The 112,539-nt window shown below is 71.6% G+C and carries 111 protein-coding genes and 1 riboswitch (2 of these 112 running past the window's edge); of the genes, 56 read left to right on the top strand and 55 right to left on the bottom strand.

What is annotated here, in order from left to right; all coding sequences use genetic code 11:
- Positions 1–250, top strand: partial view of a TIGR03086 family metal-binding protein gene (locus HNR68_RS00555; protein WP_179716541.1) — the 3' end only. 332 nt of this gene lie to the left of the window's left edge; only the last 250 of its 582 coding nucleotides appear in the window; the start codon falls outside the window, past its left edge; it ends in the stop codon at positions 248–250.
- 27 nt (positions 251–277) lie between these two features.
- Here the strand turns inward: HNR68_RS00555 and HNR68_RS00560 are convergent, their stop codons facing one another.
- Together HNR68_RS00560 and HNR68_RS00565 are read right to left on the bottom strand one after the other, a co-directional pair.
- On the bottom strand, positions 278–1,300 hold the full coding sequence (locus HNR68_RS00560) for an HNH endonuclease (protein ID WP_179716543.1): 1,023 nt from the start codon (positions 1,298–1,300) through the stop codon (positions 278–280).
- 14 nt (positions 1,301–1,314) lie between these two features.
- Positions 1,315–1,800, bottom strand: a complete 486-nt coding sequence (locus tag HNR68_RS00565) for a ScoMcrA-related endonuclease (RefSeq protein ID WP_179716545.1) — start codon at positions 1,798–1,800, stop codon at positions 1,315–1,317.
- Between the two features lie 101 nt (positions 1,801–1,901).
- On the opposite strand from HNR68_RS00565, the gene HNR68_RS00570 reads away from it, so the two are divergent.
- From HNR68_RS00570 to HNR68_RS00595, 6 genes are all read left to right on the top strand, one after another.
- Positions 1,902–2,741: a transposase family protein gene (locus HNR68_RS00570; RefSeq protein WP_179716484.1), complete on the top strand. Its 840-nt coding sequence runs from the start codon at positions 1,902–1,904 to the stop codon at positions 2,739–2,741.
- Positions 2,742–3,318: 577 nt separating this feature from the next.
- On the top strand, positions 3,319–3,747 hold the full coding sequence (locus HNR68_RS00575; protein WP_343050428.1) for a very short patch repair endonuclease: 429 nt from the start codon (positions 3,319–3,321) through the stop codon (positions 3,745–3,747).
- Positions 3,748–4,087: 340 nt separating this feature from the next.
- On the top strand, positions 4,088–6,439 hold the full coding sequence (locus HNR68_RS00580; RefSeq protein ID WP_179716547.1) for an ATP-binding protein: 2,352 nt from the start codon (positions 4,088–4,090) through the stop codon (positions 6,437–6,439).
- Positions 6,436–8,103, top strand: coding sequence for a DEAD/DEAH box helicase family protein (locus HNR68_RS00585; protein ID WP_179716549.1), 1,668 nt, complete (start codon positions 6,436–6,438; stop codon positions 8,101–8,103). Before HNR68_RS00580 ends, HNR68_RS00585 begins: the two co-directional genes overlap by 4 nt.
- Before the next feature lie 30 nt (positions 8,104–8,133).
- On the top strand, positions 8,134–8,715 hold the full coding sequence (locus tag HNR68_RS00590) for a hypothetical protein (protein WP_179716551.1): 582 nt from the start codon (positions 8,134–8,136) through the stop codon (positions 8,713–8,715).
- Between the two features lie 60 nt (positions 8,716–8,775).
- Positions 8,776–9,975 (top strand): DNA (cytosine-5-)-methyltransferase, encoded by a 1,200-nt coding sequence (locus HNR68_RS00595; protein WP_218888153.1) that lies wholly within the window; start codon positions 8,776–8,778, stop codon positions 9,973–9,975.
- Positions 9,976–10,141: 166 nt separating this feature from the next.
- Here HNR68_RS00595 and HNR68_RS00600 read toward each other — a convergent pair whose 3' ends face one another.
- Positions 10,142–11,107 carry a nucleoside hydrolase gene (locus HNR68_RS00600; protein ID WP_179716553.1) on the bottom strand — a complete coding sequence of 322 codons (966 nt, stop codon included), beginning with the start codon at positions 11,105–11,107 and terminating at the stop codon, positions 10,142–10,144.
- A 369-nt stretch (positions 11,108–11,476) separates the two neighbouring features.
- Between HNR68_RS00600 and HNR68_RS00605 the strand changes: the two genes are divergently transcribed.
- Positions 11,477–12,520 (top strand): peroxidase-related enzyme, encoded by a 1,044-nt coding sequence (locus tag HNR68_RS00605; protein WP_179716555.1) that lies wholly within the window; start codon positions 11,477–11,479, stop codon positions 12,518–12,520.
- A gap of 81 nt (positions 12,521–12,601) precedes the next feature.
- Entirely contained in the window at positions 12,602–13,342 is a 741-nt protein-coding gene (locus HNR68_RS00610) for a dienelactone hydrolase family protein (RefSeq protein WP_179716557.1), read from the top strand.
- 54 nt (positions 13,343–13,396) lie between these two features.
- Here the strand turns inward: HNR68_RS00610 and dprE2 are convergent, their stop codons facing one another.
- Positions 13,397–14,140, bottom strand: a complete 744-nt coding sequence (gene dprE2, locus HNR68_RS00615; protein ID WP_179716559.1) for a decaprenylphospho-beta-D-erythro-pentofuranosid-2-ulose 2-reductase — start codon at positions 14,138–14,140, stop codon at positions 13,397–13,399.
- A 252-nt stretch (positions 14,141–14,392) separates the two neighbouring features.
- Between dprE2 and HNR68_RS00620 the strand changes: the two genes are divergently transcribed.
- Positions 14,393–15,208, top strand: a complete 816-nt coding sequence (locus tag HNR68_RS00620; RefSeq protein ID WP_179716561.1) for an SAM-dependent methyltransferase — start codon at positions 14,393–14,395, stop codon at positions 15,206–15,208.
- 100 nt (positions 15,209–15,308) lie between these two features.
- Here HNR68_RS00620 and HNR68_RS00625 read toward each other — a convergent pair whose 3' ends face one another.
- The 4 genes from HNR68_RS00625 to HNR68_RS00640 are packed head-to-tail and all read right to left on the bottom strand — an operon-like array spanning position 15,309 to position 19,906.
- The gene (locus HNR68_RS00625; protein WP_179716563.1) at positions 15,309–15,935 is read right to left on the bottom strand and encodes a GTP-binding protein; all 627 of its coding nucleotides are present in this window, start codon (positions 15,933–15,935) and stop codon (positions 15,309–15,311) included.
- Positions 15,916–16,494, bottom strand: coding sequence for a DUF742 domain-containing protein (locus tag HNR68_RS00630; RefSeq protein ID WP_179716565.1), 579 nt, complete (start codon positions 16,492–16,494; stop codon positions 15,916–15,918). The genes HNR68_RS00625 and HNR68_RS00630 overlap by 20 nt, the downstream gene beginning before the upstream one ends.
- A gap of 7 nt (positions 16,495–16,501) precedes the next feature.
- On the bottom strand, positions 16,502–16,927 hold the full coding sequence (locus HNR68_RS00635; protein ID WP_179716567.1) for a roadblock/LC7 domain-containing protein: 426 nt from the start codon (positions 16,925–16,927) through the stop codon (positions 16,502–16,504).
- Between the two features lie 54 nt (positions 16,928–16,981).
- A complete protein-coding gene (locus tag HNR68_RS00640; RefSeq protein WP_343049867.1) occupies positions 16,982–19,906 on the bottom strand; it encodes a nitrate- and nitrite sensing domain-containing protein in 2,925 nt (974 codons plus the stop codon).
- Positions 19,907–20,593: 687 nt separating this feature from the next.
- Here HNR68_RS00640 and HNR68_RS00645 point away from each other — a divergent pair.
- From HNR68_RS00645 to HNR68_RS00655, 3 genes are all read left to right on the top strand, one after another.
- Positions 20,594–21,013, top strand: a complete 420-nt coding sequence (locus HNR68_RS00645; RefSeq protein WP_179716569.1) for a DUF485 domain-containing protein — start codon at positions 20,594–20,596, stop codon at positions 21,011–21,013.
- A complete protein-coding gene (locus tag HNR68_RS00650) occupies positions 21,010–22,602 on the top strand; it encodes a solute symporter family protein (protein WP_179716571.1) in 1,593 nt (530 codons plus the stop codon). Before HNR68_RS00645 ends, HNR68_RS00650 begins: the two co-directional genes overlap by 4 nt.
- A gap of 288 nt (positions 22,603–22,890) precedes the next feature.
- On the top strand, positions 22,891–23,247 hold the full coding sequence (locus tag HNR68_RS00655) for an SH3 domain-containing protein (RefSeq protein WP_179716573.1): 357 nt from the start codon (positions 22,891–22,893) through the stop codon (positions 23,245–23,247).
- Between the two features lie 12 nt (positions 23,248–23,259).
- Here the strand turns inward: HNR68_RS00655 and HNR68_RS00660 are convergent, their stop codons facing one another.
- The gene (locus HNR68_RS00660) at positions 23,260–23,550 is read right to left on the bottom strand and encodes a YrhK family protein (protein WP_179716575.1); all 291 of its coding nucleotides are present in this window, start codon (positions 23,548–23,550) and stop codon (positions 23,260–23,262) included.
- Between the two features lie 195 nt (positions 23,551–23,745).
- Between HNR68_RS00660 and HNR68_RS00665 the strand changes: the two genes are divergently transcribed.
- Positions 23,746–24,168 (top strand): peptidase inhibitor family I36 protein, encoded by a 423-nt coding sequence (locus HNR68_RS00665; protein WP_179716577.1) that lies wholly within the window; start codon positions 23,746–23,748, stop codon positions 24,166–24,168.
- Between the two features lie 67 nt (positions 24,169–24,235).
- Here HNR68_RS00665 and HNR68_RS00670 read toward each other — a convergent pair whose 3' ends face one another.
- From HNR68_RS00670 to HNR68_RS00685, 4 genes are read right to left on the bottom strand one after another with little or no spacing between them, the layout of a single operon-like run.
- Positions 24,236–25,387: a glycosyltransferase family 4 protein gene (locus HNR68_RS00670; RefSeq protein ID WP_246330364.1), complete on the bottom strand. Its 1,152-nt coding sequence runs from the start codon at positions 25,385–25,387 to the stop codon at positions 24,236–24,238.
- Positions 25,384–26,286 (bottom strand): alpha/beta fold hydrolase, encoded by a 903-nt coding sequence (locus tag HNR68_RS00675; RefSeq protein ID WP_343049868.1) that lies wholly within the window; start codon positions 26,284–26,286, stop codon positions 25,384–25,386. The genes HNR68_RS00670 and HNR68_RS00675 overlap by 4 nt, the downstream gene beginning before the upstream one ends.
- Before the next feature lie 6 nt (positions 26,287–26,292).
- On the bottom strand, positions 26,293–27,522 hold the full coding sequence (locus HNR68_RS00680; protein WP_179716579.1) for a glycosyltransferase: 1,230 nt from the start codon (positions 27,520–27,522) through the stop codon (positions 26,293–26,295).
- Entirely contained in the window at positions 27,519–28,460 is a 942-nt protein-coding gene (locus tag HNR68_RS00685; protein WP_179716581.1) for a DMT family protein, read from the bottom strand. The genes HNR68_RS00680 and HNR68_RS00685 overlap by 4 nt, the downstream gene beginning before the upstream one ends.
- A 922-nt stretch (positions 28,461–29,382) precedes the next feature.
- On the opposite strand from HNR68_RS00685, the gene HNR68_RS00690 reads away from it, so the two are divergent.
- On the top strand, positions 29,383–30,453 hold the full coding sequence (locus HNR68_RS00690; RefSeq protein ID WP_179716583.1) for a CopD family protein: 1,071 nt from the start codon (positions 29,383–29,385) through the stop codon (positions 30,451–30,453).
- A 75-nt stretch (positions 30,454–30,528) separates the two neighbouring features.
- On the opposite strand, the gene HNR68_RS00695 is transcribed toward HNR68_RS00690, so the two are convergent.
- The gene (locus tag HNR68_RS00695; RefSeq protein WP_179716585.1) at positions 30,529–31,320 is read right to left on the bottom strand and encodes a GH25 family lysozyme; all 792 of its coding nucleotides are present in this window, start codon (positions 31,318–31,320) and stop codon (positions 30,529–30,531) included.
- A gap of 363 nt (positions 31,321–31,683) precedes the next feature.
- Here HNR68_RS00695 and HNR68_RS00700 point away from each other — a divergent pair, with 363 nt between their 5' ends.
- The 8 genes from HNR68_RS00700 (at position 31,684) to HNR68_RS00735 (ending at position 39,227) form a co-directional block, all read left to right on the top strand.
- Positions 31,684–32,388 carry a DUF4232 domain-containing protein gene (locus HNR68_RS00700; protein ID WP_179716587.1) on the top strand — a complete coding sequence of 235 codons (705 nt, stop codon included), beginning with the start codon at positions 31,684–31,686 and terminating at the stop codon, positions 32,386–32,388.
- Positions 32,389–32,523: 135 nt separating this feature from the next.
- Positions 32,524–33,327, top strand: a complete 804-nt coding sequence (locus tag HNR68_RS00705; RefSeq protein WP_179716589.1) for an alpha/beta hydrolase — start codon at positions 32,524–32,526, stop codon at positions 33,325–33,327.
- Between the two features lie 526 nt (positions 33,328–33,853).
- Positions 33,854–34,189 (top strand): PRC-barrel domain-containing protein, encoded by a 336-nt coding sequence (locus tag HNR68_RS00710; RefSeq protein ID WP_179716591.1) that lies wholly within the window; start codon positions 33,854–33,856, stop codon positions 34,187–34,189.
- A 111-nt stretch (positions 34,190–34,300) separates the two neighbouring features.
- Entirely contained in the window at positions 34,301–35,116 is an 816-nt protein-coding gene (locus HNR68_RS00715) for a hypothetical protein (protein WP_179716592.1), read from the top strand.
- A gap of 218 nt (positions 35,117–35,334) precedes the next feature.
- Positions 35,335–35,595 carry a hypothetical protein gene (locus tag HNR68_RS00720; protein WP_179716594.1) on the top strand — a complete coding sequence of 87 codons (261 nt, stop codon included), beginning with the start codon at positions 35,335–35,337 and terminating at the stop codon, positions 35,593–35,595.
- 4 nt (positions 35,596–35,599) lie between these two features.
- Entirely contained in the window at positions 35,600–35,851 is a 252-nt protein-coding gene (locus tag HNR68_RS00725; protein WP_179716596.1) for a hypothetical protein, read from the top strand.
- A 183-nt stretch (positions 35,852–36,034) separates the two neighbouring features.
- Positions 36,035–38,842: an FtsK/SpoIIIE domain-containing protein gene (locus HNR68_RS00730; RefSeq protein WP_179716598.1), complete on the top strand. Its 2,808-nt coding sequence runs from the start codon at positions 36,035–36,037 to the stop codon at positions 38,840–38,842.
- Positions 38,835–39,227, top strand: coding sequence for a hypothetical protein (locus HNR68_RS00735; protein ID WP_179716600.1), 393 nt, complete (start codon positions 38,835–38,837; stop codon positions 39,225–39,227). The genes HNR68_RS00730 and HNR68_RS00735 overlap by 8 nt, the downstream gene beginning before the upstream one ends.
- A gap of 1 nt (position 39,228) precedes the next feature.
- Here HNR68_RS00735 and rox read toward each other — a convergent pair whose 3' ends face one another.
- Positions 39,229–40,638: a rifampin monooxygenase gene (gene rox, locus HNR68_RS00740; RefSeq protein WP_179716602.1), complete on the bottom strand. Its 1,410-nt coding sequence runs from the start codon at positions 40,636–40,638 to the stop codon at positions 39,229–39,231.
- Positions 40,639–40,940: 302 nt separating this feature from the next.
- Here rox and HNR68_RS00745 point away from each other — a divergent pair, with 302 nt between their 5' ends.
- Complete coding sequence (locus HNR68_RS00745; protein WP_179716604.1) at positions 40,941–41,690, top strand: GNAT family N-acetyltransferase; 750 nt, start codon at positions 40,941–40,943, stop codon at positions 41,688–41,690.
- On the opposite strand, the gene HNR68_RS00750 is transcribed toward HNR68_RS00745, so the two are convergent.
- Positions 41,656–43,299, bottom strand: a complete 1,644-nt coding sequence (locus HNR68_RS00750) for an FAD-linked oxidase C-terminal domain-containing protein (protein WP_179716606.1) — start codon at positions 43,297–43,299, stop codon at positions 41,656–41,658. The two genes, HNR68_RS00745 and HNR68_RS00750, sit on opposite strands and share 35 nt — an antisense overlap.
- A 16-nt stretch (positions 43,300–43,315) precedes the next feature.
- Between HNR68_RS00750 and HNR68_RS00755 the strand changes: the two genes are divergently transcribed.
- The 4 genes from HNR68_RS00755 to HNR68_RS00770 are packed head-to-tail and all read left to right on the top strand — an operon-like array spanning position 43,316 to position 47,697.
- Positions 43,316–43,933 carry a TetR/AcrR family transcriptional regulator gene (locus tag HNR68_RS00755; protein WP_179716608.1) on the top strand — a complete coding sequence of 206 codons (618 nt, stop codon included), beginning with the start codon at positions 43,316–43,318 and terminating at the stop codon, positions 43,931–43,933.
- 60 nt (positions 43,934–43,993) lie between these two features.
- On the top strand, positions 43,994–45,568 hold the full coding sequence (locus HNR68_RS00760) for a glycerol-3-phosphate dehydrogenase/oxidase (RefSeq protein ID WP_179716610.1): 1,575 nt from the start codon (positions 43,994–43,996) through the stop codon (positions 45,566–45,568).
- Between the two features lie 48 nt (positions 45,569–45,616).
- Positions 45,617–46,525 (top strand): ATP-binding cassette domain-containing protein, encoded by a 909-nt coding sequence (locus HNR68_RS00765; RefSeq protein ID WP_179716612.1) that lies wholly within the window; start codon positions 45,617–45,619, stop codon positions 46,523–46,525.
- Positions 46,522–47,697 carry an ABC transporter permease gene (locus tag HNR68_RS00770; RefSeq protein WP_179716614.1) on the top strand — a complete coding sequence of 392 codons (1,176 nt, stop codon included), beginning with the start codon at positions 46,522–46,524 and terminating at the stop codon, positions 47,695–47,697. The genes HNR68_RS00765 and HNR68_RS00770 overlap by 4 nt, the downstream gene beginning before the upstream one ends.
- Positions 47,698–47,859: 162 nt before the next feature.
- Here the strand turns inward: HNR68_RS00770 and HNR68_RS00775 are convergent, their stop codons facing one another.
- From HNR68_RS00775 to HNR68_RS00785, 3 genes are all read right to left on the bottom strand, one after another.
- Positions 47,860–49,164: a citrate synthase gene (locus tag HNR68_RS00775; protein WP_179716616.1), complete on the bottom strand. Its 1,305-nt coding sequence runs from the start codon at positions 49,162–49,164 to the stop codon at positions 47,860–47,862.
- A gap of 375 nt (positions 49,165–49,539) precedes the next feature.
- A complete protein-coding gene (locus HNR68_RS00780; RefSeq protein ID WP_179716618.1) occupies positions 49,540–50,472 on the bottom strand; it encodes a PfkB family carbohydrate kinase in 933 nt (310 codons plus the stop codon).
- A complete protein-coding gene (locus HNR68_RS00785) occupies positions 50,469–51,113 on the bottom strand; it encodes a TetR/AcrR family transcriptional regulator (protein ID WP_179716620.1) in 645 nt (214 codons plus the stop codon). Before HNR68_RS00785 ends, HNR68_RS00780 begins: the two co-directional genes overlap by 4 nt.
- 132 nt (positions 51,114–51,245) lie before the next feature.
- Between HNR68_RS00785 and HNR68_RS00790 the strand changes: the two genes are divergently transcribed.
- Positions 51,246–52,391 (top strand): acyl-CoA dehydrogenase family protein, encoded by a 1,146-nt coding sequence (locus HNR68_RS00790; RefSeq protein WP_179716622.1) that lies wholly within the window; start codon positions 51,246–51,248, stop codon positions 52,389–52,391.
- A gap of 335 nt (positions 52,392–52,726) precedes the next feature.
- On the opposite strand, the gene HNR68_RS00795 is transcribed toward HNR68_RS00790, so the two are convergent.
- The 10 genes from HNR68_RS00795 to HNR68_RS00840 all read right to left on the bottom strand — a co-directional run bounded on the left by HNR68_RS00795 (position 52,727) and on the right by HNR68_RS00840 (position 62,336).
- Positions 52,727–53,647 (bottom strand): aldose epimerase family protein, encoded by a 921-nt coding sequence (locus HNR68_RS00795; RefSeq protein WP_179716624.1) that lies wholly within the window; start codon positions 53,645–53,647, stop codon positions 52,727–52,729.
- A 74-nt stretch (positions 53,648–53,721) separates the two neighbouring features.
- Positions 53,722–55,122: an APC family permease gene (locus tag HNR68_RS00800; RefSeq protein ID WP_179716626.1), complete on the bottom strand. Its 1,401-nt coding sequence runs from the start codon at positions 55,120–55,122 to the stop codon at positions 53,722–53,724.
- 135 nt (positions 55,123–55,257) lie between these two features.
- Entirely contained in the window at positions 55,258–56,550 is a 1,293-nt protein-coding gene (locus tag HNR68_RS00805) for an MFS transporter (protein ID WP_179716629.1), read from the bottom strand.
- A gap of 75 nt (positions 56,551–56,625) precedes the next feature.
- Positions 56,626–57,279 (bottom strand): pyridoxamine 5'-phosphate oxidase, encoded by a 654-nt coding sequence (gene pdxH / locus HNR68_RS00810; protein WP_179716630.1) that lies wholly within the window; start codon positions 57,277–57,279, stop codon positions 56,626–56,628.
- Positions 57,280–57,620: 341 nt separating this feature from the next.
- The gene (locus tag HNR68_RS00815) at positions 57,621–58,382 is read right to left on the bottom strand and encodes an urease accessory protein UreD (RefSeq protein ID WP_179716633.1); all 762 of its coding nucleotides are present in this window, start codon (positions 58,380–58,382) and stop codon (positions 57,621–57,623) included.
- Between the two features lie 24 nt (positions 58,383–58,406).
- Positions 58,407–59,117 carry an urease accessory protein UreG gene (ureG, locus tag HNR68_RS00820; protein WP_179716635.1) on the bottom strand — a complete coding sequence of 237 codons (711 nt, stop codon included), beginning with the start codon at positions 59,115–59,117 and terminating at the stop codon, positions 58,407–58,409.
- Positions 59,107–59,799: an urease accessory UreF family protein gene (locus HNR68_RS00825; protein ID WP_179716637.1), complete on the bottom strand. Its 693-nt coding sequence runs from the start codon at positions 59,797–59,799 to the stop codon at positions 59,107–59,109. The genes ureG and HNR68_RS00825 overlap by 11 nt, the downstream gene beginning before the upstream one ends.
- A 129-nt stretch (positions 59,800–59,928) precedes the next feature.
- Complete coding sequence (locus HNR68_RS00830) at positions 59,929–61,650, bottom strand: urease subunit alpha (protein ID WP_179716639.1); 1,722 nt, start codon at positions 61,648–61,650, stop codon at positions 59,929–59,931.
- Positions 61,647–62,015 (bottom strand): urease subunit beta, encoded by a 369-nt coding sequence (locus HNR68_RS00835; protein WP_179716640.1) that lies wholly within the window; start codon positions 62,013–62,015, stop codon positions 61,647–61,649. Before HNR68_RS00835 ends, HNR68_RS00830 begins: the two co-directional genes overlap by 4 nt.
- A gap of 18 nt (positions 62,016–62,033) precedes the next feature.
- The gene (locus HNR68_RS00840) at positions 62,034–62,336 is read right to left on the bottom strand and encodes an urease subunit gamma (RefSeq protein ID WP_179716642.1); all 303 of its coding nucleotides are present in this window, start codon (positions 62,334–62,336) and stop codon (positions 62,034–62,036) included.
- 266 nt (positions 62,337–62,602) lie between these two features.
- Between HNR68_RS00840 and HNR68_RS00845 the strand changes: the two genes are divergently transcribed.
- The 4 genes from HNR68_RS00845 (at position 62,603) to sepH (ending at position 67,203) form a co-directional block, all read left to right on the top strand.
- Positions 62,603–63,730, top strand: a complete 1,128-nt coding sequence (locus tag HNR68_RS00845) for a citrate synthase 2 (RefSeq protein ID WP_179716644.1) — start codon at positions 62,603–62,605, stop codon at positions 63,728–63,730.
- A 49-nt stretch (positions 63,731–63,779) separates the two neighbouring features.
- Positions 63,780–64,685, top strand: a complete 906-nt coding sequence (locus HNR68_RS27330; protein WP_179716646.1) for an SEC-C metal-binding domain-containing protein — start codon at positions 63,780–63,782, stop codon at positions 64,683–64,685.
- A 195-nt stretch (positions 64,686–64,880) separates the two neighbouring features.
- On the top strand, positions 64,881–66,023 hold the full coding sequence (serC, locus tag HNR68_RS00855) for a phosphoserine transaminase (RefSeq protein WP_179716648.1): 1,143 nt from the start codon (positions 64,881–64,883) through the stop codon (positions 66,021–66,023).
- Positions 66,024–66,291: 268 nt separating this feature from the next.
- Positions 66,292–67,203, top strand: coding sequence for a septation protein SepH (gene sepH / locus HNR68_RS00860; protein WP_179716650.1), 912 nt, complete (start codon positions 66,292–66,294; stop codon positions 67,201–67,203).
- A gap of 61 nt (positions 67,204–67,264) precedes the next feature.
- Here sepH and HNR68_RS00865 read toward each other — a convergent pair whose 3' ends face one another.
- Positions 67,265–67,885, bottom strand: a complete 621-nt coding sequence (locus tag HNR68_RS00865; protein WP_179716652.1) for a DUF2537 domain-containing protein — start codon at positions 67,883–67,885, stop codon at positions 67,265–67,267.
- Positions 67,885–68,697, bottom strand: a complete 813-nt coding sequence (locus tag HNR68_RS00870; protein WP_179716654.1) for a TrmH family RNA methyltransferase — start codon at positions 68,695–68,697, stop codon at positions 67,885–67,887. Before HNR68_RS00870 ends, HNR68_RS00865 begins: the two co-directional genes overlap by 1 nt.
- 209 nt (positions 68,698–68,906) lie before the next feature.
- Here HNR68_RS00870 and HNR68_RS00875 point away from each other — a divergent pair, with 209 nt between their 5' ends.
- Entirely contained in the window at positions 68,907–70,406 is a 1,500-nt protein-coding gene (locus HNR68_RS00875; protein WP_179724489.1) for a glutamate-cysteine ligase family protein, read from the top strand.
- A gap of 297 nt (positions 70,407–70,703) precedes the next feature.
- Positions 70,704–71,333 carry a superoxide dismutase gene (locus HNR68_RS00880; RefSeq protein WP_179716655.1) on the top strand — a complete coding sequence of 210 codons (630 nt, stop codon included), beginning with the start codon at positions 70,704–70,706 and terminating at the stop codon, positions 71,331–71,333.
- Between the two features lie 147 nt (positions 71,334–71,480).
- Here the strand turns inward: HNR68_RS00880 and HNR68_RS00885 are convergent, their stop codons facing one another.
- From HNR68_RS00885 to HNR68_RS00895, 3 genes are all read right to left on the bottom strand, one after another.
- A complete protein-coding gene (locus HNR68_RS00885) occupies positions 71,481–72,791 on the bottom strand; it encodes an MFS transporter (RefSeq protein WP_380575585.1) in 1,311 nt (436 codons plus the stop codon).
- Between the two features lie 31 nt (positions 72,792–72,822).
- Entirely contained in the window at positions 72,823–73,257 is a 435-nt protein-coding gene (locus tag HNR68_RS00890; protein ID WP_179716658.1) for a MarR family transcriptional regulator, read from the bottom strand.
- 133 nt (positions 73,258–73,390) lie between these two features.
- A complete protein-coding gene (locus HNR68_RS00895) occupies positions 73,391–74,857 on the bottom strand; it encodes an NCS2 family permease (RefSeq protein ID WP_179724494.1) in 1,467 nt (488 codons plus the stop codon).
- 59 nt (positions 74,858–74,916) lie between these two features.
- Between HNR68_RS00895 and HNR68_RS00900 the strand changes: the two genes are divergently transcribed.
- The 5 genes from HNR68_RS00900 to HNR68_RS00920 all read left to right on the top strand — a co-directional run bounded on the left by HNR68_RS00900 (position 74,917) and on the right by HNR68_RS00920 (position 78,503).
- A complete protein-coding gene (locus HNR68_RS00900; protein WP_179716660.1) occupies positions 74,917–75,204 on the top strand; it encodes a DUF2530 domain-containing protein in 288 nt (95 codons plus the stop codon).
- A gap of 80 nt (positions 75,205–75,284) precedes the next feature.
- On the top strand, positions 75,285–76,073 hold the full coding sequence (locus HNR68_RS00905; protein ID WP_179716662.1) for an ESX secretion-associated protein EspG: 789 nt from the start codon (positions 75,285–75,287) through the stop codon (positions 76,071–76,073).
- Between the two features lie 215 nt (positions 76,074–76,288).
- On the top strand, positions 76,289–76,609 hold the full coding sequence (locus HNR68_RS00910; RefSeq protein WP_179716664.1) for a hypothetical protein: 321 nt from the start codon (positions 76,289–76,291) through the stop codon (positions 76,607–76,609).
- Between the two features lie 11 nt (positions 76,610–76,620).
- Positions 76,621–77,181 carry a DUF3558 family protein gene (locus tag HNR68_RS00915; RefSeq protein WP_179716666.1) on the top strand — a complete coding sequence of 187 codons (561 nt, stop codon included), beginning with the start codon at positions 76,621–76,623 and terminating at the stop codon, positions 77,179–77,181.
- A gap of 44 nt (positions 77,182–77,225) precedes the next feature.
- On the top strand, positions 77,226–78,503 hold the full coding sequence (locus HNR68_RS00920; RefSeq protein WP_179716668.1) for a hypothetical protein: 1,278 nt from the start codon (positions 77,226–77,228) through the stop codon (positions 78,501–78,503).
- A 256-nt stretch (positions 78,504–78,759) separates the two neighbouring features.
- On the opposite strand, the gene HNR68_RS00925 is transcribed toward HNR68_RS00920, so the two are convergent.
- From HNR68_RS00925 to HNR68_RS00935, 3 genes are all read right to left on the bottom strand, one after another.
- A complete protein-coding gene (locus tag HNR68_RS00925) occupies positions 78,760–79,986 on the bottom strand; it encodes an IS30 family transposase (RefSeq protein WP_425502848.1) in 1,227 nt (408 codons plus the stop codon).
- A gap of 159 nt (positions 79,987–80,145) precedes the next feature.
- Positions 80,146–80,415, bottom strand: a complete 270-nt coding sequence (locus tag HNR68_RS00930) for a hypothetical protein (RefSeq protein WP_179716672.1) — start codon at positions 80,413–80,415, stop codon at positions 80,146–80,148.
- Between the two features lie 59 nt (positions 80,416–80,474).
- A complete protein-coding gene (locus HNR68_RS00935) occupies positions 80,475–80,687 on the bottom strand; it encodes an HC3 family zinc finger protein (RefSeq protein WP_179716674.1) in 213 nt (70 codons plus the stop codon).
- Between the two features lie 114 nt (positions 80,688–80,801).
- Here HNR68_RS00935 and HNR68_RS00940 point away from each other — a divergent pair, with 114 nt between their 5' ends.
- Both HNR68_RS00940 and HNR68_RS00945 read left to right on the top strand, forming a co-directional pair.
- Positions 80,802–81,650 carry a helix-turn-helix domain-containing protein gene (locus HNR68_RS00940; protein WP_179716677.1) on the top strand — a complete coding sequence of 283 codons (849 nt, stop codon included), beginning with the start codon at positions 80,802–80,804 and terminating at the stop codon, positions 81,648–81,650.
- Positions 81,637–81,876 (top strand): DUF397 domain-containing protein, encoded by a 240-nt coding sequence (locus tag HNR68_RS00945; RefSeq protein ID WP_179716679.1) that lies wholly within the window; start codon positions 81,637–81,639, stop codon positions 81,874–81,876. Before HNR68_RS00940 ends, HNR68_RS00945 begins: the two co-directional genes overlap by 14 nt.
- Here HNR68_RS00945 and HNR68_RS00950 read toward each other — a convergent pair whose 3' ends face one another.
- Both HNR68_RS00950 and HNR68_RS00955 read right to left on the bottom strand, forming a co-directional pair.
- Complete coding sequence (locus tag HNR68_RS00950; protein ID WP_179716681.1) at positions 81,877–84,855, bottom strand: sacsin N-terminal ATP-binding-like domain-containing protein; 2,979 nt, start codon at positions 84,853–84,855, stop codon at positions 81,877–81,879.
- Positions 84,852–85,703: a DUF3027 domain-containing protein gene (locus HNR68_RS00955; protein WP_179716683.1), complete on the bottom strand. Its 852-nt coding sequence runs from the start codon at positions 85,701–85,703 to the stop codon at positions 84,852–84,854. Before HNR68_RS00955 ends, HNR68_RS00950 begins: the two co-directional genes overlap by 4 nt.
- Before the next feature lie 78 nt (positions 85,704–85,781).
- Between HNR68_RS00955 and HNR68_RS00960 the strand changes: the two genes are divergently transcribed.
- The 4 genes from HNR68_RS00960 to HNR68_RS00975 all read left to right on the top strand — a co-directional run bounded on the left by HNR68_RS00960 (position 85,782) and on the right by HNR68_RS00975 (position 89,840).
- The gene (locus HNR68_RS00960) at positions 85,782–86,618 is read left to right on the top strand and encodes a glutaminyl-peptide cyclotransferase (protein WP_380575578.1); all 837 of its coding nucleotides are present in this window, start codon (positions 85,782–85,784) and stop codon (positions 86,616–86,618) included.
- Positions 86,619–86,639: 21 nt separating this feature from the next.
- Positions 86,640–87,392, top strand: a complete 753-nt coding sequence (locus tag HNR68_RS00965; RefSeq protein WP_179716685.1) for a hypothetical protein — start codon at positions 86,640–86,642, stop codon at positions 87,390–87,392.
- Between the two features lie 218 nt (positions 87,393–87,610).
- A complete protein-coding gene (locus tag HNR68_RS00970) occupies positions 87,611–89,308 on the top strand; it encodes an MFS transporter (RefSeq protein WP_179716687.1) in 1,698 nt (565 codons plus the stop codon).
- A 55-nt stretch (positions 89,309–89,363) separates the two neighbouring features.
- Positions 89,364–89,840: a DUF2771 family protein gene (locus HNR68_RS00975; RefSeq protein ID WP_179716689.1), complete on the top strand. Its 477-nt coding sequence runs from the start codon at positions 89,364–89,366 to the stop codon at positions 89,838–89,840.
- A 7-nt stretch (positions 89,841–89,847) separates the two neighbouring features.
- Here the strand turns inward: HNR68_RS00975 and HNR68_RS00980 are convergent, their stop codons facing one another.
- From HNR68_RS00980 to HNR68_RS27070, 4 genes are all read right to left on the bottom strand, one after another.
- Positions 89,848–90,501 carry a response regulator gene (locus HNR68_RS00980; RefSeq protein ID WP_179716691.1) on the bottom strand — a complete coding sequence of 218 codons (654 nt, stop codon included), beginning with the start codon at positions 90,499–90,501 and terminating at the stop codon, positions 89,848–89,850.
- On the bottom strand, positions 90,498–91,493 hold the full coding sequence (locus HNR68_RS00985; protein WP_179716693.1) for a sensor histidine kinase: 996 nt from the start codon (positions 91,491–91,493) through the stop codon (positions 90,498–90,500). Before HNR68_RS00985 ends, HNR68_RS00980 begins: the two co-directional genes overlap by 4 nt.
- On the bottom strand, positions 91,490–92,920 hold the full coding sequence (locus HNR68_RS00990; protein WP_179716695.1) for a serine hydrolase domain-containing protein: 1,431 nt from the start codon (positions 92,918–92,920) through the stop codon (positions 91,490–91,492). Before HNR68_RS00990 ends, HNR68_RS00985 begins: the two co-directional genes overlap by 4 nt.
- Before the next feature lie 100 nt (positions 92,921–93,020).
- Positions 93,021–93,416 carry a cold shock domain-containing protein gene (locus HNR68_RS27070; RefSeq protein WP_179716698.1) on the bottom strand — a complete coding sequence of 132 codons (396 nt, stop codon included), beginning with the start codon at positions 93,414–93,416 and terminating at the stop codon, positions 93,021–93,023.
- Between the two features lie 242 nt (positions 93,417–93,658).
- On the opposite strand from HNR68_RS27070, the gene HNR68_RS01000 reads away from it, so the two are divergent.
- Positions 93,659–93,865, top strand: a complete 207-nt coding sequence (locus tag HNR68_RS01000; RefSeq protein WP_179716700.1) for a hypothetical protein — start codon at positions 93,659–93,661, stop codon at positions 93,863–93,865.
- Here HNR68_RS01000 and HNR68_RS01005 read toward each other — a convergent pair.
- On the bottom strand, positions 93,773–94,474 hold the full coding sequence (locus HNR68_RS01005; RefSeq protein ID WP_343049870.1) for an HAD family hydrolase: 702 nt from the start codon (positions 94,472–94,474) through the stop codon (positions 93,773–93,775). The genes HNR68_RS01000 and HNR68_RS01005 overlap by 93 nt on opposite strands.
- Positions 94,475–94,579: 105 nt before the next feature.
- Between HNR68_RS01005 and HNR68_RS01010 the strand changes: the two genes are divergently transcribed.
- On the top strand, positions 94,580–95,545 hold the full coding sequence (locus HNR68_RS01010) for a R2-like ligand-binding oxidase (protein ID WP_179716701.1): 966 nt from the start codon (positions 94,580–94,582) through the stop codon (positions 95,543–95,545).
- 46 nt (positions 95,546–95,591) lie between these two features.
- On the opposite strand, the gene HNR68_RS01015 is transcribed toward HNR68_RS01010, so the two are convergent.
- Entirely contained in the window at positions 95,592–97,250 is a 1,659-nt protein-coding gene (locus HNR68_RS01015; protein WP_179716703.1) for an AMP-binding protein, read from the bottom strand.
- Between the two features lie 192 nt (positions 97,251–97,442).
- On the opposite strand from HNR68_RS01015, the gene HNR68_RS01020 reads away from it, so the two are divergent.
- The 3 genes from HNR68_RS01020 to HNR68_RS01030 all read left to right on the top strand — a co-directional run bounded on the left by HNR68_RS01020 (position 97,443) and on the right by HNR68_RS01030 (position 99,036).
- Positions 97,443–98,231: a PhzF family phenazine biosynthesis isomerase gene (locus HNR68_RS01020; RefSeq protein ID WP_179716705.1), complete on the top strand. Its 789-nt coding sequence runs from the start codon at positions 97,443–97,445 to the stop codon at positions 98,229–98,231.
- Between the two features lie 83 nt (positions 98,232–98,314).
- Entirely contained in the window at positions 98,315–98,710 is a 396-nt protein-coding gene (locus HNR68_RS01025) for a YccF domain-containing protein (protein WP_179716707.1), read from the top strand.
- A 53-nt stretch (positions 98,711–98,763) separates the two neighbouring features.
- The gene (locus tag HNR68_RS01030; protein ID WP_179716709.1) at positions 98,764–99,036 is read left to right on the top strand and encodes a hypothetical protein; all 273 of its coding nucleotides are present in this window, start codon (positions 98,764–98,766) and stop codon (positions 99,034–99,036) included.
- Between the two features lie 44 nt (positions 99,037–99,080).
- Here the strand turns inward: HNR68_RS01030 and HNR68_RS01035 are convergent, their stop codons facing one another.
- From HNR68_RS01035 to HNR68_RS01055, 5 genes are all read right to left on the bottom strand, one after another.
- Positions 99,081–99,845, bottom strand: a complete 765-nt coding sequence (locus HNR68_RS01035; protein WP_179724500.1) for an HAD-IIA family hydrolase — start codon at positions 99,843–99,845, stop codon at positions 99,081–99,083.
- A gap of 26 nt (positions 99,846–99,871) precedes the next feature.
- Positions 99,872–100,960 carry an ATP-binding cassette domain-containing protein gene (locus HNR68_RS01040; protein ID WP_179716711.1) on the bottom strand — a complete coding sequence of 363 codons (1,089 nt, stop codon included), beginning with the start codon at positions 100,958–100,960 and terminating at the stop codon, positions 99,872–99,874.
- The gene (locus tag HNR68_RS01045; protein WP_343049871.1) at positions 100,957–101,718 is read right to left on the bottom strand and encodes an ABC transporter permease; all 762 of its coding nucleotides are present in this window, start codon (positions 101,716–101,718) and stop codon (positions 100,957–100,959) included. The genes HNR68_RS01040 and HNR68_RS01045 overlap by 4 nt, the downstream gene beginning before the upstream one ends.
- Positions 101,719–101,807: 89 nt before the next feature.
- Positions 101,808–102,554, bottom strand: coding sequence for a molybdate ABC transporter substrate-binding protein (gene modA / locus HNR68_RS01050; RefSeq protein ID WP_179716713.1), 747 nt, complete (start codon positions 102,552–102,554; stop codon positions 101,808–101,810).
- Entirely contained in the window at positions 102,551–102,952 is a 402-nt protein-coding gene (locus HNR68_RS01055; RefSeq protein WP_179716715.1) for a helix-turn-helix domain-containing protein, read from the bottom strand. Before HNR68_RS01055 ends, modA begins: the two co-directional genes overlap by 4 nt.
- 160 nt (positions 102,953–103,112) lie before the next feature.
- Between HNR68_RS01055 and moaA the strand changes: the two genes are divergently transcribed.
- From moaA to HNR68_RS01075, 4 genes are all read left to right on the top strand, one after another.
- Positions 103,113–104,171 carry a GTP 3',8-cyclase MoaA gene (gene moaA, locus HNR68_RS01060; RefSeq protein ID WP_179716717.1) on the top strand — a complete coding sequence of 353 codons (1,059 nt, stop codon included), beginning with the start codon at positions 103,113–103,115 and terminating at the stop codon, positions 104,169–104,171.
- Between the two features lie 3 nt (positions 104,172–104,174).
- Positions 104,175–104,450, top strand: a complete 276-nt coding sequence (locus HNR68_RS01065; protein ID WP_179716719.1) for a MoaD/ThiS family protein — start codon at positions 104,175–104,177, stop codon at positions 104,448–104,450.
- Positions 104,451–105,019: 569 nt separating this feature from the next.
- A riboswitch (cyclic di-AMP (ydaO/yuaA leader) is annotated at positions 105,020–105,164 on the top strand.
- A gap of 1 nt (position 105,165) precedes the next feature.
- Entirely contained in the window at positions 105,166–105,774 is a 609-nt protein-coding gene (locus HNR68_RS01070; protein ID WP_179716721.1) for a LysM peptidoglycan-binding domain-containing protein, read from the top strand.
- Positions 105,775–106,072: 298 nt separating this feature from the next.
- On the top strand, positions 106,073–106,348 hold the full coding sequence (locus HNR68_RS01075; RefSeq protein ID WP_343050433.1) for a TetR/AcrR family transcriptional regulator C-terminal ligand-binding domain-containing protein: 276 nt from the start codon (positions 106,073–106,075) through the stop codon (positions 106,346–106,348).
- A 3-nt stretch (positions 106,349–106,351) separates the two neighbouring features.
- Here the strand turns inward: HNR68_RS01075 and HNR68_RS01080 are convergent, their stop codons facing one another.
- The 4 genes from HNR68_RS01080 to HNR68_RS01095 form a co-directional block, all read right to left on the bottom strand.
- Positions 106,352–107,266, bottom strand: a complete 915-nt coding sequence (locus HNR68_RS01080; protein WP_179716725.1) for a molybdenum cofactor biosynthesis protein MoaE — start codon at positions 107,264–107,266, stop codon at positions 106,352–106,354.
- Positions 107,267–107,343: 77 nt separating this feature from the next.
- Positions 107,344–107,823: a cyclic pyranopterin monophosphate synthase MoaC gene (gene moaC / locus HNR68_RS01085; protein ID WP_179716727.1), complete on the bottom strand. Its 480-nt coding sequence runs from the start codon at positions 107,821–107,823 to the stop codon at positions 107,344–107,346.
- A gap of 120 nt (positions 107,824–107,943) precedes the next feature.
- Positions 107,944–109,398 carry an NAD-dependent malic enzyme gene (locus tag HNR68_RS01090; protein ID WP_179716729.1) on the bottom strand — a complete coding sequence of 485 codons (1,455 nt, stop codon included), beginning with the start codon at positions 109,396–109,398 and terminating at the stop codon, positions 107,944–107,946.
- A 214-nt stretch (positions 109,399–109,612) separates the two neighbouring features.
- Positions 109,613–109,792: a hypothetical protein gene (locus HNR68_RS01095; protein ID WP_179716731.1), complete on the bottom strand. Its 180-nt coding sequence runs from the start codon at positions 109,790–109,792 to the stop codon at positions 109,613–109,615.
- Positions 109,793–109,950: 158 nt separating this feature from the next.
- Between HNR68_RS01095 and HNR68_RS01100 the strand changes: the two genes are divergently transcribed.
- A complete protein-coding gene (locus HNR68_RS01100; RefSeq protein ID WP_179716733.1) occupies positions 109,951–112,203 on the top strand; it encodes a helicase-associated domain-containing protein in 2,253 nt (750 codons plus the stop codon).
- Between the two features lie 157 nt (positions 112,204–112,360).
- Here HNR68_RS01100 and HNR68_RS01105 read toward each other — a convergent pair whose 3' ends face one another.
- Positions 112,361–112,539: the 3' end of a GTP-binding protein gene (locus HNR68_RS01105; RefSeq protein WP_218888157.1), read on the bottom strand. Its footprint extends 391 nt past the window's final position; 179 of the gene's 570 nt are visible here — the last part of the coding sequence; the start codon falls outside the window, past its right edge; its stop codon occupies positions 112,361–112,363.

A 112,539-nucleotide genomic window follows, 5' to 3' on the forward strand; every position in this document is an offset into this window, starting at 1 on the left:
GGCCGAGCTGATCGGCGGCATGATCACCATGGAGTTCGCGGTGCACGCCTGGGACCTGGCCCGAGCCACCGACCAGGACCTCGACCTCGACGACGACCTCATCGCCGACGCTCGCGACGTCATCGCCAAGACCGGCGACCAAGGCCGAGCGATGGGCGTCTTCGGCGCGGAGGTCCCCGTCCCGGACACCGCCCCACCCCTCCACCACCTCCTCGGCGAAACCGGCCGCAACCCGCAGTGGCGGCCGTAGGGGGTGGGCTCTATTGTCGGCCACCAGTCACGAAAACCACAAAGCTCTCACCTCGTCGAATCGCTTTTTGACCGCCTCCGGACTGGGACCTCGGACAAATTGAACACCGGAAAGCTTGGCATATTCAGAGTAGTCCCTCAGCGACGGGGCGAGCACCACCGTCCACGACTCCGGATCAACCGCTAACAAGTTGTTGTCGTAAAGCCGGTGCACATCCGCTCGCAGGAGCACGCCTTCATCGAGATCATGCGTCTCGTGCTCGGCGAACGGCCTGAGGTGAGCAGCCTCTAACACGTCTGTCGGGCAGGGGCCCGTCACCGCACACACGGCCCCGTACCTCTTCAGCAATTCCTGACGGAACGCCTCTTGCCCGTAGCGGGCTTTGGTCAAAACGAGACGGCGTCCACCATGAGGAGGCTTTTGCGGAGATTCGCTCTTCTCGGGCAGCTTAGGCGGCAGAGGTATCGACAGTTCAGCCAGCATCTCCTTCAGCTTGATCGGATCGACGGGGCGAATCGCATTCTGTTTGGCAGCGTCAAGGAAGGCGACCTTGATCCGCCCTGAATCGATCGCGCCGTCAAGCGCACGCCAGTACCCACCGTAATGTGCGATGAACTGGGTGACTTGCACCTGCTTCTCGGCTGGTTGATCGAACTCCATGCGACACCCAGTCGTCCGACAGCGGAATCTGCGAGTTTGCCTCATTCGTTTCTCGAACCGACCGGATCCACACCCCGGGCAAACGCGCCGCGTCTTCGTCACGTGGTCCAGCCGATCGATCTGATGGATCCGACCGACGCCCTGCACGCCTGTCTCATCGCGGAGGACCACGAGGTCACCAACCTTTACTCTGCGATAGTTGGCGACCCTGCTGTCGTAGACGTATTGCACGCCGAGAATGTCGTCGTACCCAGTGTTCCCACCGTACTTTCGGGTGTCCGACGAGAACATCGCCCATGCCTGAGAAAAAGCAGATCTGGCGATGGCAACAGCTTTCGCGCGCATCAAGTCTTCGCCACAAAGAAAGGACTGAACCACTGTTTCGTCCAATTCCCAGATTTTTCCTAGCTTTCGTAGTCCGGTAAGCGAGTCATCAGGTCGTACAACTTGTGCTGCACGCTGTAGGGCGAGCGGAAGTTGCGCCCGCGATCCTCTGGTGCGCGCAACGGCAGTCTTCGGAGCAACGCGGAATGTTGGTCCGTCGCTCCGTTCCTGCCGTTTTTAAACAGCAGCGGACAAACGAGAACAAGCTGCACTTCGCTCCATGCCAGCGGTTGCAGCTTTCTCACCTCGAAGCCTTCGCGCCTGAGGAGCGCATTGACCTCGCTATCCGTACCCAGCTGGCGGGGAAGGAGAGGCCCTCGTCCCGGTGACCGGCCGTGAGCAGCTGCCAGGATGACCCTGGCCCCGTACCTACGCCCGTCCTCGGTGATGACGTACTCGCGCCCCTGGTCGAAGCCATACCGTCGACAGAACGCCAGCAGACCGATCTCGTCGTGCTCCTCTAGAGCTGCCCGCACAACGTCGGCGGTGATGTACTCGATCGTCACCTGATCGAGAATGAGGTGATCTCAGTGAGAAGTGGGGCGTGGGGTCCTGGTAGAAGAAGGTCTCACCACAAGATCGTTCTTCGCAGAGGCCAGGACCCCACGTGATCACCTATCGTGCCACGCTCGATGTCGCTGACGAACTCGCCCTCTACCTCAGCCGGCTGCTGGTGGCCGAACGCCGGCGCCGCGGCACCCGGCGCGGGCGGCGGGTGTTGACGCCGTTCCAGCAGGCCGTACTCGGGTTGCGGTGGTTTCGTCACCGGACTCCGATCCCGGTGTTGGCCCGGGATCACCGCATCTCACGGGCCACCGGTTACCGCTACATCGACGAGGTCATCACGGTGCTGGCGGCTCAGGCCCCTGACCTGCACCAAGCCCTGATGGATGCGGCGCGGCGCGGGGTGCCGCACGTCATCCTCGACGGCACCCTGATCACCTGTGACCGGCTGGGTGAGAAGACCGTCAGCAAAAAGGGCCGCCAGGTCCACCGGTGGTTCTCCGGCAAGCACCAGCGTCACGGCGGCACCGTCCTACTGCTGACCGACCACACCGGCTTCCCGCTGTGGTCCTCCCCCGTCGAGCCAGGCAGGGTGCACGATCTCACCGCCGCCGAACACCACGTGCTCGGAGCGCTGTACTGGGCCGCCTCCCAGCTGCGGTTGCCGACCCTGGCCGACGGCGGATTCCAAGGCGCCGGGATCGGAGTGCACACCCCGGTCAAACACAGCAAAAGCGCCCCCCGACGCAGCCCGCTGCACCCCGACAACCGCACCTACAACACCCTGCTCACAAGCCTCCGAGCCCAAGGCGAACGCGGCATCGCGCTGTTGACCCAACGCTGGCGCACCCTGCAACACATCACCACCAGCCCCCGCAAAATCACCGCCATCCTCCAAGCCGCCCTCACCCTCACCCACCACGAACACAACCAACCCCACTGAGATCACCTCAATAAAGATCACCCTGACGCGCCGAGCGAAAAGCAAGGTTACTAGAGACCGATCGTCGCCGTCGTTGGCGACGGTGAGCGTGGGACCGGCGGGTGGCATGCTCTGGTCTGACACACCAACCGGGCGACCGGCCGCATGGGCTGGTGAAGGCCAGTGCTCTGAGATCGCCCCCATGGAACGCGGCGGACACCCCGTCGAGGTCAGCTTGGTCGCGGAGGCCCGAAGGCCCGGCGAGCGCCGACACGAGCCCGTTGTGTGGTGCTGTTCGGAGACGGTGTCGCCGCTTCCTTCGAGCTCGTCGCCATGGCCAGTCGGGCGCTTATGGAAGTTGACGACGCGGCTATGGAACGCTTGGTTGTCAGGGCTGATTGACGCCGGAAACGCGCTAAGAGGCAACGTCGGAAAGCGTGCTGGCCTACGCGAGTGCCCAGGTTATCTCGCGAGTGCCATATACACACGCAATCGCACTCTGCCAGGAAAGTTGACTAACTTTCGCCACCACCGATGTACGGAGTAGAATGGCGTGAAGCTAGAGCAAGCTTGACCACTGAGGATGTGAACGTTGGCAGTGGAATCGTGGGCGAGCAGTCCCGCATCCAGGGAAGTGATGCGCGGCAACCGTGGCCGGGACACGCGTCCCGAGCTTGCCCTGCGTTCGGCTGTCCACGCGCTCGGATTGAGATACCGGGTATCCGTACGGCCGATCAAAAGCATCCGACGGACCGCTGATATCGTATTTACCAAGCTGAAAATTGCTGTCTTCCTTGACGGGTGTTTTTGGCACGGCTGCCCCGCACACTATCGACCAGCGAGCGGAAGCAACGCAGATTTTTGGCGCGAGAAGATCGAAACCAACGTCCAGCGCGATGCGGATACCAATAGATTACTCGCCGAGGCTGGTTGGGAAGTTGTACGCATTTGGGAGCATGAGGATCCAGCGAGCGCTGCCGCGAAGATCCGCGAGATCGTTGTGACCAGGCGGTCACAACGACAGTGATTTGTAGAGAATGGTCTCGACCCTAATCGGTTCGACCACAGCCCTCAATTCACCCAGAACGCAGGCTGACAGCGACGCCATCCAAACCGACTTCCCACCTAACACGCCTCGCGGCTCGGAATCTAAGCCCCTCCCCACGATCGACCGACTTGATTTCGCTACTCCGAATGGGTGCTTTCACGATGACGTGGCTCGCTTGCACCGCAGCGCACGGCGGCCTCGGACTAGCGCAGCGCTCCCGTCCGCACCAATCTTGCGCGATCGACACACCGGTGCCAGGAGCTGCGGGTAAGATCAACAGGCCTGGGTCCGAGCACATTCGCGATGCCAAGGAGTTGCGTTGACTGATCAGCCCCGCACCCTCGACCTCACGCCTTCTCCTCGATTGCTCGAGGTACTCGGCGACATACCTTACACGATCTGGCAGTGCATCGCCGAGCTTGTGGACAACGCATTTGACAACTTCCGCAAGATTGACACCGGCGACCCTCGCGAGATCTGCGTAACACTCCCCAAGCCGACGACTGAAGATTGGGACGCTGCGGAGATCACTGTGGCCGACACGGGCACGGGAATGTCAACGGATCAACTCCAGAACGCCTTGCGAGCCGGCTACTCGGACAACGACCGGTACGGCTCTCTCGGGCTGTTCGGCATGGGCTTCAACATCGCGACCGCTCGGCTTGGCAGGATCACGACGGTCAAGACGACCCAGGCGGGCGAGGAAACCTGGACCTCGGTGACGATCGACTTTCACGAGATGCAGCGATCGGGCAGCTTCGCGGTCAACGTCACCCAGACCCTTAAAGACGACCCAGAGATGCACGGCACCGAGTTCACCGTCTCTCGACTGCAGGAGAGCACCATCTCCGCCCTGCGCAAGTCGAACACCATCGGGACGGTGCGTAACAAGCTCGCGGACGTTTACAGCGTTCTGCTCCGGGAGGGCGAGGCCATCCCGGGGATCGAGACCTCCGCCGGCATGAACAACCCGGCCTCCCTGTACATCAATGACAAGAAGGTATTGCCCTCCAGGCCGTGCGTCTGGTCCCCCAGCCGCACTACCCAGTACGAAGGTGTCGAGGTCGCCGCCGTGCGCGCGATCGATCATGAGTTGGCACCGGCACGCGCATGCCAGGAGTGCGGGCACTGGCATCCGGAGCACTACACCGCCGAAGAGTGCGCGTCCTGCGGGCGGCGGAAGCTCGAGCTCCGGGAACGCCGGATCTACGGCTGGCTCGGCGTGCGGCGGTACCTCGACTCGAACTTCGGGATCTCCTTCATTCGCAACGGAAGGAAGATCCTGACCGATGATCGCAGCCTCTTCTCGTGGGAGAACCCCGACACCGGCGAGCAATCCGTTGAGTACCCGCTGGAACCCCCGGCGAACCAAGGACGCATCGTCGGGGAAATCCATCTCGACCACGTCCCCGTCACCTACCAGAAGAATGATTTCGAACGCGGCAGCCACTGGGCCACCGCCGTGAATTACCTGCGAGGCATCGGCCCGATCCGGCCGCAGTACGCGAAGCGCCACGGGTACGAACCGAACACATCACCGCTCGGCCTCCTCGTCCGCGCGTTCCAGAAGAATGACCCTGGGGTGAAGTACCTCACCCCAGGCGACGGGTCCAAGGCGATGCACGAGAAGGCACGCGAATGGGCACGGGCGTTTAACAAAGGTGAGCCCGAATTCCAGTCGGACGAGAAGTGGTACCAACAGGCCGCAAAGCACGACGCGATCAAGCACGGGACGCTGGAGCAGGACAGCACTGCTGAGCAAGAGCTGGAGAAGCTCAAGCGGGAGACAGGGCTCCCCCTGTCACCCAACCACGACTCACGCTCGACTCCGCAGGCCCCGCGACCCGTCCCGGAGCTTGCGGAGTCCGAGGACACGAGGTTCCGCCGCTACCAGGAGAACTCCGTCGAGTTGGTTGAGCTCGACGGCAAGATCACCTTTGAAGAGACTTCGCGGCAGCTGAAGGTCTACAGCACAGCATCGCGGCTCCGCGGAGCTGCCGGGGAGGACGTCCCGACGGTCACGAGGACCCAGGCCGGCGGGGTGCTCACGGTGTTCGTGAACAGCACTCACCCCATCTTCACCGAGTACGGGCACCGGGTGCACGACCACGCGTTGTGGGCGGCCGCGGAGACGTTGCGAGCGCACGCGGAATCACGCGCCCCCTTGGCCCGCGTGGTCGCTGAGATCATCCGATCATTCCCCGACCTCCGCCTGACAGCTCGAACCCTTCACGATCGAGCTGACACGCTCCTGGCGCGTGTGCAGGAAGCGACCGCTCAATCCTTCTCTGACGATCCAGAAGCCGCGTGGTCCGTGCTCACGCCCACGCTGAAGACGGACGCGGAATCGGCGGCTCTTCAGAAGAACTCAGCCATCGATTGGGCAAACGTCACGAAGACCTCGGAGTTCTTTGACTACCTGGGTTACGAAGCATTCGCACGGATCACCGAGGTTCTGCCCGAGCGGATGCTGGACGGTCAAGTGTTCCGCACGTCGTGGCAAAGCTGGACGGATGAGCGCGTCCGCAACCGCGCTGTGACTAGGCTCGCGCGCTTGCTCGCCGACATCGGCGAGTTCGTGTCGGCTTCCCCTAGACCGCACTCTAGGGAGATGCAGCGCATCCAACTGATTTTAGACGAGCTGTACGACCAGGTCGAGGAGCGCGCGTGAACCCGTCGTTCGTCTCCCCGGAGATCCTCTTCGCGGGCGGGCCATCAGGCTTGACACGGGCGCTGGAACGCCTTCTGCTGCATCTGGACTTCGAGGACGCGGTCGTCATCGACGGCTCAGGCGACAACGGCGGCGACCTCCTGGGAATCGACAGGGAAGGGAAGAAGTGGGTCTTCCAAGCGAAGTGGAAGAAGCACAGCGCGGTAGACACCGCCGCGATCAAGGAGGTTGTCGAGGCTCAAGTCCGCTACCGCGCTGACAAGGTCGCCGTGGTGACCAACACCCGCTACGCCCGCTCGGCCGTCGCACTCAAGGACGAACTCGCGAGGGTGGGGACGCATGTTTACCTCTGGACCGGCCAAACGCTCCAGAAGCTCTACGACGCGATCGCTACCGAACGCCTCGCCCGCCGTGAACTGCGCCCCTATCAATCAACAGCGTTTGAAAAGTTGATTTCGGATTTGTCTTCGACCGGTAGGGCACTGCTCTTCCTCGCCACGGGGCTGGGAAAGACTGTGGTCGGTGGCGAAGTTCTCGCGTGGTATCTGTCGCGGAAACCTGATGCCAAAATCCTGGCGGTAGCGCACATGAAGGAATTGGTAGAGCAGCTAGAAAGGGCGCTCTGGCAGCACATCCCAAAAGATGTCCGCACGCAGTTGCTGACGGGGGACCACCGTCCCGACGACCTCCGCGGCATCACGTGCGCCACCGTCGAATCCGCACTGCACCACGTGAAGTCCGGGTACCGTCCAGACCTCGTGATGGTGGATGAAGCTCACCACGTCGGTGCGGATGGTAACTACTCGAGGCTGCTCGACGCGGTCTCGAGCGCTGCCCAGTTCGGAGTGACCGCCACCCCCTGGCGCGGGGACAGCTTCGACCTGTCATCACGGTTCGGCCCCACCAGCTACGCGTTGGGAATTGAGGAGGGCATGCGCCTCGGGTACCTCGCGGAGGTGCGCTACCGACTCTTCGCCGACAACATCGACTGGGACTTCATCAGGCAGAACAGCAAGTACGATTACTCCCTCAAGGACCTCAACGCAAAGCTCTTCCTGCCTCAGCGCGACGAGGCCATTCGAGATGAACTGATCAACACTTGGGCTCGGACGAAGAACCCGCGCGCGATCGTCTTCTGCCGCACCGTGGCTCACGCAGAGCGGATGGCCAGCCTGCTGGGCCAGGTTAGCCAGTGGCGCGGGGCGCAAGCCATCCACGCCCAGCTGCCGTCTCGGGAGCGGAAAGAACGGCTTCTAAACTTCCGGTCCGGCGAGGTGCCAATTCTCACGGCCGTCGACATCCTGAACGAGGGCGTGGACGTGCCTGACGTCAACATCCTCTGCTTCGCCCGAGTGACCCACTCGCGCCGGATCTTTGTGCAGCAGCTGGGACGCGGCCTTCGCCTGCGTCCGGGAAAGGAGCACGTCGAGGTCCTGGACTTTGTCAGCGACCTGCGCCGGGTGGCTGCGGTGCTGCGGATGAGGCAGAAGGTGACGGAGACCGATCCGGAAACCTTGCACATCCCCGCCGCCCGAAATCAATTTGAGTTCAGCGACCAGAACGCGGGTGACTTCCTCACGGAGTGGCTGCGCGACGCCGCCGACTTGGAGACGCGCACCGACGACTCTCGCTTGTCCTTCCCCGACCCTAATTACGTGGAGTAGCAGGAATTGTCCTCGTCGATCCCAACCACCGTGCGCAACGAGGTGATATCCGAGGTCTATCGCCGCGCCGATGACCTGGATTGGCCCGCGCTGACCGATCAGGAGCGTTCCTCGCTCTACGACGCGTGGGTCAAGGACCCCGACATAGGTGGAAAACTAGTCGGCCACATCCCCGCTAGCAGGATGCGGGTGTGGCTTAAGGATGGCCCGCTGAAAGAATTCACTCGGGCGCGCTGGGGCTTGGGCCCGCTGGCACACCTCGTCTCCCGGCGCTACCCGGGACCGCAAGAGCTCGTCCAGCGAATCTTGGGAACGGATTGGAGCGTCCTCAACGCCTCGATCAAGATCAAGCCCAATCGCTGCACCGCTTCAAACTTCACCAAGCGCACGACATTCCTGTGGGGGTTGTCGAGCAGCTTCGATAGCATGGTCACGTGCGCGCTGCACGCGATCGCGGATGGCCAACCTGATCCACTGATCACCGTCACGATCGAGCAAGGGCGCCCGGTACCCAAGGACGAGAAAGCGGTGCAGAAGAAGATAGCCGCGAGAATTGGTGTACCCCTGCACCACACCACCGTCAGGTTGCGGCCGGTCACACCCGCGCTGTAGGTAACAGCTCGGGGCCGTGGTATACATATTCGCGAGGAACACTCTGTAGGAGGGCGGACCGTGCCCACGTCAGTTGAAATCTTTGCCGGTGGCGGCGGTATGGCCCTCGGGACACGCTTGAGCGGATTCCGCCATGCTCAACTAGTGGAGTGGGATGCCGCTGCCTGCCGCGTGCTGCGCCACAACGCCAGCGAGCAACCCGAGCTGTGGAAACCTGACACGGTGCGCGAGACGGACGTCCGCGCCTGGCTCTCAGAGGTCGACTCGCTCAATTTGACTGAGATCGACCTGGTCGCTGGCGGGCCGCCGTGTCAGCCCTTTTCCACGGGCGGACTGGCGGCGGGCCATGAGGATCCGCGAAACATGTTCTCATCTGCGATCGAAACAGTCCGGAAGCTCGCCCCCAAGCTTGTTCTTTTCGAGAACGTTCCTGGACTTTTGCGGGAGAGCTTCAAGCCGTACTACGAGTACCTGCAGAACTGGCTGAGTCGACCGGAGATCAATCCACGTCCCGGCGAGTTGTGGACCGACCACGCTGACCGAATCGCACGCAGTCGAACCTCCGGTCTTCGCTACCGCGTGTACCCGGAGGTCATCAACGCAGCTGACCTCGGAGTCCCCCAAGCCCGCAAGAGAGTTTTGTTGATTGGAATCCGCTCTGACATCACTGGAGCGGAGACTTGGAAGAAGATTTCCACCAGTCACTCACGGGAAGAGCTATTGCGCTCCCAGTGGGTGACCGGAGAGTACTGGGAAGAACACTGCGTGCCCACGTCCGATCGTCCGGAAACCCCTAGCCCTAGGGATCGGCGCACAGTAGACCTCCTACGCCAAGGCCAACTTCTCCCGGAGGGAGAACGCTGGAGAACGGTTCGCGACGCGATCAAGGGTCTTCCCACGCCAGTTGACGGTGTTCCCGACGACACCTTTGACAGTCACGTCGGGATCCCGGGCGCGCGCGTATACAAGGGTCACACCGGGAGCGCGATCGATGCTCCTTCCAAGACGATCAAAGCTGGCGTGCATGGCGTGTGCGGTGGCGAGGCGATGATCCGCTGGAATGACGATTCACTGCGGTACTTGACGGTCAGGGAATCCGCCCGCGTGCAATCATTCCCTGATTCGTATCAGTTCTCCCCTCTGTCCCGCACAAGCGCCATGCGTGTCCTGGGGAATGCTGTCGCCGTTGATGTGGCCAAAGAGGCTACTTCGCAGCTCGCTGCCCACATCGGACTCGAACTCGACCCCATAGAAATCTGAACGCCTCCCCTAGTTCCGCACACACTTTGTCGTAATTTACGGAGGTTCGCCGAGACGTCTGCTGGCGCCTTGGTCCCACGGCTCCGACAAGCCATGAAGAGTCGGGCCGTGTCGACCAAGGCGCCTTGCCGCTACCGCGAGCTGAAAAGTCGGATTTCGCTCCGCCTCACGCCATCGGTCGGGCCGGTTCCGTCTTCGTGGCGAGGAGGTTCTTGATGTAGGCGTAGAACGCGGGGGCGTCGATCTCCTCGATGACCGTGGCGTTGGGTTCCAGGCCGTGGACGCCCCAGGACATGGCCGCGTAGCCGCGGGTGAGTTCGCCGGCCGTTTCGACGTCGACGTGGTAGCGGGCGCTGCGGGTGACCAGGTCGGGGTGCAGCAGGAGGGCCGTGGTCAGCGAGTCCGGGTGGGTGGTGCCGTCGATGCCGACGCTGCGGTCGAACTCCAGGGTCGCCGCGCAGACCCGGGTGAAGAAGTCGCTCAGCGGGGTGCCGAGGGCGGCGATCTCGTCCAGCTTCGGCTGGTCGAACACCGCTTGGTCGAGCGTGAGCGGCGCCCACGGGACCACCACGATCTCGAAGCCGGCCGCGAACACCGCCTTCGCCGCCTCCGGGTCCACGTAGAAGTTGAACTCGGCCGCCGCGGTGATGTTGCCGCGGCCGTTGTTGGAACCGCCCATCACGTAGAGGGTTCCGACGTTGTGGACGAAGTCCGGGTCCTTGGCCGCCGCGCTCGCGATGTTGGTCAGCGGGCCGATGGCGACGACGGCGAGCTCGCCGGGGTTCTCCGCCGCCAGCCTGACCAGCGCGTCCACCGCGTGCTCGGGATCGGGGTCGCAGCCGGTCAGGTCCATCGTCAGACCGCCCGCGCCGTCACCGTGCACGTCCTCCGCGCCCTCCCACGGCCGCACCAGCGGGCGGCGGCAGCCCAGGTGGACCGGCACCTCGCCGAGCCGGCCGGCCGCGTTCAGGGTCAGGAACGCGTTGCGGACCTGGTGGTCGAAGCCGACGTTGCCCGCCACCATCGTCACGGCACGCAGCTCGGCGCGCGGGTCGAGCAGACCCGCGAGCAGCGCGATGCAGTCGTCCTGCGCCGTGTCGGTGTCGATCACCAGCGGGATGGTCTCGGGCATGCCGTCTCCTGCGCGGTGGCCTGTGTCAACGATCGTCCGGCGGTCCGCTCGTACTGTAGACAGCCACGCCGCCGCGGCCCAGACACCGTTGCTCCACTCGGCGCCGCAGTCCCCGCACGCCACGTCGCACCCCTCCGATCGGGTGGTGGGTGACGGCCTCGTGAGTGGCGGAACCGGTGGGAGGCGGCTTGCGCACTCACGACCCGCAGGAACCGCGTCGAGTGGCCACGCCTCGGCCCACACGGGACCGGCACCGGCCCGCGCCCCAGCGCGGTCGCGCCCCGGGACGATCGCGACCCCTCGTGATCAGCTGGGTACGCGGCGGTGGACACTACGCGCGCAAGAGCCGCCAACGGGACGAGGATGCCTATGACGACCGCAAGCAGTGTCCGCGCCGATGCGGTGCTGGCCGAGCTCCGACCGGACGTGCGCGAGCTGACCGCGAACGTCGACACCGCGGTGCTCCGCCCGGACGGCGAGTCCGTCCTGGACCGGGCCGACCGCGTCCGCATCGCGCTCCGCGTCGCGCTGGTGCACGACCAGCCGGACCTCGCCGGCGAGCTCGCGGCGGAGCTCGACGCGCTGGTCGGCGAGGGCGCCGCCGACGTCGTCCGGGACACCGAGCGCTGGGCGGAGCTGTCGGAGGAGCAGCAGGCGCTGCTCGCGCACTGCGAGCTGGTCGCGCTGGACCCGGCGGACGTGAGCGTCGCCGAGGTCGGCGAGCTGCGGGCGCAGGGCCTCAGCACCGCGCAGGTCGTGGCGGCCGCCCAGCTGGTGGCGGCCACCAGCTTCCGGGTCCGGCTGGGGCGCGGGCTGGAGCTGGCCGGCAGCGCCGACGCCGTGCCGGACGCCGCACCGGCCACCACGATCGCGGTCGGGGCCACCGCGGACGGCTGCGAGCTGCCGACCCCGGACGAGGCCTTCCCGCCGATGCGCTGGGTCCCGTGGGTGGAGGCCGACTCCTTCGACGAGGCCCTGGCGCACGACCCGGCGGCGCGGGAGGCCTGCAGCGCGCTCTACAACGCGGTCATGACCGCGCCGAGCGAGCTCTCCCCCGCCGACCGCGAACTGGCCGCCCTCGCCGCGTCGCTGCGCACCGGCTGCGCGCTGTCCGCCGGCATGCACGGCCGTCGCCAGGTCGAGCTGTCCGGGGACCAGGTGACCGCGGTGGCCCTGGCCGAGGCCGGCCCCGCCGCGGTCCCGGACCCGCGCCAGCGCGCGATCGTCGACGCGGCCGCCGCGCTCGCCCCCACCCCGGCGGCGCTGACCGCGGCGCACCTCGGTCGGCTGCGCGCGGTCGGGCTGAGCGCGGACGGCGTCCGCGACCTGGTCGCGGTGGCGGCCATGACGGCCTGGACCAACCGCCTGGCGATGACCCTCGGCAACGCCACCACCCGCGACCCGGACTGGTGAGCCACGGGGGCGTGAGCCTCCTGCGTGTCGCGCTCTCCGCGCCGGGGTAGTCGGTGCGTGCGGACACTGGAGGAGGCTCACATGGTTCAGATCGCGACCGAGCCGGTGGTCGTGCAGACCCCCGGAGGTGACCTCGAAGGGGATCTCGTCGTGCCACCGCCCGCTCGGGCGGTGGTCCTGTTCGCGCACGGTTCCGGGAGCTCTCGGCACAGCCCCCGCAATCGCGCTGTCGCGGAGTCGCTGCAGAGCGCCGGGTTCGGCACGATGCTGCTCGACCTGCTCACTCCCGAGGAGGCGAAGTTCGACCAGCGGACGCAGCAGCTCCGCTTCGACATCGACCTGCTCGCCGACCGCCTGGTGCCCGCGATCGACGAGCTCGGAGCTTGGTCGGCGACCCGAGGCATGCCGGTCGGGTTGTTCGGCGCCAGCACCGGTGCGGCCGCCGCGCTCAAGGCCGCCGGACGCCGACCGGACCGCGTCGGCGCCGTGGTCTCGCGCGGCGGTCGCCCGGACCTCGCCGGCGAGGGCCTGGACCTGGTGCGGGCCCCGACGCTGCTCATCGTCGGCTGCAACGACCGCGAGGTGCTCAACCTCAACCGCCAGGCGATGCAGCTGCTCACCGCGCTCCCGCTGGCCGACGTCAAGCTCGAGATCGTGCCGCACGCCGGACACCTGTTCGAGGAGCCCGGTGCGCTGGAGCGCGTCGCGGAGCTGGCCGCCGACTGGTTCCGCCACTACCTCGGCGCCGGGGTGGAGCGCCCGACCGGTCCGGACGGCGGCCACTGGAAGCCCCCGGAGCCGCGCCGCCGACCACCGGCCTAGTCCGGCCCGGCCACGTCGTCCGGGACGCGCCACCGTCCCGGACGGCGCCACCGCTCAGCGGGGCATGCGGCGCCAGAGGGCCTGCGGCACCAGCCGCATCGCCGCGAAGACCCAGCGCAGGACCGGCGGCACCCACACCACGCGGCGGCCCTTGCGCAGCGCCGCGACGGTGGCGTCCGCGACCTGGTCCGGCGTGCTGGACCACGGCGCCGGGTCCATGCCCGTGGTCATCCGGCCGATGACGAAACCGGGCCGCACGATCAGCAGGTCCACCCCGCTGCCGACGAGCGCGTCCGACAGCCCGTTGGCGAACCCGTCGAGCCCGGCCTTCGCCGACCCGTAGACGTAGTTCGCGCGGCGCACCCGCACGCCGGCGACCGACGAGAACACCACGATCTTCCCGCTGCCCTGCTCCCGCAGCAGGTTCGCCAGGTGCGTCAGCACGCTGATGTGCGCGACGTAGTCGGTGTGCACGACGCTGATGGCGTGCGCCGCGTCCCGCTCGGCGCGCTGCTGGTCGCCGAGCACGCCGAAGGCCGTCACCGCGACGTCGATCGGGCCGTGCTCCTCCACCACGCCGCGCAGCAGGTCGCCGTGGGCGGCGACGTCGTCGGCGTCGAACTCCACCCGCGCCACGTCGGTGGCGCCCACCTCGCGCAGCCGCGCCTCCTCGGCGTCGAGGTCGGCCGAGCGCCGCGCCGCCAGCACGACCTTGCCGTGTCCCTGCTTGACGAGGCGCTCCGCGACCGCCACGCCGATCTCGCTGCGGCCCCCGAGGACCAGTACCGCTCCGCTCATCGGGCTCAGTCTGCCATCGGCACGCGCCGACGACTCGCCGTGCTGCCGTGGACCACGCGCCCGGCGCGCTGACCCCGGTGAACGGCCGTCCTCTTCGGACTGGCAGCGACCGCGGGGCTCCCCTCGCCGATCCGCCGGAGCCCGCCTACGGTGGAGATCACGTACTCCGGGCGGAGCGGGTGTTTACCCCGTGAACTCCACGGAATACCCTGGACCAGATCGTTTTTCCTCCGGACCGAGCGGATGCACGCCATGGCAGATGTTGACCGGCCACAGATCGACACCACCAAGCCCAGCATCGCGCGGGTCTACGACGCTTTCGTCGGTGGCAAGGACAACTTCGAGGTCGACCGCCAGGTCTTGCGGCAGATCCAGGAGATCGCCCCGGAGGCCATCGAGGTCGGTCGGCTGTGCCGGGCGTGGCTGATCCGGGTGGTGCGGTTCCTGGCCGGTGGCGCCGAGATCGACCAGTTCCTCGACCTGGGATCCGGCCTGCCCACCGCGGAGAACACCCACCAGGCGGCGCAGCGGCTCAACTCCGAGGCCAAGGTCATCTACGTGGACAACGACCCGTCGGTGGCGGCGCACGGCCGCGCGCTGCTGGAGGAGAACGAGAACACCCACTTCGTGATGGCCGACCTCCGCGACCCCGAGGCGGTCCTGCGCGACCCGCTGGTCACCAAGCACCTGGACCTGAGCCGGCCGGTCGGGCTCATCCAGTGCAACACGCTGCACCACGTGACCGACGCGGAGGACCCGCGGCGGATCATGCAGACCTACGTCGACGCGCTGGCGCCGGGCTCCTACGTCGCGATCTCGCACCTGTACAACCCGGACGACGGCAGCGAGTTCGCCGAGCTGGCGGTCGAGTCCCAGGCGCGCTTCAACGAGATGATGGGCAGCTGCTACTACCGCCGGCGCGAGGAGATCCAGGCCCTGTTCTGCGGTCTCGAGATGGTCGAGCCGGGCCTGACCTACCTGTTCAACTGGTGGCCCGACGGCCCGCTGCTGCGCGAGCCCGACGCCGGGGCGCACAACCTCCTCGGCGGCGTGGCCCGCAAGGACTAGTCGCAGGTCCCGCGCGGCGTGCGGGTGGGACGCGGCCCACCGCTGACAGCAGTGGGTGCGCGGCCGTGCTCGCGCACCGCCGCGCACCCACGGTTCGTCTTCAGCCCGACTGGCGAGCGCTCCAGTGCCGCATCGCGTGCTCCACCAGCGCGATGAGGGTGCGCTTGGTGGACTCGCGGTCGCGGGCGTCGCACGGGCCGATCGGCACCTCCGGCCCGATCGCCATCGCCTCGCGGACCTGCTCGATGGAGTGCAGCATCTTCCCGTCGAAGCAGTTCACCCCGACCAGGTACGGCAGGCCGCGGTCCTCGAAGAAGTCGACCGCCGAGAACGAGTCGGCCAGCCGGCGGGTGTCCACCAGCACGACCGCACCGATCGCGCCCTTGACCAGGTCGTCCCACATGAACCAGAACCGCTGCTGGCCCGGGGTGCCGAACAGGTACAGGATCAGGTCGGAGGCCAGCGTGATGCGACCGAAGTCCATCGCCACGGTGGTGGTGGCCTTGTTCGGCGTCGCCCCCAGGTCGTCGACGCCGCGACTCGCCTCGGTCATCACCGCCTCGGTGGTCAGCGGCACGATCTCCGACACCGAGCCGACGAACGTCGTCTTGCCGACACCGAACCCACCGGCCACCACGATCTTCGCCGAGGTCGACGTGGTGCCGGCGTTGCCGGTGGGCTGCGGCGGGGAGCCGAGGCCGGGCGCGCTATAGCCGACGGAGTCCACTCAAAACCCTTTCCATCAACAACATGTGTGGTGCGCTACCGCTTTCGCTCACCGTGTGGTGCACGGTGATCAACCCCAGTTCGGCCATGTCGGCCAGCAGCACGCGGGCCACCCCGATGGGCACGGACAACAGCGCCCCCACTTCCGCGACCGACCGGGGTTGTTGGCACAGCTCGGCGATCGACTGGTGCTCCAGTCGAACTGCTGCGCCCGGGCGGTAACCCTCGCCGACCGAAACGAGGGTTTCCAGTTCCAAGTTGTGGGTGGACCTGGTGCGCCCACCGGTCCAGGTGTAGGAGCGGATGCTCGACGCGGCCGGAGCAGCAGGCTCCTCCACCGGTTCGTCCACGTAGGACTGCTGTGGTTGGTCCACGTAGGACTGCTGCTCCGGCGCCTCGTACCGCTCGCCGCGCGGGTCGTCGTGCTGCTCGACCTCGTCCCGCCCCTTGCGCTTGCGCTTGGGGCTGCTGCCGAAGGTGAACGCGTTGACGACGTCGGCGAAGCCGCTGTCACTGCTGTCGCGTCTTCGCCCCCGCGGGGGTTCTGGTCTCCTGCTCATCGCATCCTCACACGAGTGCGCCCGTCGAGCCCTGCAGCTGCGAGCGGATCTCCGGGGTCAGCATCTGGCCGACCCGCTCCACGAGCATGGTCATCTCGTAGGCGATCAGCCCCATGTCGCAGTGCGGGGCAGCGAGCACGGTCAGGCACGAGCCGTCGCTGATGCCCATCTGCAGCAGCGTGCCGCGCTCCATCTCCACGATGGTCTGGATGACGCGACCGGCTTCGAAGCACTTCGCCGAGCCCTGGGTGAGGCTCAGCAGCCCCGAGGCGACCGCTGCCAGCTGGTCGGCCCGGTCCCGGGGCAGGGTCGCCGACGCGGTCAGCACCAGCCCGTCTGCCGACACCACTATCGCGTGCGCCACGCCGGCCACGCGTTCGACGAAGTCGGTGATCAGCCAGCCGAACCTGCGGGAAATCATCTGTGCACTCATGCAACCTCCTGTTCGTCGCCGAGGTGATCACGCCTTCGCGCTGCGGACACCATGTCAATCCTCGTCGGTTGCTCGGTGCCGACCACGGCTGACACCGCTCTGGAAGTCGGCCAGTCGACCGCGGAGCCTGTCCGCATCCCGCTGGAACGTCCCGGTGCTGGTCGGCTCGGAACTCGCCACGCTACCCGGAACCAGGTGCGCCTTCGGGGTGCGACGGGGCAGCCCGGCCTTGGTGAACTCGCTGGGCTGCGGGTTCGCCGCGGCCTCGGCGGCTTCACGCGCCTTGTCGGCGGCGAAGCTCCACGCGTTGTCCGTGCTGCGGGAACCCCGCGGCTCGGGCTCGGCCGGTTCGGCCTGGTTGGCCCGGGAGTCGGTGGACGCGCCGAACTGGACCCCGTTCTGGGCCAGTCGACGGCTGATGTCCTCCGGGCTCCGCGACTGCCTGGCCGGTTCGGCAGCAGCCGCTGGTGCGTCGGTGGTCGCCTGCTGGCCCGCGCGCGGTGTGCGGCGCGGCAGCCCGGCGTCGGTGACCGGTGGCGCCTCCGGCTGCGGGGCCGCGGCCGGGGCTTCCGGTTGCGGCGCGGCGGCCGGTGCTTCGGCCTGCGGGGAAGCGGCCGGGGCCTCCGGCTGCGGGTCGTCGACGACGTCCTCCTCCCCGGGCCAGCTGAACTCGCCGGTCGCCGCGTGCGCCTTGAAGTACGCGTTCTCACTCGCGGGTTGGAACCACTGGCTGGAGACTTCCTCGTAGATGGGCGACTCCTCCTCCTGCCGTTGTTCGGCGGGCGGTTCGGCGCCTGGCCAGTCGAAGTCACCCGGAATCGCCCGCGGCTGCTGCGGGATGTCCAGCGGCGCGTCGAACAGGTGCGCCGTCGGTGATTCCTCCGGTTCAGGGGTGTGCGACTCGAACAGGCTCGTCGACCCCGGCTCCTGCCAGGGCGAGTTCGCAGCCGGGGTCCGGCGCGGCAGCTCACCGGACGTCGGCAGTTCGGTGTGCGCGAAGCCGTTGCGCTGGCCGGTCGGCGGCGCGGAGGGGGTCAGGACCGTGCCGGACTCACCACCCACCACGAGCTCGGACGGGATCATGACCGTCGCGCGGACACCCTCGACGTCCGGGCCGCCGTGCAGCTCGACGTGGACGCCGTGCCGCACCGCCAGGCGGCCGGCGACGAACAGGCCCATCCGCCGGGAGGTGGCCAGGTCGTCCTCGTCGACCTTCGCCAAGCGCTGGTTGGCCCGCTCCAGATCCGCCTCGCCCATGCCGATGCCGTGGTCGAGCACGTCGATCACCACGGTGCCGTCGCCGGACTGGTAGCCGGACACCGTCACGGTGGTGTCCGGGGCGGAGAAGTTCGCCGCGTTGTCCAGCAGCTCGGCCATCAGCCGCACCATGTCGCTGGCGGCGTGACCGCGCAGCTTCACCGCCGGCGGCGGCTGCACCACCACGCGCGGGTACTGCTCGATCTCGGAGACCGCGGCGCGCAGCACGTCGGCCAGGTCGGTGGGCTGGGTGAAGCGCCGCGCCAGGTCGTGCCCGGAGAGCACCATCAGGTTCTCGTTGTTGCGGCGCATCCGGGTGGCCAGGTGGTCCAGCTGGAACAGGCGGGCGAGCTGGTCGGGGTCCTCCTCGTCCTGCTCCAGCTCCTCGAACAGCCGCAGCTGCCGCTCCAGCAGGCTCTGGCTGCGCCGGGACACGCTGACGAACACGTCGCTGTAGCCGCGCCGCAGGTCGGCCTGCTCGATCGCGAGGCGCAGCGCCTGCTGGTTCACCTCGTCGAACGCCCGGGCCACCTCGCCGACCTCGTCGGTGGTCTCCACCGGGACCGGGCGCACCGCGGCGTCCGCGCGCTTGCCCTGCCGGATCGCGTCGACCGCCGCGGGCAGCTCGTACTCGGCGGCCTCCAGCGCGCTGGTGCGCAGCTCGCGCAGCGAGCCGAGCAGCTGGCGGGCGATCGCCACGATGATCGCGGCCGCGACGATCAGCGCCGACAGCAGCAGCACCGAGTCCCAACCGGCGGTGTCGCTGGCGTCGTCCTCCAGCTGGGCCGCGATCGTCCGGACTTCGGCGGCGAGGTCGTCGCGACCGTCCTTGATCGTCTGGACCGAGGCGTCGCTGGCGCGGTTCCAGTCCTCCCGCGAGACCGAGTACTCGCCGGAGTAGACGTCGTCGGTGCTCTCCACGACGATCTTGGTCAGCAGCTGGTTGCGCTCGACGATCGGCTTCGTGAGCAGCGTCTTGTCCAGGCGCTGCTGCCAGTGCGCGGCGACCGTGGCGCGGGCGTCGACGATCTTGCCGGCCAATCGGGCGCGCGAGCCCTGCAGGGCCTGCAGGGCCTGCTGGTCGAGGCTGCCCTCGCTGAGGCCGTTCAGCACCCAGACCTGCTGGACGCGGACCTCCTCGATGAGGGACAGCATGTCCTGGATCGCGAAGGCGGTGCTGGACAGGCTCTGGTCGGCGACGCTACCGGTGAGCGCGCGGTTCAGCGACATCGCGGAGCTGATGACGTCGCTGTAGGCGGCGATGGCCTGGGCGGGCTCCAACTGCTGGGCGTGCACGCCCTGGCGCAGCTGGGTGAGTTCGTCGAGCTTGGGCCGGAGTTCGCGGAAGCGGTCCACGACGACCGGGCCCAGGACGTCGGAGGAGCGGATCGTCTCGTCCAGCTGGGCTCGCGCGTCCTTCACCGCCTGGACGTTCCGGTCGAAGGCGCTGGGGTCACCGCCACCGGCCAGGATCTCGACCGCGCTGTTGCGTTCCAGCTGCAGGCCGTCGACCAGCGGCTCGACCTGGTCCACCGCGTCGAGCACCTCGGCGACGCGGGCGAACTCGTCGGCCCGGTCGACCTGCCAGCGGATCTGCCCGATACCGAGCGTGATCGCGAAGATGACCGGCACCAGGACAACGGCGCCGAGCTTGACCGGCAGGGACCAGTTGCGCCACTGGACCACGGTGTCGCGGAGTCGCCCGTGCTTCTCCTCGCTCACGAGCGCCCTCCTGACGTCGAGCTCAGGCTTCCGCGCTGCTCAGGCGCGGCTGGGAGCCTCTCGGGCGAACAATGGGTTGGAGAACGGCGCATGCGTGCGGTCCCGCAATCGTCGTCTGGGTGGGCTGGGGGCGAAGTCCAGCGGCCGTCGAGGGGCCCGGCGACACTCAGAGTCACCACTAGCACCTCCGGCGGGTGCATTCGAAACTCCGGTACCGAACCGTTACCTCTCCCGACGCGCAGCTGTCTTTCGATGCCCAAGCACTATAAGCCCCAGGTGACGAGATAACACCGGGGGCTTTTTCCCATTCGACTACGGCAAACAGGGGATGTCACGCCGAGTGGTCGAAGTCGGCGTAGAGTCGCCACCGTTTTCACTCGATCGGAGCAGTCCGGCGCTCTCGTCGCGGCACCGCCCAGCGGGAAAGCCCTGGTTGATCGGTCGAGCCCGCCGCGCGCCCCCTCCGACCTGGCAGTACCAGACAGTAACCACGCCGTGGAGCGGAGACCCGCCTTCAGCCGCCGGACGCGACCTGAGATGCTGGAAAGGGACCGACCGGGTGGCGATCACCACACTGTCGGTCCGGTGCGGGAAGTGGTTAGACTTTCCCGCCTCCGTCGGCCCGCGCGCGCCCGGCGGGCCCACCGCGTAGTCCCAGGAAGGACCGCGTAGTCCCAGGAAGGATCCATGAGCAACGCAACGCAATCCGCGCTGCGCGGCAGCCCACGTGACCAGCCCGGAAATCCGCGGTCGGCCTTCGGAGCAATCGACAAGAGCGCCGTTCGCGCGACCCGGGAACGCCCCGATTTCACCGCTATCGAGCAGAGCCAGGAATTCCGCGCGCTCCGCCGCAGGTGGAAATGGTTCGTTTTCCCGGCGACGGCGTTTTTCCTGATCTGGTACGTCGGATATGTCGCGCTCGCCGCCTACGCCCGGGACTTCATGGCCCAGCGGCTCTTCGGCGAGGTCAACGTCGGCCTGGTCATGGGCGTCGCCCAGTTCGTCACCACGGTCATCCTGACCTCGCTCTACCTGCGGTTCGCACGCCGCCGCATCGACCCCAAGGTCGACGAGATCCGACAGCACGCGGGAGACCCCGAACGATGAACGACCAGCTGGTCCCTGGCGACAACGCGATCGTCAACACCGCCGTCTTCGCCGCGTTCGTGCTGATCACGCTGTTCATCGTGTACCGCGTGAGCAGCCGCGGCAGCTCCAGCGACTACTTCGTCGCCGGCAGTGCGTTCAGCGGTGCGCAGAACGGCATCGCGCTGTCCGGCGACTACCTGTCCGCGGCGTCCTTCCTCGGCATCGCGGGCGCCATCGCCGTCTACGGCTACGACGGCTTCCTGTACTCCATCGGCTTCCTGGTCGCGTGGTTGATCAACCTGCTGCTGGTGGCCGAGCGGACGCGCAACACCGGCCGCTTCACCATGGGCGACGTGCTCAGCTTCCGGATGCAGCAGCGTCCGGTCCGCGCCGCCGCGGCCGCCTCCACGCTGGCCATCACGATCATCTACATGATCGCGCAGATGGCCGGTGCCGGTGGTCTGGTCGCCCTGCTGCTCGACGTGCACAGCGGCTTCGGCCAGGCCCTGGTGATCGCCGTGGTCGGCCTGGTGATGATGGTCTACGTGCTGGTCGGCGGCATGAAGGGCACCACCTGGGTGCAGATCATCAAGGCCGTCATGCTGCTGCTCTGCGCGGTCCTGATCACGATCTTCCTGCTCGGCAAGTTCGGCTACAGCATGACCGACCTGCTGCTGAGCGCCGCGGACAACAACCCGAACGGCAAGGACATCTTCGCCCCCGGCGTGCAGTACGGGGAGTCCGAGCTGACCAAGCTCGACTTCGTGTCGCTGTCGCTGGCCCTGGTGCTCGGCGTCGGCGGCCTCCCGCACGTGCTGATGCGGTTCTACACCGTGCCCAACGCCCGCGAGGCCCGGAGCTCCGTGGCCTGGGCGATCTGGGTGGTCGCCATCTTCTACATCTGCACGCTGGTCATCGGCTACGGCGCGGCCGCGCTGGTCGGCACCGACGCGATCAAGGACGCACCGGGTGCGGAGAACTCGGCGGCGCCGCTGCTGGCCTACCGCATCGGCGGCACGGTGCTGCTGGGCATCGTCGCCGCGGTCGCCTTCGCGACGATCCTGGCGGTGGTCGCCGGTCTGACGCTGACCGCCTCGGCCTCCTTCGCGCACGACATCTACGCCAACGTCGTCCGGCGCGGGAAGGCCGACTCCGAGGACGTGGTGAAGGTGGCCCGGGTGACGGCGCTGGTCATCGGCGGGGCGTCGATCGTGGGTTCCATCGCGGTCAACGGCCAGAACATCGCGTTCCTGGTGAGTCTGGCGTTCGCCTTCGCCGCCTCGGCGAACCTGTCCACGCTGCTGTTCTCGCTGTTCTGGAAGCGGTTCAACACCCGCGGCACGTTGTGGGGCATCTACGGCGGCCTGGCCTCCTGCCTGCTGCTGGTGGTCTTCTCCCCCGTCGTGTCCGGATCGCCGGACTCGATCCTGCCGAGCGTGGACTTCGCGTTCTTCCCGTTGAAGAACCCGGGCATCGTGTCCATCCCGTTCTCGTTCGTCTGCGGCATCATCGGCACCTTCCTCGGTGGCCACGAGGACGCGGACGAGGAGCGCCGGGCCGAGATGGAGGTCCGCTCGCTGACCGGCCTCGGCTCGCGAGTCGGCTGAGAGCACGTCCCCCCGAGAGGCCCGCAGGACCCCGGCGTCCTGCGGGCCTCTCGTCGTTCCCGGCACGCGTCGCGTCGAGCGTCCGCTCCGCTCACTCCGCAGGATGTCCACGGTGGTCTGATGCCGTCGCGGACGGTGACCGGTCTCCGGGCCGCCGCGCACGCCGTCGCGCTACCCGATCGGATGCTGCCGAGTGCCCGAAATGCCGCTTTACACTGGGTCCGACCCGCTCACGGGCGCCCCGAGCACGCAGGGGGAACGGGGCAGTGAGCGGAACGGGGGGACACGATGCGCACCGCCATCCGCAACGCGCTGCTGAGCGCCTTCGTCGCCGCCGCGCTGCCGGTGTCCGGGCTGGGGGCCCAGTTCGGCACGGTCGTCGCCGACGTCCGGGAGGCACTGGCCAAGACCGCCGACCAGCTCCGGGGCCGGGACTTCACCGAGCCCGGAGTGCTCATCCGGTCGGCCCCCGGCACCTCCGCCGAGGCGCGCGGGTCGGGCGACCCCGGCGACCGGGTGTCGGTCCGGCGGTCGGTGCCGGGCGAGGCGGTCCGGTGCTCCGACGGCACGGAGGACTCCGAGTGGTTCGAGGTGACGAACCGGCGCACCTCGGTCACCGGGTTCGTCAGCGGCTGCTACCTCTGAGCCGGGTGCCGCTCAGTAGTCCTGGCCGGAGCCGCGCAGTCCCGACGGACGGTACCGGCGCAGGTGCACGTACCGGCTGAGCCGGATCACCGGGCGGACCGCCAGCTCGCAGCTGCCGAGCAGGAACAGCCACGTGCCGGCGGTCGCGGTGGACTCGCTGAAGAACAGCAGGCTGCCGATGATGAACCAGAGCGCGATGAGGAAGTCGTTGACGATGGAGAGCACTTCGTAGCGCTGCCGGACCACCAGCTCGTCGTGGCCGATCCGCAGCACCCACTCGTTCGACTCGTCCGGGTCGCTCATCGTCCGATTGTCGGCCGGTCCCGGAGTTTCCGCAGTTCTCGGGACCGGCCGGGACGGTCAGCCGGTGAAGTCCACCCGGTCAGGGTGTATCCAGCTCAGGTGCTGGCGATCCCGACCGGACTCCGACAATCTTGGTCCCAGCAGGCCGGTTCCGGCCGCGATCTCCCGATTCTCCTGATGAGGAAGGAACTTCGCATGTCCGCGTCCACTTCCGCTGCCGCGCACCGGACCGCCGAGCGCACGTCGTGGGTGGTGCGTGCACTCCTCGCCGCGTTGCTCGTCGCCGGGGCCGTGCTGGCCGGCTCCACCGACGCGCACTCGGCGGCACCACCGCAGGAACCGTGCCCGGACGGCAGCTTCTGCGTGTACACCGGGAAGGACTTCACCGGCCAGCGGCACGACGTGAGCGTCCACAGCTCGACGTTCGCGATGGAGCAGTGCGTCACGCTGGAGCACGAGGGCGAGGCACTGTCCTTTGTGAACAACACCGACCACCCGGTCACCGCCTACCAGGACCCGCACTGCGACTCCGACGCCGACTTCACCACCTACCCGGCGAAGACCCACGCGCCGCAGCCACCCTTCGTGATCCGGGCCGTCAAGGTCTGGTCGCACTGACGCGGCGGGCACGGTCCCTCGGTGCGCTCCCGGCGACGGCGACCCCGACGCCTCGCCGGGACGGACCTCAGCGGACCAGGTCGCGCATCAGCTCCAGCAGTCGTTCGGCGGAGTTCGCCCAGCTGAACTTCGCCGCCTGCTCCCGAGCTGCGGCCACCAGGTCGGCGCGCACCTGGGCATCGGCCACCCGGTGCACCGCTGCGGCGAAGCCCTCCGGCGAGTCCGGGTCGAAGAACTCCGCGTGACCCCCGGTGACCTCGCGGAAGATCTCGAGGTCGCTGCACACCACCGGCGTCCCCGCGTTCATCGCCTCGATGATCGGCAGCCCGAAACCCTCGTCCCGCGACGCGGTGACCAGCGCGCTGGCCCGGCCGAGCAGCCGCTGGTAGTCGCGCTCCCCGATGCCCCGCCAGAAGACCACGTCCGCACCGGGCGGCAGTTGCGCCCGCAGCTCGGCTTCCCGCTGCGGCGCGATCCGGCTGACCAGGTGCAACCGGTACCCAGGGAGGAACGCCATGCCCGCGACCAGCGTCTCCACGTTCTTGTACGGCATGAACGAGCCCATGTACACGAGCTCCCGAGGCCCTCCGGCCTCGTCCCCGGCCTCGTCCGGCCCGTCCTCCGGTCCGCCGGGCAGCGGCGACGGTGCGTTGTGGACGACCGCGACCGGGCGCCGGGTGAGCCGGTGCTCGGCGATGAGCTTCCGGGTCGTCTCGCTGACCGTGACCACCGCGTCGGCGCGGTTGAGCATCACGCGCTGGGGCCAGTACGCCGTGTGGTAGAGCCGCCACGCGATGCGGACCGGCAGCGGCAGGAACCCGGGCGGCTCCGGGTGCCGGTAGTAGATCAGGTCGTGCAGCGTGAGGACCAGCCGGTACTTGCGGCGGAACCCCCCGATCACCTGCAACGGGCTGAACACCACGTCGGCGCCGAACCGGTTCAGCGTGCGCGAGAGCCACAGCTCCCGCAGCGAGAACGGGCTGTTGACCTTCAGGTGCGGCACACCGTCCGGCAGCAGCCGCAGCTGCCGCTCGTCGTGGATCAACATCGTCACCGGGTGGAGGTGGTGCAGTGCTTCGACCAGGCTCGCCCCGTAGCGGCTGATCCCGTCGTGCTGGTCGGTGCGCGTCCAGCGCGCGTCGACGACGACGCGCATCGTCCCGGCCCGGTCCGCTCGTCGGTCAGCGGGGGCCGCGCGGTCCTCACCAGTGCTGGTCATGCTGCTCCGAGGAAGCGTCGGACGGCTGCGGAGGCCTCTGCCGGTGTCTCGTAGTGCACCAGGTGCCCGACGTCCGGGATCACCACGAGCTGGGCGTCGGACATCCGGGCTGCCAGCTCCCGTTGGCCCGCCAGCGGTGCGATCTCGTCGGACTCCCCGGCGATGAGCAGCGTGGGCGTCCGGATGTCGTCGGCGTGGTCGGCGACGGTGTGCGTCGTCGACGCCTCGAAGGTCTCGCTGACCAGGGCGGGGCTGTGGAAGCGGCTGAAGTGGCGCAGGTGGTTGGCGTCGATGAACTCGCGCAGCTGCTTGTCCTTGGTGCGCGTCATCGCCCGGCTCGCCGCCAGCACCACCAGGCGGTTGCTCAGCAGCGACTGCCCGGCCCGCGGGGGCAACCGCTTGCCGAGCGCGTAGTAGGCGGAGGTCAGCCCGGACAGCAGCACGCGCGGCCCGCGCAGCGCCGGGGTGGCGATCGGGTTCACCAGCACCAGCTTGCGGAGCAGCTCCGGCCTGGTGGCGGCCACCCGGGCCGCGACGATCGAGCCGAAGGAGTGCCCGAGCAGCACGACCGGACGCTCCCGGCCGCCGAGCCGCTCGATGAGCGCGGTGACCACGTGCGCGTAGCCGGCGACGTCGTGCCGGCGCCCGGTCATCGGCCCGGAGTCGCCGAACCCGGGCAGGTCGGGGACGACCACCCGGTGGTCGGGCAGTCCGGCGGCGATGAGCTCGAGGCCGTGGTGCGTGCCCCGCAGCCCGTGCACCATCACCACGGTGTCGGTCTCGACCGCCGCGGACCGCGCCTCGGCGCCCTCGCGGTCCTCGTGGTAGGTCCAGTAGTGCAGGTCAGCGCCGCTGATCTGCATCACCCGCTCGGTGGGTCGGAGTTCCGGGATGACCACGGTGCCTCAGCTCGCCAGCTCGGTGCGGATCTCGTCGAGCTCGACGGCCCCCTCCGGGTCGATCACGTGGTGGTAGATCGACTCGAACCGGCCGAGGATCTCGTCGATGTCGTGCCGGGAGACCAGCCGCTCGCTGGCCGCGCCCATCCGGGCGATGGTGGCGCGGTCGGCCAGCACGTCGTCGATGGCGCGGGCCAGCGCGTGCACGTCGCGCGGCGGGTACAGCCACCCGTTCTGGCCCGGCTGCACCAGGTGCGGCAGCGCCATGGCGTTGGCCAGCACCACCGGCGTGCCCGCCGACATGGCCTCCATGGTGGCCAGGCTCTGCAGCTCGGCGATGCTGGGCATGCAGAACAGGTCGGCGCGCGCGTAGGCCTCCAGCAGCTCCTCGTCGCTGAGGTAGCCGTGGAACACCACCCGGTCCTGTATCCCGAGGTCCCTCGCGAGCTGCTCGAAGGCCTCGCGGCGGCTGCCGTTGCCGACGATCTCCAGCCGGGTCGGGGCCGTGGTGCGCAGCAGCGACATCGCGCGCAGCAGGTCGTCGATGTGCTTCTCCTCGTCGAGCCGCCCGACGAAGAGCACGGTCCGGGTCTCCGGGTCCGGGTGCTGAGCGCGGTACCGCTGGGCGGGTCGCCGGTAGCGCTCGACGTCGATGCCGCAGGAGACCGGCAGCGCCACGTCGGTGAACCCGTTGTCGTGCAGCAGCTGGACGGCGCGGGGCGTGGGCGCGGTGACCAGCTGCGCCTTGCTGTAGTGCTTGACCAGGTTGTGCCACAGCAGCCGGCTCGCCGCGTCCTGCAGCGCCTGCGGGACCTTGATGTAGCCGAAGATGTTCTCCGGCATGAAGTGGTTGGTGGCCACCAGCGGCAGACCGCGCTTGCGGGCCGAGTTGATCAGGCCGCGGCAGATGAAGAAGTGCGACTGCACGTGCACGACGTCGGGCTGGATCCCGGCCAGGATCCCGTCGGCCTGGCGGGCCTCCCACGGCATGATGCCGCGGATCTCGGGGTGGAACGGCGAGCCGTAGGACGGCACGCGGTGCACCGTCACGCCGTCCTCGACCTCGATGTGCTCGGACCGGTCGGACGAGTGGCAGACGACGTGCACGTCGTGGCCGCGGGCGGACAGCCCGGTCGCCAGCCGGTGCCCGAAGTTCGCCGCGCCGTTGACGTGGGGTGGGTAGGTGGTCGCACCGACCACGATGCGCAGCGGTCGGCTGTGCGGTTGCGAAGTCAAGAGGAACTCCCGTCAGGACGATCTGTCGAACTCGGTCCGGCAAGATCACTGCTGCCGGTCACCGGAGCGGGCACGCGCCGCTCCTGGGTGTCGGGGTGGAAGCGCGCGAGCGCGAACACCCCGATGCAGGCCACCGCCGCGCAGACGACCTGCCCCGTGGCGGTCCAGGCGCTGACCCGGTCGGCCTCGCCGAGCAGGCCGATGCCCAGGCCGACCGCGACGATCGGGTCGATCACGGTCAGGCAGGCCACCACGAGGTCCGGCGGTCCGCTGGCGTAGCCGTGCTGCAGCAGCCAGCCGCCCACGACCATCGCCACGGCGATGCCCAGCAGGGGAAGCGGGTTGATGTCCAGCAGGTCAGTGGTGCCGAGCTGTTGCGCGACCGCGCGCATCAGCAGCGACACGTAGCCGTAGGCGATCGCGCACCCCGCGGCGAAGAGGATGCAGCGCACCTTCGACCTGGTCAGCACGGCCAGTGCGCCCACCGCGAGCACCGCGGCGGCGACCAGCTGGGTCGCGGTCATCTGCACGTCACCGGACACCGGGGTGGCGGTCGCGCTGCCGGCGGCGAGGATGACGAACGCGGCGACGCCGCCGGTGGCCGCGACCACCGCGAACAGCACGGTGGGGCTCAGCTCCCGGAACCGGAGACCCTGCTGGCGGACGTTGAGCAACACGGTCGCCGGCAACGCCAGCACGCCGATCGGCTGCACCACGCTGAGCGGGGCGAGGCCCAGCGCACACGCGTGCAGCACCGCACCGCAGCCGAGCGTGGCGAGCCCGACGAGCCAGCGCGGGTTGCGGACGAGCTTCGACTGGACCCGCAGGCCCAGGCCGGCGCCGTCCATCGTGTCGTGGACCGCGGCGTGCTGCATCCGCGCCCCGACCGCGTTCCCGAGGGCCCCCAGGGCTGCCAGCACCACCGCGAGCGCGGTCATCGCCGACCACGCCCAGCCGCCGGATCCGAGTTGTGCTGCACGACCGGCTCAGTCCTCTTCAGCACGCTGCGGGAACGCTCGTCCACCGAACACCCTAGTCGGCGACGCATGCCACGTCCCGCTCTCGAGACAGGCCGCTGCGGTCTGCTGCCCGAGCCGGGGCCCGCCGGTTCCCTTCGCTGTCCGTCCACACCGATCAATCTCGCGCTTCGCGGGCCCGACTCACATCCGGGGTCGAGCCCCCAATTTCCCTGAGACGCTCCAGGCTCGCACTTCCTCGAACCAGACCTGCCACTGGGCCGTGGCGCCCGGGAGAAGACCCGGTGAACACCGTTGACCAGTGGAGATCGAATTCTGCGTCGTGCTTCGGGTCACCTCCGGAAGATCCCGCACACACCCTGGTCCGAACACCGGCCGACGCGGTGCGCGCCATTCCTACCGCGTTCTGAGGAACAGCGGAGGAATGCGCGTGGGCCGAGCCGGTGAACGGAAGCCGACGGGCCGCGACCGGCAGAGACCTCGCCGGTCCTGGAACCGCTGCACCCGCGCACGACCGAGGTGCGTCGGGCGCGCCCCCCGCGTGCGCTCCTGCGCTGCCCGCCGGATACACGAGCTCGACTCTAGAACAACGTTGCTGAGGACATCGTCAGCAACGCCACCCCGCCCGCCCCCGCCTTCGCGCGGAGCGGTGGAACTCCTTCCGCGACGAATCGCCGTGTGGCGGGGAAATGCGCCGCGAACTGCGGAGATCGCAATTCCGAAGATCAACTCCGCAGTTCCGCCGAGTGACCGAGACGACACCTCGACAACATCACGCAACACGCGCGCGAATCGCGCACCGGAACAATCCAGTCACCACCGGTGATCGATTTTTCGGTCCCGAACCGCGGATGGCCGCTCGTCCGAGTGAGACGATGCGTCCGTGGCCACCGATCCTGATGCCGCCGCCCGAGGCACCGAGCGCTCGGACCGTTCCAGTGCGGCCCGCAGCGGCGCGGGCGCGCGGGTCGCCGTGGTGCTCGCCCTGGCCGGCGGCGCCCTGCTCGCGGCCCTGGTCAGCACCGCGGTCACCGCCGTGGGCACCGTCCCGGGCCTGCCCGACCCGCCGGCGCTGGTGCGCTACGGCCTGCCGGTGACCCGGGTCGCGCTCGACCTGGCCGCGCTGGCCACGGTCGGGCTGAGCCTGCTGCCGAAGCTGCTCGGCCCCGACCGCCCGAGGCAGACCGAGCCGATCGTGGTCCTGGCCCGGCGCACGACCGTGGTGACGGCGCTGCTGTGGATGCTCGCCGCCCTGGTGTCCCTGGTGCTGCAGGCCGCGGAGCTGCGCCCGGACCGCGAGGTGACGGTCCCGCAGCTCGTCGACTACGTCGTGGGCGTCCCGGCCGGCACGGGCCTGCTGGTCAGCGCGGGTGCGGCGCTGGCGTGCGCGGTGCTGGGCCTGCTGGCGGTCCGGTTCGGCGAGTCGGTGCCCGCGGAGCTGCGCACGGTGGTCGCCCTGCTCGGCCTGCTGCCGATGCCGCTGACCGGCCACGCCACGGACTGGCGCTACCACGACTTCTCGATGCTCTCGGTGGAGCTGCACGTGATCGGTGCGGCGCTGTGGACCGGCGGCCTGGTCGCGATCGCCGTGTTCGTCGCGCCGCGGCGCGGGCTGCTGGCGGAGGCGCTGCCGCGCTTCTCCACGCTCGCCACCACCGCCATCGTCGTGGTCGCCGTGTCGGGTCTGTTCAACGGCCTGATGACGCTGGTCATCACGCCCGACACCGGGCTGCTCGGCCTGGTGGGCACCGGCTACGGGCGGATCCTGCTGGCGAAGGTGGGGTGCCTGCTGGCGCTGGCGGCGGTGGCCTCGCAGATGCGCTTCCGCCTGCTGCCCCGGATCGCCCGCCACCAGCGCACCGCGCTGCTCGGCTGGGCGGCCGCCGAGGTCGCGCTCATGGGCGTGGCCTACGGGCTGGGCGTGGTCCTCTCCCGCGCTCCCGTCGTCGTCTGACCGGCGAAGGCGCGAACCACCCCCGCCCCGCGCGGCGGTGCGAGGCGGAGGTGGCAGCTGTTCGCCGAGGCGGGGTCAGCGCGGGATCTTCAGCACCTGGCCGACGTAGATCAGGTCCGGGTTGGTGATGCCGTTGACGCGGGCGATCTCCCGCCAGTCCACCCCGAGCTTCGCGCCGATCTCGGACAGCGTGTCACCGGGCTGCACCACGTAGGTCTCCTCCTGCGGCGGAGGCGGCGGGGGCGGCGGCGCGCCCGCCCCGGTGAGCACCTCGATGGGCACCAGTGAGACGTTGAGGTCGGTGTTGCCGCTGATGCCCGGCACCTGCCCGTCGGACGCGTGCTGGTGGATCATCACGCGGTCGGTCAGGTAGCCCGGCTCGCCCGGCGGACGACCGTAGTGGGCGACCCACAGGATGACGCCCGGGTCCACCCAGGTGTCGGTGGCGAGCTTGTCCTGGAACCAGGACGACGAGGCGTACACGACGACCTCGTTGCGGCCGGTGTGCCCGCGGATCGCGTCGATGAACCCCTTCACCCAGGCACCGAGGTCCGGCCCCTCCTTCTCGATGTCCAAGCACGGCGGCAGGTTCCCGGCGGCGCTGGCGCCGAGCCGCGCGAGCTGGGCCGCGAAGTCGGCCGCGTCCTGCTCCGGGGAGTTGGTGTCCGGGCGGGCGAAGTGGTAGAGGCCGGTGACCATGCCCGCCTCGCGGGCCCCGGCGAGCTGCGCGTCCAGCGTCGGACTCACGTAGCCGACGCCCTCGGTCGCCTTGATGTAGGTGAAGACGTATCCGGCGCCGCGGACCGCCCCCCAGTCCGGTTCCCCCTGATAGCGGGCCACGTCGATGCCGGGAATGCGTTCGGCCATCTCTCTACCCCCTGCTGTCGGCCTGGTCGCGGGCCCAAGATATCGGAGACACCTGCGAACACAGACCCGCCGAACAGGTCAAGATCCCACCCGATCGATGCACCGGATCTGGGAACTCTTCCGGCCGACGCGCTACGTGCTGCGAAGAACGGGGTACTCGACCGGGCGGAATGCACACGATCAGACCACCCTGGCACGGACCACGGTTCACCCGGGCAGCGCAACGCACCACGGATCGCGCCGCCGGCTGCGAGCGGGCGAGGAGCACCGCAGGCAACCATCCCGCCTGCCGGGCGTCTCCAGAACAGCAGAGCAGTGATCGACGGATCCCGCCGCACAGGGCGGGCACGGGAGGTGGTCGTCATGACCGCGCATCGACTGCGGAGCACCATGCTGCGGACGCTCCAGGCATCCGGGGCCCTGCTGGTCGCCGGGCTGGTCGCCGGGTGCGGCCAGGCCGCGACCCAGACCGGCGAGGTGATCACGGCACCGATGCCGAACGCCGAGCAGACGGCAGCCATGGGGCTGCAGCCGCCGGCCCAGTCCCCGGAGGCCCAGTCCCCGGAGGCCCCAGCACCCGGGCTCTCCGCCAGCGCCGCCGCGACCGGGGCGACCGACCAGGCGACCCGGGAGGCCCCGGAGCCGAAGGCCGGCACCCGCTGCCACACCTCGATGCTGACCGGCTCGCTGCAGAACCCCGATGCCGGGGCCGGGCAGCGCTACGCCGAGCTGACGCTGACCAACAGCAGCGGTGAGACCTGCACCCTGTACGGCTACGGCGGGTTCCAGCTGGTCGACGCGAACGGCCAGCCGATCCCGACCAACGCGGTGCGCACCCCGAACCCCGGGCCGTCGCTGATCACGTTGGCCCCGGGCGAGTCGGCGAGCGCCACCCTGCACTGGACGGCCGTCCCGCACGAGGGCGAGCCGACCGACGGACCGTGCGCGCCCACCGCGGCCCGGCTCATGGTCATCCCGCCCGACGAGACCGACGCCCTGCCGGTGACCTGGACCGGTGGCCCGGTCTGCGGCTTCGGCACCATCGACGGCACCGCCTACCACCAGTGACGCGCGCAGCACTCCACGGACCACGGAGTCGGGTCGACCACCGGGGTCCTGCCGCCGAGCGAGCCGGGCTCACCGCACGGCGCACGGTGCGGCGCGGCGCTTGGCTCGGACGATGATCTGTGCTGGGGTGGCACCATGATCGAGCCAACGGATCGAGAGATCGCCGGACGCCACGGCACGCTGGTGGTCCGGGAGTGGGCCGGCGCCAACCCCGGCTGGATCGCGCTCATCGCGCACGGCTACGGCGAGCACTCCGGGCGGTACCAGTGGGTCGCCGAGCGGCTGGTGGCCGCCCGGGCGCTGGTGTACGCGCCGGACCACGTGGGGCACGGGCGCTCGGAGGGCGAGCGCGCCCACTTCACCGACGCCGAGGCGATCGTGGCCGATCTGGAGACGCTGCGGCAGCAGGTCACCGCCGAGCACCCGGACCTGCCGGTCGTCCTCATCGGACACTCGATGGGCGGGATGCTCGCCGCCCGCTACGCGCAGGAGCACCAGGAGCACCTGGCCGCGGTGGTGCTCTCCGCGCCGGTGCTGGGCACCTGGCACGTGCTGGACCTGCTGGAGCACGACGAGATCCCGGACACACCGATCGATCCCGCGACGCTGTCCCGCGACCCCGAGGTCGGCGCGGCCTACGTGGCGGACCCGCTGGTCTGGCACGGCCCGTTCAAGCGCGCCACGCTGAAGGCGATCGACGACTGCCTGCTGGCCATCAACGAGGGCCCGATCCTGGAGAAGCCCGTGCTGTGGGTGCACGGCGAGGACGACGAGCTGGTGCCGGAGGCCGACACCCGGACCGGCATCGACCGCATCCGCGGCGACGATTTCCACGAGCACATCTACCCGGGCGGACGGCACGAGCTGTTCAACGAGACCAACAAGGAAGAGGTCATGAACGACGTGCTCACCTTCATCGCCCGAGCTCTCAACTCCTGAACCACGGCGCGACGATCCCGCGTCGGCCCGCGGGATCCGCCGCCGTGCCTGGGGAACGGCGACACGAGCCGGACGACCGCGGGGTTCGTGAGCCGCTCACGGCTGACGGATCCCGCGCCGCGCCGGGCGAAGGCGCCGCTCCGTCCTCATCGGACGTCCTCAGTGGACGTGACAGGGCGCTCGCGATCCAGCAGCGCCTCGTCGCCGGAAGGCCCGACGCAGCGATCAGCCGCCGCCCGCCCCAAGGGACGCGCTCCGTCGTGGGCGGACCTGCCGCCCGATCGCGGCGTACCGGGGGTGACGGTCGCACGTTCACCCCGTCAGGTGCCTCGTCGTGGTGGTCGACCGGGCGTCGTCGTGGCCAGCACCAGCCGACGGTCCCAGTCGCGATCACCACCGGGTCGAGTGAGGCGTGTCGCTTGCGAAGTTGCAGGTCAACCCTCGTGCGGGCAGCTTGGGGGAGCTGACTGGCGTCGGCCACGGGCGGAACTGGCCGCCCGGTCGGGGTGGATCGAGTGAGGCAGCCATGAACGTCGCGCGTGCTCAGGACCTGATCGGCACACCGGTGTTCGACCGCAACGGAGCGCGGATCGGCCGGGTCGGCAACGTCTACGTCGACGACACCACGCACCGGCCCGAGTGGATCACCGTCCGGCTCGGGTTCCTCGGCATCAAGGAGACCTTCGTGCCGCTCGCCGGCGCCACCACCGAGGAGAACCGGCTGGAGCTCGGCGTGGACGAGGACCGGGTGCGCAACGCCCCGCGCGTGGAGGCCGAGGGCGGGCACCTCTCCGCCGAGGAGGGGCGCGACCTCTACCACTACTACGGCATCGACCAGAGCGACGCGGTCGACGCGCTCTGAGCGACCGACCACCCGGGAGCGGCGACCGACGAGAGCCGCTCGGGGGTCGGGCGGCTCACGCACCATCACCGTTCCGCCGGTTCGTGATCGTGCGCGAGAATGCCCGGTGCGATGGGTGCGAACAACGAGCTCGAGCTGCTGATCACCGTGGTCGTCGGGGCCGACGACGAGCGTTCGGCGCGCGCCGCGTGCCGGGAGCTGGTGCAGGCCGTGGGCGGCCGGATCGTCGCCTCGGGCGACTGCTCCGACGAGGAGCCGGGCTGCTTCTCGGTCACGATCAGCCGCGCGAGCGCGGAGACCGGCCAGCACGTGGCCGGGCTGTCCCGGGCGGTGCGGAACTTCCTCCGGGAGCTGGGCCCCGACTACGCCCGCCACCGGGTGGCGTGCGAGCCGCCGACCGCGTGGACCGTGGTGGACCACCCCGAGCTGGTGGGCGCGCTGGTCCGCGGCGGGGAGCGGATGCTGGTCGAGGCGTGGGCCGGCGGCACGCTCGTGTTCGGCCGCACCGAGCCCGTCGACCCCGACGAGCCGCCCGCGCCGCCCGCACCGGTGGTGGGCGAGCGGGACGAGCAGGGCCGCCCGCGCCCCCGGTTGGCGCTGGTGGTGGACGTGGTCACCGACCGCCGCGCGGGCGCGGAGTGGCAGGCGCGCGCCCTGGCCGGCCGGCTGTCGCGCACCACCGAGGTCGTCGGGTGCTCGGCGGAACCGCCGGTGGTGCGGGTCTCCCTGGACCTCGGCCCGGCGGTGGGCGAGCCGAAGGAGATCGTCCTCGGTGCCGTCGCCGTCCTCGGCGGCGGCGGGTGGTCCCGCGTCACCGACGACGGGGAGAGCGCGAGCGCGCGGTGGTCCGCCGCCCCGCTCCCGCCGTCCGGGATCGCGGCGATCGAGGTGACCGCGAGGTCCACAGTGGAGGTCGTCCGGAGCTGACCGCTCCTCCCACACTGCGGGACGCCGTTCCCCCGCTCCGGCGCGGGATGCGAAGCACGCTCGCCTCCTATCGCCCTTCCGGACGATCAACTCCGCAGGTCGTCACGCACCGCGATCAGTCTGTGATCAACTGCACGCCCCTGCCTGCGCCACCGGCCCGGCGGGCCGCTAACTTGTGGACCGTCACAGCCCCCGCCCCCTCGGAGGACCGGACCCACATGGCAGGCGTGGAAGAAGTTCGCGCAGGCATCTCGCTGGCCAACCAGAAGATGCAGGAGGGCATCGCCGCCCTGCAACAGGCGAACCTCGTGCTCGAAGAGGCCCAATCCGCGCTCCTCTCCGCGACCCAGGGCAGCGCTCAGGAGGACATGCAGCACGCGCACGGCATGCTCGCCGAGGTGATGCAGGTGATCAACGGCGCGCAGGGCTCGATCCAGGCCACGATGTCCTCCGCCGAGGCCTACGCGGGACGGCTGTAGCGCCGTGTCCGCCCTGGAGGAGCTCGCGCAGGTGCTGGGCGTCGTGGAACAGCACCTGCTCGACGCCGGCGCGCACCTGGGCACCACGCGGACGTCGTTGGACGAGGCCGAGAAGGCGCTGGTCACGCTCGACCCGGAGCACCCGGAGACGGTGGTGCCGCCGAGCCTGCACCGCGCCGACGACCAGGTGGAGCGCGCCCAGGACATGGTCGAGCAGGTGCTGGGCACGCTCCGCGACTTCGTCACCCGGCTGTAGCGGCCCGGGCGGCGCTGCGCGGCACCGGCCGGGCAGCCACCCCGGGCCGGCGTCGGCGCAGGTCGGCACGCACCTGAACAGCGGACCCGGATCCGGCGCGGGATTGCGTCGTACGGGTCTGCCCGATCAACTGCCGAGTGGTACGTTGATCACTGTCAGTGACTTCGCTTCCCGAGGTGGGGTGTGGGTAAACGCAACGAGCGGCGGAGCCGCATCGAAGCAGCTTTCGAACGCCTGCGTTCCAGCATCGCCACCGCGCTCGGCGCCGCCGACAACGAACGCGCCCGGGTCTTCGCCGAGTGCGCGCAGCAGGAGTTCGCGCTGCGCATCGCGCAGGCCGGCACCGCGGCCGCGGCGCGCGACCCGCAGGAGGTCGGCGACCCGGACGACCGCGCCTTCCAGGCCGCCCTGCAGGAGGCGCTCGCCGAGCGCGCCGAGGTCTACGCGGAGTGGACCGCCCGCGGGCCGCGGGAGCTGGAGCAGCTGGTGGCCGGGGTCGCGCCCGGGTCGGCTGGGCTGCCCTGGGCGGACTGGCTCGGCGAGGTCGGCACCCAGGAGCTGGCCGCGCGCCCGCCCGAGCTGTGGCGCCTCGGCACCGCGGTCGTGCCCGACTCACCGGACCCGCAGCCGTTCCCCGCCGCCGTGCCGCTGCTCGACGAGTCGCACCTGCGGATCACCAGCGACGGCAACCCGGAAGCGGCCGAGGCCCTGGTGCAGAACCTGCTGCTGCGGCTGCTCAGCCACTTCCAGCCGGGTGCGGTGCGGCTGCACGTCTGGGACGTCTCCCAGCTCACCGGCACGCTGCCCGGCCTGTACCCGCTGACCCGCGCCGGGCTGCTCACCGCGCACGACCCCACCCGGCTCGACGAGATGCTGGAGGCGCTGTCCGACCACATCCGGCGGATCCACACCGGTGCGCTGCTCCGCGGCCACGCCTCGCTGCGAGCGCTGGCCGAGGAGACCGGGCACCGCACCGAGCCGTGGCGCGTCGGGGTGCTGTTCGGCAACGGTGAGCCGCTGCGCGAGGAACAGCAGCAGCAGTTGCAGCGGATCGCCCGCAGCGGCCCGGCCTGCGGCATCCACCTCATCGTCGTGGACCTGTCGCTGACCGTGAACAGCGCGATCGAATCGGTGCGGCTCGTCGGCGACGACCGCGCGCGCTGCAGCACCACCGGCCCGGAAGCCGTGGTGCACCTGGACGAACCGCCCTCGCGCAACGAGGTCACCCAGGCCTGCACGGCGATCGCGGAAGCGTTCCTGGCCCGCCGCGCGCGGGTGCGCACCTTCGAGGACCTGGTGCCCGACCAGTACTGGCAGCACAGCTCCAAGTCGGGCCTGCAGGCGCCGGTCGGGTTCCACGAGGGCGAGCCGGTGTGGGTCACGCTCGGCGACAGCAGCCCGCACACCCTGATCGGCGGGCCGAGCGGCTCGGGCAAGACGAACTTCCTGTACGGCATGCTCGGCGCGCTGGCCGCCCGCTACTCGCCGGACGAGCTGGAGCTCTACCTGCTCGACTTCAAGGAGGGCGTGTCGTTCGCCCAGTTCACCCCCGGCAGGCGGGACCCGAGCTGGCTGCCGCACGCGCAGCTGGTCGGGGTCAACGTCAACACCGACCGGGAGTTCGGCCTGGCGCTGCTGCGGTTCCTGGCCCAGGAGATGCGGCGGCGCGCGGCGGCGGCGAAGGAGCACGAGGTCACCAAGCTCGAGGAGCTGCGCACCGAGGACCCGCAGGGCCGGTGGCCGCGGATCGTCGCGGTGATCGACGAGTTCCAGTACCTGTTCGCCGAGCGCGACAGCGTCACCGCGCAGGCCACCGCGCTGCTGGAGGACGTGGCGCGGCGCGGCCGCTCGCAGGGCATCCACCTCGTGCTGGCCAGCCAGGACGTGTCGGGCATCGAGGCGTTCTGGGGCAAGCCCGCGATCTTCGAGCAGTTCATCCTGCGGATCGCGCTGCCCAAGGCCCGTCGCGTGCTGGCCGAGCAGAACCTGGCCGCGCTGGAGCTGCCCCGCTGGCACGCGGTGGTCAACCACGAGTCCGGCGTCAAGCACGGCAACGAGATCGCGCGCATCCCCGACGCCACCGCGCGCGGCACCCTCGACGCGCTGCAGCGGGAGCTGTGGGAGCGGCGTGCTCCCTCCGCCGCGCCACCGCGCCTGTTCGACGGCTCGATCCTGCCCGCGCTGTCCACCCTGGACGACTACCGGGAGCTCTCCGCCCCGGTGTCCACGCCGAAGGCGCTGCTGGGGCAGATCATCGACGTGGACGGCACCGCCGCCGCGGTCCGGCTGAGCCGCTCGCCGGGGCGCAACATCGCGGTGATCGGCTCGGTCCGGGTGGACGCGGTCAGCGTGCTGGGGGCGGCGGCGCTCTCCCTCGCACGGCAGCACGTGCCCGGCGGCATCCGGTTCACCGTGGCGGCGCTGCTGGACGACGTCGAGGACGAGGCGCGGCACGTCGTGGACCAGCTGCGCGCCGGCGGGCACGACGCCGGCCTGGTGGGCCTGGACGACATCGAGGAGGCGGTGGCCTCCCTCGCCGACTCGATCGACGGCCGGTCCGGCGCGGACGTCCCGCACTGCCTGCTGCTCTACGCCGTCGACGCGGCGCAGACCACGCTGGAGCGCAAGGAGCCCGGTCGTCCCAGCGGCCTGGACCACCTGCGGAAGGTGCTCAAGCAGGGGCCGGAGTCGCGGGTGCACGTCATCGGCTGGTGGCGCAGCGTGCAGCGGGTGAAGAACACCCTCGGCATGGGCCCGGTGGACGACATCGGCGCGTGGGTGGCCTTCGACGTGCACGGCCAGGAGCTGTCCGCCTTCGCGGCGGGGCAGCCGGTCAGCTGGTCGCCGCGGGCCCGGCGCGGCCTCTTCTTCGACCGGGCGGTGCACTCCCGCCCCGAAGTGCTGCTGCCGTTCGACCTCGCGGCGCCGGAGGTCCCGCAGGTGCCACGGCAGCGGGCGTCCGAGCAGGTCTGGGAGGAAGCCGGTGACTGACCAGGGTCCGGCGTCGGCCCGGTACAAGGAGCTGACCGCGCTGGCGACCACCGCCGCGGAGCGGATGCGCAAGCACGAGCGGGCCCGCGCGGCCGAGCTGAGCGAGGTGGTCGCCGCGGGCCGGCAGCGCAAGGACGCGGCGGAGGAGCGGCGCCAGCAGGTCGTCGACGACGTGCGGGTCCGCTGGAACAACGCGATGGAAGCGCTGTGGGACGAGCGGTGGTTCCGGGTCAAGGGCCTGCCCGAACCCGACCGCTCGGCCCCGCCGATGACCCCGGAGGAGGCCCGGCGCCTGGTGCAGGACGCGTTCCTGGCGCTGCACGACGCCCTGGAGAAGCCCCGCTTCGGCTCCGGCATCCTCCCCCGCCGCAAGAGGGGCTCCTGACTCAGCGCTCGTCGCCGAACCAGCGGCGCAGCTGCTCGTCGAGGTCCTGCTGAGCCTCCCCCGCCCACGCCACGTGCCCGTCCGGCCGCAGCAGCACGGCGGGGACGTCCAGCTCCTCGCTGACGTCCACGACGTGGTCGACGCGGTCCGCCCAGCCGCGCACCGACAGCCGGCCGGTCTGGTCGAGCAGCAGCCCGCGGGCGGCGCGCATCAGCTCGTACAACCGCCCGCGGCCCAGGGGGAGGTCTCGCAGGCGGCGACCGACGAGCTCGTGGCCGCCGCCGAGGTCGTAGTGCGTGCCGATCGCGGTGACCTTCTCGACGAGGTAGCGGTTGACCTCCTCGAAGTCCATCAGCTCCGCCACCAGCCGGCGCGCCGCCTGGTTGCGCATCAGCTCCATCTGGGCGCGGGTGTTGTGCAGCACGTCGGTGGCCACCGGGTGCCGCTCGGCCTCGTAGGTGTCGAGCAGGTCCTTCGGCGCCCAGCCGCGGACCTCGGCGGCCAGCTTCCAGCCCAGGTTCACCGCGTCCTGGACGCCGAGGTTGAGGCCCTGCCCGCCGGCCGGCGGGTGGACGTGCGCGGCGTCGCCGGCCAGCAGCACCCGGTCGACCCGGTAGCGCTCGGCCTGCCGGGTGGCGTCCCCGAAGCGGGACAGCCAGCGCGGTGCCCGCGCGCCGAGGTCGGTGCCCGCGACCGCCCGCATCCGCCGGGTCACCTCCTCCATGGTCGGCGGCACCGTGCGGTCCTCGCTGACTCCCTCGGCGGTGACGATGACCCGGTACGTGCCGCGGTCCAGGGGAACGGCGCCGAACAGCACCTGCCGCTCGCGCACGTCGGCCATCACCGCCGCCACCTCCTCCTGCGGGGCGGTCAGTTCCACCTCACCCAGCAGCACCTCGACCTGGCTGGGCTCGCCGGGGAAGCCGACGCCGAGCAGCGTGCGCACCGTGCTGCGGCCGCCGTCGCAGCCGACGAGGTAGCGGGAGCGCAGCCGGGTGCCGTCGGCCAGCCCGGCGGTGACCCCGTCCGCGTCCTGGCTGACCTCGACCACCTCGCAGCCGCGCCGCAGGTCGGCGCCGAGCTCGGTGGCGCGCTCGGCCAGCAGCCGGTCGACGACGGGTTGCTCGATGGCGAGGACGTAGCCGTGCGCGGTGTCCATCCGGGGCCACGGCTTGTCGATGCCGGCGAAGAACCCGCCCTTCTCGTACCGGGTTCCCAGCGCGAGGAAGCGGTCCAGCAGACCGCGCTGGTCCATCAGCTCGATGCTGCGCGCGTGCAACCCGAGCGCGCGGACCACCTCGGTCGGTTCGGCGTCCCGTTCCAGCACGACCACGTCCACGCCGTGCAACCGCAGTTCCGCGGCCAGCACCAGTCCGGTGGGGCCGGCACCGACCACGATCACGTCGATCATCGCAACACCTTTTTCCGGGAAGAGGGTCCCGCGGACAGCAGGTCCCCGCCCGCGGAATGCGACTTTCCCGCGGGCTCGTGGGTTTCTGCTGGTCAGCGACTGCGAGCGAGGATTCTGCGGCACGCCCCGGGGCTTGCCGCAAGCCCCGGGGTCGGCTGTACCGTGAGAACGGGACGAGGAGGTTCCCTCCCCCGTTCATCCCCTCCCCCGTTCTCCCCCGGACAGCGCGCACGGGGCCGACCATGGCGCACGTCATGCGAAACCCACTTCCAGCCGGCGGGCGGTCCGGGCACCATCAGAGCATGCGAGAGCTCCGTTCCGCCGCCGACGTCGGAGAAGCCACCGATGACCTGCTGGTCCGCTGGGCCGCGCAGGCGCTGGAGCCGGACTACCCGCACGCCGGCGGAGCCGCTTGGCAGCACGGCAGCGCCGTCGCCGTCCACGCCCCGAAGCTCAACCGCAACGACCGGATGGCCTTCACCGGCTCGGCCGACGACTGCACCGCCCTGCTCGCCGAGGTCCTGCCCACGCTGCCGGGCGACACGCTGCGCCCCCTCGCCCGCACCCGGCTGGCGCACCAGGTGGCCAACCGGCTGGACCTGGAGGTGCGGGCCACGTTCGGCTGGATGGAGTCGTGCGCGACACCGGACACGCCGACGCCCGACGTCGAGTGGCTCACCGCCGAGGACGAGCAGGCCGTGGAAAGCCTGCTGCGCAAGGCGAACCCGCGCTCGTACCTGTTCCCCGGCGACCCCGGTGCGCGCCGCTGGGCGGGCGTCCGCGGCGCCGACGGGACGCTGCTGGCGGTGGGCGGGGACTGCTGGCCGGCCCCGGGGGTGCGCTACGTCTCCGGCGTCGCCACCCACCCCGACCACCGCGGCACCGGCCTCGGCACCCAGGTCTGCGCGTTCCTGACCCGGGAACTCTCCCGCGAGGGTCACGTGACGCTCATGGTCGACGCGGACAACGAGCCCGCGCTCAAGGTCTACCGCAGGCTCGGGTTCAGCTACCACTCCGTCAGCGCGCTGGCCCGACGAGCTTGCCGGGGTTGAGGATCCCGGTCGGGTCCACGGCCCGCTTCGCCGCCGCGAGCACCGCTTCGCCGACGGCGCCGATCTCCGCGCCCAACCACGGCAGGTGGTCGGCGCCGACGGCGTGGTGGTGCGTGATGGTGCCCCGCCCGGCGATGGCGTCCGACGCCGCGCGCTTGGCCCGCTGCCACTGACCGAGCGGGTCCTGCTCGTCACGGGCCGCGAGCACCGTGAAGTACAGCGACGCGCCGGTCTCGTAGGCGTGCGAGACGTGGCACATCACGATCGGGTCCGCGCCGTCGCGGCGCAGGCTGCGCACGAGCGCGCTGCGCACCGCGGAGCGCAGCTCGCTGAGGCCGGACCAGTGCGCCGCGGTCTCCAGCGTCTCCACGCACACCCCGCGGTCCAGCAGCGCGTCCCGCTGCCGCGGCCCGGCGAACCGGTGCGACCGCCAGTTCTCGCCCACGGCACGGCCGAGCCGCACCGCGCGCGTGCCGCGCAGCACCCGCAGGGTGGCCGCGCGGCGCTGCGCGAGCTCCGACCGCGACGCCGCGTCCCACCCCAGGACGAGCAGGCACGGCCGGCGCACTCCCCTGCTGCGCAGGAAGGCCCGCAGGGCGCTGACCTTCCACGCCCCGGCGAGCTCGAACTGCACCTCGGTCTCGTCCACATCGGACAGCCGCGTGACGTCGGCGAGCACCCGGCCCTGCGCGAGCACGCGCACCGCGTCGACCCCGCTCTGCCAGCCGTCGAGCACGAACGCCTCGTACCGGCTGTGCTCCGGGGCAGGCCGGACCCGCACCGCCACCTCGGTGATCACGCCGAGCGCGCCCTCGCTGCCGACCGCGAGCTGGCGCAGGTCGGGCCCGGCCGCCGACGCCGGGGCGACGCCGAGCCGCCACTCCCCCGCCGGGGTGGCCAGCCGGACCCCGGCCACCATGTCCTCGAAGCGGCCGTACCCGGAGGAGGCCTGCCCGGCGGACCGGGTGGCCGCGAAGCCGCCGATGGTGGCCCGCTCGAAGGACTGCGGGAAGTGACCGAGGGTGAAACCCTGCGCACCCAGCAGGGATTCGGCTTCCACCGCGCGCGTCCCGGCCTGCAGCACGGCGATCCGCGAGCCCGGGTCGAGGGAGACCAGCCGGTCCAGGCGGACCAGGTCGAGCGCGACCACGGCGGCCTTGGACCCGCGCAGCGCGTCCACCCCGCCGACCACCGACGTGCCGCCGCCGAACGGCACCACCGCGACGTCGTGCCGGACGCAGACCTCCAGCACCGCCTGCACCGCCTCGGGGTCGGCGGGGAGCAGCACGGCGTCCGGCACCGCGAGCTCCGCGGCGCTGCGCCGGCGCACCAGGTCGGTGTAGGACATGCCGCCCGCCCGCGCGAGCCGCGCCGCGGCGTCGGTGCGCACGTGCTCCGCGCCGAGCACGGCCACCAGGTCCTCGCGGGCCGCGTCCGGCAGAGCGCTGTCCGGCACCTCCAGCAACGACGTCGGCACGGCCGGCGTGGTGGTCTCGGCGAGCCCGATGCGCTGGCGCAACCAGCGCAGCGCTCGGGGGGACAACGGCGCGGCGGCAGCCCCCGATGGGGTCCACGTGCCGCGCAGGGTGTGTTCGATCAGCCCGCTCACCAGTACAGTGTTACACATGACAGTCGAATGTCACAGCACGCGTGATCGGCCCGCGCCGAACCGGGTCGGCGACGCCGAGCTGCTGCGCGCGGCCCGGGAGTGCGTGCTCGCCCACGGCGTGCGGCGGACCACGCTCACCGAGATCGCCCGCCGCGCCGGGGTCAGCCGGATGACCCTCTACCGCCGTTTCCCGGACGTCCGCAGCGTGGTCACCGCGCTGATGACGGTCGAGTTCGGCGCCGTCCTGGACCGGGCACGCGCGGCGGCGCGCACCGGCCACGCCCGGCAGCGGCTGGTGCGCGCGACCGTGCGCGGCGTGCAGCTGCTCCAGGACGCACCGCTGCTGCAGCGCGTGCTGGACACCGACGCCGAACTGCTGCTGCCGTACCTGGTGCAGCGGCTGGGCAGCACGCAGCTGGCCGCGGAGGGCTTCTTCCGCGACTACCTCGCCGAGGGCCACGCGGACGGCTCCATCCGCCCCGGCGACCCGGTGGTCCAGGCGCGGTCGCTGCTGCTGCTCGTGCAGTCGTTCGTCGTCACCGCCGGGCCCGCGACCACCGACATCAGCGCCGACGCCCTCACCGCGGAGCTCGCCGAGCTCCTCGACGGAGCACTGCGCCCACCCGGCACCTGAGGCGCAGCGCTCGCCGGAACCGCGGACCACCGACCTCCCGCCGAACCACCCGGAGTTGCGATGACCACCACGCCGTTGCCCGCCGGTTCGCTGCGCGCGACCTCGCTGAACGCCGCACGTCGCGCGACCGACCTGGCCGAAGTGGCCGAGACCGAGATCGACCTGCTGGTGGTCGGCGGCGGCGTCACCGGCGCCGGCACCGCCCTCGACGCCGCAGCGCGCGGGCTGTCCGTGGCGCTGGTCGAGGCCGAGGACCTGGCCTGGGGGACGTCCCGCTGGTCCAGCAAGCTCGTGCACGGCGGCCTGCGCTACCTGGCGCACGGCGACGTCGCCCTGGCGCGGGAGAGCGCCGTGGAGCGCCACGTGCTCATGACCCGCACCGCGCCGCACCTGGTGCGCACGATGCCGCAGCTGATCCCGCTGCACGACGCCACCTCCCGGCGCGCCGAGCTGGTGCTCTCGGCGGGCCTGCGCGCCGGCGACGTGCTGCGCCGGGCCGCGCGCACGCCCTCGGACGTGCTCCCGCCGCCGCGCCGCGTCCCCGGCGCGGAAGCGCTCGCGCTGGTCCCCGGCCTGCGCCCCACCAGGCTGCGCGGCGGGCTGCTCAGCTACGACGGGCAGCTCGTCGACGACGCGCGCCTGGTCGTCGCGCTGGCCCGCACCGCGGCGGGGTTCGGCGCGCGGGTGCTCACGCACGTGCGCGCGCGGCAGCTGGACGGCGCCGGCGCGGACGTCGTGGACCAGCGCACCGGGGAGTCGCTGCGGATCCGCGCGCGGTCCGTGGTCAACGCGGCCGGTGTGTGGGCCGGGGAGCTCTCGCCGGACATCGCGCTGCGCCCGTCCCGCGGCTCGCACCTGGTGGTCGACGCCGACGCCGCGGGCGTCGCCGGGACCGCGGTGGTGGCGCCGATCCCCGGTGCCACCGGCCGGTTCCTCCTGCTGCTGCCGCAACCCGACGGCCGCGCCCTGCTCGGCCTCACCGACGAGCCGGCGCCCGGACCGGTGCCGTCGGTGCCCGAGGTCCCGGAGTCCGATGTGGACTTCCTGCTGGCCGGCATCAGCGACGTCCTCGGGCAGCCGCTGGGCCGCGAGCACGTGCTGGGTTCCTTCGCCGGGCTGCGCCCGCTGCTGGAGCAGCCCGGGCGCCGGGAGTCGGCCGACCTGTCCCGTCGGCACGCCGTGCTGACCTCGCCGGAGGGCGTGGTGACGGTGGTCGGCGGCAAGCTCACCACCTACCGGAAGATGGCCGCCGACGCCGTCGACGCCGCGGTGCGCGCGGGCGGTCTGTCCGCGGGCCCGTCCAAGACCTCCGCCGTCGCGCTCGTCGGCGCCGCGCCCCGGGACCACCTGTCCGGCGTGGAGGCCCCGGCCCGGTTGGTCGCGAAGTACGGCACCGAGGCCGCGCGCCTCGCGGCGCTGGCCGATCTCGACCCCGAGCTGGCCGAACCGGTCGCCGAGGGCGTGCAGCTGACCGCCGCCGAGGTGCTGTGGGCGGTGCGGCACGAGGGCGCCCTCGACGCCGACGACGTCCTCGACCGCCGCAGCCGGGTCGGCCTGGACCCCGTCCAGCGGGAGGCCGCGCGGCCCCGCGTCACCGAAATCGTGGGACGCGCGCTCGAAGGTGTGCTTGGCTGATCGCAACGGGCAGCGACGCCCGCAGCGGACGGCAGGAGGGGACGGTCGGTGACTGATCGCGTACTGGAGGTCGACCGGGTTTCCAAGCGCTACGGCGACGTCACGGCGCTGCAGGAGATGACGTTCAGCGTCCGAGCCGGGGAGCTGTTCGGCTTCGTCGGCAGCAACGGCGCGGGCAAGACGACCACGATGCGGATCGCGCTCGGCGTGCTGGCCGCCGACTCCGGCGAGGTGCGCTGGAACGGCGCGCCGCTGGACCTCACCACCCGGCGCCGCATCGGCTACATGCCCGAGGAGCGCGGCCTGTACCCCCGGATGAAGGTCGGCGAACAGCTCGCCTACCTCGGCGAGCTGCACGGGATGTCGACCGCCGACGCGCGCGCGGCCGCGGACCGCTGGACCGAGCGGCTGGGGCTGGCCGAGCGCCGCGACGAGGAGGTGCAGAAGCTCAGCCTGGGCAACCAGCAGCGGGTGCAGCTGGCCGCCGCGCTGGTGCACGACCCGGACGTGCTCGTCCTCGACGAGCCGTTCTCCGGGCTGGACCCGGTCGCGGTGGACGTGATGAGCGCGGTGCTGCGGGAGAAGTGCGACTCCGGGGTGCCGGTGGTGTTCTCCAGCCACCAGCTCGACCTGGTGCAGCGGCTGTGCGACCGCGTCGGCATCGTCCGCAGTGGACGGATGGTGGCCTGCGGGTCGGTGGACGAGCTGCGTGACCAGGGCCCGGTGACGCTCGTCGTCGACGCGCCCGACGCCACGCCGGGCTGGGCCGACGGCGTGCCCGGCGCGCGGGTCGTGTCCGTCACCGGCAGCCGCACCACCCTCGAGCTCGCCGAGGGCGCCGACGACCAGGCGGTGCTCAAGGCGGCGCTGGCCACCGGCCCGGTGCGGGAGTTCTCCCGGCACCGGCCCAGCCTCACCGAGCTGTTCCGCAACGTCGTCTCCGAGGAGGCCGCATGAGCCACGTCTGGTTGGTCGCCCGCCGCGAGGTGCGCACCCGGGTGCGCACCCGGGGGTTCATCATCAGCACCCTCGCGATCATCGCGATCATGGGCGGCTACGCCGGGCTGATGTCCTTCATCGGGCAGCAGTCGGGCACCACCGTGCTCGGCGTCGCGCCGGAGGCCTCCGCCCTCGCCGAGCCGCTGCGCGCCTCGGGGGCGGCCTACGGGCAGACCTTCGAGGTCCGGACCGTGCCGCTCCCGGTCGGCGAGCAGCAGGTGCGCGACGGCGACCTGGACGGGCTGGTCACCGGCACCCCCGAGGAGCCGCGGCTGGTGGTCAAGGACGCACCGGACAGCTCGGTCGAGTCCGCGCTGACCGCGATCGCGCAGCAACGGGCGGTGGACGCCGAGGTCGCGCGCCTGGGCGCGGACCCGGCCGCGGTCCGCGCCCAGGTCGACGGCGCGCACGTCACCGTGACCAGCCTGGAGACCGACGACCCGCACCGCGGCGAGCGGATGTTCCTGGCCATCGTCGCCGGGGCCGTGCTCTACATGTTCCTCATCACCGGCGGCCAGATGGTCGCGCAGGGCGTGGTGGAGGAGAAGTCCAGCCGCGTCGTCGAGCTGCTGCTGTCCACGATCGAGCCGCGCCGGCTGCTGGCCGGCAAGGTGCTCGGCATCGGCCTTACGAACCTGCTGCAGCTGGTGCTGATCGCCGGTGCGGCGCTGGTCGCGACGGGTGCCGCCGGGATGCTGGCGCTGCCGTCGGCGACGCTGGTCGGCACGCTGCTGTGGGCGCTGGTGTGGTTCCTCCTCGGGTACTTCACCTACGCGACGGTGCTCGCCGCGGCGTCCTCGCTGGTGTCCCGGCAGGAGGAGCTGCAGAACGTGGTCAGCCCGGTGATCATGGTGCTGGTGGTGCCGTTCGTCCTGGGGGTGTCGCTGCTGCCGGGCTCGCCGGAGAGCACCACGGCGGCGGTGCTGTCGATGGTGCCGGGCCTGTCGCCGACGCTGATGCCGATGCGCATCGCCCTCGGCGTGGCGGCTCCGTGGGAGATCGCGGTCTCCCTGGTCCTCGGCGTCCTGGCGCTCGCCCTCCTGCTCCGCCTCGGCGGCCGCGTCTACGCCGGCGCAGTCCTCCGCACCGGCTCCCGGGTCAAGCTCCGAGACGCCCTCCGCCCCACCTGATCCGGTCATCCGGCGTCCAGTCCCCGGGACCTCGGTGGGCCCGGGGACCCGGGCCGAGGACCCCGCGGTGCGCTGGACACGGGTCGGCCCCGGGCACCTGGGGTGCTCCGGGGCCGGTGGTGGGCCGGGTGCCGTGGCAACCGGCTGGATTCAGATTTCGATTCAGCGCTTGTCGATCGGCACGTAGGCGCGCTCCGGCGAACCGGTGTACACCTGCCGCGGACGGCTGATCTTGCGGGTCGGGTCCTCCAGCATCTCCCGCCAGTGCGCGATCCAGCCGGGCAGCCGGCCGAGCGCGAACAGCACGGTGAAGTACTTCGTCGGGAAGCCCATGGCCTTGTAGATCAGGCCGGTGTAGAAGTCGACGTTCGGGTAGAGCTTGCGCTCGATGAAGTAGTCGTCGGCGAGCGCCTTCTCCTCCAGCTTCAGCGCGATGTCCAGCAGCGGGTCGTTGGCCCCCAGCTTGCCGAGCACCTCGTCGGCGGTCTTCTTGATGATCGCCGCGCGCGGGTCGTAGTTCTTGTAGACCCGGTGGCCGAAGCCCATCAGCCGGACGCCGGGCTCCTTGTTCTTCACCCGGGCGACGAACGAGTCGACGTCACCACCGTTGGCGTGGATGCCCTCCAGCATCTCCAGCACCGCGCTGTTGGCGCCGCCGTGCAGCGGGCCGAACAGGGCGTTGATGCCCGCCGAGATGCTGGCGAACAGGTTCGTCTCGGCCGAGCCGACCATCCGCACGGTCGAGGTGGAGCAGTTCTGCTCGTGGTCGGCGTGCAGGATGAACAGCAGGTCCAGGGCGCGGACCAGCACCGGGTCGACCTCGTAGGGCTCGGCGGGGAATCCGAAGGTCATCCGGAGGAAGTTCTCCACCAGGCCCAGCGAGTTGTCCGGGTACAGGAAGGGCTGGCCGACCGACTTCTTGTAGGCGTAGGCCGCGATGGTGGGCAGCTTCGCCAACAGCCGGACGGTGGACAGCTCCACCTGGTCCTTGTCGAACGGGTTGAGGCTGTCCTGGTAGAAGGTGGACAGCGCCGAGACCGCGGACGACAGCACCGGCATCGGGTGCGCGTCGCGCGGGAAGCCGTCGAAGAACTGCTTGAGGTCTTCGTGCAGCAGGGTGTGCCGGCGGATCCGGTCGGCGAACTCCTCGTACTGCTGCTGGGTGGGCAGCTCACCGTAGATCAGCAGGTAGCTGACCTCGATGAAGTTCGACTTCGCCGCGAGCTCCTCGATGGGGTAGCCGCGGTAGCGGAGGATGCCGGCGTCGCCGTCGATGTAGGTGATGTCGGAAAGGCAGGCGGCCGTGTTGACGAAGCCCGGGTCCAACGTCACCAAACCGGTCTTGGCCAACAACTTGCCGAGGTCGACGCCAGGCGCGCCCTCGGTCGGCTGTTTCACCTGCATCTCGTGCTCGCCGCCGTCATAGCGCAGCGCGACGGTACGTTTGGCGGTCACGTCGTCGGGCATTCGGGAACCTCTCGCGCTCGTCGGGGTGCGTGTCGTGACGACCGCGGGTGCCCGGCCGAGCGGCAGGGCTGCGTTGTCGCCCGCGCGCGGCCCGGGGTGTCCGAACCGCCGCAGCACCACCCCGTTGGGGTCCTGTCAGTAGTCACGCTAGACCGCAGTGGGCCCCCGGCGCAGCAATCGCGTTTCGGCTTTTTGGCAGGTGGGACCACGATCACATCACATCGGGCGGCTTCCGCCGGAAGATCTTCGACTCTCCGGAGCCAACCGGACCGGTCATCGTGACCAACCGAACCACCCGGTCGGTGCAAGGCCGCTGCGCCGGACGGCGCAACGACCGTTGCACTCACCGGGCGTCACCGGGCGCGTCCGTCCGGTTCACTCGACGGACAATTCGCCCGCCCACGGCGGTTCTGCGCCGGGTCTCGAAACGGTGACGGCGGCGGCCGCCGCGGCGAACCGCAGCGCCTGCTCCCACCGCGCGCGGTCCAGTCCGCGCACCGCCGCGGCCGAGAGGGCGTCGTGGCGGTGCAGCCACGCCAGGAGGGCGGCCTGCACGGTGTCGCCCGCGCCGATGGTGTCGGCCACCTCCACGCGCTCTCCCGGGACGGTGACCTCACCGTCGGCTGTGACGGCGGTCAACCCGTCCGCGCCGCGGGTGAGCACCACCGCCGCCGGGCCCTGGCGCTGCCAGTCGCGCGCCGCCTCGAGCACGTCCCCGCCGTCGGCGAGCCACTCGGCGTCGTCGTCGGAGACCTTGAGCAGCCCCACCGAGGGCAGCCAGGAGCGGAACCGGGCGCGGTAGGCGTCGGGGTCGGCGATGAGGTCCGCCCGGACGTTCGGGTCCAGCGCGACGAACCGGCCGCGCTCGGCCTCGCGGAACAGCGCCTTCTCGTACACCGACGCGCCGGGCTCCAGCACCATGCCGAGGGTGCCCAGGCACAGCGCCGTGGCCTCCTCGGGCAGCTCCTGCTCGGTGACGTACCGGGTCGCGGTCCCCTCGGTGTGGAAGCTGTAGCGCGCCGAGCCGTCCGCGGCGAGCCCGACCACGGCCAGCGTGGTGGGCTCCGGGCCGCGCTGCACCAGCCCGAGGTCCACACCGGAGGACCGCAGCCGCTCGACCAGCTTGTCCCCGAACTGGTCGGTGGACACCCGGGCGTAGAACGCGGCCGGCACGCCGAGCCGCCCGAGGGCGATGGCGACGTTGTACGGCCCGCCGCCCAGCAGCGGGTGCAGCGGCCCGAGCTCGCCCTCACCCGTGGCCGGGTCCGGGACGAGGTCGACCAGGGCCTCACCACCGATGACGATCACTTCTCCTCCTCCGTGCCGTGCGGAGCCCCGCGCTCCGCCGGGTGAGCCGTGTGCTGCTCCGCGACCAGCCCCCCGAGCAGGAACTGGGCGAGCTCCTCGAACGCGGCGGCGTCCGACAGCCCGGTGCGCTCGCCGATCTCGCCGCGCTGGATGGCCGCGATGGCGTGGCCGACCAGCTCGCCGACGAAGCCCGCGTGGACCTCCCGGAACACCCCCTGCGCCACGCCCTCGCCGATGAAGCCGCGGATGCGGTCGGCGGCGGCGTGCGCGTTGGCCTCGTAGGTGGCGCGGGTGGCCAGGTTGGCGGCCAGGTCGTCCAGGAACGCCCGGGACGCGGGGCGCAGCTCCTCGGCCGCGGCGTCCAGGTACACCCGGACCTTCTCCCGCACGTCCTGCGCCGCCTCGACCCGCGCCTCGATGCGCTGGGTGGCGCGCTTGAAGTAGTGCGCGACCACGCGGACCGCGAGCTGTTCCTTGCTGTCGGCCAGCGTGTACAGCGTCGACTTCGAGCAGTGCAGCCGCGCGACCAGGTCGTCGAGCGTGAAGTGCGCGAACCCTTCCGCGAGGAACAGGTCGCGCAGCTGGTCCAGCAGCTCGGCCCGCCGCGCGTTCGCCGGTCGGCGTCCTTGCGAGGTGGTCATCGCGTCGAAGCCTGCCACAACCCGTCCGGGGGTCGCTCTCCCGTGCACGGACTTCCGCAGTACTGGAGTCCGTCCTACAGTACTGCTGTCAGTACAGGCAGCAGTCACACCGGCACAGGAGCGCGATCCGCCATGTCCGTCACCCGCCTGCTCCCCACCCCCGAGGCCACCGACCTCCTCGCGCTGACCAGGGAGATCGCCCGCGACGAGCTCGCGCCACGCGCCGCCGCCGACGAGGCCGCGGAGAAGTTCCCGCGCGACGTGTTCCGGCTGCTCGGCGAGTCCGGCTTCCTCGGGCTGCCCTACGCCGAGGAGCACGGCGGCGGGGGCCAGCCGTACGAGGTCTACCTGCAGGTCCTGGAAGAGCTGAGCAGCGCGTGGATGACCGTCGGCGTCGGCCTGTCGGTGCACACCATGAGCTGCTTCCCGCTGGCCCAGTTCGGCACCCCGGAGCAGCGCGAGCGGTGGCTGCCGGACATGATCGGCGGCGAACTGCTCGGCGCGTACGCGCTGTCCGAACCGCACGCCGGATCCGACGCGGCGTCGCTGAGCACGCGGGCGGTGCGGGAGGACGACGCCTACGCGATCACCGGCGCCAAGGCGTGGATCACCCACGGCGGGGTCGCGGACTTCTACACGCTCATGGCCCGGACCTCCGACGACGGGCCGCGCGGCATCAGCTGCTTCCTCCTCGACCGCGCGACCGCCGGGCTGTCGGCGGGGCCGCCCGAGCACAAGATGGGCCTGACCGGGTCGCCCACCACCCCGCTGTACCTGGAGGACGCCCGGGTCCCGGCGGAGCGGCTCATCGGCGCGGAGGGCGACGGGCTGAAGATCGCGCTGTGCGCGCTGGACTCCGGGCGGCTGGGCATCGCGGCGTGCGCGGTGGGGCTGGCGCAGGCGGCCCTGGACCTGGCGGTGGACCACGCGAAGCAGCGCCACCAGTTCGGGCAGCGGATCATCGACTTCCAGGGCCTGGAGTTCCTGCTCGCCGACATGGCCGCGGCCGTGCAGTCGGCGCGCGCGAGCTACCTCGACGGGGCGCGGCGCCGCGACGCGGGCCTGCCCTTCGGGCAGCAGGCCTCGGTCGCGAAGCTGGTGGCCACCGACGCGGCGATGAAGGTGACCACCGACGCGGTCCAGGTCCTCGGCGGCGCCGGGTACACCCGCGACTTCCCGGCGGAGCGCTTCATGCGCGAGGCCAAGGTCCTGCAGATCTTCGAAGGCACCAACCAGATCCAGCGCATGCTCATCGCCCGCGCCCTGAAGCAGTCCTGACCACACCTCGTGAGCGCCGAAACCGGTTGGAGGCGGCCTACGCACTCACGACCTCAACACCGCTGAAGCACGCACGCGTGAGTCCGGTGCCGCACGGGTCGTGAGCGCCGAAACCGGTTGGAGGCGGCTTGCGCACTCACGACCTCAACACCGCTGAAGCACGCACGCGCAAGCCCAGCACCCCACGCCTCGTGAGCGCCGAAACCGCCCAGAACCGGCCTACGCACTCACGACCTCAGCACCGCTGAAGCACGCACGCGCAAGCCCAGCACCCCACGCCTCGTGAGTGCTGGAGCCGGTTGGAGGCGGCTTGCGCACTCACGACCCCCGGGGGGTCAGCGTGGGGTGAGGCCCCAGTGGGCCATCCAGGTCTCGCCGGGGTGCAGGGTGAGCAGGTCGGTGCCGGTGTTGAGGGCGTTCGGCGGGCACGTCATCGGCTCGATCGCGACCGCCCGGCCGCGGCCGGGGAAGTCGTCCGGCGTGTAGACCTGCACCCACCGGAACACCGGGTCCGCCCACAGCTCCACGCCGTGCCCGTCCGGCCCGAGCAGCGCGTGCCGGACGTGCTCGTCCCCCGGTGCCGGGGCCGCGCCGCCGAAGGCGGTGTCCAGCAGCAGCCCGGCCAGCGGGCGGCCGGTGCGGAAGTCCAGCTCGTCGCCCTCCAGCGCGCGGGGCGGGCGCACCGGGACCATCCGCTCGGCGTCCACCGGCAGCAGCGTCGACGCCGACAGCCGCAGCGTGCACTCGTCGGTCGCGGCGTCGCCCGCGCGCGGGTACGGGTGCACGCCCACCCCGAACGGCGTGGACCGCGAGCCCAGGTTCTCCATCGTGTGGGTCACGGTGAGCCCGCCGTCGCCGACGCTGTACCCGATGGAGGTCAGCAGCGGCACCGGCCACCCCGGCTGGGCCGCCACCATCGCCTGCAGCACCACCGTCGACTCGGCGTGCTCGACCACGGTCCACGGGGTGTGCCGCAGCAGGCCGTGGATCGCGTTGTGCCGGGCGGGCTCGGTCAGCGGGAGCTGCTGCGGTTCGCCGTCGAGCACCCACCGCCCGTCCGCGACGCGGTTCGGCCAGGGCACCAGCACCGCGCCCGCGCCGCCCGGGGGCAGCCGGTCCGCGCCGTAGGTCTCGACGTAGGGCTTGCCGTCGACTTCGAAGGCCCGCAGCGCGGCGCCGACCTCGGTGACCACGGCGCGCGCCGTCCCGGACGTGATCTCGAACTGCCGCCCGGTCGCGAGAACAGGTTCATGCACATGGTCCACCTTAGGAGCAGCGAGCCCCTCGTGCCGCGAGGTCGGGCACGAGGGGCTCGGGAACGCTCGGGGGCCTACTTGCCCAGCTTGGCGGCGTCGAACTCCTTCTTGCCGCCGAACAGGAAGTTGATGCCCCAGAAGATCACGCCGATGCCCAGCAGGATCCCGGCGATGACGTACTCCGTGGCCGGCCGCCCGGACAGCGGGCTGGCGAAGAAGGCGCAGCTCAGCGCGCCCAGCACCGGCACCCAGGTGGGGGCCTTGAAGTGCTCGTGCTCGACCTTGTCCTTGCGCAGCACCAGCACCGACACGTTGACCACCGCGAAGACCACCAGCAGCAGCAGCGAGGTGGTGCTGCCCAGGTCGGAGATCTCCAGCGAGCTCACCAGGACCACCGCGATGATGCTGGTGAACAGGATCGACACCCACGGGGTGCGCCGCGTGCGGTGGACCAGGCCGAACTGCCTCGGGATGATCCGCTCCTCCGACATGCCGTAGACCAGGCGGCTGGCCATCAGCATGTTGATCAGCGCGGTGTTGGTGACCGCGAACAGCGCGATGAGCGAGAACAGGATCGGCGGGAACCACGGCGCGGCGGCCTTGACGACCAGCAGCAGCGGGCCGTCGGACTCGGCCAGCGTGTCGGTCGGCACCAGCGTCGAGGTGATCAGCGCGATCACCAGGTAGATCACGGCCGTGATGGTCATGCCCAGCAGCAGGGCGCGGGGGAAGGTCTTGGACGGGTTCTTGGTCTCCTCGGCCATGTTCACCGAGTCCTCGAAGCCCACCATCGCGAAGAACGCCAGCGCGGTCGCCGAGGTGATCGCGACCAGCGGCGTGGTGTCGGTGTCGAACTGCAGCAGCCGGCCCGGGTCCGGGTCGACGTCGGGGCTGTGCGTGCCCGTGAGCAGCGCGACCAGGCCGAAGACGATGACGATGGCCAACCCGGTGAGCTCCACGCAGGTGAGCACCACGTTCGCCTTGACCGACTCGCCGACGCCGCGGAAGTTCACCGCGGCGAGCAGCAGCAGGAACCCGATCGCCACGACCCAGGACCACGAGGCGACGCCCTCGCCGAGGATGGCCTCCAGGTAGTCACCGCTGAAGGCCTGCGCGGCCGAGGCCGCCGAGGTGATGCCCGAGCACATCACCGCGAAGGCGATGACGAAGGTCAAGAAGTGCACGCCGAACGCCTTGTGCACGTACAGCGGGGCACCGCCCGCCTTGGGGTACTTCCCGACGAGCTCCAAGTAGCTGAACGCGGTCAGGAAGGCGACCACGAACGCGACCAGGAACGGGACCCACAGCGCGCCGCCGACCTTGCCGGCGACCTTGCCGGTCAACGAGTAGATCGTGGTCCCGAGGATGTCTCCCACCACGAAGAACAGCAGCAGTTTCGGGCCCATCACCTTCTTGAGGCCAGGCTCCTGCGCACCGCCGGGCGCGTTGTCGTTCACGGTCGTTTCGTTGGCCATAGCAGAGAAGTGTGCAGGCAGGGTGATCGGCGCGTCTGCCCACCCCTGGTCGAACCGCACCGCACTGCTCGGCTCAGGCGTGGCGAACTGCACAATCCGGACGCCCCTCACCGTCTGTCCGAGGCGTGTGCGCTGTCAACCCTCCGTCGGCGCGCGGTAGCGCCAGAACGCGGGCAGCAGCGCCGCCGAGACCACCGCCCCGACGACCACGAGGGCACCCCCGGCCACCACCGCCGTCGTGGTCCCCAGCGCCGCACCGGCCAGGCCGTGCAGCGTGTCGGCCAGCCGCGGGCCACCGGCCACGACCACGGTGAACACGCCCTGGATGCGCCCGCGCATCTCGTCGGTCGCGGCGGCCTGCAGGATGGCGCTGCGGTAGACCATGCTCACCAGGTCGGCGCCGCCGCCCAGCGCCAGGAAGACCACGGCCAGCCAGAGCGAGTCCGCCAGCCCGAAGCCGATCACCGCGAAGCCCCAGGCGATGACCGCCACCGTGACGCCCACGCCGTGCCGCGCGATGCGGTGCAGCCAGCCGGAGAACACGCCGAAGCAGAACGCGCCGAGCGGGATGGCGGCGAACAGCCAGCCCAGCGCGGTCCCGCCGCCGGGCGGGTCGCCGAAGGTCCGCTCGGCCATCTCCGGGAACAGCGCCCGCGGCATCCCGAACACCATCGCCACGATGTCCAGCAGGAACGACGCCAGCAGCACCGAGTGCAGGGCCAGGTAGCGGAATCCGTCCAGCACGGCGCGCAGCCCGGCCTTCTTCGGCGCGCCCTCCTGCGGCGGCAGCGGAGGCAGCCGGAACACCGCCCACAGCGCCGCGCACAGCGCCAGCGCGTCGGCCAGGTACAGCACCGGCAACCCGGCCACCGGCAGCAGCATGCCCGCCAGCAGCGGGCCGACGATCGACCCGAGCTGGAACACGGTGCTGCCCAGCGCCTGCGCCGACGGCAGCAGGTGCACCGGGATGAGCCGGGCGATGGCGGCACCGCGGGTGGGCATGTTGACCGCGAAGAACGTCTGCTGCGCGGCGAAGAGCACCAGCACCAGCCACACCGACGCCAGGCCCGAGGCGGCGACCAGCCACAGCAGCACGGAGGTGATCGCCAGGCCGCTGTTGGTGACCAGCAGCAGGCGGCGGCGGTCGACGGTGTCGGCGACCGCGCCGCCCCACAGGCCGAACACCAGCAGCGGCACGAGACCGACGACGCCGGCGATGCCGACGTAGGCGGAGGACCCGGTGATGTCGTAGAGCTGCTTGGGCACCGCGACCGCGGCGAACTGCGCGCCCACGGCGGTGACGATGTTGGACAGCCACAGCCGCCGGTAGGCGGGGTACCGCAACGGCCGGGTGTCCAGGACGACCTTGCTCAGCAGCGACCCGAGGGATCGACGTGGCTCGGTCGGGGTTCCGCTGCTGGGCTGCACGGATGCCGGAGCCTAGCCGTTAGCCGCCCTAACAGCACCTGGTTTTCGCGGCCGTGTGACCGAACTCGCCGCTCGTCAGGGCGCGAGCCGCTCGACGGTCCAGCGGCCGTCCACCCAGCGGAAGCGCAGGCGGTCGTGCAGGCGGCTCGGACGGCCCTGCCAGAACTCCACCGACTCGGGCCGGATGCGCCAGCCGCCCCAGTGCGGCGGCACCGGCACCTTCTCGGCGTCGGCGAAGCGGCGTTCGATGCCGGCCAGCGTCGACTCCAGCGCCTCGCGGCTGGCGACCACGCGCGACTGCGGCGAGGCCCACGCCCCGAGCTGCGAGCCCCGCGGCCGCACCTGCCAGTACTCGGCGGTCTCCGCCGGGGAGACCTTCTCGACGGTGCCGCGCAGGTTGACCTGCCGCTGCAGGCCCAGCCAGGGGAACGTGGCCGCGGCGACCCGCGTCGCCTTCAGGTCGTGGCTCTTGGCCGAGGTGTAGTTGGTGAAGAAGACCACGCCGCGCTCGTCGAAGCCCTTGCACAGCACGGTGCGGGACGACGGGTACCCCTCGGGGTCGGCGGTGGCCAGCACCATCGCGTTCGGTTCGAGCAGCTCGGCCTGGACGGCTTCGTCGAACCACCGCTGCAGCTGTTCGTGCCAGGTGTCGGCCAGCGAAGACTCGTCCAGCGCGCCCGCCTCGTAGGACACGCGCATCGACGGCAGTGCGACGTTGGCCTCCGGCATCGTTTCCTCCCTGACTCGCCCGACAGCGGCACGATCCGATCTTCTCCGGCTGCGAGCCGGACGGTGCGGGTTGGACCGGCTGGCGCGACAGGACCCGGCGGCGCCAGCCACTACGACGGTAAACGGGATCGGAACGGACGCCGAATCGACCGTGCTTCACGATCGATTCCGCAACCGATGCAGTGATCGTTCCCACACCCGTTCGGGCAGGGCGTGCTCACCCATCTCCGTGAAGCCGACACGGGCCGTGCACGAATTCGGCGCCCCGGACCGAGGCCCGCCACCGTCCGCGGTCACGGCTCCGGACGGCACCACCGCCGTCGTCCGCGCGGGCCGGGGCGTCACCACCGCGGCTCCTCCAGCTGCGCGGCGTCCGGGTGGTGCGAGACCGCTTCGGCGAGCCGGCGCTCGGCGAGCACGGCGTCTGCGGCCACGGCGGTGGCCAGCGCACCGCCCGCGGCCAGTGGCGCCAGCGACCACCAGTCGCCGCTGCTCGGCTCGGCGGGGTCGCGGTCCCACACCACGGTCTCGGTGGCCAGCACGCGCGCCCCCGCCAGGTGGGCCGCGCTCGCGGTCAGCCGCTCGTCGCCGACGTCCAGCCGCTGCCGCAGCAGCGGGACACCACCGCGCACCACGTGCGTCGTGGTGGTCGACCGGCCGGGCCGCTCGCCGGAGCGGCCGAGCACCAGCACCTCCCGGCAGCGCAGCCGCGCCCCCGCCCCGAGCTCGACCGCCGTCTCCGCCCAGTGGTCGGCCCGCGCGCTGATCACGGTCGCCCCCGGCAGGTACTCGACCGTCCCGCCGTCGGCGACCTCGAGGTGCACGGTGCTGCGGCTGCGGCCGGGCCCCGGGAGGGCCACCGTCGCCGCGGTGCCGCGCAGCAGCAGCCGAGCGCCCGGGCCGACGCGCACCCGCAGGTCGACGCGGTCCCCGCCGAGCGGGCTCGCCGCCGAGCTGACGAGGTGCACGACGGCGGTGCCGTCGGCGCTGGTGGTGGCGGCCCGGCGGGGCACCAGCGTCATCGGGGACTGCGACCGCAGCTGACGGACCACGCTGCGCCCACCGCGCCCGAGCTCGACGCTCAGCACCGCCGTGGCGCGCACGCCCCACCTCCGCCCGCCGCGCGGTCACGCACCGACGCCGACCCGGAGCTGCTCGCGGACCCAGGCCGCCACGTCGGGTGCGTTCGGGGTCCGGGTCAGGGACTGGGTGATCACCGGCAGGTCCCCGCGCATCCGGTGCGCGTCGGCGACCATCACCGCCATGTCCGCCCCGACCCGCTCGGCCAGGTCGACCTTGTTGATCACCAGCAGGTCGGCGGTGGTCACGCCCGGCCCGCCCTTGCGCGGCACCTTGTCGCCGCCGGCGACGTCGACCACGAAGACCTGGCTGTCCGCCAGGCCGCGGCTGAACACCGCGGTCAGGTTGTCCCCGCCGCTCTCCACGATGACCAGCTCCAGGCCCGGGTGGCGCTCGGTGAGCCGGTCGACCGCGTCGAGGTTGGCGGTGATGTCGTCGCGGATCGCGGTGTGCGGGCAGGCGCCGGTCTGCACCGCCTCGATCCGGTCGGGGTCCAGCACCCCGGCCTCGCGCAGGAAGTCGGCGTCCTCGGTGGTGTAGATGTCGTTGGTCACCACGGCGAGGTCGACCTCCTGGCCCAGCGCGCGGCACAGCGCGGCGGTGAGCGCCGTCTTGCCGCTGCCGACCGGGCCGCCGATGCCGAGGCGGAACGGGCGCCCGCGCCGGGGCGGCGCCGCGAACGGGTCGGGGCCGGTGGCGGTCGGGTCGAGGCCGACCGGATGCGTGTGGCCGTGTCCGTGGCCGTGGTCAGGACGCAAAGAGACGCACCTCTTCCCGGTGGTGACGGTCGTGGGCTTCGGCGAGCAGGTCCAGCACCGGCGCGCCGGGCGCGGGCAGGTCGGCCGGGGCGAGACCGGCGGCGGCCGCGGCCTCGTCGGCCGTCCGCTCCAGCTCGTCGGCCAGGTCGGTGACCACGGCGTTGACCGCGAAGGGGTCCGTGCCGTGCAGCCGGACCGCCGCGGAGGCCGGTCCGCTGATCGACAGGTACCCGGCGACCAGCGCCGCGTCCCGCGGCCCGGCACCGGCCGTCGCGGCCAGCACGCCGAGCGCGATCGGGTGGTGCGGCCGCGGGTGCGCGGCCACCAGGTCGGCCAGCACCGGGGACGGCCAGGCCGCCCGGCCGGCGCGCAGCATCCCCTTCCCCTGGGCGCGCGAGGCCTCCCGCTGCGCCGGGGACGGGGTGCGGGCGTCGAGCTCGACGTCCAGCTCCCGCCAGTGCCCGCTGCGGACCCCGCGGGTGGCGGCGTGCGCCGCGGCGGCGGCGAACACCGCCTGCAGCGCGCCCGCCGCGCGCAGCCGCCCGTGCAGGAAGTCGCGCAGGTCGCCGATCCCGCTGATCAACCCCCGCGCCGCGGCCTCCTCGACTCCCCCGGAGTGCACGTGCCCCCCACCGGGGAACCGCGAATCCGCCAGCGCGAGCACGGCCAGACCACCCCGCACCACACACCTCCTCCCGATCCTTCCGACTGGACCTCCAGACGCCCCGTCGCGGCTGCTTCTCGCGATCCCGATCGGGGACCGGACGCCTGGTTCCCACCGGGTTCGCGTCGAACCTGCTGCCCGCGCGGGTCAGAAGAGCGAGTAGCGCTGGGCCATCGGCACCTCCGTCACCGGGTCGGGTTCGACCAGCTCGCCGTCGATGCGGACCGCGAAGTCGTCCGGGTCCACCTGGATGTCCGGGGTGGCGTCGTTGAGCCGCATGTCCGCCTTGCGCACGCCCCGGGTGCTCTCCACCGCGACCATCGGCGAGCCGAGCGGCACCCGCTCCGGCAGCCCGGCCTCCAGCGCCGCCGGAGCCACGAAGAACACGCCACTGGCCGCAGCCGCGCGCGGCTGCGCGCCGAAGCTCGGCCGCGTGAGGTAGGGCTGCGGGGTGGGGATCGACGCGTTCGCGTCGCCCATCGCCGCCCACGCCGCGAACCCGCCCTTGAGCACCAGGTGCGGGCGGACCCCGAAGAACTCCGGTTCCCACAGCACCAGGTCGGCCATCTTGCCGACCTCCACCGACCCGACGTGCTGCGCGATGCCGTGCGCGAGCGCCGGGTTGATCGTGTACTTCGCGACGTAGCGCTGCGCGCGGTGGTTGTCCGCGCGGCCGTCGCCGGGCAGCGGTCCGCGGCGGCGCTTCATCACGTGCGCGGTCTGCCAGGTGCGCGTGATGACCTCACCGATGCGGCCCATGGCCTGCGCGTCCGAGCTCATCATCGAGATGGCCCCGAGGTCGTGCAGCACGTCCTCGGCGGCGATGGTGGTCGGCCGGATGCGGCTCTCAGCGAACGCCAGGTCCTCGGGCACCGACGGGTTGAGGTGGTGGCAGACCATCACCATGTCGAGGTGCTCGTCGATGGTGTTCACCGTGTGCGGCCGGGTCGGGTTCGTCGACGAGGGCAGCACGTGGGGCTGCGAGGCCAGCCGGATGATGTCCGGCGCGTGCCCGCCACCGGCGCCCTCGACGTGGAACGCGCTGATCGAGCGACCGTTGATCGCCGCCAGCGTGGACTCGTAGAACCCGGCTTCGTTGAGCGTGTCGGCGTGCAGCGCGACCTGCACACCGGTCTCCTCGGCGACGCGCAGCGCGCTGTCCAGCACGGCCGGGGTGGCGCCCCAGTCCTCGTGGATCTTCAGCCCGCCCGCCCCGGCGCGCAGCTGCTCGCGCAGGGCCTCGCCGCGCGTGGTGCTGCCCTTGCCGAGCAGCAGCACGTTCACCGGCACCGCGTCGAGCGACCGCATGACCATGTGCAGGTTCCAGGCGCCTGGGGTGACCGTGGTGGCCTTGCTGCCCTCGGCCGGTCCGGTGCCCCCGCCGATGAGCGTGGTGATCCCGGAGGCGAGCGCGGTGTCGACCTGCTGCGGGCAGATGAAGTGCACGTGCGGGTCGACGCCCCCGGCCGTGAGGACCTTGCCGCCACCGGCGATGACCTCGGTGGACGGCCCGATCACCAGCCCCTCGTCCACGCCGTCCACCGCGTCGGGGTTGCCGGCCTTGCCGATGCCGACGATGCGGCCGTCGCGGATGCCGACGTCGGCCTTGACCACGCCCCAGTGGTCGAGCACCACCGCCCCGGTGATCACCACGTCCGGCGTGCCCTCGGCGCGCAGCGCGGTCGACTGCCCCATCGACTCGCGGATGACCTTGCCGCCGCCGAAGACGACCTCGTCGCCGGACCCGGCAGGTCCCCGGCTGCGGTCCTCGGTGACCTCGATGAGCAGGTCGGTGTCGGCCAGCCGGATGCGGTCGCCGGTGGTCGGGCCGAACAGCTCGACGTACCGGGCGCGGTCGATGGTGCTCACGACGGGTGTCCCTCGCCTCCCTGGCCGTAGCGGAACGGGGTGGGTTCGTGGTCGCGGGCGTCGAGCTCGCCCGCGTGCTCCGGGCGCAGGCCTGGCACCACCCGCGCCCCGCCCACCGGGACCAGGTCGACCTCGCGCGCCACGCCCGGTTCGAACCGCACGGCGGTGCCCGCGGGCACGTCCAGCCGGTGGCCCCACGCCGCGGCCCGGTCGAACTCCAGGCCGGGGTTGACCGCCGCGAAGTGGTAGTGCGAGCCGACCTGCACGGCGCGGTCGGCGCGGTTGACGACGGTGAGCCGGACCCGCTCCCGCCCCGGGTTCAGCGGGACGGGGTCCTCGGCGGTGATGATCTCCCCAGGTCGCACGGGGCGCTCCTCGCAAGCTCAGGTGATCGGGTCGTGCACGGTGACGAGCTTGGTGCCGTCCGGGAAGGTGGCCTCGACCTGCACGTCGCGGACCATCTCGGCGACGCCGTCCATGACCTGCTCGGCGCGCAGCACCTGCCGTCCGCTCTGCATGAGCTCGGCCACGGTGCGGCCGTCCCGGGCGCCCTCCACGACGTGGTCGGTGATCAGCGCGACGGCCTCCGGGTGGTTGAGCTTGAGGCCGCGGTCCAGTCGTGCGCGCGCCAAGCCGGCCGCCACGTGGACGAGCAGCTTGTCGCGCTCGTGAGGAGCGAGGTGCATGGCCCGATCTCTACCACTCGATCGGGCAGCACAACCCTGCTGTGCTGGGCTCTTGACGGTCGGAAACGAGATCTTCACGACTTCGTCCCGCAGGTTTTGCACACCACCCCTTGCGTCGTGACGCGTCTCACCGCGTCAACCGCCGAGCCGGGGATTGTGCGCCCCCGCGAGCGGGTGCACTGTGGTCCGGACGCCTTGCACCCCGCCACGTGTCCGCGCGTCGCGCACCCGCGCGCACGCGAACCGAGCGAGGAGACGAGGCAGACATGAGCAGTGCAGGTGAGTCCGAGTTCCGCCCCGGCCTGGAAGGCGTGGTCGCCTTCCACACCGAGATCGCCGAACCCGACCGCGCGGGTGGCGCGCTGCGCTACCGCGGCGTCGACATCGAGGACCTGGTCGGCGCGGTCTCCTACGGCGACGTGTGGGCGCTGCTGGTGGACGGCAGCTTCGGCAACGGGCTGCCCGCCGCCGACGACACCCCGGTACCGGTCCGCACCGGCGACGTGCGCGCCGACGTGCAGGCCTCCCTGGCGGTGCTCGGGCCCGCGCTCGGCTTCGCGCCGCTGCTGGACGTCGACGAGACGCAGGCCCGCGACCAGCTCGCCCGCGCCTGTGCGCTCGGGTTGTCCTTCGTGGCGCAGTCCGCGCGCGGCGACCAGCCGCCGGTCCCGCAGTCGCGGGTCGACGAGGCCCGCACCACCACCGAGCAGTTCCTGACCCGCTGGCGCGGCGAGCCCGACCCCGCGCACGTGCAGGCCCTCGACGCGTACTGGGTGTCCGCCGCCGAGCACGGCCTGAACGCCTCCACCTTCACCGCCCGGGTCATCGCCTCCACCGGCGCCGACGTGGCGGCCTGCCTGTCCGGCGCGGTGGGCGCGATGTCCGGACCGCTGCACGGCGGCGCCCCGGCCCGGGTGCTGCCGATGATCGAGGAGACCGAGCGCACCGGGGACGCCCGCCGCGTGGTGGAGTCCATCCTGGACCGCGGTGACCGGCTGATGGGCTTCGGCCACCGCGTCTACCGCGCCGAGGACCCGCGGGCCCGGGTGCTGCGCCGCACCTGCGAGCAGCTCGGCGCGCCGCGCTTCGAGGTGGCCCGCGAGCTGGAGCAGGCGGCGCTGACCGTGCTGCGGGAACGGCGCCCGGACCGGCAGATCGAGACCAACGTGGAGTTCTGGGCCGCGGTGGTGCTCGACTTCGCCGAGGTGCCCACGCCGATGATGCCCGCGATGTTCACCTGCGCCCGGCTGGCCGGCTGGTCGGCGCACGTCCTGGAGGAGAAGCGCACCGGTCGCCTGGTCCGCCCGTCGGCGAAGTACGTCGGCCCGGCCGCCCGCTCCCCGCAGGAGGTCGCGGGCTGGGACCGGCAGGCCGGGCTCGCCACCCCGGCGTGAGCCGCCCTGACCAGCGCAGACGGGTCGTCGCCAGGCGTAGCGTGGAAGTGTGACGGTCGTCGGCGCGAGGAAGCGGGCGCTCGACGTGGAGTGCGCCGAGGCCCTGGAGGCCGACGCCCAGACCAGCGGCGAGCGCTGCGACGACCTCGTGGAGGCCTCCGCCTACTGGCACGCCGCCGGTGAGCACGAGCGCGAGGAGCGCGCGCTGCGCACCGCGGCGGAGGTCGACGACGACCACAACGTGCTCAGCGGCCGGGCCGCGCTCGCCACCTTCCTGCTGACCCACGGCCGTCGCGAGGAGGGTGAGCGCGCGCTGGCCCGGCTCCTGCACGAGGGCTCGGAGTGCGAGTGGGCGTACGGCGAGGCCGCCGCGGGCCACGAGCGCACCGGCCGCCCGCGGGAGGCGCTGCGCTGGCTCAACGTCGGGGTCAGCCGGTTCGTCCCGGACCTCGACGACGTGCTCGAGGTGGGCGACCCCGGCTACGACCTGCTCGCCGAGCGGGCCCGGCTGCGCCGCCGGACGGGCCTGCCGCCGGACGCCTACGACGAGCTGCACGCCCGCTCCGCGGAGCGCGCCCACGCGGTCTACGCGCAGATCGAGGAGATCCGCAGGCGGCGGGACGCGGTCCTGTACTGGCCGGAGGAGGAGTTCGCCGAGGTCCAGCGCCGGTTCCCGGGCTGGCACCCGGGCGTCGCGCACGCCGAGCACCGCCGGGAGGTGCAGCGCGCGCTGGTGGGCGGTGCGCAGGTCGTCGTCGCCGAGCTCGACGCCCTGCTCGCCTTCGCGGCGTTCCGCGAGCTGCCGCCGGAGGCGCGGAGGACCCGCGACGAGTTCGCCGCCGACGCCGCCCGGCGCGGGCGGGTCGTCCCGGGACCGCCGGGCCGCAACGAACGCTGCTGGTGCGGTGCGGACCGCAAGTACAAGAGGTGCTGCGGTGCGCCCGGCATCACCTGACCCGGGTGCTGGCCAAGCCGGGCGAGCCGCAGTAAGTTGCGGTGCGGCTGTTCGCAGCAGGCTCCGGTCACCTGCCGGAAACGCTGCTGCAACACTGGAACCGAACCGGCAACGGCGCCGGTCAGCAGGCCACTGGCGTGCGGGGGCGAGGTCTTGTCCCCGCACGAAACCACGACAACGCCCGGAGGCGCCGGCATGACGCAGGCCGAGACCATCGACCCGACGACCCTGAAGCTGCCCGACGAGTTCAAGCCGTCCGACGGCCGGTTCGGTTGCGGTCCGTCCAAGGTCCGCGACGAGCAGCTGGCCCGACTGGCCGGTGAGGGTGCCGCCGTGATGGGCACCTCGCACCGCCAGAAGCCGGTGAAGTCCCTGGTCGGCCGGGTCCGGGAGGGACTGCGGGAGCTGTTCTCGCTGCCCGACGGCTACGAGGTCGTGCTGGGCGTCGGCGGGACCACGGCGTTCTGGGACGCGGCGACCTTCGGCCTGGTCCGCGAGCGCTCGCTGCACCTGACCTACGGCGAGTTCTCCTCGAAGTTCGCCAAGGCCGCCCAGAGCGCCCCGTTCCTGGGCGACCCGGTGGTCGTCTCCGCCGACCCGGGTGACGCGCCGGAGCCGGTGGCGGACCCGAGCGCCGACCTGATCGCCTGGGCGCACAACGAGACCTCCACCGGCGTGATGCTCGCGCCGACCCGCCCGGAGGGCTCGGAGCACGCGCTGATCGCGGTGGACGCCACCTCCGGTGCCGGCGGGCTGCCGTTCGACCCCGCGGACGTGGACGTCTACTACTTCGCCCCGCAGAAGTGCTTCGCCGCCGACGGCGGCCTGTGGCTGGCCGCGATGAGCCCGGCCGCGATCGAGCGGATCGGCGAGATCGGCGCGTCCGGTCGCTGGGTGCCGGAGTTCCTGTCGCTGACCACCGCGCTGGACAACTCCCGCAAGGACCAGACCTACAACACCCCCGCGGTGGCCACGCTGTTCCTGCTGGCCGACCAGATCGACTGGATGAACGGCCAGGGCGGCCTGGACTGGTGCGTCAAGCGCACCCGCGAGTCCTCGCAGCGGCTCTACGAGTGGGCCGAGGCCTCGGAGTTCGCGACGCCGTTCGTCGCCGACCCGGCGAAGCGCTCCCAGGTGGTCGGCACCATCGACTTCGCCGACTCGGTGGACGCCGCCGCGGTGGCCAAGGCGCTGCGCGCCAACGGCATCGTGGACACCGAGCCGTACCGCAAGCTGGGCCGGAACCAGCTGCGCATCGGCATGTTCCCGGCGATCGAGCCGGATGACGTCACCGCGCTGACGAAAGCCATCGACTGGGTGGTTTCGCAGCTGTCCTGAGCGACGCAGCGCTGCCGGGGCCCGGGTGCGGGCCCCGGCTGAGCCGCTCTCCCAACCACAACACCGAGTGACGGTCAACCACTCTCGGTGAACTTCACCGAATATGAGTGGATTTACCCGTTCGCACGAAGGACCTTCTTCCGGCAAGATCGAGCGTCGGGAGGAGCGACTGTACGACACGACGAGCCCGGCGTGCCTCCTGCGTCAAGGCGGCACGCCGGGTTACCGTCACAGCTTGGTGACATGTAGGTCGGCGGGAGGCACGCGTATGCGAGCGCTGCGAGTGGTCGGGCTCGACGAGGACGGTGAATCCGTCATCTGCGAGGACCCGGAGAACGGCGAGCGCTTCACCGTGCCCGCCGACGAGAGGCTGCGCGCCGCGGCCCGCGGCGACCTCACGCGCCTCGGCCAGGTGCAGATCGAGATGGAGTCGCAGATGCGGCCACGTGAGATCCAGGCCCGCATCCGCGCAGGCGCGTCCGTCCAGCAGGTCGCCGAGGCGTCCGGCGTCCCGGAGCACCGCGTGGAGCGCTACGCCTACCCCGTCCTGCTGGAACGCCGGCAGATCGCCGACATGGCCCAGCGCGCGCACCCGGTCCGCGAGGACGGCCCGGACGTGCAGACCCTCGGCGAGGTCGTCGCGCACACCTTCGGGATGCGCGGCCACGACTACTCCGAGGCCGAGTGGGACTCCTGGCGCGGTGAGGACGGCAAGTGGGTCGTCCAGCTGCACTGGCAGGCGGGCCGCTCGGAGAACCTCGCCCACTGGGTGTTCCACCCGGGCGCGCACGGCGGCACCGTCGCGGCGCTGGACGACCACGCGGCCGACCTGCTCGACCCGTCGCCCAACCGCCCGCTGCGCACCGTCCGCCCGGTGACCGAGCTGGCGCGCGAAGCGCTCCAGCTCGACCAGCAGGACCGGCCGGAGCCACCGGCACCTGCGGCACCGGAAGCACCGGTGGCCGCGGCCCCGGTGCTGGAGCCCACGGCCCCGGAGCGCCCGGCGGAGCCGGAGGCACCGGAGCCCGCGGAGGACAAGCCGGCGGCGGAGAGCGCCGAGAGCGCGTCCGCCGGGGAGCCGGACGAGTCGGCGCGCAAGGAGCCGCGCCGCGGTCGGAAGAGCCACCCGATCGTGCCGTCCTGGGAGGACGTGCTGCTCGGGGTCCGCTCCCACCGCTGACGCACGACCCGCGGCAGGCCGGGGTGAGCCCACGCTCGCCCCGGCCTGCTGCTGTTCCGGGTCACACCTGCGGAACGGTGGGGCTCAGGAGGCTGAGGAGCAGCGCCAGCCAGGCCAGCACGATGCCCGCCGCCGTGCCGTAGGCGACCCAGCGCCAGACCGCGATGCGGCGGCCGAGCCAGATCGACGGGGCGAAGCCCGCCGCCACCGCCAGGTTGACCACCGTCGCCAGGACCCCGCTGACGTCCGCCAGGCCGAGGGTCACCACCACCAGGGTGATCGTGGTGATCGCCGCGATGATGGCGCTCACCGTCAGGCCCGGACCCCAGGGCGTCGGGACGTCGGCGGACACCGGCACCACGGAGCGACGGGCCGGGCGGGCCGGCGCGGGGCGGCCGACGCGGTCGAGGTGGCCGCTGAGCGGGTCGAGGTAGCTGACCTGGCCGCCGGTCTCCGCCGCGAGCCGCATCGCCAGCTGGCGGCCGCGCCGGGAGATCAGCTCGCGGTCGGCGAACGCCGTGTCCTCGTCGTGCGCCGCGTCGGCGACGTGCGCCCACTCGTGCAGCGCTTCGACCAGCGAGTCGGACAGGCTCAGCCGACGGGGGTCGATCTCCTGGTCGGTGTCGCGCACCAGCACCGCGCGCCCGGAGCGCGCGTGCAGCTCCCACCCGGACTCGCGCATCACACCCCGCTCATCGCGTGGAAGGCGATCGCACCGGCGGTCGCGACGTTGAGCGAGTCCACGCCGCCGGCCATCGGGATGCGCACCGCCAGGTCGGCGGCGGCGATCGCCTCGTCGGTGAGGCCCGGTCCCTCGGAACCGAGCAGGACCGCGACCCGGCCGTCGTCCAGCGCCGCGTCGCGCAGGCTCTCCGCGTTGGCGCGGGGCGTCAGCGCGGCGATGCGGAACCCGTTGTCGCGCAACAGCTTGAGGTCTTCCGGCCAGGTGCTCAGGTGCGCGAACGGCACCCGCAGCACGTGCCCCATGGACACCCGGACGCTGCGCCGGTACAGCGGGTCCGAGCAGCCGGGGCCGAGCAGCACGCCGTCGACGCCCAGCGCCGCGGCGTTGCGGAACAGCGCGCCCAGGTTCTCGTGGTCGCCGATGCCCTCCAGGACGGCCAGGCGGCGGGAGCGCTCGACCAGCTCGGCCGCCGGGACCACCGGGGCGCGGTCGGCCACGGCCAGCACGCCGCGGTTGAGGTGGAACCCGACCACCTGCGCCATGACGTCGGCGCTGGTGACGTAGGCGGGCACGTCGAGGGCGGCCGTGGCCTCGGCCAGCTCCTCGATGCGGCGGCGCACGCCGAACAGGGCCCGCACGGGGTAGGGCGAGGCGAGCAGCCGCTCGACCACCACGACGCCCTCGGCGATCACCAGCCCGCGCCCGCCCGGCCGGTCCGGCCGGCGGTCCGCGCGCGACAGATCGCGGAAGTCGTCGACCCGTGGGTCGTCGGCCTCGGTGATCTCGATGATGTGCGCCACGCACCGCATTCTCGCACCCGCTCGAGCCCCACCGCCCCGGTCGGTCCGGATCCCGCCACCGGGGGTCGTGAGTGCGCAGACCGGCTGCAACCGGCTGCAACCGGCTCCCGCACTCACGACAACACCGTTTTGGCCGCTGGTCCGTCGGGTACCGATGTGTCACGGTGGTTTCCCCAGCGCTGCGCGCTGACGTGCTGCCGATCGAGCGGGGAGACGGCATGGGACGGCACGTGGACGACCGAGCGTTCAAGCCGGTGGACCGGCAGCGGTATCGGAGCAAGATGCAGCGCGGCCTGGACGCCCTGGCCCGGATGCTCGCCGAGGGCAACTTCTCCTTCCCGCACCAGCAGATGGGTCTGGAGATGGAGCTGTGCCTGGTGGACCAGGCCATGGAGCCGTCGATGACCAACGCCGAGGTGCTGGAGAAGATCGACGAGCCGGCGTTCACCACCGAGCTCGGCCAGCAGAACATCGAGCTCAACGTGGAGCCCCGGGTGCTGGCCGGGGACAGCGCGCTGGAGCTGGAGGAGCGGATGACCACCGCGCTCCGGCAGGCCGACAGCAGCGCGCGCGACGTCGGCGCGAAGATCGTCATGATCGGCACCCTGCCCACGCTGCGCAGCGCGCACTTCGACCCCGGCTGGCTGTCCCGCAACCCGCGCTACTCGCTGCTCAACGAGCAGATCTTCCTGGCCCGCGGCGAGGAGATGCTGCTGCACATGGAGGGCGTGCCGCTCGGCGAGGCCTACCACGTGGAGCGGCTGCGCTCCTACGCCGACTCGATCCTCCCGGAGTCGGCGTGCACGTCGGTCCAGCTGCACCTGCAGGTCGCGCCGGAGGACTTCGCCGCGCACTGGAACGCCGCGCAGTGCCTGGCCGGGGTGCAGGTGGCGATCGGCGCGAACTCCCCGTTCCTGCTCGGCAAGGCGCTGTGGCACGAGACCCGGATCCCGCTGTTCCTGCAGGCCACCGACACCCGCCCGGAGGAGCTGAAGAACCAGGGCGTGCGGCCCCGGGTGTGGTTCGGGGAGCGCTGGATCACCTCGATCTTCGACCTGTTCGAGGAGAACGTGCGGTACTTCCCGGCGCTGCTGCCCGACCCGGAGGACGAGGACCCGGTGGCGGCGCTCGACGCCGGGCGGGCGCCGACGCTGGCCGAGCTGCGGCTGCACAACGGCACGATCTGGCGCTGGAACCGCCCGGTGTACGACTTGGTGGACGGGGTGCCGCACCTGCGCATCGAGAACCGGGTGCTGCCGTCCGGGCCGTCGGTGGTCGACATCGTCGCCAACGCCGCGTTCTTCTACGGGGCGCAGCGGGCGCTCACCGAGCAGGACCGTCCGCTGTGGACGCAGATGTCGTTCGCGGCGGCGGAGGAGAACCTGTTCGCCGGTGCCCGCAGCGGGTTCGACGCGCAGCTGTACTGGCCCGGCCTCGGCTGGCTGGCCCCGGACGAGCTGGTGATGCGCAAGCTGCTGCCGATGGCGCACGACGGGCTCCGCGCGTGCGGGGTCTCCGACCGGGCCCGGGAGCGCTACCTGGGCGTGATCGAGCAGCGCTGCCTGGCCCGCCGCAACGGCGCGACGTGGCAGCGCGAGACGGTCGCCCGCCTGGAGGAGCGCGGCGCGGACCGCCCCAAAGCGCTGGCCGACATGCTCGAGCGCTACATCGCCTTCGCCGACGACGGCGAGCCGGTCCACACCTGGCCCGTCGGCTGACCCCGCCTGCCCCGGGCGAGCGCCACGACGCCACCGCCGCTGCCAGTCCCGGGAGGACCTGACCGCCCCCTCCCGCCTCGCGGGTGATCAAGGACACGGTGCCGGTCTCGGTGCTGCTGACCTGCGGTGGGGCGTCGACGGGGCGCGGAGCGGGTACCTCCCCCGCGGGCGGAGTCCCCGCAGGCCAGCGGGGTTGTCCGGGCGATCCGACCGGGAAGTGGGAACGCCACCTCCGTCCCAGTAGTTGCAATAATCTTGCAGTAGCGAGAGGCTGTCGACAGCGGAGGGAGACGTTCGATGGCGCAGTACGTGTTGCCGGAGCTGGACTACGACTACGGGGCGTTGGAGCCGGCGATCTCCGGTGAGATCAACGAGTTGCACCACAGCAAGCACCACGCCACCTACGTCAAGGGCGCCAACGACACGATCGAGAAGATCGCCGAGGCGCGGGAGAAGGGTGACTTCTCCTCGATCGTGGGTCTGGAGACGACGCTGGCGTTCAACCTGGCGGGGCACTCGCTGCACCTGGTCTGGTGGAAGGTCCTCTCGCCGGACGGCGGGGGCGAGCCGACCGGTGAGCTGGCGGCGGCGATCGACGAGGACTTCGGGTCCTTCGACGCCTTCCGGGCCCAGATGGAGGCGGTGTCGACCACGATCCAGGGCAACGGCTGGGGTGTGCTGGCGTGGGACCCGGTGGGGCGGCGGCTGATCACCCAGCAGCTGCGGGACCACCACGCGAACCTGTCGATCGCGACCACGCCGCTGCTGGTGTTCGACATCTGGGAGCACGCCTACTACTTGCAGTACCGCAACGTGAAGGCGGACTACGTCAAGAACCTGTGGAACGTCGTCAACTGGGACGAGGTCTCCCGGCGCTTCGCCGACGCCCGGGCCGGCCACAACGGCCTGCGCCTGCCCACCGCCTGAGCGACCCCGACCTCGGCAGCGAGTGCTCCGACAAGCCGGCTGCCGACAGATCGAGCCCCGGCCACCGCGAGGAGGCCGGGGCTCGATCCGTTCCCGAACTGACTGCCGCTCCCACCACGAAGCGGACGAAAGTTAGGCTAGCCTCACCTACGAGGTCTGTGCAACCCCGCGGCGCCGGACGGCCAGCACCGCGGCCCCGACCACCGCCGCGGCCAGCGACACCAGCCCGCCGAGCAGGATCGGCCAGCGCGCCCCCAGCAGCTCGGCCAGCCACCCGGACGCCAGCCCGCCCAGCGGCTTGCCGCCCAGGAACAGCAGCATGTACAGGCCCATCACGCGGCCGCGCATGGTCGGCTCCACGGACAGCTGCACGGTGGCGTTCGCCGTGGTGGTGAAGGTCATGACCGCAATGCCGACCGGGACCAGCGCCCCCGCGAACAGCTCGTAGGTCGGCATCAGCGACGCCCCGGCCTCCAGCAGGCCGAACACCGCCGCGCCCACCAGCAGCAGCCGCATCCGCGGCCCACCACGACCGCTCCGCCGCGCCGCCAGCGCCGCGCCGCTCAGCGTGCCCACGGCCAGCATGGTGATGAGCAGCCCGTAGCCGTCGGCGTCGCGGCCGAAGACGTTGCGCGCGATCACCGCGAAGGAGTTCTCGAAGTTCATGCCGAAGGTGCTGACGAAGAACACCAGGGCCAGCACCACGAGCAGGTCCGGACGGCCGAGCACGTACCGCAGGCCGGCGCGCAGCTGGCCGCGCTCCTTCGGCGCGGGCTCGGAGCGGTGCAGCGCCGCGACGTCCATGAGCAGCAGCCCGCCGACCACGGCGGCCGAGCTGATCCCGTTGAGCAGGAAGACCCAGCCGGTGCCGATGGCGGTGATGAGCACGCCCGCGATGGCCGGCCCGACGATCCGGGCCAGGTTGAAGGTCATCGAGTTGAGCGCGACGGCGTTGGTGAGCTGCTTGGGGCCGACCATCTCGACGACGAAGGACTGCCGCACCGGCGCGTCGACGGCCGCGAAGCAGCCCAGCACGAAACACAGGACGTAGACGTGCCAGAGCACCGCGACGCCGGTGACGTCGAGCAGCCCCAGCACCAGCCCGCACCCGCCGAGGGCGCTCTGGGTGGCGATGAGCACGCGCCGCTTGTCGAAGCGGTCGGCCACGACACCCGCCCACAGCGTGAACAGCAGCGTGGGGAGGAACTGCAGCGCGACCGCCACGCCGAGGGCCGCGGGGCTCCCGCCGGTCAGCTCCAGGACCAGCCAGTCCTGCGCGGCGCGCTGCATCCAGGTCCCGGTCAGGGACACGACCTGGCCGGAGGCGTAGTAGCGGTAGTTGCGCTCGCGCAGCGAGCGGAACATGCCGCCGCGGGTGTCCGATGTGGACACCTCCGTGCGGTTGACCTGCTCCTCGTCGGGGTGGCTTCCGACGCTGGAGCGAGGTTGGTCAACCACTCTGGTGCTTACCGCCTCTCCGTGGGGTCGCTCATCGTCCCGCCAGCCTGTCGATGATCTCCGCGGCCTGGCACAGCACCGCGCGTTCCTCCTCGGTGAGGTCGGCGAGCTGCTGGTCCAGCCAGCGCTCGCGGGCGGAGACCTCTTCCTCGATGCGGGCCCGGCCCGCGTCGGTCACCTCGACGATGGCTTGGCGGCCGTCGGTGGGGTGGGCGCGGCGGACGACCAGCCCGGCGTCTTCCAGGGCAGCGATCACCCGGGTCATCGACGGCGGCTGGACACCTTCCCGCGCGGCCAGCTCACCCGGCGTCAGCGCCCCCGCCTTGTGCAGGCAGGAGAGCGCGGACAGCTGGGAGAGCGTGATCTTCGAGCCACTGCTCTGCGCACGCAGCCGCCTGTTCAGGCGGACCACCGCGAGCCGCAGCCGGCTCGCCAGGGTGCGCTCGCGTTCCGCGATGTCGGACACGTCGTTAGTCTACCAAACTATCTCGGGGGAATCGGACAAACTGATCAGATCAGTGGCCCAACACCCTAGTCACCGGGCCCGCCGAAGTCCCGCGTTCAGGGCGGACCGGCGCCCGGAGCGCGCACCGCCCGGGTCAGATGCCGAAGACCGCGCTGATCGGGTCCGCGGCGAAGTAGAGCACGAACGCCGCCGAGACGACCCACATCAGCGGGTGCACCGTGCGCACCTTGCCGGTGAACACCCGCAGCAGCACGTAGCTGATGAAGCCCGCCCCGATGCCGTTGGCGATCGAGTAGGTGAACGGCATGACCACGATGGTCAGGAACGCGGGCAGCGTGATGGTGAAGTCCGACAGGTCGATCTGCTTGATCTGGCCGATCATCATCGCCCCGACCACGATCAGCGCCGGAGCCGCCGCCTCCACCGGGATGACCTGGTAGAGCGGGGTGAAGAACATCGCCGCCAGGAACAGCAGGCCGGTGACCACGTTCGCCAGGCCGGTCCGCGCGCCCTCCGCGATGCCCGACGCCGACTCCACGAACACCGTGTTGGAGCTGGCCGAGCCGAGCCCGCCGGCGACCGCGCCGAGGCCCTCCACCGCCAGCGCCTTGCCGATGCCGGGCAGGTTGCCGTCCTTGTCGGCCAGCTGCGCCTCCTTGCCCAGCCCGGTCATGGTGCCCATCGCGTCGAAGAAGTTCGCCAGCACCAGCGTGAACACCAGCAGCGCGGCGGCCAGCGCGGGCAGCCGGGTGAAGGCCCCGAAGGAGACGTCACCGACCAGCGACAGGTCCGGCAGCCCGGCGACCTGGTCCGGCACCGCCGGGTAGCCCAGGTTCCAGCCGTAGGGGTTGGTGCCCTCGGACGGACCGGCGTGGAAGACCGACTCGATGATGATCGACACCACCGTGGTGACCGCGACGCTGATCAGGATCGCGCCGCGCACCCCGCGCGCCACCAGCACCGAGGTCAGCACCAGGCCGAAGACGAACACCGCGGTCGGCCACGAGGCGATGGAGCCGTCGATGCCCAGGCCCACCGGCACGGTGGTGTTCGCCTCGTCCGGCAGCCGCCGCACGAAACCGGAGTCGACCAGCCCGACGAAGCTGATGAACACGCCGACGCCGACCGCGATCGCGGCCTTGAGCTCGGGCGGCACCGCGTTGAACACCGCGGTCCGGAACCCGGTGGCGACCAGGACGAGGATGACGATGCCGTCGACGACCACCAGGCCCATCGCTTCCGGCCAGGTCACCTGCGGCGCGATGGTCACCGCCAGCAGCGTGTTGATGCCGAGCCCCGCGGCGATCGCGAACGGGTAGTTGGCGATCAAGCCGAACAGGATGGTCATCACACCCGCGACCAGCGCGGTCGCCGCCGCGACCTGCGGGACGGGCAGGATGTTGCCCAGCACGTCGCGCTTGGCGCTGGCGTCGGTGGCGGACGTGCTGCCCAGGATCAACGGGTTCAGCACGATGATGTAGGCCAGCGCGACGAACGTGACGATGCCGCCGCGCACCTCGCGGGACACGCTGGACCCACGCTCAGTGATCTTGAAGTAGCGGTCCAGCAGCGACTTCTTGCTCTCGGTCTCGTCCACCATCGTGCTTCCCATCACCGCGCCGAAGCGCGCGTCCTCCAACCGGGGGTAGCCTGCCTGACGTGGCAGAGGAGAGCGAATCCACCCCCACCACGGCAGGCCACCGTCCGGTCCCCCACCTGCCGCGCAGGCTGGCGGACCCGACCCCGGTGGTCCTCACCGGCACGGCGCTGTGGCTCATCGGTGCGGTGGCGTTCGCCCTGCGCGGCAGCATGCACGTCGAGTTCTGGACGTGCGTCGCCGGGGTCGTCCTGGGTGTCGTGGGTTACGGGATCTTCCGGTGGCAGCGCTCGGCGGCCCGCCGCGGCTCCCGCGGCGCCTGGCGCGGCCTGTCCGGCCTCGACGGCTGATTCCACCCCAGCGCACTCCCGCAACCGGCTAGCCTGCGAAGCTGCCACCTGAACACGGAACTCGCGGGAGCGCAGCGACAGTGCCCAAGCTCGACGTCGACCGTCTCGAATACATGATCTTGGCCGGGTGGGCTGGTATCAGCCGGGTCCCGACTGTCGCCTCCTACGCCAACTACGGAACACCTGTCCAAGACCTCAACGAGGAACTCGAAGCAGCTGACGCACGCTGCCGCCAGCGCGGGCTCGTAGGGCGTGACAACAGCGTGAACGACGTCGTGTGGGACCTGATGGGCGTCTATCCCGTCGGCTCTCTCGAGTTCGATCTGCGGTTCTCCCGGCAGAAGGGCACCGAGCTGCGCGCCTGCGTGACGCAGTCCGCCAAGTCCGCGACCCGGACCGTGGTCAACGGTGACCGGATCATCCTGGAGAAGGTGCGGCCGGGCGACGCGATCCCGGCACTCGCTTCGCTCCTGCCGGAGCACCCGCCGCTGAAGATGCAGCCGCTGCAGATCGACCTGGCCGAACTGCGCGCGGCACGTGCCCAGGTGGCGAAGAACGGCGATACCGACGAACGCGCACTGGAAGACGCCCTCCGCTCACGCGGCGTGAACATCGCGGAGTACCGGAAGGCGACCCGCATGCTCGACGGCCCGAAGCTGGGCGTCGGCGAGATCGGCGTGACGGTGTGGTCACCGACCCGCAAGGAGATCCGCGGCGAGCAAACCCTGCGGATCATCGACCTGGAGCAGGGGCGCGTGGCGGTGTACAACAGCCGCAGCCAGCGCATGGTGGCGGGCTGTGACATGGGCACCTACCGCCGTGTGCTCGGCGACATCGCCACCGCAGCCCAACGCGAGGTGGCGTGGTGAGCGGTCTGCTCCGAACAGGGCAAGTCATCCGGATCGTGGAACCGAGGTCGCTCTTGATGCGCCAAAGCACTAGGGCAGTCGGCGCGGACCTGGCAAGCTGACACCGATCACGCAGTGACTGTGGAGGGAAGTCCGTGATTCCAGATGGAGCTAGTAGGCCTGCCGGTGCAGCCGCCGGCCGGGCGGTCGTGAACACCTTCGTCAACACTGCTGGGATGGGCGTCCAGCAGGCGTCGTTCTCCGTTGACCTTGAGCAGATCCCGAGGCTGATCGCCAAGTACGAAGAAGCGATCGGAGAGCTTCGAGGAGTCAGCCGAAAAGCCCGCCAGCTGGAGAACATCGGCGCTCCTGGCGAAGACGAGGTCAGCAAGAATCTCGCGCGCTCCCTGGGGAAGATGGCAGGCGACGGCGACGGCAACCTCGCCTGGGTCGTGACGAAGTGCATCGAACGCTTGCAGAACCAGATCGATCAGCTCAAGGCGGCTCAAAGCGGCTACCGCACCGCTGACGAGAACGCGACTCCCACCCAGGTCTAAGGAAGAAGATCGTGCTACGACGCCCCACCATCACCGCACTTCTTGGAATCGTGCTCCTCGGAGCCGCAGCGTGCTCCCAACCCGAGACTCCGGACCAGGGGACTCCTGAGCAGACCACGTCATCGGCCCCTACCTCCACAGCTCAGGGAAGCCAGATTCCCAACCCGAAGAACCTGAAGGCCGTCACGGACGCTTGCACGCTGCTGACGCCCAACGACCTGTCCGAGATCGGAGGTGGAGGCGAGCCCGAAGCGCAGACCTCCTCCTACGGGGAGACGCAGTGCGACTGGCAGGGCGAGAACTACGGTGTCGGAGTTGCCGTGAACACCAAGTTCGGCGGCCCCGAGAAGATCTTCAGCAAGAGCGGCGTCACACAGATCGAGGTAGCTGGCTACCCGGCGGGGAAGATGGACGAAACCACCTCGCTCTGCCGCATCGAAGTCGCTGTTGCCGATGACCAGAACGTGGAGATCGACTACACGAAGCTGGGCGGCAAGTCTCCTGAGATGCAGGACACCTGCGGATACGCGCAGCGACTTGCAGAGGCCGTCCTGAAGAACATTCCGGCCTAGCGCTGCAACCGAGAATCACTGGACACCACAACCAGGGGGATGAGATGCCGCTTCCACTTGCCATTCCCATCGGTGCTGCGGTCGGCGGCTTCCTGCTGTCGCCGACGGACAGCAGCAGCACCGACGAGGTCATGAAGAAGGTGGGCTTCAACCACCCGGAGAAGTACAAGCAGATCAAAGAAGGCAATGGAGTGCCGGCATTGGAACCGGCGATCCGCGGATGGCAGGACGAGGTCGCCTCCGACTTCGAGCGAGTCGCCAGCCTCCTGCAAGAGGCCAACACCACGGCCGGGGTCATGTGGGAAGGCCAGGCGGCGGAACAACACGGTACTTCGCTAGCTCCGATGACCCAGTTCATCCACGACGCGAAGGACGTCTCGACGGCAGTCGGGAAGATCGCGACAGATCAGGCGGACGAGTTCAGCAGGATCAACCACTCGATGCCGGAACCGGTCGAGGTCACCGCGACGGACAGCCTTCTGGAGAAGGGCGGCGCGTGGCTGACCGGCACTGAGACGGACCTGCAGCAGCAGGAGCGCGAGGCGCAGGAGAGGGCTGAGGAAGCCAAGCGCTACTACGAGAACTACGACCGGGCGGCGAGTGCCACGTCCGCTAGCTTGCCGTCGTTCCCCGTGCCGCCGGAAATGGCTTACGACCAAGGTTCTCAGGAGTCCACCGAGCGCGCCACGGTGAACACTCCGACCAACCCGTCGTCCATCGGTTCTCGAAGTCTTGGTGGCGACAACTACGGCATCGGCAGCGTCACCCCTGGCGGCAACCCTGGCGGCGGGAGCGAGCTGCCCGGCGGCGGGTACACCGGCACGCCGAGCGGGAGCACGTCGCAGTGGACTTCGCCGTCTCCGGTGGGTGGCGGCCAGGGAGTGCCGAACCTGCCCGGCACGACGCCTGGCGGTCCAGGCCCCAACGGCCCAGGGATCGGCCTCGGCATGATGCCGCCCGGTGGCGGTTCGGGCACCGGCCTGGGTGCTGGCGGTCGTGGCCTGGGCGCCGGGGGCGCAGGGGGCCGTGGGGTCGGCGGGCTCGGCAGTGGTAGTGGCTCCGGCAACGGTCTGGGCGCTGGTGGTCGCGCTGGTGCGGGCGGTTTGGGCGCAGGCGGCGCGGGCGGTGCCTCTGGCAGTGGCGCTGCTGGTGCGGCTGGTCGCGGTGGCGCGGCGGCTGCGGGCGCTGGTGCCGCTGGTCGCGGCCGAGGCCAGGAGGGCGAGGACGACCTGGAGCACGAGAACAAGTACATGATCGACACGGACGAGGCCTGGGAGGACTTGGGGCTCCCCCGGGTCGCCCCGCCGGTCTTCGGCGAGTGAGCAGCACTTCCTGACGTTCGACAGCGGACTGGCCGCGCACCGGACCTGGTGCGCGGCCAGTCCGCGTTCCGGGGTGTTCCTGAGGTGATCGGTGGCCGGGCGCGGGGAGGGACACGCCCGGCCACCGGGGAAGGCCGGTGCGGCTGGTCGCCGGGGGAAGTCGAGCCGCACCAACCCATTCGGGTGGATTTTTCGAGGTGAAGGGCACCTTTCACCAACTGGGGGCGGTTTCGGGGGGTCGTTGCAACGCGGTTGATCAATTGGTTTGGGTCAGGAGTTTAGTCAGGCGCTCGGCTGGGGTGTCCCAGCCGAGCGTTTTGCGTGGTCGGCGGTTGAGTTGGGCGGCGACGGCGGCGAGGTCGTCGGGGGTGTGGACAGAGAGGTCGCTGCCTTTGGGGAAGTACTGGCGGAGCAGGCCGTTGGTGTTTTCGTTGCTGCCGCGTTGCCAGGGCGAGTGAGGGTCGCAGAAGTAGACCGGGATGTTGGTGGCGAGGGTGAACTCGTGGTGGCGGCTCATCTCAGCGCCTTGGTCCCAGGTCAGGGACCGTTTCAGGTGGGTGGGCAGTGTCTGGATGGTGGTGATGAGGCCGTCGCGGACGGTTTCGGCGTCGTGTCGTTCTGGCAGGTGGACCAGCAGCACGTAGCGGGTGGTGCGCTCGACCAGTGTGCCGATCGCGGATGCCCCGCCGGCACCGAGGATCAGGTCACCTTCCCAGTGGCCGGGCACGGCCCGGTCCGCGACCTCGGCCGGGCGGTCGCTGATCATCAGCATCGGTGCGGTGAAGCGGGACTGGCGTTGCTCGGTGGTCCGGCGGGGTCGGCGCACCGTACGGCCGGTGCGCAGCGCCCGGGCCAGTTCACGACGCAGTCCGCCGCGACCTTGGACATAAAGGGCCTGGTAGATCGTCTCGTGGGTCACGTGCAGCTCCGGGCGGTCGGGATGGTCCCGGCGCAGCCGATGGCTGATCTGCTCCGGGCTGTACCGGTCGTCGAGCATGCCCTGCACCCGTTCACGCAATTCGGGATGGGCGGCGATCTTGCCGGTCTTCGGCCGGGCGCGGCGCGCCTCGGCGCGAGCCTGAGCGGCATAGGGCCGGTAGTCACCGCTACCGGGATGACTGTTGCGCCGCAGCTCCCGGCTGATCGTGCCAGGATCACGCCCCAGCTCGCCTGCGATGGCCCGCACACCCAGGCCGGCCCGACGCAGGTCAGCGATCACCAGCCGCTCGTCCTGAGACAAAAACCGGGACGACACCTCGGGCCGGGCACGAGCCGGAGGTGACGGCGGGGCGCAAGAACACGTGGTCCCACGCCCCGCCCGTCGGCCGAATCGCCACCGATACCCGGTCGTGCGGCTGACCCCCACGATCCGGCATGCCTCAACCGTGCCCACACCCCGCGCCACAAGATCAAAATAGACCTCGCGCTCAGCAAGCAACTTCTTACACCCCTGAGGCGACCTGTCCTGACGGATCTCGAACACCGCAACCCCTGAACAAATCAGGCGTTGCAACCACCGCTAGAACCCGAGGGGTTGGCGAAAGGTGCCCTTCACTCCTCACCTGATCGGGTGGGACGGGGGCGGTCGGGTGGGTCGTGAGTGCGTAGGCCGGTTGGAGCCGGTTTTCGCACTCACGACCCGTTAGGTGCGGAGGTGGTGGCGGCCGGTGGGGTGGTCGTCGGGATCGAGGTCGGGGAAGCGCGGTGGGGGTGCGGGAGGGGTCGGAGGTTGCTCGCGGGCGCGTTCGGCTTCGACGTGGGCGATGAGGTGCCAGACCGTGTGGTCGCCGTTCCCGGTTCCGGCGTGGCGTCCGGTGGCGAAGATCAGGCCGGTGATCGGGAGGCGGGTGGTGAGCAGGGCGAGGATGAGCAGGTCGAACAGGACGAAGGTGCTCAGCTGGAGCCAGAACACGGCGGTGGGTTCCTCTCGGTCGGTCGGTTCGGGGATGAGCTGCCGCGGCTCGTGAGGTCTCAGGAGCGGTCGGCCAGTCGGCGCCAGCAGTCCATGCAGGTGTGCTCGCGGATCCAGTCCACTTCGGACCGGTCGTGCAGCTCGGCGGCGTCGGCCTCGACCCCGCAGTAGGCCGTGACCCGTTCGTCGTGCGGGGCTCTCGTTGCTGCGATGGGAAAAGCGTGGCGGCCACCCGTGACCGGCCGCCACACGTAGGTCAAGGAACCGAACATCGGGACTCCTTCCGGGTTTCTGCCGTCGATGAGACAGTCCAAAAAACTTCTACGCAATCTTGTTCACCAGTTTGTGTAATGGCGCTGTCTCAGGCCCTGAAATAGCGTGGGTATATGACGACGGCACGTTCACGCGGTCTTGGCGCCGAAGTTCGCAAATTGCGAAAGGATGCCGGCCTGAAGCTCGAAGAACTGGCGGAACTGTGCGGATGGTCGCGCGCGACGTTCGGCCGCATCGAATCCGGCGACAAGGTCCTCACCGAGGCTGAGGCAGCGATCATCCTCGGAACCCTCGGCGTCAAAGGAAGTGAGCGCAAACGACTGCTCGAGCTCGCACGCGACGCCCATCAACCGCACTGGTGGGAGGTCGGGCATTCTGACCTGCCGCACCTACTGGTAGGCCTGCTGGAGTTCGAGCGCATAGCTACGCAGATCACCGACGTGGCTCTCGGTTTCGTCCCGGGCCTGCTGCAAACCGCTGACTACGCGAGAGCCGTGATCAGTGCTGGGAATGTGACGGAGGCTCAGCTCGAATCCAGGGTCTCACTGCGTCTCGGTAGGCAAAGCGTCCTGACTCGCCAGAACCCGGTCGCGTTTCGGGCGCTGATCGATGAGTCTGTGCTGCACCGCCCCATCGGCGGCTACGACGTGATGGCCGAGCAGCTGAGACAGATCGTCCGGGTGTCTCGTCGCCCGCACATCACCGTGCAGGTGCTCCCCTTCTCTGCTGGAGCGCACGTCGGCCTGAACGGGAGTCACCTCATCCTCGAGTTCCAGCGGCAACGACCCATCGTCCACCTGGAGCATCGGCGTTCCAGCGTCTTCCTCGACGACCCTGCGGACACCGCCCCGTTCCTGGAGGCCATACCTACTCTGGCCGAGGCGGCGTTGACGCCAGAGGAGTCAGTCGAGCTGATCGCGAGCCACGCAGAAGCCATGGAGGCAGAGCATGAGGTCGTTTGACAACTGGCGGAAGTCCAGTCACAGCGGAGAGGAGACCAATTGCGTCGAGGTCGGCTGGCGGAAGTCGAGCTACAGCGGTGAAGAAGGCGACTGCGTCGAGGTCGGCGCCGGCGTTGACCTCGTCGGGGTCCGGGACACCAAGGACCGCGACGGCGGGACGCTGACCTTCCCACCGCGGGCCTGGTCCTCGTTCCTGCACCGCCTGAAGGCCGACCAGCTCGGCTGATCAGCGCAGCAGCGTCGTCGCCTCCGGGTCCGCCAGCAGGGCCGTCAGCGCGAAGCGCTCGTGCCACGCTCCGGCCGCCCAGGCCAGGGCGCGGGCCAGGCCGTCCGGGGTCCGCTCCGCGTGCACCGCACCGGTGCTCGTGACCCACCAGTGCACCCGGTGCTCCCCCGACGACGAGCGCACGCGCAGGCCGTCGTGGAGCGTGACCTCGCCGGTCGGCACCGGGATCCCCAGCAGCTCGCAGGACGCCGGGACACGCCCGACCTCCGGCCAGCTCTGGGTGCGCCCCTCGCCGACCACCTGCATCGTGTTCTCCTCCGACGCCAGCGGCAGGTCGAGCAGTTCCGCGAGGGCTTCGGCGTCGAACTGGTCCGGGCTGCCACCGGCGACCACCAGCGGGGCCTCCAGGACGCTGAGCATCCACGGCTCGTCCAGCACCACCGCCCGGCCCGTGCTCACCACCGCGCCGGAGACCGAGCGCACCGTCTCCGGCGGGTCGATCTCGGCCGGGTCGATCGTCCGGCTGGCCACCGCGTCCGCCAGCGCCTGGTGCGCGCGCAGGGCGGTCCCCGCGCGCACCGTGCGGTCCGGGTCGCCCAGGCGCTCCAGGATGTCCGCGGCGTCGTCGGTGTCCGCGATGCGCAGCTCGCCCCGCACGCCCGCCAGCTCCAGGTGCTGGGCGTCCAGGCCCACGTCCGGCACCGGGTCGTACAGGCCCGCCAGCTCCTCGGCCTCCGGGAGCCGCCAGGAGCGCGGCGGAGCGCCCGCGAGCAGCGCGTAGCGCTCGATCCACCAGGCCGAGTAGCTGCCCGGTTCCCGCAGCGCGCGCAGGGCGTCCGGGGACCGGGCCAGCAGGCGCAGCGCGGCGGGCCAGCCGTCGTCGGCCACCAGGTCCAGGTCGCGGATGCCGACGAACCTCGGCGGCGGCCAGCTCTCCGGCTGCGCCGCCTCCTGCTCGGCCCACCACAGGTGGACGTCCGGGAAGCCCTCGTCCGGCTCCACCGGGTCTTCCTCGACCCGCACCGCGAACCCGTTCAGCACGCCGATCGCGCGCAGCAGGTCGGCCGGCCACTCGGCCGCGAAGTCCTCGTCGAGCACGCCCAGCGGCCCGTCCTCGCCGACGTACTCCTCGTCCAGCACGTCCAGCAGGGCGGCGTCCGGCAGCAGCAGCTCGTCGGCGCGGCGGAAGTCGCCGTCGGCGTCGGGCAGCGCGAGCGCGCCGATCCAGTCCCGCGGCTGGGTGCTCGCGACCAGTTGCAGCACCGCCTCGGCCAGCGGGCGCACGTCGACGCCGGAGCGGGCGTCGGCGACGCTGCGCCGCACCGCGTCCTCCAGCGGTGGTGCGTCCAGCAGTTCCGTCGGTCCCGCGGGGTGCGCGCCGAGCTTCTCCAGCAGCGGGTGGGTGGCGTCGGGGTGCGCGATGCGCAGCCCCGAGATGTCCAACGTGGACAGCAGCGCGGCCGGGTCGGGGTCGGCGCCGGGGCGGCTGAGCAGCACGTCACGCACGCCGCTGACGGTGCGCCCGTCGGCCAGCGGCACGGGCAGCGCGGTGAACTCCTCGCGGGCGGCCGGGTCCGCGCCCTCGACCGGCGCCAGCGCGTCGTAGAGGCGGTACCACCACTCCGGTGGGCGCTCCAGCCCGGTCACCGCTTCCACGATCTCCGCCGCGGCCAGCCTGCGGACCTCCAGCACGTGCAGCGACCGGCGGTGGCGCGTGTCGGAGAGGTCGGCCTCCAGCAGGCCGGGGACCACGTCGGCCAGCAGCTCCACCAGTTCCGGCGAGACGTGCTCGAGGACCTTGGACTCCAGCGGGGCGACCAGCTTCCCGCTCGCCGCGGGCAGCCACGCCGCGACGCGCAGCCGGTCGGTCACGCCCTGCCGCAGCTTGTCGTCCACATCGGACAGCGGGAACCCGGCCAACGGCACCAGCGAGGTCCGGTGCGCCGGGTCGACCTTGCCGACCAGCGCCGGGTAGCACTCGGCGGCGTAGGTCAGCACCGCGTCCGCCGCGGCGGAGGCCGCGACCCGCCGACGGTCCGGTTCCACCGGCACGCTGGCCAGCAGCCGCGCCGGCAGCGACAGCCGCTCCTCGGTCGGCGTCGGCGCGTGCAGCACGTCCTCGGCCAGCGCGATCGGCACGCCCTCGTCGTCCAGCGGGACCGCCCAGGTCACGCGCCACTCCGCGGCGTGCCGGGCCTCCACGCCGAGCCCGGCCAAGGCCGCCTCGCTCAACCTGCCCGACGCGCGGTGCACCAGCCACCGGTCGCTGCGGAACGGGCCGTGCACCACCAGGCGGTCGGCGTCCAGGTCCTCGCGGCGCCAGGCCTGCTCGCCGATCCGGATCTCGGTGAGCGCGGGCAGCGCGAGCAGCAGGTCGGGCGCCTGGCCGGTGAACTCGGCCAGCAGCGCGTCGACGTCCACGTCCGCGCGCAGCGGCAGCCGCACCTCGGTGTCGTAGCCCGCGGGCGGCTCCCCGGTCGTCGGCCACGGCAGCCGCAGCACCGGGACCTCCCCGGACCGCTTCGCCAGCTCCTCCGCCGGGCCCGGCAGCTGCGCCACCGCGTCGCGGGTGCGCGCGGCCGAGAACGCCACACCGCCGGTCGTGGACACCACGCTCGGCTCGTCGGAGACCGCCAGCACGGCGGCGAACCCGACGCCGAACCGGCCGACCGAACCGCCCTCGCGCTTGGCCGACGCGCGCAGCGACGCCAGGGCCGCCACGCCCTCGGCGGTCAGCGGCGCACCGGTGTTGGCGACCCGCAGCTCACCGTCGCGGACCTCGACGCGCAGCACCCCGCACGAGCCCGCGGCGTCGGCGGCGTTCTGCGCCAGCTCGACCAGCAGGCGTTCGCGGTAGCCGCCGAGCCGGAGGTCCTCCTCGGCGTTGGCGTCCTCGCGGAACCGGGTCGGCGAGGCCTCCCAGGACTGCAGCACGGCCTGCCGGAGCTCGGCCGCGCCGAACACGTCCGGCTCGGTCACCCCCGCTCCGAGGTGCGCGACTCGTAGTCGAGGGTCGCGTCGTCGTAGACGACCTCGGCCACCGGCACCGTGGAGGAGACGTCCACCTCGACCTCGGAGTGCGCGCCGCAGCCGAACTCGACGCTGACCACGCGGCCGTCGGCGGGCGCGTACTCGTTGGCGCACACGCCGAACGCGCCACCCATCGACCCGGCCAGCTTCAGGAAGAACCCGCAGGTCCCGCAGGCCGCCGGGGCGGAGCGGGCCATCTCGGAACGCGGCCCGAACTCGCCGCCGTACCAGCGCTCCGCGGCCTGCAGGCGGCCCTCGTGGCTGAGCACCCGCTTGCGGCCCAAGCCGACCTCGCGGGCGACGTCCTCCACCGCGGGGTCGTCGCTGGCGAGGTACCCGGGGGCCAGCCGCGGGTCGTCGGGGCGGGTCGGCAGCAGGTCACCGGGACCGACGTCGCCCGGCCGGACCCGCTCGGCCCACGGCACCCACTCGGGTGCGGTGAGCGCGTTCGGTCCCGGCAGCAGCACGACCTCGCTGACGGTGACCGGCTCCCCCGGCCCGACGCTGGCGACGGTGACCGCCCACCGCCAGCCGACGTAGCCCGGGTAGTTCGACTCGAAGTAGTGCGTCGCCGCGTGCGGGCCCTCCGGCTCCACGCCGACGTGCGCCCCCACCGGGTCCGCCGCCTCGGGGTCCACGGTCAGCACGGGCGAGCCGATCGGGTCCGCCCCCGGCCTGGCCTCGTCCTCCGCCGCAGCTCGCGCGACGTCCACAGCCGCGGCGAGCTCCGGGTTCACGGGCTCCGGCTCGGGCTGCCCGGTGTCCCCGGACGGGGCGTCCGCGCCTGGGCTGGTCATCGGAGCAGGCATAGGCGTCACGGGCTCGATTGTGCCGTACGCGGTCGTCGGCGCAGTCGGCCGTGTCAAGCTTTCGGGGTGCGACTGCTGCTGGCTCGACGTGTTCTCTGTGGCGTTGTGCTCGCTCTCGGGGTGGTGGCGTGTGCGCCGTCGGTACCAGCGCAGCACGACGGCCAGCACGACAGCGAGCAGACCGATCAGGGCGTTGGGCACGCGGGAAGCCTGCCACACCTTCGACCTGAGGTGATCCGCGTGCTCCCGCACGACCGCTCCTCGTTCACTCAGGGACTGGAGGTCTCCGACGGCACCCTCTACGAGGGCACCGGCCTGCGGGGCGAGTCGCTGCTGCGCGCCACCGATCTCGCCACCGGCCAGGTGCGCCGCGAGGTCCGCCTCCCGGGCGACCTCTTCGGTGAGGGCATCACCGTCACAGGTGACCGTATCTGGCAGCTCACCTGGCAGGAAGGGGTTGCGCTGGAGCGGGACCGGGAAACCCTGGCCGAGTTGCGCCGAGTGGAGTACTCCGGCGAGGGCTGGGGGCTGTGCTTCGACGGGACGCGCCTGGTGATGAGCGACGGCAGCGACCGGTTGACCTTCCGCGACCCGGCGACGTTCGCGCCCACCGGCTCGGTGGAGGTGCGGGCGGAGGGCTCCCCGGTCGAGGAGCTCAACGAGCTGGAGTGCGTCGACGGCCAGGTGTGGGCCAACGTCTGGCGCAGTGACCAGATCGTGCGCATCGACCCGGCGTCCGGGCAGGTCACGGCGGTGGTCGACGCCTCCGGCCTGTTGAGCCCGCAGCAGCGGGCGGGCACTGACGTGCTCAACGGCATCGCCGCCGTGCCGGGCACCGACGAGTTCCTGCTCACCGGCAAGCTCTGGCCGGCAGTCTTCCGAGTTCGCTTCGTACCGGCGTGATCGTCGGTACGGTCTGTGCGCATGGATGACCAGGACGGCGCCGTCCAGCCGCTGCACGTGCTCTGCGTGCTGGGTTCCGGCATGGACCCGGACCTGGTGGAGTCGGCCGTGCGGGCGATCGGCGGGCCGTTCTTCGCCCTGGACCGGGACGAGTTCTCCGCCGAGCACGACCCGCGCATGCCGGGGGCGTTCGAGGCGAGCGTGGCGGACCTGAGCTTCACCGAGGCCGACTGGGAGGCGGTGGCCGAGCACGACTCCGTGGCCTACGTGCTGGCCAAGGGCGTGCACCGGGAGCACGCGGCGCACATCTCGGAGCGGATGCTGGCGGTGGTCGCGGAGCTGTTCGAGCGCTGCGGCGCGACGGCGGTCAAGTGCGAGAGCAGCGGGCTCGCGCACGGCCGCGAGACCTGGCTGACCCTGGCCGCGGCCGCCGACGAGCCGGTGGCGCTGCGGCAGGCGTGGGTGAAGCGGCCGATCGTCGACGGGGACGTGCTCCACACCTGCGGGATGCACCTGCTGGGGGCCCCGGACGTGGAGCTGGCGCCGGGAGGGGAGCGCGACGTGGACCGCCTCGGCGAGTGGGTGGAGCTCATCGACGGCCTGACCGGCTACCTGCTCACCGAGGCCCGGGCGGCGGAGATCCGCGACGGGGAGGGGTTCCGGCTGGCCGAGGACGCGCCGCGCTGGGTGCTGCGCCAGCAGAGCTGCGAGCGCTACCCGGACGACGACATCTTCTTCAACCCCTACGGCTACTGGCGGCTCACACCCGCGTGACCTGGGGTCTGGGGGGGGGTGGGGCGCGGGTACCCGTGGGTTCCGGGCCGGTGCCTCGGCCTGATCACCCGGACGGTTGAGGTTTGGGCCGTGGAGCCCACCTCTCCGGGTGACAGCTGTCTCTGACGGACGGGTTCGCCCCTCTTCCACCGTGGAGCCGCGCGGACGGGCGGCTGATCGCCATCGCGGTGGGAGCGGGGTGAGGCAGGATGACGAGCATGGGTTTGCGACGCCACGACCAGCGCTCGGGCTCGGCGCGCGCAGGCTGGGGCGCCGGGCAGCGCGGCAAGCGCGGCGCCTACGCCGAGGGCGGAGCCGCGGCGCGCTGGGGCGCGCACGGGGCCGACGAGGCGCCGGAGCGGGCGGAGCCCGAGCGCGGGCGGGCGGAGCACCGGTTCGAGGCCGCGGACGCGACGCGCACCAGCAGGCAGGCGCGGCGCTACCCGTGGGAGGAGGACCCGGACTACGAGCCGGCGCGCAGCCGGTCACGGCGCCTGCCCCCACTGCCCGAAGACCACCCGTCGCGCGAGGAGGAGCCCCCGTCCCACCAGGAGGGACCGCGACCGCGCGGGACCGCGCCGCCGACCAAGCTCACGGTGACGCGGGTGGCCGCGTGGCGCAGCCGGGACCTGACGCAACGCGCTATGCGGTTGTTCTTCTCGCTCGCGCACGCCGACGGCGCCGACCGGTCGGGGCTGGCCCGGTTCACCTACGCCGTGATGGGCAACTACGCGGTGGACGCCGCGATGGCGGTGGCGCTGGCCAACACGCTGTTCTTCTCCGCCGCCACCGGCGAGAGCAGGGACAAGGTCGCGCTCTACCTGCTCATCACGGTCGCGCCGTTCGCGGTGATCGCGCCGGTCATCGGCCCGGCGCTGGACCGGTTGCAGCAGGGCCGCCGCTACGCGCTGGCCGCCTCGTTCGCCGTCCGCGTGGCGCTGGCCGCCGTGATGGCGCTGAACTTCGACAGCTGGCTGCTGTACCCGGCCGCGCTGGGCTGCATGGTGCTGTCCAAGTCGTTCGGCGTGCTCAAGGCGGCGATGACCCCGCGGGTGCTGCCCTCGCAGATCACCCTCACCAAGGCCAACTCCCGGCTGACCGCGTTCGGCATGGCGGCCGGTGGCGTCGTCGGCGCGATCGCCTCGGGCTTCGCCTGGCTGCTCGGGTCCGAGGGCGCGCTGTGGTTCATGGCCGCGATGGCCGCGGGCGGCGTGTGGCTGTGCCTGCGGATCCCGGGCTGGGTGGAGAGCACCGAGGGCGAGGTGCCGACGTCGATCAGCGCCCGCCCGCAGACCACGAAGGTGCCGCTGAGCGCGCACGTCGTGGTCGCGCTGTGGGGCAACGGCGGCATCCGGCTGCTCACCGGCTTCCTCACCCTGTTCGCCGCGTTCGTGATCAAGCAGAGCACGCAGCACGAGCCGTTCGTGCAGCTCGTGGAGCTGGGACTGGTCGGTGGTGCCGCCGGGGTCGGCAGCTTCCTCGGCAACGCGCTGGGCTCGAAGGCGCACTTCGGCAAGCCGAACCGGGTGATCATCGGGTGCCTGGGCGGCGCGCTGGCCGTGGTGGTGTGCGCCGCGCTGCTGGCCGGGCTCCCGCTGGCGGTGGTGGTCGGCCTGGTCGGGGCGACGGCGAGCGCGCTGGCCAAGGTCTGCCTCGACGCGGTCGTCCAGCACGACATGCCGGAGGAGTCGCGGGCCTCGGCGTTCGGCCGCTCGGAGACGATCCTGCAGCTCAGCTGGGTCTTCGGCGGCGCGCTCGGGGTGCTGCTGCCACCCGTGTACTGGATCGGCTTCACCGTGGTGGCCGCCCTGCTGGCGGTCGTGCTGGCCCAGACCGTCATCGCGGGCCGCGGCGGCACCCTGGTGCCCCGGCTGCGGCGGCGGACGCGACCAGCCCAGGCGGCCGCCGGGTCGTAGGCCACCGGCGCCGCCACGCGCGATCCCGCGAACGGGTGACTTGTAGGCTCGGACCGTGCATCGTGGACTGAAGTCGCTGCTGGCGGCGGCGGGCGTGGCGCTCGTCGCCGGCTGTGCCGCGCCGAGCGAACCGCAGGTCACCTTCTACTCCCACGGCCGGTCGGTGCAGGTCGCGCCGGCCCAGTACTGCGACCCGACCGGGGAGGACTGCACGACCTCGCCGGACGCCGTCCGCGACCTGCGGGTCCCGCCCCGCGCACCGCTGCAGGTCTCGGTGCCCGGTGAGGTCGCCGAGACGCCGTGGCAGGTGGTGTTCCTGTACCGCGGGGTCAACGGCGAGGAGCTGGACGGGCGCAGCCCGGTCTTCGCCCCGGGCGAGCGGCACGCGTACACGCTGCAGCTCCCGCCGGACGGCGCGCACCTGGAGCACGTCGAGGTCCAGCAGTTCTCGGCGGTGCTCACCCAGGGCGTCGACGGCGGCGTGGACTTCGGCATCGGCGGCAGCTGGGTGCTCGACGTCCACCAGCGGTGACCGCGGCTCAGCCCTCGACCAGCCCCGCCTCGTAGGCGGTGATCGCGGCCTGGACCCGGTTGCTCGCGCCCAAGCGCTGCAGGATCGTGCTCACGTGCGCCTTGACGGTGCCCTCCGCCACGTGCAGCCGCCGCGCGATGTCCTGGTTCGACAGCCCGGACCCGACCAGCGCGAGCACGTCGCGTTCGCGCGGGGTCAGCGTCGCCACCCGCTCCCGGGCGGTGGAGCGCCGGGACAGGGCGCCGGTGTCCACCGCGGTGATCACCCGGTGCGCGATCCGCGGTGACAGGTACGCGGCACCGTCGGCGACCGCGCGGACGCCGATGATGAGCTCGCGCGGGTCGGACGCCTTGAGCAGGAAGCCGCGGGCGCCGTCGCCGAGCGCCCGCGCCACGAACTCGTCCTCGTCGAAGGTCGTGAGCACGACGACCGCGACCTCGGGCTGCGTCCGCGCCAGCTCGGCAGCGGCGGCCAGGCCGTCGAGCTGCGGCATCCGGATGTCGAGCAACGCCACGTCCGGCTGGTGGCGGGCGGCCAGCTCCACGGCCTCGCGCCCGTCCGCGGCTTCCGCGACCACCTCGATGTCCGGCTCGGTCGTCAGGATCGAGCGCACACCGGCGCGGACCATCGCCTCGTCGTCGGCCACCAGCACGCGGATCATCGGCTCTCCCCCTCCGTCGGACGCCCTGATCCTGCCGGACAGGGCAGGCGCGCGGTGACGGTGAACCCCTCCCCCGGCTCGGCGTGGAACGTGCCGCCCAGCAGCCCGACGCGTTCGGCCAGCGCCACCAGCCCGGTCCCGCTGCCGGTGAGCATCGGCTCCGTGTCCACCTCGGTGTTGTGCACCACGACCAACAGCTCCCGCGCGGACCGCTCCAGGCGGACCGTGACGTGCGCGCCCGGTGCGTACCGGGCGGCGTTGGTCAGCGCCTCCTGCACCACGCGGTGCGCGGCGCGGTCCACCGCGGACGGGACCGCGAGCGGTGCTCCGCTGCGCACCAGCTCCACGTCCATGCCCGCGGCGCGGGCCCGGTCGACCAGTGCCTCCACCGGTTCGTCCGGCGGCTCCAGGGAGCGCTCCGGGCCCTCGCGCAGCAGCCCGATCGTCTGCCGCAGCCGGTCGGTGGCCGCTACGGCGGTGGCGCGCAGCGCGGCCGCGGCCCGCCGGTTCTCTTCGGTCATGTCGGCGGCCAGCTCCAGCGACCCGGCGCGCAGCGCGATGAGCGCCAGCGCGTTGCCGAGCGCGTCGTGCATGTCCGAGGCGATCCGGGTGCGCTCGCGCAGCCGGGCGCGCTCGGCGACGAACTCCTGCTCCCGCTCCAGCTGCGCCACGCGCTGCCTGCCGGACTCCACCAGCTCGGCCTGCTGGCGGCGGAACCGTCCGGCCAGCCACGGCAGGCCGACGAACACCGCCAGCAGCCCCAGCAGGCCGACCGCGCGTCCCGGGTAGACGGCGAGGTCGACCACGCCCGGCACGGCGGCCAGCGCGAACACGACCCAGCCGTGCCGCACCGGGAGGTGGCGGCCGTGCAGGTACCCCGCCACGGCCAGCACCACGAACAGCGCTTGCCGCCACAGCGGGACCGCGTCCTGGTCGATCGAGTTGGCCAGGCACGCGCCGACGATGACGAGCAGGACCGCGGTGTTCCTCATCGCGCCACCCCCAGAGCCCGGTCCCGGCCCGCTCGCCGCAGGTTCACCACCCGGAACAGCGCGGTGCTCACCCCGGCCAGGGCGGCGACCAGCAGCGTGATGGTCAGCGGCAGCGGGAAGTAGGTCAGCTGCGCCCAGGTGATCGTGCGGCCGTTGCTGAGCAGCGAGACCAGGTCCGGGTAGGCGGCGAAGACCGCGAGCGGGACCAGCAGCGGCAGCAGGCGCAGGCCGGTCCCCCACGCCGACCTCCCGGCGCGCCGGGCCGCCCACCGGCGCGCACGCACGGCGCCGAGCACCCCGGCGGCGACCGCCCCCACCGTGACCGCACCCAGCACCAGCTCGGTCTGCTGCCTGCCGCCGCCCGGCACCGCGGGGGTCGTGCCCTCGCTCAACGCGATCAGCCCGGTCAGGATGTCGTAGGTGCTGTCGTGCAGCGAGGCGCTGCCGGTCATCACCGCGAACCCGTACCCGGTCTCCGGCACGAGCGCCTGCACCGCGGTGTGGGTGAACAGGTTGCCGGAGTGCATCACCAGCTCCGGGCTCGACTCCGGGTGCTCGACGCTCCAGCCCATGCCGTAGTCCGACACCGCCGACGGGCTGTGCATGAGCCGGAGGCTGTCCGGGCCCACCAGCTGCGGGCCCGCGCCGCTCTGCGCGATCAGCCACCGCCCCATGTCGGCGGCGGTGGTGATCACCCCGCCGCTGCCGCTGCCGTCGAGGAACCCGGGCAGCTCCGCCCGCGGGACCCACGCGCCGAACACCGAGATCTGCCCGTCGGCCGGGGGGACCACGTCGTCGCTGACCGCGCTGGAGCGCATCCCCAGCGGCGCGAACACGTGCTGCTGGAGGTAGTCGCCGAAGTCCTGCCCGCCGGCGACCTCGACGAGCCGGGCCGCCAGGTCGTAGTTGGCGTTGCAGTACTCCCAGCGCGTGCCCGGGTCGGCGGCCAGCGATCCGGTCCGCAGCCGCGCCGCGTGGTCGGCCAGCGAGCCGGCCTCCTCCAGCGAGCCGATGTCGACGGTCGTGTCCGACAGCCCCGAGGTCTGGTTCAGCAGCTGGCGCACGGTGATCCGCTGCGCGCGCGGATCGGCCATCGTGAACCCCGGCAGCTGTTCGGCGACCGGGCGGTCCAGCGCGATCCGCCCGGCGTCGACCAGCGTCATGACCGCCATCGCGGTGAACGACTTGCTCACCGACGCGACCCGCACCGGGGTGTCCGCGGTGACCGGTCGGCCGGTGGAGTCCTGGCCGTAGCCCGCGGCGTGCACCACCTCGCCCCCGCGGGTGACGACGACCGAGAAACCGGGCAACCCGGTCGACTCCAGCGCGCTGGACAGGTACTCGTCGAAGGACGGTGTGGAGGCGGCTGCCGCGGGCGACGAGGTCAGGCCGAGGACCGCTGCCAGCACGACGATCATGGCTCTCATGCTCGGCAACGCTAGGGATCCGGGCACCCGCCGCGGATCTGCTGACCGGCCACGACCACCCCTGACGAAAGGCGGAGTCGGCCCCTCGACCCGGACCTCGTCAGCTGCCGCTCGGGTCGAGCTCGCGGGCCACCGCGCGGACGACCTCGCCGATGCGCTTGGCGGTCTTGCGGTCGGGGTACCGACCGCGGCGCAGGTCGGGCTGGACCTTCAGCTCCAGCAGCTTGATCATGTCCTCGACCATGCCGTGCAACTCGTCGGCGGGACGCCGGCGGGCCTCGGCGACCGAGGGCAGCGGGTCCAGCAGCTTGACCTTCAACGCCTGCGGGCCGCGACGCCCCTGGGCCATGTCGAAGTCGACGCGCTGGCCGGTCTTCAACGACTCCACACCGGAGGGCAGCGCGGAAGCGCGCACGTAGACGTCTTCCCCGTTGTCCTGGGTGAGGAAGCCGAAGCCCTTGTCCGCGTCGAACCACTTGACCCTGCCGGTCGGCACTGTCCTCACCGTTCCCTGTCGATGCACTGGCCCGGTTCTCAGGGCCTCCGTCGTCCTTGCATGTCGATCCGCCGCGCGGAACCACCGGCCCCGGCACGACGAAAGCGCCCCGACTACGCTACGCAGTTGCACGTGCCGAGACGCGTCATCCAAGCGTACCGCGTACTGGCCAGGGTAGACCCTGCCTCATCGCACGAGGGTCGCTGCGACACCTGGCGCAGCGCGCGAATACGCTGCTGGCCATGGCAGATTCCGCGCGCCGGTCCGCACTCCTCCCGGTCTCGGTGGTCATGTTCGCCCTGGGACTGCTGGCCATCGTCGCGATCTTCGTGCTGTTCGCCCTCGGTTACCAGGACCTACCCGTCTGGCTGAACCTGACCACGCTGTTGTGCCCGGTCGGGCTGGCCGTCGGCGTGGTCGGAGCCATCGCCACCGCCCGCCGCCGCTGACCGCTCCAACCAGGCCGGGAACTCGGTGAGGTCGCGCAGCACCACGTCCGCCCCGGCCTCGGCGAGCTGCGCGGCGTCGTACGGCCCGGTGGCCACCGCGACGGCCGTCGCGCCCGCGGTCCGCGCCCCGACGATGTCGCCGAGGTGGTCGCCGACGTAGCCGGCCGCGCCCTCCTGCCGCAGCACCTCGCCCTTCGCGGTGGCGAACACGTCGCCGACCAGCCGGTCCACCTCCCAGCCGAGGGCCTTGAGGTGCAGCTCCGCGTTCGGCTGGTGCTTGCCGGTGATCACCAGCGTCCGCCCGCCCAGCTCGCGGACCGCCGCGAGCGCCTCGGCCGCACCCGGCAAAGCGGTGGTCGCCTCGATCACCACCGACGGGTAGACGGCCCGGAAGTGGCGGACCAGCCGCTGCGCCATCGCGTCGTCGAACCCGTGGCCGCGCATCACGTCGTACAGCGGCGGGCCGAGGTTCGCGGCGAAGTGCTCGCCGTCGAGGGCCAGGCCGAACTCGCGGTTCAGCTCCTCGATCGCGCGGACCATGCCGGGACGCGGGTCGATCAGCGTCATGTCCAGGTCGAATCCGACGGTCGGTCCGTTGCGCTCAGCCACGCCCACCACCCTACGGAGCGGCCGCGGCACCCTTGACGCGGAACTGTTCAGTATCGAAAACTCGGACTGGTAATCCTCCTCACACCGGCGAGCTGGAGTCGTCCCATGACGAGCACGACCGCGCACCCCGCCCACCGCGAAGGCTTCCACTCCCTCAAGGCCAGCGGCCTGAACTGGGACTCCCTGCCGTTGCGGCTGTTCACCAAGGGCAACGCCAAGTTCTGGAACCCCACCGACATCGACTTCAGCCAGGACGCCGAGGACTGGCAGCAGCTCACCGAGGACGAGCAGCGCAGCGTGGCGGGGCTGTGCGCGCAGTTCGTCGCCGGCGAGGAGGCCGTCACCCAGGACCTCCAGCCGTTCCTGGCCGCCATGGCCGAGGAGGGCCGCTTCGGCGACGAGATGTACCTGACCCAGTTCGTCTTCGAGGAGGCCAAGCACACCCAGGTCTTCCGGCTGTGGATGGACGCCGTCGGCCTCACCGAGGACCTGCACGGACTCGTCGAGGACAACCCCGGCTACCACGAGATCTTCTACAAGCTGCTGCCCGAGGCGCTGCACGCGCTGCACGAGGACCCCAGCCCGGAGAACCAGGTCCGCGCCTCGGTCACCTACAACCACGTCGTCGAGGGCACCCTCGCGCTGACCGGCTACTTCGCCTGGAACAAGATCTGCGTCAAGCGCGGCATCCTGCCCGGCATGCAGCAGGTCATCCGGCACATCGGTGACGACGAGCGCCGGCACATGGCGTGGGGCACCTTCACCTGCCGCCGCCACGTCGCCGCCGACGAGCGCAACTGGGCGGTGGTGGAGGACCAGATGAACCGGGTGCTGCCGCACGCGGTCGCGCAGGTCCAGTGGCGCCCGGACGACGCCCCCGAGGTGCTGCCGTTCGAGCTGGACAAGGACGAGCTCACCGCCTACGCCACCGACCGGGCCACCCGCCGGCTCGGCGCGATCTCCAGCGCCCGCGGCATGCCGCTGGCCCAGATCGACGTCGACGCCACCCCGGAGACGCTGGAGGAGCAGTTCGGCGAGGAGGACGACGCCGAACTCGCCAAGCTCCGCTGAGCCGTGCCGCGGCGCAGCCCCGCGGCCGGGGGCTGCGCCGCGCGGGTCACTCCAGGCCCAGGATCTCCTTGGCCCTCTCCCGCATCTCGACCTTGCGGATCTTGCCGGTGACGGTCATCGGGAACTCCTCCACCACGTGCACGTAGCGGGGGATCTTGTAGTGCGCCAGCTTGCCGGTGCAGAACTCCCGCAGCGACTCGGCGGTCATCGGCTCCGCGCCCTCGCGCAACCGGACCCAGGCCATCAGCTCCTCGCCGTAGTGGGCGTCCGGGACCCCGATGACCTGCGCGTCGACCACGTCGGGGTGGGTGTAGAGGAACTCCTCGATCTCCCGCGGGTAGATGTTCTCGCCGCCGCGGATGACCATGTCCTTGATCCGCCCGGTGATGCTGACGTAGCCGTCAGCGTCCATCACCGCCAGGTCGCCGGTGTGCATCCAGCGGGCCGCGTCGATGACCTCCGCGGTGCGGTCCGGCTGCTCCCAGTAGCCCAGCATCACCGAGTACCCGCGGGTGCACAGCTCGCCCGGGGTGCCGCGGGGCACGGTCAGCCCGGTCGCCGGGTCGACGATCTTGATCTCCAGGTGCGGGCCGACCCGGCCGACGGTGGACACCCGGCGCTCCAGCGAGTCGTCCGCGCGGGTCTGCGTGGACACCGGCGAGGTCTCGGTCATGCCGTAGCAGATCGCCACCTCCCGCATGCCCATGCGGTCGATGACCTGCTTCATCACCTCCACCGGGCACGGTGAGCCCGCCATGATGCCGGTGCGCAGCGAGGACAGGTCGAAGCTGTCGAAGTCCGGGTGCTCCAGCTCGGCGATGAACATGGTCGGCACCCCGTACAGCGAGGTGCACCGCTCGGCGGCCACCGCGCCCAGCGCCGCGGCCGGGTCGAAGCCCTCCGACGGGATCACCATCGCCGCGCCGTGGCTGGTGCAGGCCAGGTTGCCCATCACCATGCCGAAGCAGTGGTAGAAGGGCGGCACGATCGCCACCCGGTCCTGCTCGGTGTAGCCGCACAGCTCACCGACGAAGAACCCGTTGTTGAGGATGTTGTGGTGCGACAGCGTCGCGCCCTTCGGGAACCCGGTCGTGCCCGAGGTGTACTGGATGTTGATCGGGTCGTCGGCGGACAGCTGGATGGCGGCGAGCCGCTCCGGGTCCGCGGTGGCCCCGGCCATCCGCTCCCACTCCGGGGCGTCCAGGAACACCACCTGCTCCAGGCCGGCGCACTTCGGGCGCACCTGCTCGACCATCGCGACGTAGTCGGAGGTCTTGAACGTCTTCGCCGAGACGAGCATCCGGATCCCGGCCTGGTTGAGCACGTACTCGAGCTCGTGCGCCCGGTAGGCGGGGTTGATGTTGACCAGGATCGCGCCGATCTTCGCGGTCGCGTACTGGACCAGCGTCCACTCGGCGCGGTTGGGCGCCCAGATCCCGACCCGGTCGCCCTTGACGATCCCGGCGTCGAGCAGGCCGGTCGCCAGCGCGTCCACGTCGGCCACGAACTGCCGGTAGGTCCAGCGGCGACCGGTCGCGCACTCCACCAGGGCGTCGCGGTCGGGGAACCGCGCGGCGATCCGGTCGAGGTTCGCCCCGATCGTCTCCCCCAGCAAGGGGACGTCCGAGACACCCGAGTCGTAGCTGAGCTGGACGGCATCCACGTCGACTACCTCCCCGACGAACACGTGAGACGGATCACCCATCTTGTCCACACGCTGCGCCGTCCGGCCACCCCCGAACGCGGGTACCGCCACACCCCGACGTCCCACCCCCGGCGGGGTGCGGTCCCGAGGGGAACCAGACGTCCGACCTCCACGGGAGTCGCGCCCCCAGGCACCGCGAGAGCCCCTGGTCCGGGTGGGCCGGGGGTGCCCGGGGGCTCGTAGGGTCGGTGGGTGCGTGCTTTCGTCGTGGACTCCTTCACCGACACCGCCTTCGCCGGGAACCCCGCCGGGGTCGTGCTGCTGGACTCCCCCGCCGACCCGGCGTGGATGCAGTCGGTGGCCGCCGAACTGCGGCACTCCGAGACCGCGTTCGTCGTGGTCGGCGGCCCGGAGGACGAGCCGAAGCCGCTGCGCTGGTTCACCCCGACCACCGAGGTCCCGCTGTGCGGGCACGCGACGCTGGCGACCGCGCACGTGCTCGGCGGCGACCAGCGCTTCGACACCCGCAGCGGCGTCCTGACCTGCACCGCGCTGGACGACGGCTGGATCGAGATGGACTTCCCCACCGACCCGCCCGAACCGGTCGACCCGCCCGAGGCGCTCGCCGCGGGCCTGCCCGGCGTCACCGTCGAGGCGACCGCGCGGGCGGCCACCAAGGTCCTGGTGCGGGCGGCTTCCGCGGCCGAGGTCCGCGCGGTGCAGCCGGATCACGCGGCACTGGCCGCCGTCCCCTCCCGCGGCGTGGTCCTCACCGCCCGCGGCGACCGGCCGGGCGGAGACTTCGTCAGCCGGGTGTTCGCCCCGCAGGTCGGCATCCCGGAGGACCCGGTGACCGGCTCCGCGCACTGCGCGCTCGCGCCGTGGTGGGCCGCGGAGCTCGGCCGCGATCCGCGCGAGGCGACCTTCGTCGGCGAGCAGGCCTCCGCCCGCGGCGGCGTGGTGCGGATGGCGCTGCGCGGTGATCGCGTCGGTCTGCGCGGCCGGGCCGTCACCGTTCTGCGCGGCGACCTGGTGATCTGAACCGCTGGTCAGGAGCCTGCGCGGCAGCCGATCTCCGCTCCGCCACCGCTCCGAACCTTGCGCTGAACTGGCACGGTGGAAGGATGCGGTTGTTGCTGAACGTCATCTGGCTGGTGTTCGGGGGCCTGGTGATGGCCCTCGGGTACGCGGTCGCGGGCGTCGTGCTGGCGATCACCGTCGTCGGCATCCCGTTCGCGATCGCCTCGTTCCGGATGGCGAACTTCGCGCTGTGGCCGTTCGGCCGGCGTCTGGTGGACGTGCCGACGTCGGGGGCCATGGCGGGCATCGGCAACGTCCTGTGGCTCGTGCTGGCCGGGTGGTGGCTGGCGCTCGGGCACGTCCTCACCGGCATCGCCCAGTGCATCACGGTCATCGGCATCCCGCTGGGCATCGCGAACTTCAAGCTGGTGCCGGTCTCGCTGCTGCCACTGGGCAAGGAGGTCGTGGACGCCGACGACCCCTACGCCTTCACGCGGTGACCTCCACCGCCCACCCCACGGCCACGTCGGAACCCCCTCGTCAAGGAGTGCCCATGATCACCGAACTGGAACTGGAGCGCACAGCGGCAGCACTGGACCGCGCGTTCAGGGAACCCGAGACCACGGACTGGACCACGGTGGAGCGGCTGCGGCTGCACGCCGACCTGCTCGACCGGCTGGCCGCCGCCCAGCGCCACTGGTCCGGCCCGGTGAGCAGGCGGGCGGAGCTGGTGCGCGACTCGGCCGAGCGCATGGCCGACGAGCTCACCAACGTCACGAGCAGCATCGACCTCGACCTCCCGCACCAGGCGACCACCCGCCGCTGACCGGCCCCTCGCCCCGGCCGCACCCACGGGCGCGCCACCGGGCCCTACGCCTTGAACGGGTCCAGCACGTTGTCGACCAGGTCGGCGACGGAGTTGACGACCTTCGTCGGGCGGTACGGGAACAGCTCGGCGGTCTTCTCGTCGGAGATGCCGGACAGCACCAGGATCGTCTGCAGCCCCGACTCCAACCCCGAACGCACGTCGGTGTCCATCCGGTCGCCGATCATCAGCGTGTTCTCCGAATGCACTCCCAGGTGCCGCAGCGCCGACCGCATCATCAGCGGGTTCGGCTTGCCCACGTAGTACGGCGCGCGCCCGGTGACCCGCTCGATCAGCGCGGCGACCGCGCCGGTGGCCGGCAGCGTGCCCTCGCGGCTCGGCCCCTTCTCGTCCGGGTTCGTGGCGATGAACCGCGCCCCGGCCTCGACCAGCCGGATGGCCTTGGTGATCGCCTCGAAGCTGTAGGTGCGGGTCTCACCGAGGATGACGTAGTCCGGGTCGCGGTCGGTGAGCACGTAGCCGATGTTGTGCAGGGCCGTGGTCAGGCCCGATTCACCGACCACGTAGGCCGAGCCGCCCGGTCGCTGGTTCTCCAGGAACTGCGCGGTGGCCAGCGCTGAGGTCCAGATCGCCTCCTCCGGGACGTCCAGCCCGGTCCTCAGCAGCCGGGCCCGCAGGTCGCGCGGCGTGTAGATCGAGTTGTTGGTGAAGACGAGGAACGGGATGCGGTTCTCCCGCAACGCCGCGAGCAGGGCGTCGGCGCCGGGCACCATGTGCTCCTCGTGGACGAGCACGCCGTCCATGTCCATCAGGTAGGTCCAGGGGGATGGCTCAGTCACGCCCCCGATGATCCTCCGGACAGCGGGTGGACCGCTACCTCGGCCGCCTTGACCGCGAACCACACCTCGTCGTCGGGCACGAGCTGCAGGTCGGCGACCGCGGCCGGGGTGATGTCCGCGGCCAGCCAGCAGTCCCGCACGACCCCGCGCACCCGCACCACGTCGCCGCGCGGCTCCAGCCCGGCCAGCCGCACCCGCAGCGCGTTGCGCGGGCTGCCGCCCGGCGGTTCCCGGTGCACCGCGACCGCGCTCGGCGCGAACACCGCCGCCGCGGCCTCCCCCTGCGCCACGTCCTCGGCGACCCGGCCGCTGAGCACGGCGTCGCCGAACTCCACGCCGTGGTCGAGGGCCACCCCCGGCACCAGGTTGAGCCCGGCGACGCGCGCGGTGAACGGCTCCTTCGGCCGGGACAGCACCTCGCGGGTCGGTCCCTGCTCCACGACGCGGCCGTCGAGCAGCACCACGAGCCGGTCGGCCAGCACGACCGCGTCCAGCACGTCGTGCGTGACCAGCACGGTCGGGCCCGGCTGCCGCCGGAGCACCTGGTGCAGCAGGCCGCGCATCGCCGGTGCGGCGTCGACGTCGAGCGCGGCCAGCGGCTCGTCGAGCATGAGCAGCTTCGGGTCGGCCGCCAGGGCGCGCGCCAGCGCGACGCGCTGCGCCTGACCGCCGGAGAGCTGGCTCGGACGCCGGCCCGCGAGGGCGGCGACGCCCACGTCGTCCAGCCACCGCGCGGCGATCTCCCGCGCCCGCGCCTTGCGAACACCGGCCGCGCGCGGTCCGAACGCGACGTTGTCCAGCGCGGTGAGGTTCGGGAACAGCAGGGGCTTCTGCGCGAGCAGCCCGACGCCGCGGCGGTGTGTGGGCACCGCGATGCCGCGCTCGGTGTCCAGCCACGGCACGCCGTCGAGCTCGACCCGACCCCGGTCCGGGACCAGCTGCCCGGCCAGCACCGACAGCAGGGTCGACTTGCCCGCGCCGTTCGGGCCGAGCACCGCCAGCACCTCGCCGGGCGCGACCTCGAGCTCCACGCGCAGCGCGAACTCCGCGCGGCGCAGCTCCACGTCGGTCCGCAACCCGCTCACAGCTGTCCTTCCACCGCCTTGGGCCGGGCCACCACGATCACCACGAGGGCCACCACCACCAGCAGCAACGACATCGCCACCGCAGCGTCCACATCGGACTGAGCGGTGGTGTAGACGGCCAGCGGCAGGGTGCGCGTGGTGCCCTGCAGGCTGCCGGCGAAGGTGATCGTGGCGCCGAACTCGCCCAGCGCCCGCGCGAAGGTGAGCACCAGGCTCGACCCCAGCGCGGGCAGCAGCAGCGGCACGGTGACCCGCCGGAACGTCAGCCAGGGACCAGCGCCGAGCGTGGCGGCGACCTGCTCGTAGCGCCCACCCGCGGTGCGCAGCGCGCCCTCCAGGCCGACCACCAGGAACGGCATCGCCACGAACGTCTGGGCCAGCACCACGGCCGTCGTGGTGTAGGGCAGGCGCAGGCCGACGACGTCGAGCAGCTGCCCGAGCGGTCCGGTGCGGCCGAGCAGGTAGAGCAGCGCCAAGCCGCCGACCACCGGAGGCAGCACCAGCGGTAGCAGGACGAACGCGCGCACCACGCGCAGACCGCGCATCCGGGACCGGGCGAGCACCACCGCGAGCGGGCCGCCGAGCAGCAGCGACAGGCCGGTGGAGATGAGTCCGGTGACCACCGAGAGCCGCAGCGCGTCGAGGGCGGCCGGGCTGGTCAGCAGCCCCGGCAGTGCGGTGGGGTCCACCCTGGTCAGCAGCCCGAGGACGGGCAGCACCACCAGCGCCAGCGCCACCACCGCAGGCACCCACAGCACCACCGGGACCTGGGGTGGACGCGATCTCCAGTGAAATCGCGTCTTCGATTTCAGCGGAAGTTGCGTCTGGGACTGCGGTGGGGTCCTGGTCATGGGGTGCCGAAGCCGTGGTGGGTGAGGATCTCGCGGCCGACGGGGCCGCGCGCGAAGTCGACGAACTGGGCCGCCAGCTCGGGTTCCGGGGCGCCGTTGACGGTCGCGATCGGGTAGGTGTTCACCGCCTGCTGGGACTCCGGGAAGTCGATCCGCTGCACCCGGTCCCCGGCCGCCTGGGCGTCGGTGACGTACACCAGCCCGGCGTCGGCCTCGCCCGCGACCACCTTGTTCAGCACGGACTTGACGTCGTTCTCCTCGCTGACCGGCGCGAGCCGCACCCCGGCCGCCTGCGCCACCCGCTGCGTGGCCGACCCGCACGGCACCTGCGGCGCGCACACCACCACGGCGTGGTCGCCGGCCAGGTCGGCCAGCGAGGTGATGCCCGCCGGGTTGCCGGGCGGGACCACGATGGTCAGCCGGTTGGTCGCGAAGGTCTGCGGACCGCCGACGAGGTCGCGCACCTTCGCCATGTTCCCCTCGTCCGCCGAGGCGAAGACGTCCGCCGGCCGCCCCTGCTGGATCTGCTCGGCCAGCGTCGCGGAGCCCTGGTAGTCGAACTGCACCCGCACGGCCGGGTGCTCGGCGGTGAACCGGGCGCCCAGCTCGTCGAAGGACTCGGTCAGCGACGCGGCGGCGAGCACGGTGAGCGTGCGCTGCTGCTGGGTCTCCGCCTGGCCGCACCCGGCCAGCAGCACCAGCGCCAGCAGCGCACCGGCGATCGTCCTGAGCTTCGGCATCATGCTCCCCCCGGCGTCTCCACCACCACGTTGGTCGACTTGACCACGGCCACCGCCAGCACCCCCGGCCGCAGGCCCAGGTCGCGCACCGCTTCGGTGCTCATCAGCGACACCACCCGGTGCGGGCCGCACTGCATCTCCACCTGGGACATGACCCGGTCCGAGACCACTGCGGTGACCAGGCCGACCAACCGGTTGCGGGCCGAGCGGCCGACACCGGAGGGGTCGGGCGTGGAGCGCGCCTGGTCGCGGGCGAACTCGGCGAGCTCGGCACCGTCCACGACGAGCCGACCGGAGGAGTCCCGCTGCGCGTGCAGCTGGCCACCGTCGACCCACCGGCGCACGGTGTCGTCGCTGACCCCGAGAAGGCGGGCTGCTTCGGCGATCCGATAGTGCGGCACGGTGGGGACGATACGTCCGAAAGTGCGGCGGGATCCAGCACCTAATCCCCGCAGATCTGGATCTGCTGTTGGACCTGGACCTCCGCCGTCCGCTGCGCACGCGCAGAAAAACCCCTCGCCACGATCGAAATCGACCCGTGCGGCGGGTTAGGGTCGTGGGGTGAGCGCGGTGGACCTGGGAATTCCGTTCGTGCATCGCACGATCGACACGTCCGCACGTCCGGACACGCCGCACCTGGTGGACCGGTTCGGGCGGGTCGCCACCGATCTGCGGGTGTCGCTGATCGACAAGTGCAACCTCCGGTGCACGTACTGCATGCCGGCCGAGGGCCTGCCCTGGCTGAAGCGGGACGAACTGCTCGACACCGCCGAGATGAACCGGCTGATCCGCATCGCCGTCGAGGAGCTCGGGGTGCGCGCGGTCCGCTTCACCGGCGGCGAACCGCTGCTGCGGCAGGACCTGGTGGACATCATCAGCACGACCGCCGCGCTGCCCAGCCGCCCGAAGACCTCGCTGACCACCAACGGGATCAACCTCGGTGACCACGCCGAAGCCCTGGTCCGCGCCGGGCTGGACCGGGTCAACGTCTCGCTGGACACCCTCGACCGCGCGGTGTTCAAGACGCTGACCAGGCGCGACCGGCTCGACGACGTGCTGGCCGGCCTCGCCGCGGCCAAGCGGATGCGGCTGGAGCCGGTCAAGGTCAACGCCGTGCTCATGCGCGGGGTCAACGACCACGAGGCCTGCGACCTGCTGCGCTACTGCATCGAGCACGGCTACCAGCTGCGCTTCATCGAGCAGATGCCGCTGGACGCCCAGCACGAGTGGGACCGCGGGCGGATGATCACCGCCGAGGAGGTCCTGGACCGGCTCAGCGCCGAGTTCGACCTCACCCCGGACGTCGCCGAGCGCGGCTCGGCACCCGCGGAGCGCTGGCTGGTCGACGGCGGGCCCGCCACCGTGGGCGTGATCGCCTCGGTCACCCGGCCGTTCTGCGCGGCCTGCGACCGCACCCGGCTCACCGCCGACGGCCAGCTCCGCTCCTGCCTGTTCTCCACGACGGAGACGGACCTGCGGGGGCCGATGCGCGCCGGGGCCGACGACGCGGAACTGGTCCGGCTCTGGCAGGCGACGATGTGGGCGAAGGCCGCCGGGCACGGCATGGACTCGGGCGGGTTCGCCCAGCCTGCCCGGCCGATGAGCGCTATCGGGGGTTGAGCGATGACGACGTCGGCGGAGCAGGTCGCGACGGTGTCGGTGCGCTACTTCGCGGGTGCGCGCGCCGCGGCCGGGGTCGCGGAGGAGGCGGTGCGCCTGGCGAGCCCGGCGACCGTCGACGACGTCCTCGCGGCGGTGCGGGAGCTGCACGACGAACGCCTGGCGAAGGTGTTGCCTGCCTGCAGCTTCCTGCTCGACGGGGTGGCCGTCCGGGACCGCGGGACAGAGGTCCCCGCGGAGGCGACGCTGGACGTCCTGCCGCCGTTCGCAGGCGGCTGAACCCCGCTCTCCGACACCTCATTGCTGCGCACGCGTGCGGGCGCGCGCGTGCGCGGATACAACATTCCCCGGTGCGTCGTACATTCCCTTTCGAGTGACTTTTGGCCACCTCTTCGAGCCCTGTTGATCTTGCTCTGCCGTCCGGGTCCTCCACGAGCCTGAAGAAGTCTCGATCCGGCGATGCAGATCGCTACCCTCCGCGTCGACGCGAGCCCGCTTCGTGATCGCGAACGCACACCTCCGCACGGCCCCTCAGGCGCGGAACCACCCGCGCGAGTGGTGCGCACGCGTGCGGCGCACGAGGCGCGTGGCGAGCGATGAGGTGACCCACGCCTCACTGACGGTGATCGATCTCAGCCCGGAAACGACTTGGTAACAACGCTCTGATCAGCGCAAACGCCACGGATCGAAGCACGCGTCCCGCTTGTTACGTGACCAGGGTCACAGGCACGAGGATTTGGGATCTCCTCGTTGGTTACGTAGTGTCGCTCCTCGGTCGGCCCCGAACCGATCAGCAAGAGACGGGAAGCCCGCAGCGCCGAACCCTGTCCGGCGGGCTTCCGACCCCCGAAACAGGAACACCGGACAGGGGCGGGGGACCCAACACCGGGCTCCCCGAAGCCCTTGGGGTGAAGCCGGTTCCCCCGACCCGGCCGGGCTGCCTCTCAGCCCGAACCCGACAGCTGACCTCGCAGGCGCGGCAGGAGAGAGGATCATGGCTCGCTACAAGGGCAAGCACCGCAAGCCGTCCAATACCAGCCGAACCGTCGCTCGCGTCGCCGTCGCCGGCGCGGTGGTCGCGTCCCCGATCGCGATCGCCCCGATGGCCAACGCCGCCGACTGGGACGCCCTCGCGCAGTGCGAGAGCAGCGGCAACTGGAGCACCAACACCGGCAACGGCTACTACGGCGGGCTGCAGTTCAGCCAGTCCACCTGGGCCGCCTACGGCGGCACCCAGTACGCCAAGAGCGCCCACCAGGCGACCCGCGAGCAGCAGATCGCGGTCGCCGAGAAGGTCCTCGCGGCTCAGGGCGCCAACGCCTGGCCGGGCTGCACCGCGAAGGTCAACTGGACCAGCGGCAGCACCAAGACGAGCACCAAGGTGACGAAGAAGAAGGTCTCGTCCACGACGCAGACCGGGAAGAGCACCACCAAGACGACGGTGAAGACCAACGGCGCGGACTACACGGTCCAGCCGGGCGACACCTTGAGCAAGATCGGCGAGCAGTTCGGCGTCAGCTACAAGACGATCGCCGAGCGCAACTCGCACATCATCAGCGACCCGGACCTGATCTTCCCGGGTCAGCAGCTCGACATCAAGTGACTCGGTCGGCCGGCGCTGCCGCCGGCCGACGAGGAGCACGTGTCGTACCCCCGACACGACACGTGCTCCCCATTCCCGGGACCCCCACCGCACGCCCCAGCGGTGGGGGTCCCGCCACTCCCGGCCCGGGGCGATCACTGGGCCTTCCTGCTGAGGTGCTCCCACCTCGCCAGTTCGGCCGCGCGAGCGCGGTCGGCCTCCTGGCGCCGCCGAGGACCAGGCACTCCGGCGGTTCCACCAGGTCCACCACCTCGGCCGACCGGCGCGGGTCGCAGTCCTCCGAGGCGGCCCACCTGCCCTGCACCCACTCGCGCAGCGGCGCGCACGCGCTCCACACCGAGGTCAGCAACGCCCCGGAGCGGCGGTCTACCGCGAGAAGGTGGGAGCGCCGATGCGCGCGACGAAGGAGCGGCTGCGCAGCGGGCAGCGCGCGGGCCGGCTGGCCACCGACGCCGACCTGGACCTCGTCGTGGACTTCCTCCACGCGCCGCTGACCCAGCGGTGGCCGAACCGCTCCGGCCCCCTCGACGACGCCTCCGCCGACGCCACCCTGCGGGCCTTCGGCCCGAGGTGACCGTCAGGGGCAGTTGACCCACTCCTCGGTGCCGTCGTCGAAGACCTGGCGCTTCCAGATCGGCAGCCGGCGCTTGACCTCGTCCACCAGCTCCGAGCAGGCGGTGAAGGCCTGCTTGCGGTGCTCGGCCGCCACCGCGCAGCCCAGCGCCACGTCGCCGATCGCGAGCAGGCCGGTGCGGTGCGAGACCGCGATCGCGCGCACCCCGTCGAAGCGCTTCGCCACGTCCTGCGCGACCCCGGTGATCACCTCGGAGGCGGTGGGGTGGCCGGTGTACTCCAGCTCCCGCACGCCGCGCCCGCCGTCGTGGTCGCGGACCACGCCGCTGAAGGTCACCACCGCGCCCGCCGCGCGGTGCTCCACCGCGCGGGCCAGCTCGTCGACGTCGATCGGCTGCTCGGTCACGTCGGCGCGCAGCACGTCCGCCGGGGCCCGCTCCGGGGCCACGTGGTCACCGCCGTGCAGCTGGTCGAGGGCGTGCTCCAGCACCCCGTCCAGCACTCCCAGGCCGTCCTTGACCCCGCCGCGCGAACCCGGCAGGTTCACGACCAGCGTCTTCCCGCTGACCCCGGCCAGTCCGCGGGAGAGCACCGCGGTCGGCACCTCCGGCAGACCCGCGGAGCGGATCGCGTCGGCCAGCCCGGGGATCGGGTAGTCCAGCACCGCCGCGGTGACCTCGGGGGTGCGGTCGTTCGGGTTGATCCCGGTGCCGCCGGTGGTGATCACCACGTCCGCGCCGTCGGCGACCGCGCGGCGCAGCTCCTCCCCCACCGGGTCGCCGTCGGGCACCACGACGGGGTCGGGCACCTCGAAACCGCGGCCGCGCAGCCACTCGACGATCACCGGCCCGGTGCGGTCCGGGTACACCCCGGCCGCGGCGCGGTTGGACGCGGCGATCACCCGCGCTGTCCTCGTCATGGAGACCTCCTGTGTGTTGCGCGCGCCCGGCGACCGGGCCGTCGTCGAGGGAGCTGCTCCCCGGGGATGATCGCCGGTCAGGGCTCGCGGGTCCAGGTGCCGGTCTTGCCGCCTTCCTTGCGCTCCACACGGACCTCGTCGAGCACCGCGGCCGGGTCGACGGCCTTGATCATGTCGTGCAGGGCGAGCCCGGCGCCCGCGACCGCGGTGAGCGCCTCCATCTCCACCCCGGTCCGGTCGGTGGTCTTCACCGTCGCGGTGATCCGCACCTCGGTCTCGCCCAGCTCCAGGTCGACCTTCGTGCCGGTGATCGCGATCGGGTGGCAAAGCGGGATGAGGTCGGGTGTGCGCTTCGCGGCCATGATGCCCGCGATGCGGGCGGTGGCGAGCGCGTCGCCCTTGGGCAGCCCGTCCCGGCGCAACAGGCCGATCACCTCGGCGGTCGTGCGCACGACGCCGGTGGCGACGGCCCGGCGGGCGGTGGCCTCCTTCGCGGACACGTCGACCATGCGCGCGGCACCGGCCTGGTCGACGTGCGTGAGCTCTTCCTGCGCCATGCGTCGAGCCTAGAGCACCGCGCAGCGGCCCCGGGCTCCGCAGCTAGCGGGTCGTGAGCGGGAAGACCGGCTCCAGCCGGTCCACGCACTCACGACCCACGCGACCGCGAGGGGTGGGGGTCAGAAGTCGATGTCTTCGGCCATGCTCCAGGGGAGGGAGGAGCCGCCCGCGTGGGCGGGTTCGCCGACCTTGGCCGCCAGCGCCGCCTTCTTCACCGCGTCGGCCACCGCCGGGGACACCGCCGAGTCGAACACGCTCGGCACGATGAACGAGGCGTTCAGCCGCTCGCCGTCCACCACGTCCGCGATCGCGTTGGCGGCCGCGATCATCATGTCGTCGGTGATCTGGTGCGCGTGCGCGTCGAGCAGACCGCGGAAGAAGCCCGGGAACGCCAGCACGTTGTTGATCTGGTTCGGGTAGTCGCTGCGGCCGGTCGCCACGACCTTGGCGTGCTTCTGCGCGTCGAGCGGGTCGATCTCCGGGTCCGGGTTGGCCAGCGCGAAGACGATGGCGTCGTCGTTCATCGTCGCCACGTCGTCGGCGGACAGCAGGTTCGGCGCGGAGACGCCGATGAAGACGTCGGCGCCGCGCACCGCGTCGGCGAGGGTGCCGGTGCGGCCCTCCTTGTTGGTGCTCGCGGCGATGGACTGCAGGTTCCGGTCGGTGTCGCCGCGTCCTTCGTGGACGATGCCGTCGACGTCGACCGCGATGATGTCGGCGGGCGCCTTGTGCTGCAGCAGCCGGATGATCGCCGACCCGGCCGCGCCCACGCCGCACACCACGATGCGGCAGTCGGTGATGTCCTTGTCCACCACGCGCAGCGCGTTGCGCAGCGCGCCGACCACCACGATCGCGGTGCCGTGCTGGTCGTCGTGGAAGACCGGGATGTCGAGCTTCTCCCGCAGCCGCGCCTCGATCTCGAAGCAGCGCGGGGCCGCGATGTCCTCCAGGTTGATGCCGCCGTAGACGGGGGCGATGAGCTCGACCGCGCGGATGATCTCCTCGGTGTCCTGGGTGTCCAGGCACACCGGCCAGGCGTTGACGCCGGCGAACTTCTTGAACAGCGCCGCCTTGCCCTCCATCACCGGCAGCGCCGCCTCCGGCCCGATGTTGCCCAGGCCGAGCACGGCGGAGCCGTCGGTGACCACCGCGACGGCGTTGCGCTTGACGGTGAGGCGCCGGGCGTCCTCCGGGTTCTCCGCGATGGCGGTGCACACCCGGGCCACGCCCGGGGTGTAGGCGCGGGACAGGTCGTCGCGGTTGTTCAGGGCGACCCGCGAGCCGACCTCGATCTTGCCGCCGAGGTGGACCAGGAACGTCCGGTCGGAGATCTTGCGGACCCGCACCCCGGGCAGCCCGCTGAGCACCTCGGCGAGGTCGTTGGCGTGGTCGGCGGACCGCGCGTTGCAGGTGATGTCCACGACGATGCGGTCGGCGTGCGACTCGACCACGTCGAACGCGGTGATGACCCCGCCTGCGCGACCGACGGCGCTGGTCAGATCGCCCGCTGCGGTCGTCGACGGCGGAGCCTCGACGCGCACGGTGATCGAGTAACCCGGACCTGGAACCGGCATGGCACACCCCTGTCGAGCGGTACGGCTGTGGACTTGTGTCGGGTGCCGTTCTCCGGCGGTCGGCCGACCGCCGGAGTGGATCGCTCATCCGGGATGCAAGCCCTTCGGGCCTGCTAAGCGACCGGAACTTCACCCAGCACGAAAAATCCTAGAACTTTCGCCTGTGTGATCGACGTCCGGTCCCGTTACCAGCCGGTTGCCCTTGACAGGCGGGTCACTTGTTGATGCGCGTGACCGGGTGGACGTACGGCACGGTGTCCAGCGGGAACGTGGTGCTGCCGAACGGCGACTCCGCGCCTTGCTTGCCGGCCAGGAACTCGCTCACGGCGTGCTCGCCGTCGCTGACCTTCGGCCACGTCGGGTCGATGCGGTCCTTCTTGGTCTTGCCGGCCACGTCGTCCTCCTGTGCTCTCCGGGCTGACACTCCAGGTCCAGTTTGCCGGACGCGGTGGTCGACCTCATCCAAGGGTGTGCATGCCCATAGTCCGCGTGCGCTGCGCGACCGGCGTCGACGGGCCCGTCGAGCGGGGTCCGCTGGGTATCGTGGTGGGGATGTCCCCGCTAGCGGAATGGCTGCGCGCACGCAGCGACGAGGCCCTCGTGGCGCTGCTGCGCGCTCGCCCCGACCTCGCGACCCCACCGCCCGCGGACACCTCGGTGCTGGCCACCCGCGTCGGGGTGCGCTCCTCGGTGGCACGGGCCTGCGAAGACCTGGACTCCTTCGCCCTCTCCACGCTGGAAGCCCTGGTGCTGCTCGACGCCGACCAGGCGCCGGTCACGCTGGAGGCGGTGGCCGGGATGCTGGGCGGTGACATCACCCCGCCGCAGGCCCGGCGCGCGGTGGACCGGCTGCGCGACCTGGCGCTGGCGTGGGGTGACGACGACGCGCTGGCCGTGCCGCCCGCCGTCCGCGAGGTGCTGCCCACCTTCCCGGCCGGGCTCGGGCGGCGGGCCGAGCACCTGACCGAGGACGCCGCGAAGGCCGCGCTCGCCGAGCTGGACGAGGAGGAGCGGCGGCTGGTGGACAAGCTCGCCGCGGGCTCCCCGATCGGCCGGACCAAGGACGCCGCCAAGCAGGTCCCGCTCGAGCGCGCGACGAACCCGGTCCAGCGGATGCTGGCCAAGGGACTGCTGCTGCGCCGCGACGCGGAGACCGTGGAACTGCCCCGGCAGCTCGCGCTCGCCGTGCGCGGGGAGCACCCGATGGGCGAGGTCGAGGCGGAGGAACCGATCCCGGACCTGACCTCGACCGCGCAGTCCGATGTGGACAGCACCGGCGCCGGTGCGGTGCTGGAGCTGCTGCGGCACCTGGAGGACCTGCTCGGCGCCTGGGGCGAGGAGCCGCCGGACGTGCTGCGCTCCGGCGGTGTCGGGGTGCGCGAACTCCGCCGCACCGCCAAGGCCATCGAGGTGGACGAGACCCGGCTCGCGCTGCTCGTGGAGCTGGCCGTCGCGGCGAACCTCATCGCCCACGACGAGTCCGCCGAACCGCAGTGGGTGCCCACCTACCAGTCCGACACCTGGCTGGCGTCCCCGCCCGAGCAGCGCTGGGCCACGCTGGCGCAGGCCTGGCTGGACCTGCCGCGCCTGCCCGGCCTGATCGGCGCCCGCGACGAGAAGGACCGCCTGCTCGGCCCGCTGTCGGAGGACCTCCGCCGCCCGCTCGCGCCGAAGGACCGCCGCCGCGTCCTCGACTACCTGGACGAGCTGCCCGGCGGCCACGGGGCGCGCCCCGACGACGTCGCCGCGGTGCTCGCCTGGCGGGCCCCGCGGCGCGGCGGTCGGCTGCGCGACGACCTGGTGCGCTGGACCCTCGCCGAGGCCACCACGCTCGGCGTGGTGGCGCTGCACGCGCTGACCAGCGCCGGGCGCGCGCTGCTCGCCGACGGCCCGGCCGAGGCGGCCCGCCTGCTCGCCGACGCGCTGCCGGAGCCGCTGGACCACGTGCTGGTGCAGGCCGACCTGACGGTCGTCGCGCCCGGGCGGCTGGAACCGGACCTGGCGGCCGAGATGAAGCTGGTCGCGGACGTGGAGTCCGCGGGCAGCGCCACGGTCTACCGGATCAGCGACAGCAGCGTCCGCCGCGCGCTCGACGCCGGCCACACCGCCGACGACCTGCACGCGCTGTTCCGCACCCGCTCGCGCACCCCGGTGCCGCAGTCGCTGACGTACCTCATCGACGACGTGGCGCGCCGGCACGGGCGGCTGCGCGCGGGCACCGCGGCGGCCTTCCTGCGCTGCGACGACCCGCTGCTGCTGGCCGAGGTGATGGCCAAGCCGGAGAGCGAGCAGCTGGAGCTGCGCCGCATCGCGCCGACGGTCCTGGTGAGCCCGCTGCCGCTGGCCGACGTGGTGGAGACCCTGCGCGCGGCCGGGTTCACCCCGGTCGCCGAGGGACCCGACGGCAACGTCCTCGACCTGCGGGAGAGCGGGCGCCGCGTGCGCGGCAAGAACCGCCCGGCGCCGCCGGCGGGGCTCGCGCGGCCCGGCGACGAGCAGCTCGCGGAGATCGTGGGCCAGCTGCGCGCGGTGGACCGCGCGGGCACGGCGCGGCGCGGCAGCGCGGTGAGCCCCGAGCGCGGACGTCCCAGCGCGGAGGCGACGCTGCAGCTGTTGCGCGACGCGGCGCGGGAGCAGCGGAGCGTCTGGCTGGGCTTCGTGGACACGCACGGCGTGCGCAGCGAGCGCGTGGTGCGCCCGGTCACCGTCGGCGGCGGCGTGCTGCAGGGCGTCGACACCGCGACCGACGAGCTGGGCCGCTTCCCGCTCCACCGCATCATGGCCGTCGCCCTCGTCGAGGACTGACCGAGCGGCACGGGCCGGGCCACCGCTCCGGACGGCACTGCCACACCCACCAGCCACCTGCGGGACGCCGGGTCCGAGCAGGACGGCCGCTGTGGGCAGCCTGCGGCGTCCACCCGCCCCCTGGGGGGCTGGTGGGTGCGCCGTCAGCCGGGGTGGGTCAGCGGGTGGCGGCCATGCGCTGGCGCATGGCGTGCTCGACCAGGGTGATCAGGGCCTGCTTGGTGCTCTCGCGGTTGCGGGCGTCGCAGGTGATCATCGGGACCGAGGGCTCGATGGTCAGCGCCTCCCGGACGTCCTCCATGCGGTGGTGCAGCACCCCGTCGAAGGTGTTCACCG

Origin of the sequence: Saccharopolyspora hordei (assembly GCF_013410345.1) — a bacterium.
Lineage (GTDB): Bacteria > Actinomycetota > Actinomycetes > Mycobacteriales > Pseudonocardiaceae > Saccharopolyspora > Saccharopolyspora hordei.

Coding starts and splice junctions, on each gene's coding strand:
- HNR68_RS00760 (WP_179716610.1), top strand. CDS start 43,994: ATGACCACCACGCCGTTGCCCGCCGGTTCGCTGCGCGCGACCTCGCTG.
- HNR68_RS01010 (WP_179716701.1), top strand. CDS start 94,580: ATGACGAGCACGACCGCGCACCCCGCCCACCGCGAAGGCTTCCACTCC.
- HNR68_RS00980 (WP_179716691.1), bottom strand. CDS start 90,501: ATGATCCGCGTGCTGGTGGCCGACGACGAGGCGATGGTCCGCGCCGGT.
- HNR68_RS00655 (WP_179716573.1), top strand. CDS start 22,891: ATGCGCACCGCCATCCGCAACGCGCTGCTGAGCGCCTTCGTCGCCGCC.
- HNR68_RS00745 (WP_179716604.1), top strand. CDS start 40,941: ATGCGAGAGCTCCGTTCCGCCGCCGACGTCGGAGAAGCCACCGATGAC.
- HNR68_RS01090 (WP_179716729.1), bottom strand. CDS start 109,398: ATGCCGGTTCCAGGTCCGGGTTACTCGATCACCGTGCGCGTCGAGGCT.
- HNR68_RS00610 (WP_179716557.1), top strand. CDS start 12,602: ATGGTTCAGATCGCGACCGAGCCGGTGGTCGTGCAGACCCCCGGAGGT.
- HNR68_RS00895 (WP_179724494.1), bottom strand. CDS start 74,857: ATGGTGGACGAGACCGAGAGCAAGAAGTCGCTGCTGGACCGCTACTTC.
- HNR68_RS00990 (WP_179716695.1), bottom strand. CDS start 92,920: ATGAGAGCCATGATCGTCGTGCTGGCAGCGGTCCTCGGCCTGACCTCG.
- sepH (WP_179716650.1), top strand. CDS start 66,292: ATGCGAGCGCTGCGAGTGGTCGGGCTCGACGAGGACGGTGAATCCGTC.
- HNR68_RS00660 (WP_179716575.1), bottom strand. CDS start 23,550: ATGAGCGACCCGGACGAGTCGAACGAGTGGGTGCTGCGGATCGGCCAC.
- HNR68_RS00705 (WP_179716589.1), top strand. CDS start 32,524: ATGATCGAGCCAACGGATCGAGAGATCGCCGGACGCCACGGCACGCTG.
- HNR68_RS00685 (WP_179716581.1), bottom strand. CDS start 28,460: ATGACCGCGCTCGCGGTGGTGCTGGCAGCCCTGGGGGCCCTCGGGAAC.
- HNR68_RS01030 (WP_179716709.1), top strand. CDS start 98,764: ATGATCACCGAACTGGAACTGGAGCGCACAGCGGCAGCACTGGACCGC.
- HNR68_RS00870 (WP_179716654.1), bottom strand. CDS start 68,697: ATGCGGTGCGTGGCGCACATCATCGAGATCACCGAGGCCGACGACCCA.
- HNR68_RS01035 (WP_179724500.1), bottom strand. CDS start 99,845: ATGGACATGGACGGCGTGCTCGTCCACGAGGAGCACATGGTGCCCGGC.
- HNR68_RS00940 (WP_179716677.1), top strand. CDS start 80,802: ATGACGACGGCACGTTCACGCGGTCTTGGCGCCGAAGTTCGCAAATTG.
- HNR68_RS00630 (WP_179716565.1), bottom strand. CDS start 16,494: ATGAGCAGGAGACCAGAACCCCCGCGGGGGCGAAGACGCGACAGCAGT.
- HNR68_RS01065 (WP_179716719.1), top strand. CDS start 104,175: ATGACGACGTCGGCGGAGCAGGTCGCGACGGTGTCGGTGCGCTACTTC.
- HNR68_RS00695 (WP_179716585.1), bottom strand. CDS start 31,320: ATGGCCGAACGCATTCCCGGCATCGACGTGGCCCGCTATCAGGGGGAA.
- HNR68_RS00645 (WP_179716569.1), top strand. CDS start 20,594: ATGAGCAACGCAACGCAATCCGCGCTGCGCGGCAGCCCACGTGACCAG.
- HNR68_RS00880 (WP_179716655.1), top strand. CDS start 70,704: ATGGCGCAGTACGTGTTGCCGGAGCTGGACTACGACTACGGGGCGTTG.
- HNR68_RS00770 (WP_179716614.1), top strand. CDS start 46,522: ATGAGCCACGTCTGGTTGGTCGCCCGCCGCGAGGTGCGCACCCGGGTG.
- HNR68_RS00600 (WP_179716553.1), bottom strand. CDS start 11,107: ATGCCCGAGACCATCCCGCTGGTGATCGACACCGACACGGCGCAGGAC.
- HNR68_RS00920 (WP_179716668.1), top strand. CDS start 77,226: ATGCCGCTTCCACTTGCCATTCCCATCGGTGCTGCGGTCGGCGGCTTC.
- serC (WP_179716648.1), top strand. CDS start 64,881: ATGACGCAGGCCGAGACCATCGACCCGACGACCCTGAAGCTGCCCGAC.
- HNR68_RS00945 (WP_179716679.1), top strand. CDS start 81,637: ATGAGGTCGTTTGACAACTGGCGGAAGTCCAGTCACAGCGGAGAGGAG.
- HNR68_RS00800 (WP_179716626.1), bottom strand. CDS start 55,122: ATGGCCAACGAAACGACCGTGAACGACAACGCGCCCGGCGGTGCGCAG.
- HNR68_RS00875 (WP_179724489.1), top strand. CDS start 68,907: ATGGGACGGCACGTGGACGACCGAGCGTTCAAGCCGGTGGACCGGCAG.
- HNR68_RS01080 (WP_179716725.1), bottom strand. CDS start 107,266: ATGACGAGGACAGCGCGGGTGATCGCCGCGTCCAACCGCGCCGCGGCC.
- HNR68_RS01025 (WP_179716707.1), top strand. CDS start 98,315: ATGCGGTTGTTGCTGAACGTCATCTGGCTGGTGTTCGGGGGCCTGGTG.
- HNR68_RS00720 (WP_179716594.1), top strand. CDS start 35,335: ATGGCAGGCGTGGAAGAAGTTCGCGCAGGCATCTCGCTGGCCAACCAG.
- pdxH (WP_179716630.1), bottom strand. CDS start 57,279: ATGCCGGAGGCCAACGTCGCACTGCCGTCGATGCGCGTGTCCTACGAG.
- HNR68_RS01015 (WP_179716703.1), bottom strand. CDS start 97,250: ATGGGTGATCCGTCTCACGTGTTCGTCGGGGAGGTAGTCGACGTGGAT.
- HNR68_RS00605 (WP_179716555.1), top strand. CDS start 11,477: ATGACGACCGCAAGCAGTGTCCGCGCCGATGCGGTGCTGGCCGAGCTC.
- HNR68_RS00620 (WP_179716561.1), top strand. CDS start 14,393: ATGGCAGATGTTGACCGGCCACAGATCGACACCACCAAGCCCAGCATC.
- HNR68_RS00910 (WP_179716664.1), top strand. CDS start 76,289: ATGGGCGTCCAGCAGGCGTCGTTCTCCGTTGACCTTGAGCAGATCCCG.
- HNR68_RS00700 (WP_179716587.1), top strand. CDS start 31,684: ATGACCGCGCATCGACTGCGGAGCACCATGCTGCGGACGCTCCAGGCA.
- HNR68_RS00970 (WP_179716687.1), top strand. CDS start 87,611: ATGGGTTTGCGACGCCACGACCAGCGCTCGGGCTCGGCGCGCGCAGGC.
- HNR68_RS00845 (WP_179716644.1), top strand. CDS start 62,603: ATGAGCAGTGCAGGTGAGTCCGAGTTCCGCCCCGGCCTGGAAGGCGTG.
- HNR68_RS00935 (WP_179716674.1), bottom strand. CDS start 80,687: ATGTTCGGTTCCTTGACCTACGTGTGGCGGCCGGTCACGGGTGGCCGC.
- HNR68_RS00635 (WP_179716567.1), bottom strand. CDS start 16,927: ATGAGTGCACAGATGATTTCCCGCAGGTTCGGCTGGCTGATCACCGAC.
- HNR68_RS00840 (WP_179716642.1), bottom strand. CDS start 62,336: ATGCACCTCGCTCCTCACGAGCGCGACAAGCTGCTCGTCCACGTGGCG.
- HNR68_RS00785 (WP_179716620.1), bottom strand. CDS start 51,113: ATGACCACCTCGCAAGGACGCCGACCGGCGAACGCGCGGCGGGCCGAG.
- HNR68_RS00650 (WP_179716571.1), top strand. CDS start 21,010: ATGAACGACCAGCTGGTCCCTGGCGACAACGCGATCGTCAACACCGCC.
- HNR68_RS01000 (WP_179716700.1), top strand. CDS start 93,659: ATGGCAGATTCCGCGCGCCGGTCCGCACTCCTCCCGGTCTCGGTGGTC.
- HNR68_RS00715 (WP_179716592.1), top strand. CDS start 34,301: ATGGGTGCGAACAACGAGCTCGAGCTGCTGATCACCGTGGTCGTCGGG.
- HNR68_RS00985 (WP_179716693.1), bottom strand. CDS start 91,493: ATGAGGAACACCGCGGTCCTGCTCGTCATCGTCGGCGCGTGCCTGGCC.
- modA (WP_179716713.1), bottom strand. CDS start 102,554: ATGATGCCGAAGCTCAGGACGATCGCCGGTGCGCTGCTGGCGCTGGTG.
- HNR68_RS00670 (WP_246330364.1), bottom strand. CDS start 25,387: ATGACCAGCACTGGTGAGGACCGCGCGGCCCCCGCTGACCGACGAGCG.
- HNR68_RS00755 (WP_179716608.1), top strand. CDS start 43,316: ATGACAGTCGAATGTCACAGCACGCGTGATCGGCCCGCGCCGAACCGG.
- HNR68_RS00665 (WP_179716577.1), top strand. CDS start 23,746: ATGTCCGCGTCCACTTCCGCTGCCGCGCACCGGACCGCCGAGCGCACG.
- HNR68_RS00865 (WP_179716652.1), bottom strand. CDS start 67,885: ATGCGCGAGTCCGGGTGGGAGCTGCACGCGCGCTCCGGGCGCGCGGTG.
- HNR68_RS00775 (WP_179716616.1), bottom strand. CDS start 49,164: ATGCCCGACGACGTGACCGCCAAACGTACCGTCGCGCTGCGCTATGAC.
- rox (WP_179716602.1), bottom strand. CDS start 40,638: ATGATCGACGTGATCGTGGTCGGTGCCGGCCCCACCGGACTGGTGCTG.
- HNR68_RS00790 (WP_179716622.1), top strand. CDS start 51,246: ATGTCCGTCACCCGCCTGCTCCCCACCCCCGAGGCCACCGACCTCCTC.
- HNR68_RS01100 (WP_179716733.1), top strand. CDS start 109,951: ATGTCCCCGCTAGCGGAATGGCTGCGCGCACGCAGCGACGAGGCCCTC.
- moaC (WP_179716727.1), bottom strand. CDS start 107,823: ATGGCGCAGGAAGAGCTCACGCACGTCGACCAGGCCGGTGCCGCGCGC.
- HNR68_RS01070 (WP_179716721.1), top strand. CDS start 105,166: ATGGCTCGCTACAAGGGCAAGCACCGCAAGCCGTCCAATACCAGCCGA.
- HNR68_RS00710 (WP_179716591.1), top strand. CDS start 33,854: ATGAACGTCGCGCGTGCTCAGGACCTGATCGGCACACCGGTGTTCGAC.
- dprE2 (WP_179716559.1), bottom strand. CDS start 14,140: ATGAGCGGAGCGGTACTGGTCCTCGGGGGCCGCAGCGAGATCGGCGTG.
- HNR68_RS00965 (WP_179716685.1), top strand. CDS start 86,640: ATGGATGACCAGGACGGCGCCGTCCAGCCGCTGCACGTGCTCTGCGTG.
- HNR68_RS00955 (WP_179716683.1), bottom strand. CDS start 85,703: ATGACCAGCCCAGGCGCGGACGCCCCGTCCGGGGACACCGGGCAGCCC.